General features: G+C 66.0%; 104 protein-coding genes, 2 pseudogenes and 1 riboswitch (2 of these 107 running past the window's edge). Of the genes and pseudogenes, 36 read left to right on the top strand and 70 right to left on the bottom strand.

The window, feature by feature from the left end; genetic code table 11:
- Positions 1–102 carry the 5' portion of a metal-dependent hydrolase gene (locus LGN17_RS03060; protein WP_226195095.1) on the bottom strand. Its footprint begins 816 nt before the window's first position, so only the first 102 of its 918 coding nucleotides appear in the window; the start codon lies at positions 100–102; its stop codon lies off the left edge, out of view.
- 581 nt (positions 103–683) lie between these two features.
- On the opposite strand from LGN17_RS03060, the gene LGN17_RS03065 reads away from it, so the two are divergent.
- The 3 genes from LGN17_RS03065 to LGN17_RS03075 all read left to right on the top strand — a co-directional run bounded on the left by LGN17_RS03065 (position 684) and on the right by LGN17_RS03075 (position 3,476).
- A complete protein-coding gene (locus tag LGN17_RS03065; protein ID WP_043177872.1) occupies positions 684–1,025 on the top strand; it encodes an FKBP-type peptidyl-prolyl cis-trans isomerase in 342 nt (113 codons plus the stop codon).
- Positions 1,026–1,060: 35 nt separating this feature from the next.
- Positions 1,061–1,834: an AraC family transcriptional regulator gene (locus tag LGN17_RS03070; protein ID WP_226195096.1), complete on the top strand. Its 774-nt coding sequence runs from the start codon at positions 1,061–1,063 to the stop codon at positions 1,832–1,834.
- A 193-nt stretch (positions 1,835–2,027) separates the two neighbouring features.
- Positions 2,028–3,476, top strand: a complete 1,449-nt coding sequence (locus LGN17_RS03075; RefSeq protein ID WP_226195097.1) for an MFS transporter — start codon at positions 2,028–2,030, stop codon at positions 3,474–3,476.
- A 13-nt stretch (positions 3,477–3,489) separates the two neighbouring features.
- Here the strand turns inward: LGN17_RS03075 and LGN17_RS03080 are convergent, their stop codons facing one another.
- Positions 3,490–3,942 carry a winged helix-turn-helix transcriptional regulator gene (locus LGN17_RS03080; RefSeq protein ID WP_226195098.1) on the bottom strand — a complete coding sequence of 151 codons (453 nt, stop codon included), beginning with the start codon at positions 3,940–3,942 and terminating at the stop codon, positions 3,490–3,492.
- A gap of 154 nt (positions 3,943–4,096) precedes the next feature.
- On the opposite strand from LGN17_RS03080, the gene LGN17_RS03085 reads away from it, so the two are divergent.
- Positions 4,097–5,332 (top strand): MFS transporter, encoded by a 1,236-nt coding sequence (locus tag LGN17_RS03085; RefSeq protein ID WP_226195099.1) that lies wholly within the window; start codon positions 4,097–4,099, stop codon positions 5,330–5,332.
- A 335-nt stretch (positions 5,333–5,667) separates the two neighbouring features.
- Here the strand turns inward: LGN17_RS03085 and LGN17_RS03090 are convergent, their stop codons facing one another.
- The 10 genes from LGN17_RS03090 to LGN17_RS03135 all read right to left on the bottom strand — a co-directional run bounded on the left by LGN17_RS03090 (position 5,668) and on the right by LGN17_RS03135 (position 18,484).
- Positions 5,668–6,834 carry a glycosyltransferase family 4 protein gene (locus tag LGN17_RS03090; protein ID WP_226195100.1) on the bottom strand — a complete coding sequence of 389 codons (1,167 nt, stop codon included), beginning with the start codon at positions 6,832–6,834 and terminating at the stop codon, positions 5,668–5,670.
- Positions 6,834–8,018 (bottom strand): glycosyltransferase family 4 protein, encoded by a 1,185-nt coding sequence (locus tag LGN17_RS03095; RefSeq protein WP_226195101.1) that lies wholly within the window; start codon positions 8,016–8,018, stop codon positions 6,834–6,836. Before LGN17_RS03095 ends, LGN17_RS03090 begins: the two co-directional genes overlap by 1 nt.
- On the bottom strand, positions 8,015–9,481 hold the full coding sequence (locus LGN17_RS03100) for an O-antigen ligase family protein (protein ID WP_226195102.1): 1,467 nt from the start codon (positions 9,479–9,481) through the stop codon (positions 8,015–8,017). Before LGN17_RS03100 ends, LGN17_RS03095 begins: the two co-directional genes overlap by 4 nt.
- A gap of 10 nt (positions 9,482–9,491) precedes the next feature.
- A complete protein-coding gene (locus tag LGN17_RS03105) occupies positions 9,492–10,622 on the bottom strand; it encodes a glycosyltransferase family 4 protein (protein WP_226195103.1) in 1,131 nt (376 codons plus the stop codon).
- Positions 10,623–10,671: 49 nt separating this feature from the next.
- A complete protein-coding gene (locus LGN17_RS03110) occupies positions 10,672–11,631 on the bottom strand; it encodes a glycosyltransferase family 2 protein (protein ID WP_226195104.1) in 960 nt (319 codons plus the stop codon).
- Between the two features lie 64 nt (positions 11,632–11,695).
- A complete protein-coding gene (locus LGN17_RS03115) occupies positions 11,696–13,921 on the bottom strand; it encodes a polysaccharide biosynthesis tyrosine autokinase (RefSeq protein WP_226195105.1) in 2,226 nt (741 codons plus the stop codon).
- A gap of 50 nt (positions 13,922–13,971) precedes the next feature.
- A complete protein-coding gene (locus LGN17_RS03120) occupies positions 13,972–15,150 on the bottom strand; it encodes a polysaccharide biosynthesis/export family protein (RefSeq protein WP_226195280.1) in 1,179 nt (392 codons plus the stop codon).
- Positions 15,144–15,587: a low molecular weight protein-tyrosine-phosphatase gene (locus LGN17_RS03125; RefSeq protein ID WP_175958463.1), complete on the bottom strand. Its 444-nt coding sequence runs from the start codon at positions 15,585–15,587 to the stop codon at positions 15,144–15,146. Before LGN17_RS03125 ends, LGN17_RS03120 begins: the two co-directional genes overlap by 7 nt.
- Positions 15,588–15,617: 30 nt before the next feature.
- Positions 15,618–17,030 (bottom strand): UDP-glucose dehydrogenase family protein, encoded by a 1,413-nt coding sequence (locus LGN17_RS03130; RefSeq protein WP_175958464.1) that lies wholly within the window; start codon positions 17,028–17,030, stop codon positions 15,618–15,620.
- An 80-nt stretch (positions 17,031–17,110) separates the two neighbouring features.
- Positions 17,111–18,484, bottom strand: a complete 1,374-nt coding sequence (locus LGN17_RS03135; RefSeq protein ID WP_226195106.1) for an undecaprenyl-phosphate glucose phosphotransferase — start codon at positions 18,482–18,484, stop codon at positions 17,111–17,113.
- Positions 18,485–18,912: 428 nt separating this feature from the next.
- Between LGN17_RS03135 and LGN17_RS03140 the strand changes: the two genes are divergently transcribed.
- Complete coding sequence (locus LGN17_RS03140) at positions 18,913–20,439, top strand: mannose-1-phosphate guanylyltransferase/mannose-6-phosphate isomerase (protein ID WP_226195107.1); 1,527 nt, start codon at positions 18,913–18,915, stop codon at positions 20,437–20,439.
- Between the two features lie 121 nt (positions 20,440–20,560).
- Here LGN17_RS03140 and LGN17_RS03145 read toward each other — a convergent pair whose 3' ends face one another.
- The 9 genes from LGN17_RS03145 to LGN17_RS03185 form a co-directional block, all read right to left on the bottom strand.
- Positions 20,561–21,502, bottom strand: a complete 942-nt coding sequence (locus LGN17_RS03145) for a transposase (RefSeq protein WP_226195281.1) — start codon at positions 21,500–21,502, stop codon at positions 20,561–20,563.
- 227 nt (positions 21,503–21,729) lie between these two features.
- Positions 21,730–22,167 (bottom strand): hypothetical protein, encoded by a 438-nt coding sequence (locus LGN17_RS03150; RefSeq protein ID WP_226195108.1) that lies wholly within the window; start codon positions 22,165–22,167, stop codon positions 21,730–21,732.
- Between the two features lie 67 nt (positions 22,168–22,234).
- On the bottom strand, positions 22,235–22,816 hold the full coding sequence (locus LGN17_RS03155) for a DUF3501 family protein (protein ID WP_226195109.1): 582 nt from the start codon (positions 22,814–22,816) through the stop codon (positions 22,235–22,237).
- A gap of 31 nt (positions 22,817–22,847) precedes the next feature.
- Entirely contained in the window at positions 22,848–24,185 is a 1,338-nt protein-coding gene (locus LGN17_RS03160) for a heterodisulfide reductase-related iron-sulfur binding cluster (protein ID WP_175958470.1), read from the bottom strand.
- Positions 24,186–24,305: 120 nt separating this feature from the next.
- Entirely contained in the window at positions 24,306–24,728 is a 423-nt protein-coding gene (locus LGN17_RS03165; protein WP_027791020.1) for a rubrerythrin family protein, read from the bottom strand.
- A gap of 298 nt (positions 24,729–25,026) precedes the next feature.
- Positions 25,027–26,292, bottom strand: a complete 1,266-nt coding sequence (locus LGN17_RS03170; RefSeq protein WP_226195110.1) for an RNA polymerase sigma factor — start codon at positions 26,290–26,292, stop codon at positions 25,027–25,029.
- The gene (locus LGN17_RS03175; protein WP_226195111.1) at positions 26,289–26,705 is read right to left on the bottom strand and encodes a VOC family protein; all 417 of its coding nucleotides are present in this window, start codon (positions 26,703–26,705) and stop codon (positions 26,289–26,291) included. The genes LGN17_RS03170 and LGN17_RS03175 overlap by 4 nt, the downstream gene beginning before the upstream one ends.
- Positions 26,706–26,747: 42 nt before the next feature.
- Positions 26,748–27,167 (bottom strand): YciI family protein, encoded by a 420-nt coding sequence (locus LGN17_RS03180; protein WP_226195112.1) that lies wholly within the window; start codon positions 27,165–27,167, stop codon positions 26,748–26,750.
- Positions 27,168–27,292: 125 nt separating this feature from the next.
- Positions 27,293–27,646, bottom strand: a complete 354-nt coding sequence (locus LGN17_RS03185) for a YciI family protein (RefSeq protein WP_011355878.1) — start codon at positions 27,644–27,646, stop codon at positions 27,293–27,295.
- A gap of 201 nt (positions 27,647–27,847) precedes the next feature.
- Between LGN17_RS03185 and LGN17_RS03190 the strand changes: the two genes are divergently transcribed.
- The 5 genes from LGN17_RS03190 (at position 27,848) to LGN17_RS03210 (ending at position 32,332) form a co-directional block, all read left to right on the top strand.
- On the top strand, positions 27,848–29,722 hold the full coding sequence (locus LGN17_RS03190) for an ExeM/NucH family extracellular endonuclease (RefSeq protein ID WP_226195113.1): 1,875 nt from the start codon (positions 27,848–27,850) through the stop codon (positions 29,720–29,722).
- A gap of 5 nt (positions 29,723–29,727) precedes the next feature.
- Positions 29,728–29,982: a hypothetical protein gene (locus LGN17_RS03195; protein WP_226195114.1), complete on the top strand. Its 255-nt coding sequence runs from the start codon at positions 29,728–29,730 to the stop codon at positions 29,980–29,982.
- Positions 29,983–30,007: 25 nt separating this feature from the next.
- On the top strand, positions 30,008–30,394 hold the full coding sequence (locus LGN17_RS03200) for a DUF883 family protein (protein ID WP_069251033.1): 387 nt from the start codon (positions 30,008–30,010) through the stop codon (positions 30,392–30,394).
- Between the two features lie 64 nt (positions 30,395–30,458).
- A complete protein-coding gene (locus tag LGN17_RS03205; RefSeq protein WP_226195115.1) occupies positions 30,459–31,043 on the top strand; it encodes a YSC84-related protein in 585 nt (194 codons plus the stop codon).
- A 236-nt stretch (positions 31,044–31,279) separates the two neighbouring features.
- Positions 31,280–32,332 carry an AI-2E family transporter gene (locus LGN17_RS03210; protein ID WP_175957532.1) on the top strand — a complete coding sequence of 351 codons (1,053 nt, stop codon included), beginning with the start codon at positions 31,280–31,282 and terminating at the stop codon, positions 32,330–32,332.
- A gap of 45 nt (positions 32,333–32,377) precedes the next feature.
- On the opposite strand, the gene LGN17_RS03215 is transcribed toward LGN17_RS03210, so the two are convergent.
- The 6 genes from LGN17_RS03215 to LGN17_RS03240 all read right to left on the bottom strand — a co-directional run bounded on the left by LGN17_RS03215 (position 32,378) and on the right by LGN17_RS03240 (position 38,394).
- Complete coding sequence (locus tag LGN17_RS03215) at positions 32,378–32,893, bottom strand: thioesterase (protein ID WP_226195116.1); 516 nt, start codon at positions 32,891–32,893, stop codon at positions 32,378–32,380.
- Positions 32,894–33,101: 208 nt separating this feature from the next.
- Positions 33,102–34,118 carry an NADP-dependent oxidoreductase gene (locus LGN17_RS03220; RefSeq protein WP_226195117.1) on the bottom strand — a complete coding sequence of 339 codons (1,017 nt, stop codon included), beginning with the start codon at positions 34,116–34,118 and terminating at the stop codon, positions 33,102–33,104.
- Between the two features lie 37 nt (positions 34,119–34,155).
- A complete protein-coding gene (locus LGN17_RS03225; RefSeq protein WP_226195118.1) occupies positions 34,156–34,944 on the bottom strand; it encodes an SDR family oxidoreductase in 789 nt (262 codons plus the stop codon).
- A 460-nt stretch (positions 34,945–35,404) separates the two neighbouring features.
- Positions 35,405–35,995, bottom strand: coding sequence for a phosphatase PAP2 family protein (locus LGN17_RS03230; RefSeq protein ID WP_226195119.1), 591 nt, complete (start codon positions 35,993–35,995; stop codon positions 35,405–35,407).
- Between the two features lie 81 nt (positions 35,996–36,076).
- Positions 36,077–37,393 (bottom strand): Nramp family divalent metal transporter, encoded by a 1,317-nt coding sequence (locus tag LGN17_RS03235; protein ID WP_226195120.1) that lies wholly within the window; start codon positions 37,391–37,393, stop codon positions 36,077–36,079.
- Complete coding sequence (locus LGN17_RS03240) at positions 37,342–38,394, bottom strand: helix-turn-helix domain-containing protein (protein WP_226195121.1); 1,053 nt, start codon at positions 38,392–38,394, stop codon at positions 37,342–37,344. Before LGN17_RS03240 ends, LGN17_RS03235 begins: the two co-directional genes overlap by 52 nt.
- 496 nt (positions 38,395–38,890) lie before the next feature.
- Between LGN17_RS03240 and LGN17_RS03245 the strand changes: the two genes are divergently transcribed.
- Positions 38,891–39,814: a LysR family transcriptional regulator gene (locus LGN17_RS03245; RefSeq protein ID WP_226195122.1), complete on the top strand. Its 924-nt coding sequence runs from the start codon at positions 38,891–38,893 to the stop codon at positions 39,812–39,814.
- A gap of 98 nt (positions 39,815–39,912) precedes the next feature.
- The gene (locus LGN17_RS03250; RefSeq protein ID WP_226195123.1) at positions 39,913–40,314 is read left to right on the top strand and encodes an OsmC family protein; all 402 of its coding nucleotides are present in this window, start codon (positions 39,913–39,915) and stop codon (positions 40,312–40,314) included.
- Between the two features lie 92 nt (positions 40,315–40,406).
- Here the strand turns inward: LGN17_RS03250 and LGN17_RS03255 are convergent, their stop codons facing one another.
- On the bottom strand, positions 40,407–41,288 hold the full coding sequence (locus LGN17_RS03255; RefSeq protein WP_226195124.1) for a Dyp-type peroxidase: 882 nt from the start codon (positions 41,286–41,288) through the stop codon (positions 40,407–40,409).
- 492 nt (positions 41,289–41,780) lie between these two features.
- Between LGN17_RS03255 and LGN17_RS03260 the strand changes: the two genes are divergently transcribed.
- Positions 41,781–43,643 carry an ABC transporter ATP-binding protein gene (locus LGN17_RS03260; protein ID WP_226195125.1) on the top strand — a complete coding sequence of 621 codons (1,863 nt, stop codon included), beginning with the start codon at positions 41,781–41,783 and terminating at the stop codon, positions 43,641–43,643.
- A 646-nt stretch (positions 43,644–44,289) separates the two neighbouring features.
- Here the strand turns inward: LGN17_RS03260 and LGN17_RS03265 are convergent.
- Together LGN17_RS03265 and tssI are read right to left on the bottom strand one after the other, a co-directional pair.
- A complete protein-coding gene (locus LGN17_RS03265) occupies positions 44,290–48,927 on the bottom strand; it encodes an RHS repeat-associated core domain-containing protein (protein ID WP_226195126.1) in 4,638 nt (1,545 codons plus the stop codon).
- Positions 48,928–48,981: 54 nt separating this feature from the next.
- Positions 48,982–52,161 (bottom strand): type VI secretion system Vgr family protein, encoded by a 3,180-nt coding sequence (tssI, locus tag LGN17_RS03270; protein ID WP_226195127.1) that lies wholly within the window; start codon positions 52,159–52,161, stop codon positions 48,982–48,984.
- A gap of 226 nt (positions 52,162–52,387) precedes the next feature.
- On the opposite strand from tssI, the gene LGN17_RS03275 reads away from it, so the two are divergent.
- On the top strand, positions 52,388–53,101 hold the full coding sequence (locus tag LGN17_RS03275) for a riboflavin synthase subunit alpha (protein WP_226195128.1): 714 nt from the start codon (positions 52,388–52,390) through the stop codon (positions 53,099–53,101).
- Between the two features lie 14 nt (positions 53,102–53,115).
- On the opposite strand, the gene LGN17_RS03280 is transcribed toward LGN17_RS03275, so the two are convergent.
- From LGN17_RS03280 to LGN17_RS03340, 13 genes are all read right to left on the bottom strand, one after another.
- Positions 53,116–53,694: a hypothetical protein gene (locus LGN17_RS03280; protein ID WP_226195129.1), complete on the bottom strand. Its 579-nt coding sequence runs from the start codon at positions 53,692–53,694 to the stop codon at positions 53,116–53,118.
- A complete protein-coding gene (locus LGN17_RS03285; RefSeq protein ID WP_226195130.1) occupies positions 53,691–54,326 on the bottom strand; it encodes a shikimate kinase in 636 nt (211 codons plus the stop codon). Before LGN17_RS03285 ends, LGN17_RS03280 begins: the two co-directional genes overlap by 4 nt.
- Before the next feature lie 70 nt (positions 54,327–54,396).
- Positions 54,397–55,638 (bottom strand): voltage-gated chloride channel family protein, encoded by a 1,242-nt coding sequence (locus tag LGN17_RS03290; protein ID WP_226195131.1) that lies wholly within the window; start codon positions 55,636–55,638, stop codon positions 54,397–54,399.
- A gap of 79 nt (positions 55,639–55,717) precedes the next feature.
- Positions 55,718–55,821: riboswitch (Fluoride riboswitch) on the bottom strand.
- Between the two features lie 85 nt (positions 55,822–55,906).
- On the bottom strand, positions 55,907–56,926 hold the full coding sequence (locus tag LGN17_RS03295) for a chemotaxis response regulator protein-glutamate methylesterase (RefSeq protein ID WP_226195132.1): 1,020 nt from the start codon (positions 56,924–56,926) through the stop codon (positions 55,907–55,909).
- Positions 56,923–59,232, bottom strand: a complete 2,310-nt coding sequence (locus LGN17_RS03300) for a hybrid sensor histidine kinase/response regulator (RefSeq protein WP_226195133.1) — start codon at positions 59,230–59,232, stop codon at positions 56,923–56,925. The genes LGN17_RS03295 and LGN17_RS03300 overlap by 4 nt, the downstream gene beginning before the upstream one ends.
- Positions 59,229–59,936: a chemotaxis protein CheW gene (locus tag LGN17_RS03305; protein WP_175965871.1), complete on the bottom strand. Its 708-nt coding sequence runs from the start codon at positions 59,934–59,936 to the stop codon at positions 59,229–59,231. Before LGN17_RS03305 ends, LGN17_RS03300 begins: the two co-directional genes overlap by 4 nt.
- A gap of 46 nt (positions 59,937–59,982) precedes the next feature.
- On the bottom strand, positions 59,983–61,389 hold the full coding sequence (locus tag LGN17_RS03310) for a CheR family methyltransferase (RefSeq protein ID WP_226195134.1): 1,407 nt from the start codon (positions 61,387–61,389) through the stop codon (positions 59,983–59,985).
- Positions 61,386–61,898, bottom strand: a complete 513-nt coding sequence (locus LGN17_RS03315) for a chemotaxis protein CheW (RefSeq protein ID WP_226195135.1) — start codon at positions 61,896–61,898, stop codon at positions 61,386–61,388. The genes LGN17_RS03310 and LGN17_RS03315 overlap by 4 nt, the downstream gene beginning before the upstream one ends.
- Entirely contained in the window at positions 61,895–63,571 is a 1,677-nt protein-coding gene (locus LGN17_RS03320) for a methyl-accepting chemotaxis protein (protein ID WP_226195136.1), read from the bottom strand. The genes LGN17_RS03315 and LGN17_RS03320 overlap by 4 nt, the downstream gene beginning before the upstream one ends.
- Positions 63,572–63,694: 123 nt before the next feature.
- Entirely contained in the window at positions 63,695–64,828 is a 1,134-nt protein-coding gene (locus LGN17_RS03325; RefSeq protein WP_319000800.1) for a hybrid sensor histidine kinase/response regulator, read from the bottom strand.
- A gap of 480 nt (positions 64,829–65,308) precedes the next feature.
- Entirely contained in the window at positions 65,309–66,892 is a 1,584-nt protein-coding gene (locus LGN17_RS03330) for a Na+/H+ antiporter (RefSeq protein ID WP_226195138.1), read from the bottom strand.
- Between the two features lie 241 nt (positions 66,893–67,133).
- Positions 67,134–68,567, bottom strand: a complete 1,434-nt coding sequence (locus tag LGN17_RS03335) for an aldehyde dehydrogenase family protein (RefSeq protein ID WP_226195139.1) — start codon at positions 68,565–68,567, stop codon at positions 67,134–67,136.
- A gap of 29 nt (positions 68,568–68,596) precedes the next feature.
- On the bottom strand, positions 68,597–70,237 hold the full coding sequence (locus LGN17_RS03340; RefSeq protein ID WP_226195140.1) for an acetolactate synthase large subunit: 1,641 nt from the start codon (positions 70,235–70,237) through the stop codon (positions 68,597–68,599).
- 350 nt (positions 70,238–70,587) lie between these two features.
- On the opposite strand from LGN17_RS03340, the gene LGN17_RS03345 reads away from it, so the two are divergent.
- Positions 70,588–70,905, top strand: a complete 318-nt coding sequence (locus LGN17_RS03345; protein ID WP_413226999.1) for a type II toxin-antitoxin system RelE/ParE family toxin — start codon at positions 70,588–70,590, stop codon at positions 70,903–70,905.
- Positions 70,906–70,908: 3 nt separating this feature from the next.
- A complete protein-coding gene (locus LGN17_RS03350; protein WP_175965862.1) occupies positions 70,909–71,208 on the top strand; it encodes an addiction module antidote protein in 300 nt (99 codons plus the stop codon).
- 48 nt (positions 71,209–71,256) lie between these two features.
- Here LGN17_RS03350 and LGN17_RS03355 read toward each other — a convergent pair whose 3' ends face one another.
- From LGN17_RS03355 to LGN17_RS03380, 6 genes are all read right to left on the bottom strand, one after another.
- Positions 71,257–72,543: a DUF445 domain-containing protein gene (locus LGN17_RS03355; RefSeq protein ID WP_226195142.1), complete on the bottom strand. Its 1,287-nt coding sequence runs from the start codon at positions 72,541–72,543 to the stop codon at positions 71,257–71,259.
- A gap of 170 nt (positions 72,544–72,713) precedes the next feature.
- Positions 72,714–73,934: an anthranilate 1,2-dioxygenase system ferredoxin--NAD(+) reductase gene (gene andAa / locus LGN17_RS03360; RefSeq protein WP_226195143.1), complete on the bottom strand. Its 1,221-nt coding sequence runs from the start codon at positions 73,932–73,934 to the stop codon at positions 72,714–72,716.
- On the bottom strand, positions 73,924–74,250 hold the full coding sequence (gene andAb, locus LGN17_RS03365; RefSeq protein ID WP_175965859.1) for an anthranilate 1,2-dioxygenase ferredoxin subunit AndAb: 327 nt from the start codon (positions 74,248–74,250) through the stop codon (positions 73,924–73,926). The genes andAa and andAb overlap by 11 nt, the downstream gene beginning before the upstream one ends.
- 17 nt (positions 74,251–74,267) lie before the next feature.
- Positions 74,268–74,744 carry an anthranilate 1,2-dioxygenase small subunit AndAd gene (andAd, locus tag LGN17_RS03370; protein ID WP_175957583.1) on the bottom strand — a complete coding sequence of 159 codons (477 nt, stop codon included), beginning with the start codon at positions 74,742–74,744 and terminating at the stop codon, positions 74,268–74,270.
- 14 nt (positions 74,745–74,758) lie between these two features.
- Entirely contained in the window at positions 74,759–76,030 is a 1,272-nt protein-coding gene (gene andAc, locus LGN17_RS03375) for an anthranilate 1,2-dioxygenase large subunit AndAc (RefSeq protein ID WP_175965858.1), read from the bottom strand.
- Between the two features lie 69 nt (positions 76,031–76,099).
- A complete protein-coding gene (locus tag LGN17_RS03380; protein WP_175957586.1) occupies positions 76,100–76,243 on the bottom strand; it encodes a hypothetical protein in 144 nt (47 codons plus the stop codon).
- Here LGN17_RS03380 and andR point away from each other — a divergent pair.
- The gene (gene andR, locus LGN17_RS03385) at positions 76,242–77,201 is read left to right on the top strand and encodes an anthranilate 1,2-dioxygenase regulatory protein AndR (RefSeq protein ID WP_226195144.1); all 960 of its coding nucleotides are present in this window, start codon (positions 76,242–76,244) and stop codon (positions 77,199–77,201) included. The two genes, LGN17_RS03380 and andR, sit on opposite strands and share 2 nt — an antisense overlap.
- A 222-nt stretch (positions 77,202–77,423) precedes the next feature.
- On the opposite strand, the gene LGN17_RS03390 is transcribed toward andR, so the two are convergent.
- The gene (locus tag LGN17_RS03390) at positions 77,424–78,314 is read right to left on the bottom strand and encodes a LysR family transcriptional regulator (protein WP_226195145.1); all 891 of its coding nucleotides are present in this window, start codon (positions 78,312–78,314) and stop codon (positions 77,424–77,426) included.
- Between the two features lie 91 nt (positions 78,315–78,405).
- Here LGN17_RS03390 and LGN17_RS03395 point away from each other — a divergent pair, with 91 nt between their 5' ends.
- Genes LGN17_RS03395 through catC form a run of 3 tightly spaced genes read left to right on the top strand, consistent with a single transcriptional unit; the run spans position 78,406 to position 80,807 of the window.
- Entirely contained in the window at positions 78,406–79,539 is a 1,134-nt protein-coding gene (locus tag LGN17_RS03395) for a muconate/chloromuconate family cycloisomerase (RefSeq protein WP_226195146.1), read from the top strand.
- Between the two features lie 31 nt (positions 79,540–79,570).
- Complete coding sequence (gene catA, locus LGN17_RS03400; protein ID WP_226195147.1) at positions 79,571–80,473, top strand: catechol 1,2-dioxygenase; 903 nt, start codon at positions 79,571–79,573, stop codon at positions 80,471–80,473.
- Between the two features lie 43 nt (positions 80,474–80,516).
- On the top strand, positions 80,517–80,807 hold the full coding sequence (catC, locus tag LGN17_RS03405; protein WP_226195148.1) for a muconolactone Delta-isomerase: 291 nt from the start codon (positions 80,517–80,519) through the stop codon (positions 80,805–80,807).
- Between the two features lie 101 nt (positions 80,808–80,908).
- Here the strand turns inward: catC and LGN17_RS03410 are convergent, their stop codons facing one another.
- Positions 80,909–82,096 (bottom strand): hypothetical protein, encoded by a 1,188-nt coding sequence (locus tag LGN17_RS03410; protein WP_226195149.1) that lies wholly within the window; start codon positions 82,094–82,096, stop codon positions 80,909–80,911.
- A gap of 188 nt (positions 82,097–82,284) precedes the next feature.
- Positions 82,285–82,404 (bottom strand): hypothetical protein, encoded by a 120-nt coding sequence (locus LGN17_RS03415; RefSeq protein WP_264165834.1) that lies wholly within the window; start codon positions 82,402–82,404, stop codon positions 82,285–82,287.
- Between the two features lie 72 nt (positions 82,405–82,476).
- Here LGN17_RS03415 and LGN17_RS03420 point away from each other — a divergent pair.
- A pseudogene (locus LGN17_RS03420) lies at positions 82,477–82,629 on the top strand (type VI secretion system baseplate subunit TssE); the annotation flags it as partial.
- 10 nt (positions 82,630–82,639) lie between these two features.
- On the opposite strand, the gene LGN17_RS03425 reads toward LGN17_RS03420, so the two are convergent.
- Positions 82,640–83,425: an NAD(P)H-dependent oxidoreductase gene (locus LGN17_RS03425; RefSeq protein ID WP_226195150.1), complete on the bottom strand. Its 786-nt coding sequence runs from the start codon at positions 83,423–83,425 to the stop codon at positions 82,640–82,642.
- 86 nt (positions 83,426–83,511) lie between these two features.
- Here LGN17_RS03425 and LGN17_RS03430 point away from each other — a divergent pair, with 86 nt between their 5' ends.
- Together LGN17_RS03430 and LGN17_RS03435 are read left to right on the top strand one after the other, a co-directional pair.
- A complete protein-coding gene (locus LGN17_RS03430; RefSeq protein ID WP_226195151.1) occupies positions 83,512–84,405 on the top strand; it encodes a LysR family transcriptional regulator in 894 nt (297 codons plus the stop codon).
- A gap of 214 nt (positions 84,406–84,619) precedes the next feature.
- Positions 84,620–85,024: a DUF2471 family protein gene (locus LGN17_RS03435; RefSeq protein WP_175957612.1), complete on the top strand. Its 405-nt coding sequence runs from the start codon at positions 84,620–84,622 to the stop codon at positions 85,022–85,024.
- Positions 85,025–85,226: 202 nt separating this feature from the next.
- Here the strand turns inward: LGN17_RS03435 and LGN17_RS03440 are convergent, their stop codons facing one another.
- Positions 85,227–87,260 carry an NADPH-dependent 2,4-dienoyl-CoA reductase gene (locus LGN17_RS03440; RefSeq protein ID WP_226195152.1) on the bottom strand — a complete coding sequence of 678 codons (2,034 nt, stop codon included), beginning with the start codon at positions 87,258–87,260 and terminating at the stop codon, positions 85,227–85,229.
- A 75-nt stretch (positions 87,261–87,335) separates the two neighbouring features.
- Here LGN17_RS03440 and LGN17_RS03445 point away from each other — a divergent pair, with 75 nt between their 5' ends.
- Genes LGN17_RS03445 through LGN17_RS03455 form a run of 3 tightly spaced genes read left to right on the top strand, consistent with a single transcriptional unit; the run spans position 87,336 to position 89,659 of the window.
- Entirely contained in the window at positions 87,336–88,418 is a 1,083-nt protein-coding gene (locus LGN17_RS03445) for an AraC family transcriptional regulator (protein WP_226195153.1), read from the top strand.
- Between the two features lie 54 nt (positions 88,419–88,472).
- Positions 88,473–89,060 (top strand): hypothetical protein, encoded by a 588-nt coding sequence (locus tag LGN17_RS03450; protein ID WP_226195154.1) that lies wholly within the window; start codon positions 88,473–88,475, stop codon positions 89,058–89,060.
- Positions 89,057–89,659, top strand: coding sequence for a hypothetical protein (locus LGN17_RS03455; RefSeq protein ID WP_226195155.1), 603 nt, complete (start codon positions 89,057–89,059; stop codon positions 89,657–89,659). Before LGN17_RS03450 ends, LGN17_RS03455 begins: the two co-directional genes overlap by 4 nt.
- 21 nt (positions 89,660–89,680) lie before the next feature.
- On the opposite strand, the gene LGN17_RS03460 is transcribed toward LGN17_RS03455, so the two are convergent.
- From LGN17_RS03460 to LGN17_RS03470, 3 genes are all read right to left on the bottom strand, one after another.
- A complete protein-coding gene (locus LGN17_RS03460) occupies positions 89,681–90,130 on the bottom strand; it encodes an aconitase X swivel domain-containing protein (protein ID WP_226195156.1) in 450 nt (149 codons plus the stop codon).
- Positions 90,123–91,370: an aconitase X gene (locus tag LGN17_RS03465; protein WP_226195157.1), complete on the bottom strand. Its 1,248-nt coding sequence runs from the start codon at positions 91,368–91,370 to the stop codon at positions 90,123–90,125. Before LGN17_RS03465 ends, LGN17_RS03460 begins: the two co-directional genes overlap by 8 nt.
- Before the next feature lie 184 nt (positions 91,371–91,554).
- Entirely contained in the window at positions 91,555–91,983 is a 429-nt protein-coding gene (locus LGN17_RS03470) for a MarR family winged helix-turn-helix transcriptional regulator (RefSeq protein ID WP_226195158.1), read from the bottom strand.
- Positions 91,984–92,074: 91 nt separating this feature from the next.
- On the opposite strand from LGN17_RS03470, the gene LGN17_RS03475 reads away from it, so the two are divergent.
- From LGN17_RS03475 to LGN17_RS03495, 5 genes are all read left to right on the top strand, one after another.
- Positions 92,075–92,995, top strand: coding sequence for a LysR family transcriptional regulator (locus tag LGN17_RS03475; protein WP_226195159.1), 921 nt, complete (start codon positions 92,075–92,077; stop codon positions 92,993–92,995).
- 108 nt (positions 92,996–93,103) lie between these two features.
- Positions 93,104–93,535 (top strand): MarR family winged helix-turn-helix transcriptional regulator, encoded by a 432-nt coding sequence (locus LGN17_RS03480; RefSeq protein WP_175957621.1) that lies wholly within the window; start codon positions 93,104–93,106, stop codon positions 93,533–93,535.
- A gap of 64 nt (positions 93,536–93,599) precedes the next feature.
- Positions 93,600–94,694 (top strand): HlyD family secretion protein, encoded by a 1,095-nt coding sequence (locus LGN17_RS03485; RefSeq protein WP_226195160.1) that lies wholly within the window; start codon positions 93,600–93,602, stop codon positions 94,692–94,694.
- A 13-nt stretch (positions 94,695–94,707) separates the two neighbouring features.
- Entirely contained in the window at positions 94,708–96,282 is a 1,575-nt protein-coding gene (locus tag LGN17_RS03490) for a DHA2 family efflux MFS transporter permease subunit (RefSeq protein WP_226195161.1), read from the top strand.
- A gap of 19 nt (positions 96,283–96,301) precedes the next feature.
- Entirely contained in the window at positions 96,302–97,741 is a 1,440-nt protein-coding gene (locus LGN17_RS03495; protein WP_226195162.1) for an efflux transporter outer membrane subunit, read from the top strand.
- A gap of 289 nt (positions 97,742–98,030) precedes the next feature.
- Here LGN17_RS03495 and LGN17_RS03500 read toward each other — a convergent pair whose 3' ends face one another.
- Genes LGN17_RS03500 through LGN17_RS03510 form a run of 3 tightly spaced genes read right to left on the bottom strand, consistent with a single transcriptional unit; the run spans position 98,031 to position 100,306 of the window.
- Complete coding sequence (locus LGN17_RS03500) at positions 98,031–98,909, bottom strand: NAD(P)-dependent oxidoreductase (RefSeq protein ID WP_413227000.1); 879 nt, start codon at positions 98,907–98,909, stop codon at positions 98,031–98,033.
- Between the two features lie 8 nt (positions 98,910–98,917).
- Entirely contained in the window at positions 98,918–99,931 is a 1,014-nt protein-coding gene (locus tag LGN17_RS03505; protein WP_226195164.1) for an alpha/beta hydrolase, read from the bottom strand.
- A gap of 60 nt (positions 99,932–99,991) precedes the next feature.
- Positions 99,992–100,306, bottom strand: a complete 315-nt coding sequence (locus LGN17_RS03510) for an EthD family reductase (protein ID WP_226195165.1) — start codon at positions 100,304–100,306, stop codon at positions 99,992–99,994.
- A 179-nt stretch (positions 100,307–100,485) separates the two neighbouring features.
- Between LGN17_RS03510 and LGN17_RS03515 the strand changes: the two genes are divergently transcribed.
- On the top strand, positions 100,486–101,337 hold the full coding sequence (locus LGN17_RS03515; RefSeq protein ID WP_226195166.1) for a LysR family transcriptional regulator: 852 nt from the start codon (positions 100,486–100,488) through the stop codon (positions 101,335–101,337).
- Positions 101,338–101,647: 310 nt separating this feature from the next.
- Here the strand turns inward: LGN17_RS03515 and LGN17_RS03520 are convergent, their stop codons facing one another.
- The 5 genes from LGN17_RS03520 to LGN17_RS03540 form a co-directional block, all read right to left on the bottom strand.
- Complete coding sequence (locus tag LGN17_RS03520; RefSeq protein ID WP_226195167.1) at positions 101,648–102,175, bottom strand: GNAT family N-acetyltransferase; 528 nt, start codon at positions 102,173–102,175, stop codon at positions 101,648–101,650.
- A gap of 219 nt (positions 102,176–102,394) precedes the next feature.
- On the bottom strand, positions 102,395–102,694 hold the full coding sequence (locus LGN17_RS03525) for a hypothetical protein (RefSeq protein ID WP_226195168.1): 300 nt from the start codon (positions 102,692–102,694) through the stop codon (positions 102,395–102,397).
- A gap of 148 nt (positions 102,695–102,842) precedes the next feature.
- Entirely contained in the window at positions 102,843–103,181 is a 339-nt protein-coding gene (locus LGN17_RS03530; protein ID WP_226195169.1) for a hypothetical protein, read from the bottom strand.
- A 132-nt stretch (positions 103,182–103,313) separates the two neighbouring features.
- Positions 103,314–103,538, bottom strand: coding sequence for a hypothetical protein (locus LGN17_RS03535; RefSeq protein WP_226195170.1), 225 nt, complete (start codon positions 103,536–103,538; stop codon positions 103,314–103,316).
- Entirely contained in the window at positions 103,538–103,798 is a 261-nt protein-coding gene (locus tag LGN17_RS03540) for a hypothetical protein (RefSeq protein ID WP_072439211.1), read from the bottom strand. The genes LGN17_RS03535 and LGN17_RS03540 overlap by 1 nt, the downstream gene beginning before the upstream one ends.
- 245 nt (positions 103,799–104,043) lie before the next feature.
- Here LGN17_RS03540 and LGN17_RS03545 point away from each other — a divergent pair, with 245 nt between their 5' ends.
- Positions 104,044–104,430, top strand: a complete 387-nt coding sequence (locus LGN17_RS03545; RefSeq protein WP_226195171.1) for a hypothetical protein — start codon at positions 104,044–104,046, stop codon at positions 104,428–104,430.
- Positions 104,431–105,100: 670 nt separating this feature from the next.
- On the opposite strand, the gene LGN17_RS03550 is transcribed toward LGN17_RS03545, so the two are convergent.
- Together LGN17_RS03550 and LGN17_RS03555 are read right to left on the bottom strand one after the other, a co-directional pair.
- On the bottom strand, positions 105,101–106,426 hold the full coding sequence (locus LGN17_RS03550) for an epoxide hydrolase family protein (protein ID WP_226195172.1): 1,326 nt from the start codon (positions 106,424–106,426) through the stop codon (positions 105,101–105,103).
- 126 nt (positions 106,427–106,552) lie between these two features.
- Positions 106,553–107,335 (bottom strand): sulfite exporter TauE/SafE family protein, encoded by a 783-nt coding sequence (locus LGN17_RS03555; RefSeq protein ID WP_226195173.1) that lies wholly within the window; start codon positions 107,333–107,335, stop codon positions 106,553–106,555.
- A gap of 303 nt (positions 107,336–107,638) precedes the next feature.
- Between LGN17_RS03555 and LGN17_RS03560 the strand changes: the two genes are divergently transcribed.
- A complete protein-coding gene (locus LGN17_RS03560; RefSeq protein ID WP_226195174.1) occupies positions 107,639–108,982 on the top strand; it encodes a PLP-dependent aminotransferase family protein in 1,344 nt (447 codons plus the stop codon).
- A 411-nt stretch (positions 108,983–109,393) separates the two neighbouring features.
- Entirely contained in the window at positions 109,394–109,804 is a 411-nt protein-coding gene (locus LGN17_RS03565) for a hypothetical protein (RefSeq protein WP_226195175.1), read from the top strand.
- 791 nt (positions 109,805–110,595) lie between these two features.
- On the opposite strand, the gene mdh is transcribed toward LGN17_RS03565, so the two are convergent.
- Entirely contained in the window at positions 110,596–111,768 is a 1,173-nt protein-coding gene (mdh, locus tag LGN17_RS03570) for an iron-dependent methanol dehydrogenase (RefSeq protein ID WP_175965817.1), read from the bottom strand.
- A 529-nt stretch (positions 111,769–112,297) separates the two neighbouring features.
- Between mdh and LGN17_RS03575 the strand changes: the two are divergent.
- Positions 112,298–112,564, top strand: a pseudogene (locus LGN17_RS03575) (IS5/IS1182 family transposase); the annotation flags it as partial.
- Positions 112,565–112,680: 116 nt separating this feature from the next.
- Here the strand turns inward: LGN17_RS03575 and LGN17_RS03580 are convergent.
- Together LGN17_RS03580 and yfcF are read right to left on the bottom strand one after the other, a co-directional pair.
- Positions 112,681–113,187: a hypothetical protein gene (locus LGN17_RS03580; protein ID WP_226195176.1), complete on the bottom strand. Its 507-nt coding sequence runs from the start codon at positions 113,185–113,187 to the stop codon at positions 112,681–112,683.
- A 148-nt stretch (positions 113,188–113,335) separates the two neighbouring features.
- On the bottom strand, positions 113,336–113,357 hold the final stretch of the coding sequence (gene yfcF / locus LGN17_RS03585) for a glutathione transferase (RefSeq protein WP_226195177.1). The gene runs 611 nt beyond the window's last position; only the last 22 of its 633 coding nucleotides appear in the window; the start codon falls outside the window, past its right edge; it ends in the stop codon at positions 113,336–113,338.

The raw sequence follows: 113,357 nt of genomic DNA on the forward strand, positions 1-113,357 counted from the left end.
GAGGCCATGCCAGTCCTTCGCGCGTTCGACCGGCAGGTCGAAGCGCAGGTCGCGGCGCACCGGCATGATCCCGGCCGCGGTGGCGGAAGCGGCTGACTTCATGTTCATCGTTCTCCTGGTTCCGGAGCGGCCCGGTGCGTCACTCGACGCAGCCGGCGCGGGCCCGGGCGGCGCGTCGCGCACCGCCAAAATCCTGACATTGACAGCTGTAAAGATAGGCCGCCCGCGGCGGTGCACGCAAGCCGCGCGGTAGATGCGCGCTTCCAAACAGGGCACGGTCGAAAAGGCGAAAAAAACGGCGCTCGAACGGCGTCCGGACCGGGCTGGATCCGAACGCGCGCGATGGCTCGCGAGGAATGTGCGCTGCCCCGCGCCGTGTCGCGTCGACGGCCTGAAAGCCTTGTGAGGCGGGCGTTTCGCGGAAATCGGCGGCACCGCGCGGCGCGTTACCGAGCCCACCGGTAGCACCGATTCATACACGCGTCGCACTCGCGCGGTGCAACCGCGATCGCCGGACTCACGAAGAATTCAAACGCGCGTTCCATTTGCGTGTCGGGCGATCGCGGCCGCGGTGACCGTGCGCCGCCCGCGACACGCGTGCGGCCGGCCGAAGGCCACGAGCGCCGGCCCGCTGCGCGCTCGCCTACAATAGCGCTTTTACCCATCCTTTTTCAGGAGAAGTCATGTCTGTCATCACGACCGAATCGGGCCTCAAATACGAAGACCTGACCGAAGGCACCGGCGACGTAGCGCAAGCCGGCCAGACCGTCAGCGTCCACTACACGGGCTGGCTGACCGACGGTCAGAAATTCGATTCGAGCAAGGATCGCAACGACCCGTTCGCGTTCGTGCTCGGCGGCGGCATGGTCATCAAGGGCTGGGACGAAGGCGTGCAGGGCATGAAGGTCGGCGGCGTGCGTCGCCTGACGATCCCGCCGCAACTCGGCTACGGCCCGCGCGGCGCAGGCGGCGTGATTCCGCCGAACGCCACGCTCGTGTTCGAAGTCGAACTGCTCGCCCTCTGACCCGGCGCTCGAGCCGCCGGCTGACGCCCTGCCTCATGGCCCACCTTCCGTCCCCCACCGTCGCACTGCAACGCTACGACACGCTCGAAGCGTCGGACGTGCACGACTTTCACCAGATCGTGCTCGGCATCGATGGCGCGATGGTGATGGCGGTGGACGGCGTCAGCCAGCGTCTCGACCGGCACGGCGCGTGGCTGGTTCCGGCCGGCGCGCGCCACGATTACGCGGGCCTGGGCGAGAACCGTCAGCTCGTGCTCAATCTTCCCGCCGCATCGCTTGCGGTACCGCAGCGGCTGTTCGACAGCGCGCGGGCCATGACGATCGATCCGGCGCTGACGTCGCTGGTCGCGCAGATCGCGGCAGCCGCCGCGCAACTCGACGCGAGCGCCGGTGACGCGCAGCACGCGGCCGCGCACCGTTTCCAGTGGCAGGCCGCCGCGCGGCTGTGCGGCGCGCTGCTCGACGAACGCGGCATCGCCGCGCCCGCGTCGGGCCTCGATTTCGCGCGCATCGACCGCTGGCTGCGCGCACGGCTCGCGGAACCGCTGCGCATCGCCGATCTTGCCGCGCACTGCGGCTACGGGATGCGCCGCTTTCATCAACTGTTCGTCGATGCGTTCGGCGAAACGCCGCATCGCTACCTGCAGCGGCTCAGGCTCGACGCGGCCGTGATCCTGCTCGCGGACGGCCGGCATCCGCTCGTCGATATCGCCGGGATGGTCGGCTTCGCGGATCAAAGCACATTCACGCATGCGTTCACGAAGCGCTTCGGCATGGCGCCGGGACGCTGGCGCGGCGAGCGGCATTGAACGCAGCTGCGGTTTCGCGGCGGGCACGCATCAACGCACGTAACGGCACGGTTCAAAGCGCGTTCGCGCCAGAGCGGCCGTGATCTTTGGCGCTTCGACCCCGCTCGCCGCCCCCCGCTATTTCGCATCGGGCGTTTCGACGCTTCACGTCCCGCTGAAACATCGCCTGCCGGTCGCATCCTACGATTGACGCATGGATACGACCGCCCCCACCCCCGCCTTCCCGTCCGCGCTCGCCCGCGTCGTCGCGACCGTCAGCACCGGTTTCGTCGTGACGCAGCTCGACGTGACGATCGTCAACATCGCGCTCGCGCATCTCGCCGGCGACCTGCACTTGCCGGTCGCCGGCCTGCAGTGGGTCGTCGATGCGTACACGCTCGCGTTTGCCGTCCTGATGCTGTCGGGCGGCGCGCTCGGCGACCGCTTCGGTGCGCGTCGCCTGTACCTCGCCGGCCTCGTGCTGTTCGCGCTGGCGTCGCTCGCGTGCGGCGCCGCGAGCGCACCTGCGACGCTGATCGCGGCGCGCGCGCTGCAGGGCGTCGGCGCCGCGGCGATGCTGCCCAATTCGCTTGCGCTGCTCAACGACGCATGTCGGCACGACCCGCACCTGCGCGCGCGTGCAGTCGGCTGGTGGACGGCGGCCGGCTCGATCTCGATCGCGGCCGGGCCGGTCGTCGGCGGCCTGCTGATCGCGGCATGGGGCTGGCGCGGCATCTTCCTCGTGAACCTGCCGCTGTGTGCGGCCGGGCTGGCGGCCGCCTTTGCATGGATACCCGCGCGCCGTGCGGTGGCGGCGCCGGCCGCGCCTTCCCGATCCGTTAGCGCACTCGACCTGCACGGCCAGCTCATCGCGATCGCGATGCTGACCGCGCTGACCGGCGCCGTGATCGAATGGCGGCCGCTCGGCTTCACGCATCCGGTCGTCGCCGGCGGCTTCGCGCTGGCCGCACTCGCCGCGTTCGCGTTCGTTGCGGCGGAAGCGCGCACGGCCACGCCGATGCTGCCGCTGTCGCTGTTCCGCCATCGCACCTTCAGCGCGGCCGTGCTGTTCGGGATCTGCGTGAATCTCACGTACTACGGCACCGTGTTCGTGCTCGCGCTGTATCTGCAGCGCGCACGCGGCGAATCGGCGTTGCAGGCGGGCCTTGCGTTCCTGCCGTTGACAGGCGGCTTCCTGCTGTCGAACCTCGCAAGCGGCCGCGTCGTGGCGCGTCACGGCCCGCGGGCGCCGATGCTGGCGGGCGCGCTCGTCGCCGCGCTCGGCTACGGGTCGCTGCATTTCATCGACGCGTCGACGCCGCTGGCCGTCCTGCTCGTGCCGTTCCTGCTGATTCCGACGGGCATGGGTTTCGCGGTGCCGGCCATGACGACCGCCGTGCTCGCGTCCGTCGCGCCCGAGCGGGCCGGCATCGCGTCGGCCGTGCTGAATACCGCGCGGCAGGCCGGCGGCGCGATGGGCGTGGCAGCGTTCGGCGCGCTTGCCGGCGGTGGCGGCGCGAGGCAGGTCGTGGACGGGTTGCGGATCGAAACGGCCGTGTCGGTCGCGCTGCTGGTCGCCGCCGCGCTGCTCGCGACGCTGGTGCGGCCCGATGCGCATCGCGGCGCATCTTCCGCGCGTCAGGCCGTGGCGGCAGCCGATTGAATCTCGGGCGCGGTCATGCGTCGCCGACCTTCTTCACAACCGTCTCGCCCGCCTTCAACGGCCGGCCGTCGTCATGCCGCAGCGCGAGCTTGCGGATCGCGCGCCCGGTACTGCGGTCGACCAGCACCGAATGCGGCTCGCCGCGCGCGAACAGGTTCGCCTCGCCCCACTGCCGCAGCATCACGATCACCGGAAACAGCCCCTCGCCCTTTTTGGTGAGCACGTACTCCTGATACGCGCTGCCGTCCGACGCCGGCACGACGTCGAACACGCCCGCGTCCACCAGCATCTTCAGCCGGTCGGACAGGATGTTGCTCGCGACACCGAGGCTCGCGCGGAAATCGCCGAAGCGCCGCACGCCGTCGAATGCATCGCGCACGATCAGCAACGCCCAGCGATCGCCGACGATATCGGTCGCCCGCGCCACCGGGCACGGCGAATCCGCAAGACTTTTCTGCCTGGCCATGTTCCTCTCCGCAATCTTGCCGGCCGCCTTCGCGGCAACACCGGCCATCCGTGCACGGACGTCTCGCCCGCCGCACAACAGGTTGCATTTTAAAACTACTTTTCCTACACTCCACACTGGTTTTAATTTGCAACTACTTTGCACGAGGAAACCCATGGCGTCTTCCTGTCATTCCGGCACCGTTGCAACGGACGTGCCGACACATGCTGCGCATCCGGCCGGCGGCGGCCGCCTATCCGCGGCGCGCGTCGCGGTGCTGGCCGTGTGCTGCGCGGCCAGTGTCGCGAACGTGTACTACGCGCAGCCGCTGCTCGACTCGATCGCGCGGGATTTCGGCGTGTCCCAGGCGGCCGTCGGCGGCGTCATCACCGCGACGCAACTCGGCTGTGCGCTCGCGCTGCTGTTCGTCGTGCCGCTCGGCGACCTGCTGAACCGCAAGCGCCTGATCGCCGTGCAGCTTCTGCTGCTGACGGCGGCGTGCATCGGCGTGGCCGCATCGTCGACGCGCGTCGCGCTGCTGGCGGGCATGGTCGCGGTCGGTCTGCTCGGCACCGCGATGACGCAGGGGCTGATCGCGTGCTCCGCCGCGCTCGCGGGCGCAGGCGAACGCGGGCGCGTGGTGGGTGCCGCACAGGGCGGCGTCGTGGTCGGGTTGCTGGCCGCGCGCTCGCTGGCGGGCGTCGTCACCGATATCGCGGGCTGGCGAGCCGTCTATCTGGTGTCGGGTGCGCTGGCGATCGCGATGCTCGTCGTGCTGTCGCGGCTGTTGCCGGACGAGACCGCACCGCGCGAGCGCATCGGCTACGCGGCGCTGCTGCGATCGATGGTGTCGTTGCTGCGTGACGAACGCGTACTGCGCGTGCGTGGCGTGATCGCGCTGCTGATGTTCGCGGCGTTCAGCATCTTCTGGAGCGCGCTGGTGCTGCCGCTGAGCGCGCCGCCGCACGCGATGTCGCATACGCAGATCGGCGCGTTCGGCCTCGTCGGCGCGCTGGGCGCGGCAGCCGCCGCCCGCGCGGGCCGGCTCGCGGATCGCGGGCGCGGCGAAGCGACGACCGGCGCGGCGCTCGCGCTGCTCGCATGCTCGTGGCTGCCGCTCGCGTTCGGCGATACGTCGATTGCATGGCTGATCGTCGGCATCGGGCTGCTCGATGTCGGCGGGCAGGCCGTCCACGTCGTCAACCAGAGCATGATTCTCGGCGCACGGCCCGACGCGCATGCGCGCCTCGTCGGCTGCTACATGCTGTTCTATTCGGCCGGCAGCGGGCTCGGCGCGATTGCGTCGACGATGATGTATGCGCGCGCCGGATGGGCAGGCGTCTGCGTGCTCGGCGCGGTCGTGAGCGTCGCGGCGCTCGGGGTCTGGGCCGCGACGCTCAGGCGCGCGTGATGCGGGCCGACGCCGCGTATCGAATGGAGAAAGCCGGGCCGCCCTCCATGGGCGGATGGCACGCGAACCGGCCACGCATGCGCGCCGGTTCGCGCTCTCGGTTCGGAGCTCGGTTCGGAGCTCGGTTCGGCTCTCGGTTCCGCTCCCGGTTCCGCTCTCGGTTCGGCTCTCGGTTCCGCTCCCGGTTCCGCTCTCGGTTCCGCTCTCGGTTCCGCTCCCGGTTCCGCTCCCGGTTCCGCTCCCGGTTCCGCTCCCGGTTCCGCTCCCGGTTCCGCTCCCGGTTCCGCTCCCGGTTCCGCTCCCGGTTCGGCGCGCAGGTTGCGCGCCGCGGGCGCTCAGCCTGCCGCCTGGATCGCCTCTTCGTACACGCCGGCAACGCGCCGCGCGATCACCGCATTGTCGAAATGATCGCGCGCATAGCGCTTGCACGCGGCCTCGTCCGGCAGCGTGATCGCGCCCGACAACGCGGCACCGAGCCCTTCCGCGATCGCGTCCGCACCCGTGGACGGCAGCACGAGATCGTCGGACAGCCCGGCAACCGCCTCCGGCAGCCCGCCCACTGGCGTGACCAGCACGGGCGTGCCGGATGCGAGCGATTCGACGGTGATCAGCCCGAAGCCTTCGAGCGCGACCGTCGGCACGACGCTGACCGTCGCCGCGCGGTACAGCGCCGCGAGATGGTTGTCGGGTACGAAGCCGAGCAGCTTCACGTTGTCCTGCAGCCCGGCCGCATCGATGCGCTGCTGCAGTTCCTCGCCGATCTTGCCCTTGCCGGCGATCAGCAGCAGCAGGTCCGGGTGCCGGTGCTTGAGGAGGCCGATCGCATCGATCAGATCCTCAAGCCCCATGCGCCGCACGAGCCGGCGCACGGCCAGCACGATCGGCCGGTCCTGCGGCAGTTGCAGCTTGTGCCGAGCCTCGGCCGGTGTGAGCGGCGTATCGAACTGCGCGGTATCGACGCAGCCGGGAATCACGCGCACGCGCGACGGCTCGATCCCGTAGCGGTTCGTCAGGATCTGGCCGAAGGCCTGCGACAGCACGATCAGCCGCGACGAACGCGTATAGACGGCCTGTTCGAGATAGCGCTTCGCGCGCTGCCCGAGCGACGCGGCGCCCTCGACCTGGCTTTCGTCGGCCCACGGCCCCTGGAAGTGCGACACCTGCGGAATTCCGCGCGTGACGTCGAGGCCCGGGAACGTGTACAGCGCGAAGTGCGACGAGATCACGTCCGGCCGCTCGCTGCGGATCTCCTCGCGCAGCGCGCGACGCGCGGCGAGCATCCGGCGCGCAAGCGATTCCGAGGCGGGGCCGAAGCCCTGGATCGCGCCATCCGTGTCGTCGGCGACCTTCGGCGAGCCGGCAACGAGCCCGCGCACCTCGACGCCCGCGCCCGGCAGCGCGCCGACGAGCGAGTAGTACATCCGGTCAAGGCCGCCCGCACGTTCGGGGAACCAGTGCATGCCGATTTGCAACGATTTGATCGGCCGGGAGGATTGGGACATCAAGATTGCTCCTGGGTGACTGCATGCTCGACCCGCTCGAAAGCGGACGGCTGCGTGGGTTGGCCGATGCGCCGGTAGAGCGCGACATACTGGGCGCCCATGTGCGCCCAGCCGAAACGGGTCATCAGTTCGCGGGCCGCGTCGCCCATCGCGCGACAGGTGTCGCGCGAGGCCGCGAGCGCGCCGATCGCCTGTGCGAGTGCGGCCGGATCGTCCGGATCCTCCAGCACGATCCCGCATTCGCGCGTGATGATTTCCGCGCCGCCCGCCGTACGCGCGGTGACGACCGGCAGCCCGGCCGCCATCGCCTCCAGCAACGACAGGCTCATCGCTTCGTAGCGCGACGGAAACACGTAGGCGTCGACCGAGCGCATCAGCGTCGGCATGTTTTTCACGAGACCGAGGAAATGCACGCGCGAATCGATGCCGAGCGCGCGCGCCTCTTCCGGATACGGGCTGCCGGGCAGATAGCCGGCCACCGCCAGATGCACGTTCGCCGGCAGCTTCGTCAGCGCCTTCAGCACGGTGCCGAGGTTCTTGCGCGGCGTGCGCAGGTCGCCGACGAACAGCAGCAGGAACGCATCGTCCGGCAGCTTGAACGCGGCACGGTCGGCCACGGCGCCCGCGAACGCGCTGGCGTCGACACCGTTGTAGATCACGCTGATCTTGCGGCTGTCGATGCCGAGCCCGGCGATCTCGTCGGCCACCTTCTGCGATACCGCCGTGATCGCGCGCGAACGCCGGTACGCCCAGCGCTCGAGCGTCGTGTTCACACGCGTGTAGACATACTGGTAAGCCGACCACAGCCCTTTCGTCGGCCCGAACGGATAGTACGGACTCTTGAACCAGCCGCCATGCACGAAGTGCGCGGTATTCACGTCGGCCTTGATCCACGAAATGAAGCCGTTCACGTGCAGCACGTCGTACTCGCTGCGGTGCGCGCGCAGCCAGGCCGCGCTCTTCAGCGCGAACACTTGCTGCTTGACGAGATTCGACGGCCAGAAGCCGCCGACCTTCACGGGCACCCAGCGCACGCGCGGGTCGGCCAGCAGCTCCGGCGCGACGTACGACGCGACCAGCGTGACCTCGTAGTGCTCGGCCAGCGCCGCGCGCGCGATTTCGTAATTGACGCGGCCCTGCCCGTCGTTATGTCGCACGACGTGCGTGACGATCGCGATTCTCAATGGTCGCCTCCCCGTAAACGCGCGGCGGCCAGCAGGCGTTGAGCCTTTTGCCAGTGCGCCGCGGAAAGAATCGAAAAAATGGCTGTGAACATCAACAGGCCGCCCGTGCCGATCAGCGAGTTCGTGAACACGAGCATCGCGAAGGTCGACAGGCACAGGCTCAGGCACGCGCCGACGAACTTGTCCTTGCGCAGCCTGAACGCCGCGCGCAGCGTGCGGCCGAACAGCATCACGACGCCCGAGAGGTACAGCAGCGTGCCGGGCCAGCCGAGCACGAACGGCACGTTCATCACGCCGCTGTCGAAGCTGCCGTACTTGCCGAGCTCGCCGCTGTCGCTCGACAGCTTCGTGGATGCACCCGTCGCGCCCATCCCTTCGCCGGCGACGTCGGTGAACGCCGTCTGCGCGAAGGTGGCGTAGAACTTGTTGCGGTCGTCGTAGCTGCGGTCGTCCTTCAGGTTCGTGATCGACTGCAGACGCTGGCCGAGACGATCGGCCACCGGCCCGACGGTCAGCAACGGCACGCACAGCCCGACCAGCACGACGCCGCTGATCAGGATCCGCATCCGCACGCGGTTGTTCGACTGCGCGAGCTGGATCGCCAGCGCGATCACCCAGCCGCCCCACGTCGAGCGCACGAGACACAGCGCGAACGACACGAAGCCGGCCGCCCCGGCGAACCAGCGGATCTTCTGCGGCGCCGCGAGCACGAACACCAGCGCGCCCATCATCGCGAACGCGAACGGCCCCGACGAGTTCATCGTGCTGAACACGCGCACGCCGTACGGCACCGGCTCGCCCTGCGAGCCCATGTCGGAACCGATCATCCACAGCACGTCCCACTGCGGCATCACGAAGTACTGCACGACGCCGTATACGCCCATCACGAGCATGCCCCACATGAACGTGGACAGCAGCACGTCACGGTACTCGGGGTAGTCGCGCGCGTTGACCATGATGTGGAAGCCGATCAGCACCGGGTACACCCAGTTCGCGAGGTCGTAGGTCGCGGCCATCACGCCGCTCGACACGATCCCGACGAGGTACGCATAGGTGAGCCCGAACAGCATCAGCAGGATCGGGATCCCGCGCCGCTGCGCGAGCACGCGGTAATGCCGGATCAGCCCGAAGCCGGCGATCATCGTCACCGCGAGCGGCGCAACCTGGATCAGGCTCGTCGGCGTGAACGCGCCCTTCGACCAGTCGGCGAGACGCCGCACTTCCGGGCTCAGGAACCACACCCACCACATGAAGCCGACGTAGCGCGCCGGACTCTTGAAATACAGCCAGATGCCGACCGCGATGGCCAGCACCGGAAACGCGAGCGTCAGCACCTTGCCCTGGTGAATGGCGATCAGCGCGGCCGTGAACGTCCACAGCCCGGCCTGCCCGACCCAGTGTTTCGGCTCGGGAAGCCAGTTGCGTTTGCGCGACGGCGCGCGTTCGGCGGCAATCGTACTCATCGATCCGCTCTCACCGCGACGACGGGCGCGAATCCGCGAGCGGCATCGCCAGGCCCGCGGCTGCCGGCGTCCGCCGCAGCATGTCGCGCGTGATCCGCACGTGCTGCTCGGCGAACGCCTGCGTGGTCAGGTCGCGCTCGCGCAGGCAGGCGGCGGCGGCCCGCGCGCAGCCGAGCGCCGCGGCCGGATCGGCCGCGAAGCGATCGGCGGCCTGGCGCATCGCCTGCGCGTCGAAGGCCGGCACATAGGCGGCCGTATCGTGCGGGAAGTAGTCGCCGAGCCCGCCGACGTCGGACACGATCATCGGCTTGCCGACGGCTGCCGCCTCGAGCATCACCGTGATGCCCGACGCATGGAAGTTCGGCCGCAGCGGCACGACGATCACGTCGGCCCACGCGTACAGCTCGTGCTGCTTCGCGAGCCCCGATGCCGAGCCGATCTTCACGTTCGGCGCATGCCACTCGCGCGGCACGCGACGCCGCGTCGCGAGCCGCACGTCGTAGCGTTCGTCGCCGCCGAACGCGGCGAGGAAGGTGCGCCAGTCGCGGTCGCGGTCGTTGCCGATCGCCGCGATTCGCAGCGGCCGGTTCGGTTGCCACTGCTGCGGCTCGGTGAGCGGGAAATCCTGCGTGTTCAGCCCGTAGTAGACGAACTCGGCCTCGCGCCCGAGGTAGCGGCGGCACAGGTCGGCGTTGTCGCGGGCGAGCGTGGTCAACGCGTCGGCACGTGCGAGCAGCTTGCGGTACAGCCAGCGGCGCGGGCCGCCGAAGCTGCCCCACTTGTCGAACAGCCAGACGCTCTGTGCGAGCAGCAGCGGGCGCTTGCCCTGCGCACCGGCGAGCTTCAGGATCAGCGCAGCGGCCAGATGCTCCTGTTCCGTGTGCGTCCAGATCACGTCGGTATTCAGCAGCGCGGCGCGGTTGCGCCACGCATGCACGACGTCGAAGCCGAGCGCCGCCTTCAGCGCGCGGCGCGCGAGGCTGGCGACGCGGCTCTCGCCGCCGTCCTGCGAATAGGTCAGCTGGAATTCGTCGGATTCGGCATGGTGATAGCCGTACAGACAGCCGATGTTCTCGCCTTTCCGGTAGGTACGCGGATCGGCGCCGTGAAACAGGTGGACGTGAACCTTGGTTGCAGTCATTCGAGCCCTTCTCCGGGTTCGGCCGCGCGGCGTGGTGCGCGCGGCTCGTTCAAGACGTCACCGGCGGCATCGCCGCACGATGGGGGGCAAGGTTCGCGCGGCGGGCATCGCGCGCGCCGCGGCGCACCGCGCGCCAGTGCGCCCGGATCCGCTCGCGCTTCGCCGTAGGCAGCGACAGCAGCACGTGCGCGAGGCCCGGGTAGACGCGCGTACCGACCAGCGTCCACCACCACCACGCGATCTCGCGCCGGACCGGCGGAAGGTGCTCGCGCAGGATCAGGTGCAGGTTGTACGCGCCGTTGCTGATCGCATTCAGCGACGCGGCATCGCGCCGGTCGTCGTCGAAGCGCTCGGCCGGAAAATGATCGACCGCGATCGCCGGGTCGTAGACGAGCTTCCAGCCGTTGCGCTGCACCTGCATGCTGAAACCCATGTCGTTGTGCACCTGCGCGCCGGCGCCTCGCAGCCGCGTGTCGAAGCGCAGCCGCTCGATCGCCGCGCGGCGGTAGCTCATGTTCGCGCCTTTCAGCATGTCGACTTCGCGCAGGCCGCCGACGCCGAGATGATGATTGCCGACGATCTTGCCGGACAGCGTGAGCTGGCCGACGAGCTCGCGCGATTCGTCGAGCACGCGGCCCTTCTCGTGCACCCAGTCGCGCCCGCCGACCGCACCCACGCGCGGATCGGCTTCGAACACCGATTCGACACGCGCGAGCCAGTCGGGGTGGGGGGCGGCGTCGTCGTCGGTGATCGCGACGATGTCGCCGTTCGCCGAGTCGAGCCCCTTGTTCAGCGCGGCGACCTGGCCCGGCACGTCGACCGGCACGATGCGTAGCGGCAGCGCGCCGCCGGCCGCCGGATCGGCGAGCCGTTCGTGCGTGGCATCATCCTCCGGGCGCGCGACGACGATCACCTCGTCGGGCAGCCGATGCTGCCGCTGCAGCGCCAGCAGGCAGCGCGCGAGGTCGGCGGGACGCCGATAGGTCGGAACGAGCACGGAAATTTTCATCGTTGGTTCTCCTGTCGGCCGGGCGGGCAACGCTCGCTGCCCGCCCGGTTACGTGCGGTGCGGATCAGGCGCTCAGGTATTCGTGCACGGCCGCATAGCCGCGGCCGTAGCCGCGCGCCTTCGGCGGCACGCCGTTGAAGATCCCGCCTTCCAGGTCGACGCCCGCGGTGCGCAGGCGCTTGATCGCGTCGGCGATCTCGCCTTCGGTGTGCATGCCCGAGCGCAGCACGAGGAACGTCGAGCCGGCCATGCGGCCGATGATGGTCGCGTCGGTCACCGCGAGCACCGGCGGCGAATCGATCAGGATCACGTCGTAGCGCTTGCCGAGCCCTTCGAGGTATTGCGGCAGGCGCGTCGACATCAGCAGCTCCGACGGGTTCGGCGGACGCGTGCCGGCCGAGATGAACGACAGGCCCTGCACCGGCGTCTCGCGCACGGCTTCCTCGAGCGCCGACTGGTCGCTCAGCAGCTCGGACAGGCCCGGCTGCGACGTGAGGCCGAAGTAGCGGTCGAGCAGGCCGCGACGCATGTCCGCGTCGATCAGCAGCACGCGCTTGCCCGAATGCGCGAGCAGCACCGCGAGGTTGACCGTCAGGAAGCTCTTGCCGATGCCGGGCGTCGGGCCCGTCAGCACGATCACGCGGTTCTTCGCGTCCATCATCGCGAACTGCATCGCGGTGCGCAGGCTGCGCAGGCTCTCGACGCTGAGATCCTTCGGACGCAGGTTCGCGAGGATCGGCCGCGCGCGGCTGCCGCCCTTCTCGGCCTGTGCATCGAGCTTCGCCTGCTCGGCGCTTTGCGGCACCAGCCCGTACAGCGGCAGGTTGAACGCGCGCTCGATGCGGTCGGGATCCTCGATGCCCTGGAACAGGTTGCGGCGCAGGAACACGACGCCCGTGCCGAGGATCAGCCCGAGAAACACCGCGGCCGACAGGATCAGCACCTTCTTCGGCTTGACCGGATCGCCCGGACGCAGCGCGGAATCGACGAGGTGGATGTTGCCGCCCGTGCCGGCCCGCTGCACCGACAGCTCCTGCACGCGGTTCAGCAGCAGCACGTAGATGTCCTCGGCAACCTTCGCGTCACGCTGCAGCTGGACGGCCTTCACTTCGGTGGCCGGCAGGCTGCGGAAGCGGTTGCTGAACTTGTCCTTCTCGCCCTGCAACTCCGCGAGCTGCTGCTTCGCGGCGATCACCATCGGGTGCGAATCGGTGAAGCGCTGCGCGAGCGACGCGAGCTGCAGGCGCTGCGCGGCGATCTGCTGCTCGTACTGCACGCTGCCCTCGAGGTAGACCTTCGCCTCGTCGCTCGCGTTGATCGAGCCCGACGTGCGCTGGTACTGCGTCAGCGCGGCTTCCGCGCGTTCGAGGTCGGCCTTCAGGCGCGGCTCCTCGCCCTTCAGGAAGTCGAGCATCTTGGTCGCCTCGGCCTGCTTCGCGACCACGTGCTGGTTCAGGTACGACTGCGCGAGCGCGTTCGCGATCGCGGCGGTCTGGTCCGGATCCTTGCCTTCGAGCGAGATCTGCACGACGCCCGTCTGCTTGCCCTGCTCGGTCACCTGGATGCCGGCCTGGAAGCCGCTGATCGCGTCGAGATCGTTGAAGCGCACCACCGTGAACTGCGTGCCGGGGCGCGCGACGAGCTTCGACACGAGCAGGGTCACGCCGCCGCCCTGCGCCGATTCGCCGACATGGCCCGACAGCAACCGCACGCCGTTCTGGTCGACGAGCGAATAGGTGCCGTTCGGGCCGGCCGTCAGCGTCAGCTTCTTGCCTTCGAGCGCGGGCACGACGTTGATCGAATCGACGTCGGCGATTTCGCCGCCCCACGCATACGATTTCAAGCCGAGCCACGGCCGGGCCGGCGTGCCCGGCGTCGCGATGCGCGCGGCGAGGCTGCCGATCACGGGCAGCGTCTTGGGCGCGACCGAGAAGTTCAGCTTGAACTGCTCGACCACCGGCGCGACCACGCCGCGGCTCTTGATGATCTCGATTTCCGCATCGGTCTGCGCCTGCTGCGGACCGGTGTTGATCGTCGCGCCGGTCTGCGTCTGCGTGAGCGCCTGCGACGTGTTGTCGTTGCTCTCGACCCGCACGTGCACGTCGGCCTGGTAGACCGGCTTCGCGATGTAGCAGTACAGGCCGGCGAGCGCGACGACCGTGACCGCGATGCCGAGCAGCAGCCAGATGTCGTCCATGATCACCTGGAGCAGCTGGCCAAGGACGACGTCCTCTTCCTCGGTTTTCGCGGACAGATCCGCGTAGGAGTGTTTCGCTTGCGTGTTCACCATTCGTTCCCGCTTGAGTGGTGCCGGGGCGGAGACGCCGCCCCGGCGGGCTATCAGCGCGTGATCTGCCGCATGTAGAAGATCGTCTGGATCGTCGGCAGCACCTGCTGCAACACACGGTTGAACTGCACCGAGCCGGCCGTGCTGACGTAGACGACGTCGAGCGGTTGAAGCGGGAAGCGGCTCGACAACATCAGCGCATCCGGCTGCGTCATGTCGAGACGGAACACTTCAGGCTTCGTCGGGTTGTCGCGCATGCCGCGCATCACGTAGATCTTGCGCGGGTTCGCGTCGGTATCGAGGATGCCGCCGCCCGCGGTCAGCGCGTCGGCGATCGTCAGCTTGCCCTTGAGCATCGGCACCGTGACCGGCGTCTTGACCTCGCCCATGATGAACACGCGGCTGTCGCTGCGGTCCGGCACGTTGACGATGTCGCCCGGCTGCAGCATCACGTTCTGCTTCACCTCGCCGCGATCGAGCACGCCGTTCGCGTCGAGCGTGTAGAGCTTGCCGTCGCGCGTCAGCCGCACGCGCTGCAGGTCGGCCTCGCTGGTCGAGCCGCCCGAGCGCGAGATCGCGTCGACGAGCGTCAGCGGCACGTCGCTCACCGCGAGCGGGCCCGGCTGCTTCACCTCGCCCGTCACCTGCACCTTCTGGCTGCGGAACGACAGCACGCGCACGTCGAGCTGCGGATTCTTCACGTAGCGCGACAGCGAGGTGGCCATCTGCTCGCGGATCTGCGCGACCGTCTTGCCGGCCACCTTGATGCGGCCGACGAACGGGAAGAAGATCGTGCCGTCGGCGGCGACCGTCTGGCCGTACGGGTCGGCCTGGCCCGGCAGCGCGGTCGTATACGGCTGCTGCAGCGCGCCCGCGACCGACTGCGTCGTGTTGCCGCCGCTCGAGAACGACTGCCCCTGCGGCGTCGTCAGCTCGGGGTGGTCCCACACGGTGACGCCGAGGATGTCCTGCGGGCCGACGCGGTACACGTACTCCGACGGATCGGTAAAACGTCCGGGCGGCAGCGGATGGTCGACCTGCGCTTTCTGCAGCTGGTCCATCACCACTTGGGCGTCGATGTAATGAACCGGATAGGTTTCGGCCGCTTGCTGCCGGCCTTCATCCTTCAGGTTCGACGAGTCGAGGTAGTTGCCGGGCGCGGTTGCACAGGCCGACAGGAAAGTCGCCAGCGCGACGGCAAGCGCCACCGGGCGCATCGGGCGTTTCAGCATAGTTTCTGTAGCCATCCTTGAACCAGGCGTTCGATCAGTGAGTAGCTTTCGCGGTAATCGGCCTCGGGGCCGCCGTGCGGATCGGCGATCTCGGCGCCTTCCCACTTGCCAAGCAGGTGGACCTTGCCGCGCGCGAACGGATCGACCGACTCGACGGCCGCAATCTGTCCGCGCTCGCTGACGAGAATCAGGTCGGCGTCGCGCACGATCCGGCGCGACAGACGCCGCGAGCGATGGGTCGTCGCATCGACGCCGTGCTCGGCGAGCAGTTGACGCATCACCGGATCGATGCCGTCGCCGTCGTTCGCATGCACGCCGGCCGAGTGGAACGTCGGGCGCGGGCCGCCGCGCGACGCGGCGTGCGACTTGAACAGCATTTCCGCCGCCGGGCTGCGGCAGACGTTCGCGTGGCAGACGATCAGGATGTTCCGGAACATGGCGTCTCGTAACGAGTGACGGGAAACGGGTTACGCGCTTGCGGGCGCGGTGCCCGGCACACGGGCGGCGACGGCCTGGCGCGAGCCCGGCCGGCCGATCGGGTGGTACTCGATGCCCAGCTCGCTCATCGTCTCCGGCTCGTACAGGTTGCGGCCGTCGAAGATCACCGGCGCTTTCCACAGGCGGCCGAGCGCAACGAAGTCGGGGCTCTTGAAGATCTTCCATTCGGTGACGATCACGAGCGCGTCGGCATCGCGTGCGGCCTGCGCCTCGTCGTCGACGAACGTCAGGCGCTCGAGCCAGCTCGGGTGATCGGCGAGATCGAGCGCGATCACGCGGCGCGCTTCCTGCTGCGCGACCGGGTCGTACGCGGCGATGCGCGCGCCGCGCGACAGCAGCTCGGCGATCAGCTCGCGGCTCGGCGCCTCGCGCATGTCGTCGGTGTTCGGCTTGAACGCGAGGCCCCAGATCGCGAACGTGCGGCCGGTCAGGTCCTCGCCGAAACGCGCGACGATCTTCTCGGCGAGCACGCGCTTTTGCGTGGCGTTGACCGACGACACCGCCTTCAGGATCTGCAGTGCCTGACCGTGCTCGTCGGCCGTGCGGATCAGCGCCTCGACGTCCTTCGGAAAACACGAGCCGCCGTAGCCGCAGCCGGCATACAGGAAGTGATAGCCGATGCGCGGATCGGAGCCGATCCCGCGGCGCACGGCCTCGATGTCCGCGCCGAAGCGGTCGGCGAGGTTCGCCAGCTCGTTCATGAACGAGATGCGGGTCGCGAGCATCGCGTTCGCCGCGTATTTCGTGAACTCGGCCGAGCGCACGTCCATATACAGCGTGCGTTCGTGGTTGCGGTTGAACGGCGCGTAGAGCTTCTTCATCAGCTCGCGGGCGCGCTCGCCCGGCACGTCGTCGTCGCAACCGATCACGATGCGGTCCGGCCGCGTGAAATCGTCGACCGCCGCGCCTTCCTTCAGGAATTCCGGGTTCGACACGACCGAGAACATCTGGTCGCCGCCGCGCTTCGCGAGTTCTTCCGCCACCGCCGCGCGCACGCGTTCGGCCGTGCCGACCGGCACCGTCGACTTGTCGACGATCACCTTGAAGCCCGTCATGGTGCGGCCGATGTTGCGGGCGGCCGCGAGCACGTATTGCAGGTCGGCCGAACCGTCCTCGTCGGGCGGCGTGCCGACCGCGATGAACTGCACGTCGCCGTGCGCGACCGCGGCCTCGATATCGGTCGAGAAACGCAGGCGGCCGGCCGCGCGATTGCGCGCGATCACTTCCTTGAGGCCCGGCTCGTGGATCGGCACGCCGCCGTTGTTCAGGATGTCGATCTTTGCCTGGTCGACGTCCAGACAGAACACGTCGTGCCCGATGTCGGCGAGACAGGCGCCGGTGACAAGACCTACGTAACCGCTGCCGATGATAGTCAGATTCATGATGTGTCGGACCTCTTGACCAATGATTCGAAATTCGTAAAACCGGAATGCCTGCGCGGCGCGACCTCGGTACCCGGTACTCAGTACGCGTTGCTGCCGGTGAAGCCTTTCCAGAGCGTCAGCACGACGATCTTGATGTCGAGCCAGAACGACCAGTTCTGCATGTAGTACAGATCGAGCTTCACGCGTCCCATCATCTTCTCGATCTGGTCGGTCTCGCCGCGAAAGCCGTTGATCTGCGCCCACCCGGTGATGCCCGGCTTGATCCGGTAGCGGAACATGTAGCCCTTGACCAGATCCTTGTAGATGTCGTCGTGCGCGAGCGCATGCGGACGCGGGCCGACGACCGACATCTCGCCCTTCAGCACGTTGATGAACTGCGGCAACTCGTCGAGGCTCGTGCGGCGCAGGAACCGGCCGACCGGCGTCACGCGCGAATCGTTCTTCTTCGCCTGCGTGACCTGGCCCGCCGCTTCCTGGTGCACCTTCATCGAGCGGAACTTGTAGATCTCGAACTCGTGCCCGTCGATGCCCTTGCGCTTCTGGCGGAAAAACACCGGCCCGCGCGACGTCAGCTTGATCAGGCCGGCGATCAGCAGCATCACCGGCGCGAGCGCCGTGAGCGCCGCCAGCGCGAACAGCCGGTCGAACACGAACTTCGGCAGGATCCGCACGTCGGTGATCGGCGATGCCGCGAGGTTGATCGCCGGCACGCCGAGCACCTCGACCACTTCCTGGTTGAAGAACGACAGCGTGCGCACGTCCGGGATGAAGCGGATATTCACGAAGTCGTGGCGGAACACCGTCACGATATGGTGAATCCGGCGTTCCTCCGTGATCGGCAGCGTGAGCCACAGCTCGCTGATCGCGCGGCTGCGCACCAGCCACACCAGCGATTCGAACTGCCGTTCGATGCGCACGTCGTCGAGCGCGACTTCGCCCGGCGCTTCGCTTTCGTCGTAGACGCACACCGGGTTGAAACCGGCTTCCGGCCGCGCCCGCATCTGCGCGATCAGCCGCCGCGCCGCCGGCGTGCCGCCGACGATCGCGACCGCCTTCAGGTTGTAGCCGCCGCGGCGCAGTTGCCGCAGCACGACATGCACGCAGGACTTCGAGCCGGCGAGCAGCGTCATCGTCGCGAGCGCCCAGTAACCCAGCCACAGCCGCGACAGGTCGCCCGACTGATGAAAGCTGAAGCTCAACAGGATGCCCGCGAGTTCGACCACGAGCCACGCGAACGCCACCCGCCCCACCAGCCCGACGAGACGCTTGCCGCGCCAGGACTGGTAAATGCCGAACGCGGGAAAACACACGACGACGAGCAGGCAATCGAACAGCATCATCGTGCGCTGCAGGTCGTTGAGCCAGATGCTGCCGCCGTGCAGCGCGGCGGCGATCAACGCCCCCGTCACGACCATCGCGATATCGATGACTCTCGCCAGCACGCTCAACATGTCTGCTTCCTCTTTGAACAGGCGTTTGCCGAACTGCTCCTTGCGCGACCGGTGCCGCACATTCGATTCAAACGTTGCATGTCGTTATTGAAGCGGTAAGAAATTTTCGCCTCAAGCGTACAAGTATTTCGAAAAATAATCGGAAATTATTTCCGGGAAGTTTTTGAATTAAATCGGCATGTTTTCCCGAAGCGCTCGCGGGCCGGGAATTTTTCGGAAGCTTTACGATTTCCGCTCACCCTTTGCTGGCGGTCAAGGCCAGCCGATAAAAGGATTTATTTTTTATTTTTTTAATTGCATCGGATGCCAGCGCGAGAAATCCTTCCGGATGAATTCATGGCGAATATCCGGCAATGGGTCCGGTTTTATTGTCGATTTACTTCGTGCTACAACGACAGGCACTGACTTCAACCGTGGAGAGTGTCCTCATGAATGCTCCGGCCGTGGCTGCCGAAACGCGCCACTCTTCTTCCGCCGCCCCCGCCGCCGGCACGCGCGTCGCCGTGCAACCGGTGATTCTCGCCGGCGGGTCCGGCACGCGCCTGTGGCCGATGTCGCGCGAACGTTTTCCGAAACAGCTGATCGGCCTGCTCGGCGAACATTCGCTGCTGCAGTCGACCGCGCTGCGCCTCGACGGCCTGGCGGCCGACCATCCGCTGAACGACGACGTGCTGATCGTATGCGGCGAGGATCACCGCTTCACCACCGCCGAACAGCTGCGCCTGACCGGCAAATCGGCGTCGATCATGCTCGAGCCGGTCGGCCGCGACACCGCGCCCGCGCTGACGCTCGCCGCGTTGCGGCTGGTCGCCGGCGGCAACGATGCAGTGATGACCGTAATGCCGGCCGACCACGCGGTCGCCGACCTGCCGCGCTTCCACGCGGCCGTCGCGGCCGGCGTGCACTGCGCGGCGCAAGGCAAGATCGCGACGCTGGGCATCGTGCCCAAGCACGCGGAAACCGGCTACGGCTATATCCGCGTCGGCGCGCCGCTCGGCGACGCCGCCACGGGCAGCCTCGACGTGCGCCGCCTCGACCGTTTCGTCGAGAAACCGCATCTCGAACTCGCTCAGCAGTACGTCGCATCAGGCGAATACTGGTGGAACAGCGGCATCTTCATCGTACGCGCATCGGTCTGGCTGAAGGCGATCCGCCAGCTCGAACCGGCGATCCATGCGGCCTGCGAACAGGCCTTCGCCCAGGGCAAGGCCGATGGCGATTTCTTCCGCATCGATCGCGACGCATTCGCCGCGTCGCCATCGAACTCGATCGACTACGCGGTGATGGAGCCGCTCGCCGGCCTGCCGCAACTGTGCGAAAGCGTCGTCGTGCCGCTCGACGCCGGCTGGTCGGACGTCGGCTCGTGGGACGCGATCTGGCAGATCTCGCCGAAGGACGAGGCCGAGAACGTCGGCCGCGGCCACGTGCTGTTCGAAGGCGCGGAATCGACGTTCGCGCATTCGGAAAGCCGCCTGGTCGCCTGCGTCGGCACGCAGAACCTCGTCGTCGTCGAAACGCCCGACGCCGTGCTCGTCGCGGACAAGTCGCGCGTGCAGGACGTGAAGAAAATCGTCGGGCACATCAAGGCGCAACGCGGCGCGGAAGCGACCGATCACCGCAAGGTGCATCGCCCGTGGGGCCACTACGACTCGGTCGACATGGGCGAACGCTTCCAGGTGAAACGCATCGTCGTGAAGCCGGGCGCACGCCTGTCGCTGCAGATGCACCACCACCGTGCCGAACACTGGATCGTCGTCTGCGGCACCGCACGCATCACGCGCGGCGACGAAACGTTCCTGCTGTCCGAAAACGAATCGACGTACATCCCGCTCGGCGTGTCGCACCGACTGGAGAACCCCGGCAAGATGCCGCTCGAGCTGATCGAAGTGCAGTCGGGTGCGTATCTCGGCGAGGACGACATCGTCCGCTTCGACGATACCTACGGCCGGCAGTAACGCACGTGCACGTGGGGCGCCGCTTCGACGGCGGCGCCCCAGCAAGGCAAGCATGGGAAGACGGGGCTTCCGCGCGGGCGTCGTGGCACACGACGGCCCGCGCGTTTCGGCGGTACGGCGATCAGCCGACGCGGTACACGTACTCGCGGCGCTCCGGCTGTACCGGATCGTTGCGGCTTTCGGACAGCGTGGTCGCGCGACGCTCGGCGATGAAGCGCTTGATGTCGGACTCCGCACGCGCGAGCGCGGACAGGCCGGCCAGCACCTCGCCTTGCGGCTCGCGCGCCGGTTCGTCGCTCGCGCCATGGCGATCGATCCACTGGCGCGCCCAGTCGAGCGCGAACTGCTCGGCTTCCTCGGCATCGGTGAAACGCGGGCCGATCAGGCCCGAGCGCTCGACGCGCCGGTCTTGCTGCGAAATCTCGGCCCACGCGCGATACATCAGGTTCTGCACCGGCTGCGCAATGCCGTAGATCGTATAGCCGCGATATTCGTCGACTTGCGGTTCGGCCGCGGCGAAGCTCGCCGACGACGCACGCGCAGGGCGCAGCTCTCTCGACGGCGCCCCGGGCACCGCGAACGACACGGCTGACGGATCGACCACTTCATCGACCGGCATCGCGCTCAGCGACGCGCCCTCGCCCTGCCAAACGTTTGCCTGAGCGACCGGCAATTGCCACGATTCGGGGTTCTGCCAGAACACGCCGCGCAAGCGATCGTTGTCGGGCGCAGGCTCGGCACGACGCGCGGACACGACCGGCGCCGGCGGCGGCGGGATATACGCGAACGTGCGCCCGCTGAACTGGGTCAGCACGTCGATCATCTGCAGCAGCGTGCCGGACGCCAGCCATTCCTCGTAACGGCGACGGCACGTCGGCCCGGACGGATAGCGACCGGGCAGCTTCGACCAGGCTTCACCGGTCGTCAGGATCCAGAGCACCGCGTTGGCAACGACGCGCGGTTCGGCTCGTGGACGCCCACGACGGTTCAGCCGGATGGGTTCATCGGCGATCAGCGTTGAAAGACGAAACCACTCTTCATCGTTAAGCTCATCGAAGAACATAGTAGATCTCTCCACGCAGCCAGGCCGGGGCTGCGATTGGCGGCGCCGTCGCGACACATCGCGTCGCGGGGCGGCCAGGTTGCACATTATGGTTATCCGACGTTGTGCATGCCGGCGCGGCACCGCACTTTCACGGTGCCGCCATTCCCGGCAATGACGCACAAATCACGGTCTCACTCCAATGTGGGAATTTTTGTGCACGAAGCATACCATCCCTAGGGTTTATCTCAATATGACAATGACTTAATGTTACGCACTGAAACAACCCGCCATGGGTGCGCAATGTATTTACGCTTGAATTTTTTTGCGGGATCTTTATGCCCGCAGCTGCAAAGGCCCGCCTGGCGGGGCTCCGAAGCGCATGAAGAGTACCTTTTCATGGGCATTTTCGGGCCACTCCGCTCCCTGTCGGAAACAATCCCGCGCATTGCTTCCCGACATCGGTAAATCAGGGAAAAAAGCGTAACAAGATATTCACGAATCGGTAAATCATTCGAATTCGGTTGATTTAAATTATCTCCGTGCACAATATTTTTATTGTTTCTCTGCGAGTGATGAAAGCACGGTGACGCACGATGCACATTTTTCGCCACGCGCAAACTCGTGACGTCTGTTACATCTTCACGGCGGCAGGCGAGCAATCGCGCCGCATCGGCGGCGGACATCCCGTTTCGGGTCGGAACGGAAAAAGGAGACCGGTGGGCAGGACGTGCCGGACGTGCAGCGGACGCGTCAGCGCAGATCGCCGGCGAGCGAGGCGGTCACGTCCGCATCCACGCGCTGCGCCGGCATCGTGTAGGCCGGGTGATCGCAGCCGATCGACAGCGCCGCCCCGCCCTTGAGCGCCGCGCGCATCGGCGCGCCGAGCTCGAAGCGCAGGAAGTGCACGGCCGACGTCTTCTCGGCGTTGTCGCGCTCGAGATCCTCGTCGGCGATCGCGTAGACGCTCGCATGCCCGTCGACCTGCAGGTACACGCGATCCTCGATGCCGATCAGCCGCGCGAGCGCCGCGCGCCGTTCGAGCTCGTGCTCGTACTCGATCTGCATCGTCGCCTTCAGGTTCGTGCCGTCGGGCACGAGCGGCAGATACGCTTCCAGCTCGCCTTCGATGCCGGCCTGGTCGAAGATCTTCTCGATGTGCAGCATCTCCTGGATCTGATAGCGGATCGTCGTCTCGTCCTCGAACAGCAAGCGCAGGTGATTGCCGAGCGCCACCGCGCGGCGGCGCTTGTACGCGACGAGCCGCGCGTGTTCGGCCTTGCGGATCTTCGCGTACGCTTCGAGCGTCAGCAGGGAATCGCGGGTCAACGTCATGGGAGAGCCTCGTGGGTCGGCCGGCGGCGGCTCAGATGCCGTACGCGCGGCGCAGCAGCGTGAGCGGATGGGCGAGCGGCGCGGATGGCAACCCCTTGTCGTCGATGCCCTGCACGATGTGATGGCCGGCCAGCGCGCAGTCCGACGACACGAAATCCGGCTGCGGTTCGGCCATCGCCTTGAACACGGGCCCGCCGATCCGCATCGCGTCCGCGTGAAATTCCTTCTTCACGCCGAACGTGCCCGCGTGGCCCGAGCAGCGCTCGACGACATTCACGCGCGTATCGGGCACGAGCGACAGCGCGTCGGCCGTCTTGCGGCCGATGTTCTGCACGCGCGCATGGCACGGCACGTGATACGAAACGGTGCCGAGGCCCGTCTTGAAATCGGTCTTCAGCAGTCCGTCGCGATGCCGAGCGATCACGTATTCGAACGGATCCCAGAATGCTTCGGCCACCGCGCGCACTGCTTCGTCGCCGGGGAACATCAGCGGCAGCTCGCTCTTGTACATCAGCACGCAGCTCGGGATCGCGCCGATCAGCGCATAGCCTTCGCGCGCGTAGCGTTCGAGCACGGGCAGGTTCACGTCCTTCTTCGCGGCCACGCCGGCGAGATTGCCCTGCTCGAGCAGCGGCATCCCGCAGCAGGCTTCGCGCGTGACGAGTTCGTACGGGATGTCATTGTGCGCGAGGATCGCGAGCAGGTCGTGGCCGATGCCGGGCTCGTTGAAATTCACGTAGCAGGTCGCGTAGATCGCGACCTTGCCGGGCGTGCGTTCGCCGTCGCGCACCGGCAAGCCGTCCGAGGGCCTCGCCGTGCGCCGGAACTTGCGCGGCGCGAATTCCGGCAGCCACGCATGGCGATCGACACCGAGTGTCGCCTCGAGCGCGTGGCGCGCGGGCGGCGTGCGGTTCACCGCGTTCACCGCCTGCGTGACGATCGGTATGCCGGCGAAGTGGCCAAGCGCGTCGGTGTTCGACAGCACCTTGTCGCGCAGCGTCGCTTCGCCACGCTGGTAGCGCGCGGCCTTGCCGCGCAGCATCAGGTGCGGGAAGTCGACGTTCCATGCATGCGGCGGCACGTACGGGCATTTCGTCATGTAGCAGAGGTCGCACAGGTAGCACTGGTCGACGACCTTGCCGAACGCTTCCTTCGGCACCTCCTCGATATCGCCCATCGGCGTGTCGTCGACCAGATCGAACAGCGTCGGAAACGCGCCGCACAACGACACACAGCGCCGGCATCCGGCGCAGATGTCGAACACGCGCGTCATTTCAGCATCGATCGCGGCCTGGTCGTAGAACGCATCGGACTGCCAGTCGAGCGGATGCCGGGTCGGGGCTTCGAGACTGCCTTCCTTGTGGGGCATGGGGCGCTCCAGCGTGGCGCGCATGCGCGCCAGCGCCGCCCGCACGATGCGGGCAGCGATGAACGAACAGCCGGCCGCTTGCCGGTCGCACGGCCTGCCGTGCGGCCCGCGGGCGGCCCGTCAGTCGACGAGACTGTCCAGCGCCTTCGTGTAGCGGTTCGCGTGGCTGCGCTCAGCCTTCGCGAGCGTCTCGAACCAGTTCGCGATTTCGTCGAAGCCCTCGTCGCGCGCCGTCTTCGCCATGCCGGGATACATGTCGGTGTACTCGTGCGTTTCGCCGGCGATCGCCGATTCGAGATTCTGCCGCGATGAACCGAACGGCAAGCCCGTTGCCGGATCGCCGACGGCTTCCAGGTATTCGAGATGGCCGTGCGCATGGCCGGTTTCGCCTTCGGCGGTCGAGCGGAACAGCGCAGCGACGTCGTTCTGGCCTTCGACGTCAGCCTTCGAAGCGAAATACAGATAGCGCCGGTTCGCCTGCGATTCGCCCGCGAATGCGGCCTTCAGGTTCTCTTCGGTTTTGCTGCCCTTGAGCTGAGCCATTTGCGCCTCCGTTCGAGTCGGCGCGGCCGCATGCGAAGCCGGGCCGATCAGGTATGTGGGGAACGATGCGTGTGCCGGGGCGCGCGCATCGTGCTCTTCAATCTAGGCGTTCGCGTTCGCATCCCCCAATAGGCTTTTTCAATCCGGGCGATAGTGCTTGGCGGGGCCCGCTGCCGGGCGCGCTCGGGGCTCGGGGCTCGGGGCTCGGGGCTCGGGGCTCAGGGCTCAGGGCTCAGGGCTCAGGGCTCAGGGCTCAGGGCTCAGGGCTCAGGGCTCAGGGTGCGGAGTGCTGCGTGGGTCACGCGTCCGTCGCGCGCCTGAGCAGCAATTCGCGTTCGCGCTCGTTGCGCGTCAGTTCCGCCGCGCGGCGGAATTCGGCCTTCGCCTCGTCGGCGCGGCCGAGCTTCGCCAGCAGGTCGCCGCGCACGCTCGGCAGCCAGTGATAGCGCGCGAGCGCGGGATCGTCGCGCAGCGCGTCGACGAGTTCGAGCGCCGCCGCGGGCCCGAACGCCATCCCCACGGCCACCGCGCGATTCAGCTCGACGACGGGCGACGGTGCGACTTCGGCAAGCGCGTCATACAGCGCGACGATCTGCGCCCAGTCCGTATCCGACGCCTGCCGCGCGCGCGCGTGGCAGGCCGCCAGCGCGGCCTGCAGCGCATACGGCCCGCGTACGCCGCCGAGCTTCGTCGCGCGGTCGAGCGCCGCGAGGCCGCGCCGGATCAGCAGCGGATCCCAGCGGCTGCGATCCTGGTCGAGCAGCAGCACGGGCCGGCCCTGCGCGTCGGTGCGCGCATGCATGCGCGACGCCTGCAGCTCCATCAGCGCGACGAGCCCGAGCACCTCGCTCTCGTCCGGCGCGAGCCCGGCCAGCACGCGGCCGAGCCGCAACGCCTCGTCGCACAGCGCCGGGCGCGTCCAGTCGTCGCCCGAGGTCGCCGCATGGCCTTCGTTGAACACGAGATAGATCACTTCGAGCACCGACGCGAGCCGCGCGGGCCGCGCATCGGCAGCCGGCACCTCGAACGGCACGTGGGCCGCCGCGAGCGTGCGCTTGGCGCGCACGATCCGCTGCGCGATCGTCGGCTCGGGCGTCAGGAACGCGCGCGCGATCTCGCCCGTCGTCAGCCCGCCGAGCAGCCGCAGCGTGAGCGCGACGCGCGCATCGGTCGACAGCACCGGGTGGCACGACGTGAAGATCAACCGCAGCAGGTCGTCGCCGATGTCGTCGCTCGCGTCGACGAACGCCTCCGCGATGTCGGGGACGACATGCGCTTCGAGCGCGTCCATCTCGTGGCCGAGTTGGTCGCGCTTCGCCGCGTGGAGCGACTCCTGACGGACACGATCGAGTGCGCGACGCTTCACGGCCGTCATCAGCCATGCGGCCGGGTTGTCGGGCACGCCGTCGACGGGCCAGTGCTCGAGCGCCGCGACGAGCGTGTCCTGCGCCAGTTCCTCGGCCACGCCGACGTCGCGCACCACGCGCGCGGCGCGCGCGATGATCTTGGGCGCCTCGATCCGCCAGACCGCTTCAATCGCACGGTGAGTCGCGTCACGCGTCACGGCGCCTGCCCCTCGGCGGACGCGTCCAGCGGCATGGCCATCAGCTCCCAGGCATGGCCGTCCGGATCGTCGAACCCGTGGCCGTACATGTTCGGGTACTCGCGCGGCGCTTGCGGCGCGGATCCGCCGGCCGCCAGCGCCTTTGCGACGATCGCGTCGACTTCGGCGCGGCTTTCGCACGACAGGCACGACAGGACCTGCACCTGCGTTGCCGGATCGATGATGGTTTTACCGGTGAACGTCTGGAAAAACGGACGCACGAGCAGCATCGCGAAGATCGTGTCGCTGATCTTGATGCAGGCGGCCTGGTCGTTGGTATAGGCCGGCACGACTTCGAAGCCGAGCGCCTGGTAGAACGCCTTCGAGCGCGGCAGGTCGGCCACGGGCAGGTTGATGAAGACCATCTTGTGCATGTCGGGTGCTCCCCGTGAAGTTGGATTCAGGTGGGCAATCAATCAGGCGCCGGCACGGCCGACGTGGAGCTCGCGGAAGCGCTCGACCGCGTCGCTCGGCGTGAGGTCGTCAAGCTCGAACAGCGGCCGCACCTCGATCTCGCAATCCATCTCGGCGCCGAACGGCGCGGGGAACCGGCGCGTCCATTCGAGCGCTTCGTCGCGCGAACGCACCTGGATCAGCGTATAGCCGGCAATCAGTTCCTTCGTTTCGGCGAACGGGCCGTCGACCACGGTGCCCTTGCCGCCCGAGTAGCGCACCCGCCAGCCGTTCGCGCTCGGGCGCAGCCCGTTCGCGTCGAGCAGCACGCCGGCCCTGGCCAGTTCCTCGTGATAGACGGTCATGGCCTCGACCAGCCGGTTGTCCGGCAACGCGTCGGACTCGCTGACGGCGTTCGCCCGGATCATGATCATGAATCGCATCGTTCACTCCTTGTCGTCGTTGAAAGGCGGCGCCCATTCGTCGGCGCCTTATCCGGACGACGTCCGGAAGACAACCGGATCGACATATTCCGCGACACATCAGGGTAAATACCGAGTCGCGGCCTTCACAGAAAGCACGGGCCGACCGCGCGCACCTCGACCGTGCACCATTGCGCGGCCGGACACTGGCGCGCGATCTCGATCGCTTCCTCGCGCGTATCGACGTCGACGATGAAGAAGCCGCCGACCATCTCCTTCGCCTCCGCGAACGGGCCGTCGAGCAGGCGCGTCTCGCCGTCGCGCACCTGCACGCGCGTACCGCGTTCGGAACGCTCCAGCGACTCGACGCCGCGCAGCACGCCGCGCGCCTTGAGCGTCTCGGCGAAATCGACCATCCGCGCGTACAGCGCCTGACCTTCGTCGAGTGTGCGTTCGGCGCGCTGGTCGGTCGGCTCGACAATCAACAGCATGTAAGACATGGGCTTCTCCTGTGGGAACGGGGCGCGGCAGCGGTCGCTGCGATCGGGATGCGCCGACCGATGCAAAAGCGTAGCAGCCGCCGTGCGGCTTGCATCGTCGGCCAATCGGCACTGGCCGGACGGCCAATTCGGCCGCTTCCTGACATTTTGCCGTCAAGATGTCTTCCCGAACCGTCGGATTTTCTTCCTGTGGACCGTCCCATGTCACGCCTGCTTGGCCCGCTTGCCGTTGCACCGTTCATCGCCCTGGCGACCCTCGCCGCCCTCGCCGCCCTCGCTGCCCGGCCGGCCGCGGCCGCGCCGCCGGTCAGCGCCGGCTGCGGCGGCGCAACCACGCCGATTGCCGAACTCCGCAGCGCCGGCGGCCCGTCGCCGCTGGCCGGTCAAACCACCTCGATCGAAGCGGTCGTCACGGCGGCGTTCGGCGGTGCCGACGGCCTCGGCGGCTTCTTCGTCCAGCAGGCCGACGCACAGCGGCGGCACCGACCGGGCATCCCGGAAGGCGTGTTCGTGTATGCGCCGAACGCACGCGCGAAGGCCGGCGATCTCGTGCATCTCACGGGCCGGGTCGACGAGCAATACGGTCGGACGCAATTCACGCTGTCGGGCGGCGTGACCGTCTGCGCACGCGGGCAGACAGTCACGCCTGCAACGCTCACGCTGCCGGTCGCCACGCCATCCGTGCTGAGCGCGCTTGAAGGCATGCGGGTGCGCCTGCCGCAAACCCTGACGGTCAGCGATACCCACGAACTCGGCCGCTACGGCAGCGTCGTCCTCAGCAACGGCCGGCTGCGCATCCCGACCCACGTCGCGCCGCCGGCCGAGGCCGCCGCGATCACGCATGCGAACGCACGCAACCGCATCGTGCTCGACGACGGCTCGAACCGCCGCGACCCCGCGACCGTGCGCTATCCGCCGCCCGCGCTGAGTGCCGCCAACACGCTGCGCGCGGGCTATACGGTTCGCGGCATCGAAGGCGTGATCGAACTGCGTTACGGCACGTGGCGGCTGCAACCGGTTGCCGGCGCGGCGCCGGTATTCGATGCCGCCGCGAACCCGCGTACCGATGCGCCGGTCCGGCATCCCGATGCCGACGTGCGCATCGTGTCGTTCAACGTATTCAACTATTTCAACGGCGACGGGAATGGTGGCGGATTCGATGCCCCGGCCAATCGCGGTGCGAAAACGCCCGCCGCGTTCGCGCGACAGGAGGCGAAGATCGTCGCGGCGTTGCACGCGCTGCGTGCCGACGTGATCGGGCTGATGGAAATCGCGAATAACGGCTACGGCAACGCGAGCGCCGTGCGGCGTCTCGCCGCGCAGCTCGGCGACGGCTGGCGCGTCGTCGATCCCGGCACCGCGCGGCTCGGCCGCGATGCGATCGCGGTCGCACTGCTGTACGACAGCCGCACGGTCGAGCCGGCCGGGCGCGCCGCGACCGTCGCACTCGGCGGCCGGCACCGCCCGCCGCTCACGCAGACATTCCGGCGCATCGGCGGCACGCGCGCCTTCACGGTCGCGGTCAATCACCTGAAATCGAAGAACTGCCCGAACGCGACCGGCGTCGATCGTGACCAGTCGGACGGCCAGGGCTGCTGGAATGCGGCGCGCACGCGAGCCGCCGCGCGCATCGCCGATTGGCTCGCCACGTCGCCGACCGGCACCACGGCCGAAGGCGTACTCCTGATCGGCGACCTGAACAGCTACGCGAAGGAAGATCCGCTGCGCGCGCTCGAATCGCGCGGCTATGCGAACCTGGTGCCCCGCTTCGTCGGCGATGCTGCGTACAGCTACGTATTTCGCGGCGAAGCCGGCAGCCTCGACCACGCGCTCGCCACGCCGGCGCTCGCCGCGCGCGTGAAGGCCGTGCACGTCTGGCATATCAACGCCGACGAACCGGTGGCCCTGCAACCCGTGCCCGATTACAAAACGTCCGCGCAACGGTCGACTTATTACGCACCCGACGCGTACCGGTCATCGGATCACGATCCCGTCGTGATCGACGTCGCGCTTGGCGACGGCGGCACGTTCGCCGCCCCGGGCACGAACCGTGCTCGTCAACCACGCGGCGACTAGTGCATTTGCATCAGCACAAGGCCTGCAACGGCACTATTTACCTGATGGCCCCGGCGACGCGATATTTACCGCACCTTCACCGCGTACCGCAACCCGGTACGCCGCTTCGTCCGGAAAGCGAATTTTTTTCAATCGCCGCGCTGCCCCGTGCGGCGGGGCAGCGCGGCAATCCTGCCGACGAATTGAAAATTTGTCTCGAAACAAAATCGGGCCAAGTGAATCACACCAGTTGCTGGGATTCATCTTATCTTCAAATTTAACTTGAATCGAAGGAGGATCAACACCATGGCGCTCACCGACTCGATCGAACACAAGCTGGACCGCGGCCTGTCCGACATTCGTCGCACGGGCCGGCGCGTGGGACGCACGACGCGCTCGGCCGCCCGCGACCTGCATGCCGACGTCACCGACGATCTGCGCGGGCTGGTCGACGAACTGGAAGATCTGCTGAAAAACGATGGCGATGGCGATATCGCCGCGCTGCGCAAGCGCGTGCAATCCAGGCTCGATGAAGCGCGCAGCGCGCTCGACCATGCGTCGGGCAGCGCGGCCGCCCGGCTGCGCGAATCGGCCGAACGCGTGTCGCAGGTCGTACAAGACAACCCGTGGCAAACCGCCGGCGTCGTCGCCGGCCTCGCGTTCGTTGCGGGCCTGCTCCTCGCCCGCCGTTGAACGGAGCCGGCCGCCCCGCTGCCCGCCCCGACCGTCCTCAATCAGACAACGAAGGAGAAACGCCATGCAGAAGACCCTTGCCATGAAAGCCGCCGCCGCCGTCCTGCTCGGCGGCCTCGCGCTCGCCGGCTGCACGACCACCCCGGACAAACCGGAAGGCGCCGCGGCCAGCGCGTCGAAGCGCCAGTCGATCGACGCCAGCGTCAACGCGACGCTGTCGCGTCTCTATTCGACGGTGCCGGGTTCGCGTGAACTCGTCGCGAAATCGCGCGGCGTGCTCGTGTTCCCGAACGTGCTGCAGGCCGGCTTCATCGTCGGCGGCCAGTCGGGCAACGGCGCGCTGCGCGTCGGCGGCAGCACGGTCGGCTACTACAACACGTCGTCGCTGTCGGTCGGCCTGCAGGCCGGCGCGCAGTCGAAGGCGATCGTGTTCCTGTTCATGACGCAGGATGCGCTCGACTCGTTCCGCAGGTCCGAAGGCTGGGCCGCAGGCGCCGACGCATCGGTCGCAGTCGTGAAGGTCGGCGCGAACGGCGCGGTCGATACGACCACGGCCACCGCCCCGGTCGAGGTGCTGATCCTGACCAACGCGGGCCTGATGGGCGACCTGTCGGTGAACGGCACCAAGGTCACGAAGCTCAATATCTGACGATGCGGCACGCGGCGTCGCGCCGCGTTTGCTTCCCGGCAGCGCCGCGGCCCCGGCCGCGGCGTTTTCGCATGTGCCTCCCGCAGCGGCTATGATGGCGGCACCTTTGCGGGCATACTCCGCTTCGGGCCGCCCCGCAGCGCATTTCGCCGCGAACCCGTGACGATCGCGAACCGATCGTGCGCGGGGCAACGAGATTCAATCAAACCACGCATCAATCTGCGCGAATGTCATCCATGGAAAGCGGACACGACCACCAAAAATTCTTCTATTTCCTGCTGGCCGCGGTCACCGTCGGACTCTGCTGGATCCTCGCGCCGTTTTCCGGAGCCGTGTTCTGGGGCACCATTCTCGCGATCCTGTTCCAGCCCGTGCAGCGCTGGCTCGCCGCACGCTTCGGCAAGCGGCGCAACCTGGCCGCGCTCGTGACGCTGTCGCTGATCGTGCTGATCGTGATCCTCCCGCTCGTGTTCGTCGCCGCGACGCTCGTGCAGGAAATCGCGTACGTGTACCAGGAAATCAAGACCGCGCAGCCGAACTATTCGCAATACTTCCAGGACATCATCCACGCGCTACCGTCGTCGATCCAGCACCTGCTGCAGAAATACGGGTTGGGCAACCTCCCGGGCATCCAGAAGAAGCTGACCGACGGCGCTGCACAGATCAGCCAGCTTGCGGCAACGCAGGCACTCAGCATCGGCCAGAACACGTTCCAGTTCGTCGTGAGCTTCGGCGTGATGCTGTACATGGTGTTCTTCCTGTTGCGCGACGGCGGCGAGATCGGCCGCCGCGTGCGCCGCGCGCTGCCGCTCGACGAAGAGCACAAGAACCTGCTGCTGGCGAAATTCACGACGGTCGTGCGCGCGACGGTGAAGGGCAACATCGCGGTCGCGCTCGTGCAGGGCGCGCTCGGCGGCCTGATCTTCTGGATCCTCGGGATCGAAGGCGTCGTGCTGTGGGGCGCGCTGATGGCGTTCCTGTCGCTGCTGCCCGCGATCGGCGCGAGCCTCGTCTGGGTGCCCGCGGCGCTCTACTTCCTGATGATCGGCGCGTTCTGGAAATGCGCGATCCTCGTCGCGTTCTGCGTGGGCGTGATCGGCCTCGTCGACAACCTGCTGCGCCCGATCCTCGTCGGCAAGGACACGAAGATGCCCGACTGGGTCGTGCTGATCTCGACGCTCGGCGGAATGGCGCTGTTCGGCATCACCGGCTTCGTGATCGGGCCGCTCGTCGCCGCGCTGTTCATGGCGAGCTGGGACATCTACGCACGGTCCGAACAGGGCGAATGACGCCTCGCGCGGCCGTGTGCCGCGCACCTCTGCAAGCACGCGCCGTCACGGATGACGAATGCGAATCACGACGGGCGCCACGGCGCCCGTTTCCTCGTCCGCCGCCAGCATCATCACGCCGCCATACGGACCCACGCGATACGTGCGGCCCGACACCAGCGGCACGCTTCGATCGTCGTGCGCATCGCGCCACGTTGCACGCACACGCGAAGCGATATCCGGTGCGAACGGCGCACCGTCCGGCCCGACCAGCGCCACATGGGCACCCGGCAAACGCCGGCCGTGCGCATCGAACCGCAGCGTGGCCGCCGCCTCGCCGTTCGCTACCTCGCGCCCTTCGACCACCACGCCCGACCGCGCGTCGAGCGTCACGTCGTAGAGATCGACGAGCGCGCCCGTGAAGCGCACGTCACCGCCCGACGCAGCGTGCCCGGCCGCCCCGGCATTCGACATCGCGAACGCCACGCCAAGCCCGATCGCCATCCTTCGCACGGCACCGGCGCACCGCACCGTTCGATTGCGCATCGCCACCGATGCCGCCCGCTTCGCGTCGTTTCGCATGTTTCTTCTCCCTTGGCGTGACCAGAAAAAAGGCGGCGTGACGCGTCGGTCACGCCGCCTGTCTGCTGGCAATCACTTTAGGGAGAGACGTCCGGACAATATATGGGACAAGTCCGAAACTAAGGCCCGGTTGTTCGAACGCACCGCGTTCGACACCGGCTCGCCGCGCGAGCGTACGAACGGCATCGCACGCTGCGCGGCGGGCCGGTCACGCGTCGGGATCGACGCGCAGCACGAGCTTGCCGCGATGGTCGCCGTCGAACAGGCGATTCAGCACGTCGGGCGCATTCTCGAGGCCGTCCGCCACCGTCTCCTCGGCCTTGAGCCGGCCGTCGCGCAGCCAGCCCGCGAGCGTCTGCACGGCCTCGCGGCTCTTGCGATAGTCGAGGATCAGGAAGCCGCGCATCGTCAGCCGCTTCGAGATCAACACGCCGACGTCGTCCGCCGCGCGCCCGCTGTTGTAATTCGAGATCACGCCGCACAGCGCGACGCGCCCGCCGATCACCATCCGCGACAGCACCGCGCGCATCACCTCGCCGCCTACATTTTCGAAGTTCACATGCACGCCATCCGGCGTCGCCGCTTTCAGCTGCTGACGGAAATCGTCGGCCTTGTAGTCGACGGCCGCGTCGAAGCCGAGCGTCTCGGTCAGATAGCGGCACTTGTCCGCGCCGCCCGCGATGCCGACCACGCGCGCGCCGTGGATCTTGCCGATCTGCCCGGCGATCGAGCCGACCGAGCCGGCCGCCGCCGATACCACGAGCGTCTCGCCCGGCTGCACCGGCGCGATGTCCGTCAGCCCGTAGTACGCGGTCAGCCCGCTCATCCCGCACGCGCCGAGCAGCGTCGGCAACGACAGGCCCGTCTCCGCAGGCAGCTTCACGAGCTGCGCGGCCTGGTCGGCCGGCACGACCGCGTAGTCCTGCCAGCCGACGAGCCCCTGCACGAGATCGCCTTCCGCGAACCCCGCATGGCGCGACGCCACCACGCGCCCGATGCCGAGCGCGCGCATCACCTCGCCGATCGCGACGGGCGGCAGGTACTGCGGCACGTCGCTCATCCACACGCGGTTGGTCGGGTCCATCGACAGATACAGCACGCGCACGAGTACCTCGCCCTCCGCGAGCGCCGGCACCGGCGTCGCGACGAGCGAAAAGTGTTCGCGGCCGACCCGCCCTTCCGGGCGCGTCTTCAGCAGCAGTTGGCGGTTCACGGGTGTGGACACGATGTTCTCCTCCGGTCGTTGTTGTTCGGGATACGTATCAGACCGCGCACATGCCGCCGTCGACGACAAGTTCGGCGGCCGTCACGAAGCGGCTCTCGTCGGACGCGAGATACACGGCCGCATGCGCGACGTCGTCCGGCTCGCCGAGCCGGCGCAGCGGAATGCCGCGCGCGAGCTTGCGCGTCGCGTCGCGTTCGCCGAGCGACTGGAACAGCGGCTCGACGATCCCCGTGCGAATGAACGCCGGGTGAATCGAGTTGCAGCGCACGTCGATCTCGCGGCGTGCGCAGTCGATCGCGACCGACTTCGTCAGCGATGCGACCGCCGCCTTCGACGCGTTGTACGCGGTGAAATCCGGCTCGACCTTGAACGCGGCCACCGACGAGATGTTGATGATCGATGCGGGATGGCTTTCGGCCAGATACGACAGCGCATGCTTGCAGCCGAGCACGATGCTCTCGACGTTGATCGCCATCACGCGCCGCCATTCGTCCAGCTCGATCTGCGCGGGTGAGCCGATCGAGCCGACACCGGCGTTGTTGACGAGCACCGACAGCCCGCCCATCGCATCGACCGCCTGCGCGAGCAGCGCCTGCCAGCGCGCTTCGTCGCGCACGTCCTGCGTCGCGGCGAACGCGACCGGCGTCGCGTGGCCCGCATTGAGTTCCTGCGCGAACGCGTCGAGCACCGCCGCGTCGGCGATGTCGGTCACGAACACGCGCGCGCCCTGCTCGACCATCCGGCGCGCGATCGCACGGCCGAGGCCGCCCGCGGCGCCCGTGATATATGCGCACTTGCCGGCAAGGCGCGAAGAAACGGCTGTCATGTGACCTGCTCCTGTCGTGAATCGTCGTCGCGGAACGCTGCCGCGACGGGTTTGCCGTGCCTGTTCCGGCCGACCCGGGCCGGTTGACCGTGCCTCGACATCACGAGGCGCCGCACGGTTTACGCGAGTATATCGGCGTGCCGGACGGGCCGGGCAGCCTGCCCCGGTTGAACGACAGCCAGCGTACGCGAATGCCGCCAATCGATGAAATGAATAATCGTTATGCCCGGTCATAGGTGCCGTTCATGACCCTCGTGTGCCGGCGCGCCCGCACGGGCCGGCGGCGCTCGCCCGTCATGTCGACCGGCCGGTTCGTTGATGCAGGGCATGACGGAGCGCCGCGTTCCGCGCAGACGCAGACGCGAAAGCAATCGGGAAGACGAACCGTGTGGAATCGCGCAACCGCCGGGCGAAGGCCGGCGGCAAGAAAGCGGTGCCGGCGCGCCGCGACCGGCTGCCGTCAGAAGCCGTCGCCCGACGGCGCGCGCACGAACGCGCAGAGTTGCGGCGAGTGGGTATCGATCATCTGCTGGAACGGCGCACGGTGCCCGTACGCGATGCCGGACACGAGCAGCAGGCAGACGGCCGCGACGCGCGGCGAGAATGCACGTTGCCGCGCGCCGTCGTAGCCGCGCAGGAACACCAGCGCGACCATCGCGCCGAGCATCCAGCCGACGATCACTTCCGGCACGGTGTGCGAATGATCGAACACGCGCGCGACGGCCGTAACCGCGCCCACGGCCAGCCCGGCCGCGATGCCGGGCGCCTTGCCCGGCCGGAACGCCTGCCACAGCATCGACAGCGCGACGGTCCACACGGACGTCGACAGCATCGTATGGCCGCTGATCACGCGGAAATCGAATTGCGGCAGCTCGATGCCGCACCCGGCATAGAGGATCTTGGTGGCACCGACGAGGCCCATGCCGGCGGCGAGCAGCACGCCCCAGCGGACGGCGAGGCGCCAGTCGGTCAGCGCGAACCACGCCGCGCACGTCAGCGCGATCGGCAAGGTCAGCGCGGCATCGCCGATGTTGCTGATTTCACTCCACATAACGGACTTCGGACAACGATCGAAAGGCCGCAGTTTACCGCATGCGCGCCGCGCGACTGTGTCAGCCTGTGACAGGCTGTATCAGCCCGCGACACCGGTAATCAGCAACAGGTTCGTGCCGGTGATGACGGCGAACAGCGCCCACGCGGCAAATTGCATCCCGCGCCCGATCGTGTGCTCGCCCATCGTGTTGCGATCGCTGACCGAGCGGATCAGCGGCCACATCGCGAACGGGAGCTGCAGGCTCAGCAGCACCTGGCTCCACACCAGCAACTGCCCGACCGAGCCGTCGCCGAGCCACAGCACGCCGATCAGCGCCGGCACGAGGGCGAGCCCGCGCGTGATCAGCCGGCGCTGGTAGCACGGGATCTTCGCATGCAGGAAGCCGTCCATGATCACCTGGCCGGCGATCGTGCCGGTCAGCGTCGAGCTCTGCCCCGACGCGAGCAGCGCAATGCCGAACAGCAGCGCGGCAGCGCCGCCCGCGATCGGCGTAATCAGTTTGTAGGCCTGCTCGATGTCGGTCACGTTGTGCTGACCCGTCGCATGGAATGCCGCGCCCGCGACAACCAGGATCGCCGCGTTGACGAGCATCGCGACGAACAGCGACACGCAGGTATCGATCCGCACCAGCGCGAGCGTGTCGCGGATCATCCCGCGCGCGCCGCCGACCACGCGCCGCGTCTGCACGACCGACGAATGCAGGTACAGGTTGTGCGGCATGATCGTCGCGCCGACGATGCCGAGCGCGAGCACGATCGCGTCCTTGCGGTCGTGGCCGGGATCGCCCGGCACCAGCCCGCCGGCCACCGCGTGCCAGTCGGGCGGCGTGATCGCGACCTGCGCGACGAAGCAGAACGCCATCGTCGCGATCAGCGCGAGCACGATCGCCTCGATCTGCCGAAACCCCTTGCCCTGCAGGCCGAGCACGATCACCGTGTCGAGCGCGGTCAGCACGATCCCCCATGCGAGCGGCACGCCGAGCAGCAGCTTGAACGCGAGCGCGCAGCCGAGGACTTCCGCGATGTCGCACGCGACGATCGACACTTCGGCGGTCACCCACTGCACGATGCGGCCGAACCGGCCGTAGCGGTCGTAGCTCGCCTGCGCGAGATCCCTGCCGGCGACGAGGCCGAGCCGCGCCGCGAGCATCTGCAGGAAGATCGCCGCGAGGCTCGAGAACGCGACCACCCACAGCAGCGAATAGCCGAACTGCGAGCCGGCCTGGATGTCGGTCGCCCAGTTGCCGGGATCCATGTACCCGATCGCGACCAGCAGGCCGGGGCCGAAGAAGCGCTTGAGCTTCTGCCAGCGCGGCGCGCCGGCATCGATCGTGATGCTGCCCTTTACTTCCGACGGGCAGAAAGGGGCGGTGGCGGTAGTGGGGAGGAAGGACATGGAAACCGGGGATCGAAATCGCGACAGGACGATTCTACGGGTATCCGCCCGGTTTTCTCCCGCGCGGCCTCGCACGCGGCGCAACGCCCCCCGGCGCCATCGCAGCGCCCCCCGTCCGCATCGGCCGGCGTCGCGCCACGGGTGAGGATCCTTTCGCGCTCGGCGACGCGAAATTCGGTCGGCGACATCAGCATGCGCTGGCGAAACAGCTTCGCGAGCCGCTCGCCGCTGCCGAACCCGGTACGACGCGCGACTTTATCGGCCGGCAGCGTCGTGTGGACCAGCATGTGGCAGGCGCGCTCGAGCCGCACGTGCTGGACGAACTCGGTCGGCGTCACGCCGATTTCCTTCTTGAAGCGCCGCAGGAAGTTGCGCTCGCTCATCGCGGCAGCCTGGGCGGCGTTCGCGATCGAGATGCGGTTCACGCTCTGCGCGCGCAGCCGCTGCGCCGACATCCGGATCGACGGGCTCGCGCTCAGCTCGCGAAAGGCCCACATCGACTGCGGATAGCGTTGCTCGACCGGCCGCAGCAGGTTGCTGGCGATCTCCTGTGCGGCGCCGTCGCCCAGGTCGGCGCGGAACATGTCGAGCACGGCGGCAAACACGTCCGTTTCGCCGGCCTGCGCCTCGACCGTCGTGGCGCCCCGTCGCCCGGCCCGGCCGGGCCGCCCTTCGATCGCCGCCGACGGACGCCGCATGGCCGCGAGCGTGGGCAGATCCATCCCGTCGACGATCCAGCGCGCATGACGGCGAATGTCGGTGAGGCGACGCTGCAATGCGTCGTCCCAGTTGACGGCCGCGCGGTCACCGTGAAGATGAAAGAACGCGAGTGCGCGGCGGCCGTGCTCGTCGCCGAGCGGATCGGCCGCGATGCTCACGCCGGAGGACGACTGCAACAGCCCCCCGCTTTCGGATACGTACTTCAGCTGGTAGTCGGCACTGTGTGCGTTCAGGCGATTCGCCAGGTTGAAAGCCTCGCCAAGACGCGCGGCCTGGGCCAACGAAAATCCCGTACTCAAATAGATAACGACCCATCTCTGATCTGCTGCATTCACTGGCCAAGCCCCCGACTTGTTCGACTTCTTCTAATACCGTCGAACTGTCAGGCTTATATTTGGTTTAAATGCGTGCGACAGGACGGCTATCCCGAAATATGAAGCGACGGCATCTTAGCCGAACGGGTCGCGCCTTTGGCACGAAATGGCCGACACGGACAGCATGATGGCGGATTACTACAGGCTGTCAGGGTTTGCTGGCGGGCCTGCGCTAAATTGCCCAGGCCAATATCGGCAATTATTACGATCGCGTGCGTCGCAATTCGCGCATTTCATTGCGACTTATTGCGTCAGGTATCCGGATAAATACACAACCCAATATCGGCGCAAACGATATCGACTCGTATTCAGTACCATCGATCGCCACGCAGGAAAGCCCGCGTATCCGTTGCCTGCGCATCCCTTAGAATCGGTTCACCATTCACTACGCCGCCCGCGCCCCGTGCCCGCCGATCACCGTCTCGACCTGAACCTGTTTCGCGTGCTCGACGCCGTCTACGTGCATGGCGGCATCGGCGCGGCCGCCCGCGCGCTGCACCTCACGCAGCCAGCCGTCACGCATGCGCTCAACCGGCTGCGCGCGCATTTCGACGATCCGCTGTTCGTGCGGCAGGGCAACCGCGTCGTGGCGACCGAGCGCACGCGTTCGATCATCACGGACGTGCAGTTGCACCTGAAGGGCCTGCAAGGCACCGCGCGCGCGCCGTCGGCATTCGATCCCGCGACGCTCGACCTGAGCATCGCGGTAGGCATTCGCGACGTGCTCGAATCGATCGCGCTGCCGCGGATCGTCGCCGCGTTCGCCGACGAAGCGCCGGGCCTGCGGCTCGTGAGCCGCCGCATCGCGGTGGCCGACATCGAGCGCGAACTCGCATCGGGCAATCTCGATCTCGCCGTCGATCGCCGCGTGCCGACCGGCCCGCGCATCGCCACCGAACACCTGCTCGACGATTCGCTCGTCGTCGCGCTGCGCGGCGATCACCCGCTCGCGCGCGACCCGCTGCGGCGCGGCGACTATTTCGCGGCGCAGCATGTCGCGGTGTCATCGCTCGGCGAGCCGCAATCGCTCGACGTGCTGCTCGGCAACGACGGCCGTTTCCGCGATATCCGGCTCACCTGCCAGCACTATTTCGCCGCATGCCAGATCGCCGCGACCGGCAACCTGCTGGTCACGCTGCCGCACACCTATGCGTTGCGGATGGCCGCGATGCTGCCGATCGTCGTGCGGCCGCTGCCGTTGCGGCTCAAGCCGTTCCCGCTCCTCGCGTACTGGCACGAGTCGCGCGACGCCGATCGGGCGCACCAGTGGGTGCGCGAACGTATCGCCGCGCTCGTGCGCAGCAGCGCCGGCGTGACCGACGCATAGCCGCGCGGCGCACGCCGTCGCGATCGGGGCGGTATGCTGGCGGCTGCGCGCCGCCACGCGGCGCCCGCCTCCCTCTTCCCGCCGACCGGAGACTTGCCATGTCCCTCATCCATGCCGCCGCCGTCCTCGACGCCGATGCGCCCGACTACGTCGTCCAGCTGCAGGCCGGCACGCACGCATTGACCGGCGACGAAGCGCCACGCGAAGGCGGCCAGGATCGCGGGCCGGCGCCGTACGCGTTCGTGCTGGCCGGCCTCGCGCAATGCACGGCCGCGACGCTGCGCATGTATATGCAGCGCAAGACGTGGCCGGCCACGCGTATCGCCGTGCGCACCGAGCTTCATGCCGATCGCGACGGCACGCAGTACGTGCGCCGCGTCGTGACGCTCGACGGTCCGCTCGATGAAGCGCAACGCCAGCGCCTCGCCGAAATCTGCGAGAAAACGCCGGTCACGCAGTTCATCAAACGTGGCACACGGATCGACACGACGTTGAACTGACACACGACGCACGCAGCGCACGACCGCCGCGCCAAAAGAAACGGGGGCCGCGCACGATGCGCGGCCCCCGTTGCGTCGATACCGTCAGGCGCTTACAGTCCGAGCGCGGACAGGTCGAGCTTGCCGCCCTTCATCGGCGGGCACCAGAAATATGCGCCGGTCAGCGGCCGCGTGAAGCGGAACAGGCCGTCGACGATCCCGTCATCCGCGCCGCTCATCCGGCGCATCTGCACGTCGAACGCGCGGAACGAGCAGCCGAACGCCACGAAGTAGAGGCCCGCGCGACGCGCGTCCGACCACGGCGACGAACGGCGCAGCATGAACGCCTCGGGCTCGAAGCTTTCCTGCGCGGTGCGCTTCACGTGCGCGAACTCGGGCGCATCGTCGAGTTCTTCGTTGTCCGAGCGGCGGCGCCCGATGATGTTGTCCATGTCGCCCGACGGAATGCGCTCCATCTGGTCGAAGTCGTGCAGCCATTGCTGGACCGCGACGAAGCTCGCACCGTCGAGCCCCGCGCCCTGCCCCGTCACGATCGCCGCGGCCACCGCGTCGTCGCCTTCCGGGTTCTCGGTGCCGTCCTCGTAGCCGGACAGGTCGCGATCGTTCGAATAGCGGAAACCGTCGACCGCATCCTGCAACGCAAACGCCGGCGCCAGCGCGCGTTCGATCGCCCGCGTGCGCAGCACGATCTCGCCGCGGTCGTCGCCGCGCAGCCAGACCCACACGTCGGCCGGCGTCGCCGGCAGCGTGCGATCCTTCACCGCGAACGCCGGGAATTCGGTCAGGCCCGGCACCGGGTGCCCGAGATGCGCCGCCAGCGCATGACCGAACCCGACCACCGTGTCGCGTCCGTCGACGATCTCGCGCAGCGCGGCCAGCGCCGCCGCCACATTGCCGTCGTTCGAAATCGTGAAAGTGAGGTATCGGGCCGCCGTATCGATCGGGGTCAGGATGCCTTGCTGAACGTCGCTCATCGTTTCCTCAGGAATGTATCGTGGTGAATCTGCGAGGGCCGCGGCGTCTTGCGCCGCAGACGCTGAAGTGTAATCGATGCGCGTGCCGGCCCTTGCGCTGCCGCACTGGGGAAGGCCCGCAAAAGAAGGGCCCGAAAGCCGAATACTAACCGTATCGACGCTGCAACGCCGCATTCATCAGACGTTGCGGCGCGCGCGGCACTGCTGATAGAATCCTCCTACGTCTTTTCGGCGTCCTTTCAACCGTTCACTTCAGGGGAGGTGCAGATGTTCCGAATGCCAGCAACCTTCCCGAACGCGGTTCCACCACGGCGCAGCTGATCCAGCCCGCCGTCCGCGCCGGCTCCCGAGTTCTCCGCTAACCCGTCAGCCGCGCCGTTTCCCGACAGCCCGTTTCGTTTCGCCGCACGGTTTCCGCGCGGCCCGGCTGTTGCGTTTTCGATGTTCTCCGAACCGGAAAGTCCCGTCGCGCGATGCGTCGGGCAACGAACAATGACCAGAAAAACCTCCCATCTGGGCGGCCAGGCATTCCAGGCCGTCTTCGGCTTCACCTTCCGTTACTGGCGCAAGCAGCCGGCCCGCACGGCCACGGTCGCGAGCCTTGCGCTGCTCGCCGCGCTCGCCGACGTGCTCACGCCGCTGTTCGCCGGTCGCCTCGTCGACGCGCTGTCGACCGGCCTGACCGACCGCGCCGCCGCCTGGCATGCGGCTCTCGTCGCGTTCGGCACGCTCGCCGCGCTCGGTCTCGGCGCGACGGTGCTGCGGCAAGGCGTCTACCTGAACATCATCACGCTCACCCTGAAGATGATGAGCGAGATCGCGGCCGCGTCGTTCCATCGCGTGCAGCGCTTCTCGACCGACTGGCACGCGAACAGCTTCGCGGGCTCGACCGTGCGCAAGATCACGCGCGGGATCTGGGCGCTCGACCTGCTGAACGACACCGTGCTGATCGCGCTGCTTCCGTCGGTCACGATGCTCGTCGGCGCCACCGTGCTGCTCGGCACGCACTGGCCCGTGATGGGGCTCGTCGTCGGTGCGGGTTCGCTGCTGTACATCACGGTGACGGTGGCGGTGTCGCTCGGCATCGTCGCGCCGGCCGCGCGGCTCGGCAACCTGTGGGATACGCGCATGGGCGGCGCGCTCGCCGACGCCGTGAGCTGCAACGCGGTCGTCAAGGCGTTCGGCGCGGAAACGCGCGAGGAAGCGCGGCTCGCGCGCGTGATCGGCAAGTGGCGGCAACGCACGCGCCGCACGTGGGTGCGCGGCACGTTCAACGGCGGGTTGCAGGGCGCGATGCTCGTTGCGATGCAGGCCGCGATGATCGGCGTCGCGCTGCGGCTGTGGGTGAACGATGAGGCGAGCGTCGGCGACATCGCGTTCGCGCTGACGATGTTCTTCATGCTGCAGGGCTACCTGCGCGACGTCGGCATGCACATCCGCAACCTGCAACGCTCGGTGAACGACATGGAAGAACTCGTCGCGCTCGAGCGCCAGCCGCTCGGCATCGACGATCGTCCCGGCGCGCCGGCGATCCGGATCGGGCAAGGCGAGATCCGCTTCGAGCACGTGACGTTCCGCTACGACAACCATCCGGTGCCGCTGTACGACGATTTCTCGATGCGGATCGCGCCGGGCGAGCGCGTCGGCCTCGTCGGCCATTCGGGGTCGGGCAAGACGTCGTTCATCAAGCTGATCCAGCGCCTGTACGACGTGTCGGGCGGCCGCATCACGATCGACGGCCAGGACATCGCGCGGGTGCGGCAGGATTCGCTGCGCAGCCAGATCGCGATCGTCCAGCAGGAGCCCGTGCTGTTCCACCGCACGCTCGCGGAGAACATCGCGTATGCACGCCCCGACGCGAGCCGGGCCGACATCGAGCGCGCCGCGCGGCTGGCCAGCGCGCACGACTTCATCGCCACGCTGCCGGACGGCTATGACACGCTCGTTGGCGAACGCGGGATCAAGCTGTCGGGCGGTGAACGCCAACGGGTCGCGATCGCACGCGCGTTCCTCGCCGATGCGCCGATCCTGATCCTCGACGAAGCCACGTCGAGCCTCGACAGCGAAAGCGAGCTGCTGATCCAGCAGGCGATGGAGCGGCTGATGGTCGGCCGCACGACGCTCGTGGTCGCGCACCGGCTGTCGACCGTGCGTGCGCTCGACCGGCTGCTGGTGCTCGATCGCGGCAAGGTGATCGAGGAAGGCAGCCACGACGCGCTGATCCGGATCGACGGCGGCATCTACCGCCGGCTGTTCGAGCGGCAGGCGCTGGAACTCGCGAAGGGGCTCGCCGATTCGCCGCGACGCACGGCGGACGACGCCGCCGGGCCGCTCGGCGAGCCGGCCGAGGTGTGACGCAAGCGTGTCGCAATGCGTGCCGGCGGTACGGTCGTCGCCGCCCGGGCCATGTCGACGGCAATCGGTTCCGGATCGAGGCCGTGCCACGCGCACGGCCTTTTTTTGTCCCGAATTGGGCTGCCCACTGCGGCTGGTCACTCAGACGGGCTGACCGACCTTCGGATCGTGCGGGTGGGCTGGCTGCCTTGGCTCATGATCAACATCCCGCGGAACATCCGCGAACCCATCGCAAGCTTCACAAGTTCTTGAAATTGCTCAAACCGCCGTGTCCGACGAACGTCGATTCAGCGCAGCCTGTTCTGATCCAGTCACGTTGTTACCCTCAACGTTGAGATAGGCCGACCTCTTGACCCAAGCATCATGAGTCTTGATGCGGCTTCGGCGCGTGCAGCGCCTGACTCAATAAGCCCTCGATTCTCCACAGACGCGGCGAAACATGTAGGCCCGATGGCCTGAAGCAACCCACCCGTATGCATGTCGCGCTATCCCATCCCAAAGAGCGAATCGATGACGTTCTTGATCCACGTCCTGACGTCGCTCCAGGTGATTTTCTTCTGCCTGACAATTTTTCTCAGAAACAATACTGACCATGCGACGGCGAAGCCAATGGCGACACATATGCTTAAAAATGAAAATGTACTCATTAGAATGAAAGAGTCCCAATTTCCTTCAGGATTTCAAGTGGCTTTTCTTTGAACTCCCCTGCTTTCTTCTTTGCAAACTCCCAGGGAGAGGGTTCACGCTCGTCATCAAATTCCGTTCCATATGGCAAAACGCCCAAGAGATTCTTCCATCGTGCATCTGACAGTTTTTCATTGCCCGCCTCTTGGCATTGCTGTCGTGCGCGCTGCCACGCCGCCCCCGCACTCTTGAAATTCCAGAGTGCCCATGCTCCGGCGCCGACTCCTGCCGGTGCTCCCAAACCAGTGGCATCCAGTCCGACGGATGCAGCCATTTTCACTGCGCCCGTACCGTACAGGCGGCCTGCATTCATCGCATTGACGCTACAAACCGCCGCTTTTGCCAAGTTCACCAACCCGAGTGGATCGACATACGCCGCGGGATTCCCATCAACGTAGGCATAGGCATTGAGGCCTCCGGCCAACTCGAGCGGATCCCTAGACAGATACCGCCCAATATCCGGTGCGTAATAGCGATAGCGGTTGTAGTGCAACCCGGTCTCTTCATCAACCTGCTGCCCCTGGAACCGCAACGAGCTCCTCGGTTCGATCCCCGCCGCCCTCGACGCCCGCGAGATCACGTCCGGCGCTTCGCCCCACGCCTTGTACGACGTCTCCCATACGATGTCACCCGCCTCATCCGTCAGCAGCTGCGGCGTACCGATCTGGTCGCAGTAGTAATGGAACATCTTCGCGTCCGCTCGACGCTCCGGCACCTTCTGCAGCGGATCGTCCTCCGGCACATACCGGTCGGTACTCTTCCACACCGGTGTCGCGATTCCCTGCACCGGCTCCGCTACATACTGTGCCAGCGGTATGAACGTCCCCGGCTCGTAGATATAGTGCGTACCACGCTCGCCATCGCTCTCGTAAGCGAGAGCATCGCCGTCCCACCCGAACACCGTCCGCTCGCCGTTCACCTCCTTCGCGATGCGACGACCGAACGCGTCATAGAAATACCGCGCCTGACTCTGCCGCGACGTCTCCACGACACGCGCCTCCAGCAAGCGATTGAACTCGTCCCATTCGTATTTCTGCTCACCGGCCGACGTACGCTTGCGGATCAAATTCCCCCGCGGGTCGTACTCGAAGTGCATCCCTGCATACGCTTTCAGCAGGTTGCCAAGCACCTTTGGCACTTCCGCCGGCAAAGTGCTCGAAGGTCTTACGGGACTGGACGGGGACACTGGCGCCGCTTGTGGGGGCAACAGATCAATGATGTTGCTCGCTGGATCGAATGCAAAGTATTCCTTTGCAACCGGGCTGATCGCCTCGATCAATCGCCCGATCGGATCGTATCGGTAATCAATCCCACCCTTACGACTATCCTCGATACTCGACAATTGCCCGACCGCATCGTAACGATATCGTCGCGCCGTCATCGGCACGGTAGACGTCACCCGCTGGAGCGTCTGCTGCAATACCCGTCCCGCCGGGTCGTACATCGTGCGCTGCTCGACTTTGCCCGGCAGCATCCGAACTGTCTCCCGGTGTAGATCGTCACGTTCGATCTGTGCGCGCGCCTCGCCGTCCAGCAGCATCCCGTGCACGTGCCCAGAACCGTACATCAGCCAATCGACCACATGCCCGTCTGGACGCACGGTCCGCCGCCGATGGCCCAACTCATCATATTCGTGATGCCAGATGTAACTGCGCGGCTCGCCGAACACACTATAGGCATGGTGTTCCCGGACGAGATTACCGACCGGATCAAAATAGAACTGGATACGACTAGACCGATTGACAGCCTCAATCAGCCGCCCGCTCGGGTCGTACGCAAAACGCTCCTCACTCTCGCCTGCTGCACGCTTGGTCAAGCGGCCGCTTGCATCGACCTCGACCGACTTCATGCATCCCGCCTCGTTCACCGCAATGAGTCTGCCGCTTCCCGGATCGTACTCGTAACGCGTCGACTTTCCGTCGAAACCGATCTCCTCGATCAACCGCCCCGCCAGATCGTAATGGAACTGATACGTCGCGAGGTTCGCATCCGTCAACGCGGTCAGCCGGCCAAGAGGGTCATAACGATACGCAAGCGATTGTCCCAGCGCATCCACGCGGCTCGCGATCCGGCCGAATGCATCATAGCCGTACCGTGTCGACCTGCCAAACTGATCGGTACGCCGCAACAACCGGCCCTCCGCGTCGTAATGCACGTGCTCGACGCCTGCCGGGGAACGAATCTCGGCGAGTTGTCCGTTCGAACCGTAGCCGTAGGCAACGACCGCACCAGCGGCATCCTTTGCCTCGATCAAGCGGCCGATGTCGTCATAGCGCCATTCCGTCTTCTTGCCAGAGCAGTCCGTATAGCTCGTCGGCTGCCCGGCATCGTTGTATTCGAGTGCCTTCGATCCGCCCTTCGCATCGATGACTTGCGTGGGCCACCCTTTGTCGTTGAAGCTGTACTTCGTCGCATGCCCAAGGGGATCGAGTTCCTCGACGACGTTGCCTGCATCATCGTACTTGCGATGCCACGAATGCCCGTTCGGATCGACAAGACGAACCGGCTGGCCCTTGCCGTCGTATTCCGTCTCGACGACGCTGCCGTCAGAGCGCTCGCGCCGCGTGAGGTTGCCGCGCGCATCATATTCCATCCGCTCGATGGTGCCGTCCTGGCGGATATGCAGAACCAGATTGTGATGCTCGTCGCGCCTGTACCACTCCTCGTTGCCGTCCGGATAGACGATTCGATACACGTAGCCGTGAGTGCTGTAGTAGTACCGCGTCATTTGCCCGAGCGCGTTGGTTACGTAGGTCAGGCGGATATTCGGATTCCATGCAAGACGGATATCGACGCTGCCGTCATCGGCATATTCGCGTATGCATTTCGCGTTTGCGTTGTCGTCAGCGTTCGCGCCATCCCATTCGAGAGTCATCCCGCGCCCGGTGCGATCCGTGTAGCGAGTGACAAGGTGCCGATAGTACTGGTAAGTCCGCGCGTTGCCATGGTGGTCGACCGAGCGCACCAAATCGCCGTCAACATCGAATTCGTAACGTGCAAGCGTCCGACGTGCGCCGCCTTCGAGTAGCTGTTCGATCTGCACGATCCGGCCATGTCGATCGTGCTCGAATGCGAGCACGTTGCCGCTTGCATCGATCAGCCGTGTGAGGCGATCGAGCGAATCGTAATCGAGCGTGATCGTGTTGCCCGATCGGTCCTTTTGCGCAGCGAGGCGAAACGCGTCACCGCGGCGCTCATACACATGTAGCGTATCGTGGCCATATGAAATAGTCACCCAAGTATCGTCGAGGCGCGATAGCGTCAGGTTCTCCGACAGATCGTCATACACGTCCCCAACGGCAAGCGCGCGATACCCGACGCTGCGCCCTTCCGAGTCGCGATAGAACCACTGGTCGCCCTCGATATCGATCCGGGTCGTGTACGGCACAATCCAGCGCGCGCCCAGTTCGCCATTGTCGTAGGCGGACAACCGCGACCGATACGTGCGCGCCCAAACGACCGGCAATGCGCCCGGCAGGTCAAAGTCGGCGTGAGAGAACCGTTCGTCGCCAAACGCGAAATCGATCGATGCCGGCGACTCCCCTTGCCCGCAGGCCTTGCAGTCACTCTTGCCTGGCCCCTCCACGGACGCCTGTACTGAGGTCGTCTCCAGCCCTTCCTGCTCTCGAGTCTTCTCCGCCTTGCTTCCTCCACCCGATTGCAGCGCCACACTCTGCGCATGCACCTTCCCGCTTTCCCGCGCCCGCGTAACGGCCTCGCTCAACTGCTCGATGAGCCACATCATTTTGCCTTCCTCGCTACCGGATAGCGACCGAATCGACGATGCGACCTTCGGCGCTTCCGTCAGCAGGAACACGACTGCGCTTCGATACGACTCCAGCCATGCATCCGGCGCGAGTTTCGGAGAAGTGCCAGTCACGTTGTTTCCGACGGGCTTGCCAAGCGCATTGCAGCCCTCCCACGCGAAGGCGATCCCGTCGCCGACCTGGCTCGTGCTGTACCACGGCCGCTCGTCGCCCATCTTCTTCGGGCGCTGTTCCGCGCGCTTCACGCTATCGCTGCTGCCGGAGAGCTGGCCGTGCAACGCCTTGTCCATACCCGTCGCGATCGCGACCATCAGATCTTCCGCCTGCGACGCGCACCCATCGAGCAGTTCGACTAGACCGGCCTTCAGCTTGTTGAGAAAATCCTCGATCTCGGTCGCGCAGGTCGCATTGATATGTGTGACGAGCACTGAAATGATCCCCGCACCGAGATTGCTGCGCGCAATCGGCATCTGATTGCGCACCAGCGCAAGCAACGGGCGTGCCGACATCCGGAACGGCGCGAGCGTTGGCGGCAACGGAATGGTGCCGATCAGGTCGATCGCAAGGCTCATGTGGTCGAGCGTCTGGCCTCCACGCCTCTGGACAAGCTCGGCGATATCCTCGAGCGCGTCGGTTGTCGCGATGATGTTGCCGAGGATCGGCACCGCGCCGGCAAATGTCTTCACGTCCTCAAACGTGATGTGGTTGCCGCTGACGTTGCGCAACCACGCATCGAAGCGGTTACCGACCGCAGCGACGTCCTTCGGAGAAACATCGCTGAGCCAGGTAACGGCCTGTTCCTTCTCGGCGCCCGGCGGAAATTGTTGTGCCATGTCGTTCTTCGTTCAATTCGTTCTTTTCAAGACGGCTGACAAGCCACCGCCCTCTCAGGATTTCAGCGGTCCGCCAAACCCGCTCGTCGGCAGCTTCATGCCGGTGGTACCTGTAACTGACGCTACCGTCGCGGCACCCTTGCCTGCGATCCCGGCGACACCTGGCAACGCACCCTGCAGTGCGCCGGACGCCGCGCTGGCAACCGGCGCTGCCAATGCCGAGAGCCCACCTTGCCGTGCCGCCTGCACCATCCCTGCCACCTGCCTCGCGGCGCTGCCCAGGCTCGACGCCGTCTGCAGTGCAGAGACTGCACCTGCCCCACCCAGCACGCCCGCCGCAGCCGGCAACGCAGAACTCGCCAACCCGCCCAGCGCTGCTCCTGCACCGCCGCCGCTCACGAGCCCCATGGCTGCCGTCGCAGCAGCAGGGGCCATCCCTTGCAACTGGCTGGCAAGCTGCCCCGTTGCCGCTGCCTGAGCCGCTTCCGGCGACGGTTCGACCGGCTCCGCCGGCCATTTCGCCTGCTTGAAATAGTTCGCCGGTTGATCCGATTCGCGCGGATCCTTCCCGAACTCGACACGTACCGCGCCCGGCGGCAGCCCGCTCACGACCGTGTAGCCGCTGTTGTCGAGCGCACCCTTCTTCAGCACCGAACCGTTCACGTCCTTCACCGTGAACAGCCCGCCCTTCACCGCCTCGCCGTTCACGTACTTGTGAAACAACTCCAACTGCCCCGGCTGATCCGGCCGCGGGCTCGGCAGCGGATACCCCATGCTTGCCGGCCCCGCGAACGTATGCGATGCACCTTTGATATCGATCTTCCCGGGTGCATGAACCTCGACGTTGCCATCCTTGATCCGGATATAGGCGCCACCGCTCGTCAGCAGAATCCCCTGGTCGGCCGCGATCTCGATCCGGTCCGTCGCCGACACCACCTTCACCGCCTTCTGCGCGGTCACCTCGATGTTGTCCGACTGCGCCTGGATCTCCACCTTGCCCTTGCCCGCGAACAGCTTCATCCCCGCGTTCTGCACGAACAGGCTCAGCTTCTGCCCGATGCTGCCGATCAGCGACTTGCCCGCCGCGACGTGCACGCTCTGCCCGCTCGCCACGTTCACATGATCGTTCGCGACCACATGCACGGACTGCTGCGTCGTCATCCCGATCCCCGACGGGCTGCCGAACAGCATCACCGGCTCCTTGAACGCGTTCGCGTTACCCGTGCCGCCGCCTGCCGTGCGCCCGCCGGACGCGCTGCCCGATGCGCTGTCCTGCGTCGCATCCGTGAACGCGCGCATCGTGTCCTGCGCGTCTTTCAGGCTTTCCGCCTGATGCTGCTCGCTCACGCCCGACATCGCCTCGACGAGGCTTTCGCCCGTCACGAGCTGCTGCTGCGCTTCCTTCACGTCGAGCGGCTGGCTGTTCGCCGCCTTCGGATGCGTCGTCACGTACAGGCCCTGGCTTGCCCGCACCGCGCCGTACGCATCCGAGCGCAGGTCGAAGCCGCTGCCGAGATACGACCCGCGCGAGTTGCCGCTCTGGTCGATGATGTAGCCCAGATGCAGCAGGCTGTTCGCGCTGCTGCTCATCAGCTGCACGCGGTTCTGGCCGGTCGCATCGTCCATCACGAGCTGGTTATAGCCGCTGCCCGAATATTCTTTCGACCGATAGCCCGACAGGATCCCGTCGGTATGCCACTGCGGCTGGTTCGCGCCGTTGTACACGCGCCCGACCGCGAGCGGCCGGTCGCAGTCGCCGCCGACGTAGTCGATCAGCACTTCCTCACCGATGCGTGGCACGTGCACGCCGCCGTAGCCACCGCCCGTATCCGACTGCACGACGCGCACCCAGCACGACGCGTTCTCGTTGCCCGGATTCAACCGGTCCCACACGAACTGCACGCGGATCCGGTTCAGTTCGTCCGTATAGACTTCCTCGCCCTGCGGCCCGACGACGATCGCCGTCTCGAGATGCATCTCCGGCTTGGGATGCTCGAACGGGCTGCGATACGGCACGCTCACGCGTTGCGCTTCGACTTCGACGAGATAGAAGCCGGCCGATCCGTCGTCGTGCTGCACGCGAAACGCGGGATCGGTACCGTAGTTGTCCTGTGCCTGCGTCAGCGCTTCGCGCAGGCTGTACGGAAAGTCTGCGCTGTCGCTTGCAACAGGCAGATTGTTCTCGATCCACCACGCCACCTCGATCGCGACGAATTCGCGCTGGTCGGCGGGATCACGATCGTGCTCGGGATGATCGGCCAGCGTGAAGCGCCGGCCGGCGTCGATCGCGCGCACCCCGCCTGCGGCATGGAAACGCTTCGCCCGCGACTCCCACTCCTCCATCTTGACCTTCGTCAGATGGTCGCCGCGTGTCTGATCGAGATACGTGTAAGCGCCCGTGTACTCGTAGACTTCGAGTTGATCCGGCAACTCGCCCTGGCCGCCCATCGTCGGCAGCGACGTGCCTTTCGGGTTCGACGGCTGCGAAGGATTCTTGTAGTCGAACGTGCGCGTCGTACGTGTCACGCTCTGCAGCGTGCGCGTACCCGACCATTGCGTAAACGCGTCGGGTTCACTGGCCGCGTCGCCGCGATAAAAACGTACGGTTTCCGGCGACAGCGACGCGAGCGCCTGCAGGTTGTCGGTGATCACGAGCGTGTGCGACTTGCCGTCGTCGGCCTGCTGCCATGCGCAGTAGAGCCCCTCGTTCTCCATCAGCCGATGCACGAAATGCCAGTCGGTGTCGTGCTGGCGCGTGTACGACCGGTTCGGCAGCGGCTTCGACAGCGCGAAGCGGAAATGCCCCTGCGCCTGCGGATGCTGGTTCAGCACGTCGCTGATGATCTGGTCGACAGTCGTATCGTTCCAGAGCCGCTGATCGCGACGAAACTTCAGGAAGTGGGTGAAATCGGCGAACGCGAGCTGATAGGTCGTGAGCCCGCCGTCGGCGCCCAGCCGGCGCGCGGTATGCACGTAGCCATTGATCGGCCGGTAGCCGAGATCGCCCTGCTGGATCCACAACGTGACGGGCTGCGCGATCAGCTTTTTTAGTTCCACATCGCTGTCGGTCGACAGTACGTCGAGCGTGAACTCGTATGCGCGCCCGATACGAGAGCGACCGACTGCCCGTTGAACGGTCAGGACGTTGGCCCCCAATGGCGTATCGAGCTTCAGCAACCGGTCCTGCTGAAGCAACCCGCCGCGCAATGCGGCGATTGTGTTCTGCATGTTCATGAACGGCCTTTTTTCTTTTTGACACGCCCTCGGATGGCGCGAGCATTTAATTTAGCTTTCGTGATTTTACAGATAAATTACAAAATGAATCGGGAAAATGACCTGATTTAAAAGGTTCATCGCGGATTACCGGGGAACGCGGCGGCGCCGAACCGCGCGCCGCCGCGTGTCCGCCGCCGGGATCACTTATCATGTCGGCCAGGCAATTCGCGATGAAAGGCAGACCATGTTTACAGGCATTGTTCAGGGTGTTGGCACCATCAACGCCATCAAGGATCACGGCGAGCTGAGGACGTTCAGCATCGAATTCCCCGAGCGGTTCACCGACGACATCGAGATCGGCGCCAGCGTCTCGGTCGACGGCGTCTGCCTGACGGTGACGACCATCCATTCGCCGGCGCTGATCGACTTCGACGTGATGCTGCCGAGCCTGCGGATCACCACGCTGGCCGATCTCGCGACGGGCGGTCGCGTCAACGTGGAGCGGGCCGCGAAGGACGGCGCGGAGATCGGCGGGCATCCGCTGTCGGGCCATGTCGACTTCACGGGGACGATCCGGCACATCGCGTCGTCCGAGCATAACCGGATGGTGCGCATCGGCGTGCCGGACGCATTCAAGCGGTATGTGTTCGCGAAGGGGTATATCGCGATCAACGGCTGCAGCCTGACGGTGTCCGACGTCAACCGCGACGAGGGCTGGTTCGATGTCTGGCTGATTCCCGAAACGCGACGCGCGACGACTTTCGATGCGAAGGGCGTCAACGACACGGTCAACATCGAGATCGAGCGCAGCACGCAGGTGGTCGTCGACACGATCCGGGAATCGGTCAAGGAAACGCTCGGCGAACTGAACGGCGTCGTCACCGCATTGCTGGCGGAAAAAGGCATCGATATCGAGGAACTGCTGGCGCGGCACGTCGCGCGGCTGCCGAAGCAGTAACGGATACCGGCGCGCTAGCTGATCCGCTGGATCACCGCGTACCGGCTGCCGTCAAAAAACACCTCGACCCACGGCTCCGATTCCTCGAAGGTCCAGAGGACAAGATCAAGGTCGATCGGCTCGTCGTCGTCGGGCCAGGGCATGTTCCACCCGCCCGCGACGGCGACCACCCCACCCGTGTAGAGCGGACATTGCGCCATCCACGCGCGCGCGTAGTCGTGCGCCGCGACGCCCTTGAAGTTGCTGTTGAATCCCCAGTCCCGTTGCCAGCCATGCGCGTCGAGATACGCTTCGATCGCGGCGGAACCGAAGCGGAACACAGCGTCGATCGGCGGAAGCGACGTTGCTTCGGATCGGTACAGCGGGTGGTCGGACTGGACCGGTTGCGCGGCGGTTTCCACGCGGCCCGAGATCCCGTCCTCGTCGAGATACACGTTCAGCCATGTGCCGCCGCGCTCGACGGAAAGGCACAACGCGCCCGCCTCGACGCCATGCCAGTAGCCGGTGACGGGTTCGCCGTCTTTCGCGAAGCGGTATTGATGGCATGGCCTGGCAAGGCGCCGCGCTTCGATCAGAAAGTCTTCCAGCGTCATTGGATGTTCTCCCGGCTTCCATCGCCTTGGGTACCGCGTGGATGCGTCGAACGATCGCCCGCTACCGGATACAGTCCGCGTTCACTCGACGGCATCGACGCCACGATAAAGCGTTCAATGTTGGCCGCCACGTGTTCGGGCGGTCCGTCGCTCGCAAACCGTTTGCAGTTCAGGCGCATGAACGCGGGGAACCGAGCGCGGATCTTGCGCATCTCGTCGGCTTCATTCGCATTCAGATACGGCCGGGACATTTGCCGCCCCACGACGAGTTTCGCGCAGCGTTCGAGATCGAACGACGGCAACAGGAGCGCGGTGAATCCGTCCTCCTCGATGCCGCGGCGAAGCGCCGGATAGGCCGGCGCGACATCGGCCGGATACAGCATGAAACCGGACGAAACCGCGCAGATCGTGGGTGCCGACAAGTCGTGCTTGAGGCGCTCGTACAGCCGGACGTTGTACGACGCGTACTCGGCATAGCCGCAGCGCCGGATGAAATCGGCGATGTTCCCATGCGCGGCCAGGAAGCATTGATCCACGTCGACGAACCGCCAGTTCAGGCGTGCCGCGACAATCGCCCCGACCGTGGTCTTGCCGGCACCGCCCGGCCCGATCAGATGTACCAGCAACAACACGCCCCCCCTTCGACATCGCATGCATCGCGTTCCCGGAGGCGCCGCGACGAATCCGGCTTCCGCGCCCGCCTCACTCCGCTTCCGCCTGCGCGCCCTTCCCCACCGCCACACGCTGCGCGCGATAAATGCCCGCGTGCCCCGAGAACAGATACGCGACGACACACGCGACGATCGCATACACGCCGATATCCGCGCCGAACAGTTCGATCGCCATGATCGTCGACGCGATCGGCGTATTGGCCGCGCCGGCGAACACCGCGACGAAGCCGAGCCCCGCCAGCACGGGCACCGGCAGCGCCAGCACCTGGCCGAGTGCGTTGCCGAGCGTCGCGCCGATGTAGAACAGCGGCGTCACTTCACCGCCCTTGAACCCCGACGCGAGGGTGACGACGGTGAACGCGAACTTGCCCGCGAAATCGTAGAGCGGCAGCGGGCCATGAAACGCGGCCTCGATCGTCGGGATGCCGAGGCCGAGATATTGCGGCACGTTCCACGCGGTGGCGGCCGCGGCGACCAGCAGGCCGCCGAGCACCGGCTGCAGCGGCGCATAGCGGACGACGCGCCTGAACCACGCGGTCAGCGCATGCGTCGCAAACGCGAACAGCCGCCCGACCACGCCGAACGCCATGCCCGCGACGACCGTCACGGCCAGCCCCGTCGCCGACAGAGCCGGCACGAACGGAATCGCATAGGCGGTGTGATGCACGCCCCACGCGCGACATACGGCGTCCGCGACGATCGCCGAGGCGACGCAGGTCAGCAGCGCGTCGTAGCGCACGCGCCCGATCGCGAGCACTTCGAGCCCGAACACGGCGCCCGCGAGCGGCGTGCCGAACACCGATGCGAAGCCGGCCGCGATGCCCCCCATCAGCAGCACGCGGCGATGGTCGCGATCGAGACGAAACACGTGCGTGACGCGATCGGCGAGCGCGCCGCCCATCTGCACGGCGGTGCCCTCGCGACCGGCCGAGCCGCCGAACAGGTGCGTGACGACGGTCGCGACGAGCACGAGCGGCGCCATCCGCTTCGGCACGAGCGCCTTCGGGTCGTGAATCTCGTCGATCAGCAGGTTGTTGCCGCGCGCGACGGACTGGCCGAAGCGATGGTAAATCCAGCCGGTCGCAAAACCGGCGGCCGGCAGCCCCCACAGCAGCCACGGGTGCGCCACGCGCGTGCCGGTCGCCCAGTCGAGCGCGATCAGGAACAGGGCGGAAGCCGTGCCGGCCAGCGTGCCGAGCAGGGCCGAGAGCGCGAGCCAGCGGCACACGTAGCGCGCGGTCGCGAGAAGATCGGCAGAAGTCGTGAAAAACATGATTTCCAGATTCGACGGAACATCAAAACCTGGGCGGCAGAATACCGCATGGACGGCCTGCGACCTCCTGACGACCCAGGAACACGCAGGCATCATCAGCCGGGCTAACCGGCGGTTGAGGGCCGCACCGTGCGCAACGCGCCGGGTACGACCGCAGGGAGGCATGCCATCTCCGCTGGCCGCCATTGTACGCGACGCCCCGCGCCGCCCGCAATGCGGCCGCCGGCGCCCCGGAACGACGCGGCATCGCGGCGCCCGTCGGGCGCCGTCAGTCGCGCAGCGGCCGCGTGATGCGCGAGATCAGCTGAGGCGCGATCCGCTCGAGCGGCAGGATCGCCGACGCCGCGTTGATCGCCGCGGCCGCCTTCGGCATCCCGTAGACGGCGCTGGTCGCCTCGTCCTGCGCGATCGTGTAGCAGCCCTTCGCGCGCATCGCCTTCAGGCCGAGCGCGCCGTCGCGCCCCATGCCCGTCAGCAGCACACCGAACGCTTCGCCCTGCCAGCCATCCGCGACGCTGTTGAAGAACACGTCGATCGACGGCCGGTACGGCGTCTCCACCGGATGCCGCGTATAGCCGAGCACGCCGCGCGGCGACAGGTACAGGTGATCGTTGGTCGCCGCGAGCAGCACCTCGCCGGCCTGCGGCACGCTGCCCTGCCGCGCGACGCGCACCGGCAGCCGCGTATACCCGTCGAGCCACTCGGCCATCCCGAGCGCGAACGCCTGGTCGACATGCTGGACGATCACGATTGCCGCCGGAAAGTCGGCCGGCAGCGCACGCAGCAACGCGGTCAGCGCGGTCGGCCCGCCCGCCGACGCGCCGATCGCGACGAGCGTCGGCTGGCCACGCTCGGGCGCCGGCCCCGGCGGCACGAGCGCCGCGCTCCGGCTTTCGAGCAGGCGGCCGATCTGGTCGATCTTCGCGAGCAGCGCCTGTGGCGACGCATCGGTCGACAGCCCGAGCGCGAGCGTCGGCGTGTCGACCGCATCGAGCGCGCCGGCGCCCATCGCTTCGTACACCGACGACGTGTTCGCGCTGACGCTCGCCGTCACGATCAGGATCGCGCACGGCGAGCGCGCCATGATCCGGCGTGTCGCGGCCACGCCGTCGACCTTCGGCATCACGAGGTCCATCAACACGAGATCGGGCGGATGCGCGACGCAGAAATCCACCGCCTCGTCGCCGTCGGTTGCGACCCACAGCACGCGATGGTCCGCGCGCAGCGCGAGCACGCGGCGCAGCGCCTCGACGGCGAGCGGCAAGTCGTTGACGATGCCGATGTTCATCCGCGCGCGTCCCCGATCAGGTCGTGGACGGCGTCGAGCAACGCCTCGTCGTGGAAGCTGCTCTTCGCGAGGTAGTAGTCGGCGCCCGCATCCAGCCCGCGACGGCGATCCTCGTCGCGATCCTTGTACGACACGATCATCACCGGCAAGCGCTTGAGCATCGGATCGCTCTTGATCAACGTGACGAGCTCGATGCCGTCCATGCGCGGCATGTCGACGTCCGTGACGACCAGATCGAACCCTTCGCCGCGCACCGCGTTCCAGCCTTCCATCCCGTCGACCGCCACCGTCACGTCGTAGCCGCGCTTTTCCAGCAGCTTGCGTTCGAGTTCGCGCACCGTCAGCGAATCGTCGACGACGAGCACGCGGCGGCGCCGGTCGGCGAGCGCGAGCTGCGGATCACGCGTGAGCCGCGCGAGCTGCCCGCCGCGCACGAGCTTGTCGACCGAGCGGATCAGGTCCTCGACGTCGACGATCAGCACCGGGTCGCCGTTCTCGAGCAGCGCGCCGGCCGCGATGTTCTGGATCTTGTGCAGGCGGCTATCGAGCGGCTGCACGACGAGCATCCGCTCGCCGAGGAAGCGGTCGACCGCGACGCCGTACAACTCGGGCTCCCCGCCGACCACCACGACGGCCGTGCTCGTGCGCGCGACGTCGGGCTCGCCCGCGTCGAGCAACTGGTGCGCAGCGACGAGGCCCGCGCGCCGGCCGTCGAACGGGAAATGCGGCTGCCCTTCGAGCACGTCGATATCGTCGTGCGCGAGTTCGAGCGTGCGGCGCACGTGCGCGAGCGGGAACGCATACGGTTCGCCGCCCACTTCGACGAGCAGGCTGCGGATCACCGACAGCGTGAGCGGCAACTGCAGCACGAAGCGCATGCCCGCGCCCGGCTCGTTGAAGATCCGCACCGCGCCGCGCACGCCGCGCACCATCTCCTGCACCGCGTCGAGGCCGACGCCGCGGCCCGACACGTCGGTCACCGCATCGCGCATCGAGAAGCCCGGCAGCAGCAGGAATTCGAGCAACTCCGGATCGGACAGCCGCGCGGCCGTCTCGTCGTCGGTCAAGCGCTGGCGCACGACGGCCGCGCGCAGCGCGTCCATGTCGACGCCCGGGCCGTCGTCGATCACGCTGACGAGCAGCGAGCCGGCGCTGTGACGCGCCTCCAGCGTCACGCTCGCCTCGGCCGGCTTGCCGCGCGCACGCCGTGCATCCGGCGAATCGACGCCGTGATCGATCGCGTTGCGCAGCAGGTGGCCGAGCGGCGCGTCGAGCAGATCGAGGATGTCGCGGTCGACCTGCGTGCCCTCGCCGACGATCGAGAAACGCACCTGCTTGCCGAGCGAGCGCGCAAGATCGCGGACGATGCGCGGGTACGCGCGCGTCGCGTCGCCGAACGGCCGCATCCGGCACTGCAGCGCTTCGTCGTAAAGCTGCTCGGCGATATGCGTGCTGCGCCGCTCGAAGCGGTCGAATTCGTCCATGCGCTCGGCGAGCGAACGCTGCAGGTCGTTGAGCATGTGCCGCACTTCGTTCATCGACGCGAGCATGCCCGCGTCGAGATCGTCGGCGAATTGTTCGTATATCAAATCGAGCGACCGGGCCGCGTCGCGCTGGGCACGCTTCACGCGCAGCATCGATTCGGCGAACGGCTTGAGCCAGCGCGATTCGACCAGCGACTCGCCCGACAGGCTCAGCAGCCGGTTCAGCGTATCCGCACGCACGCGGCGCATCGCGCCGGCGCCGGCCACGCGGCCGGCCTGGGCCGGATCGGGCACCGGGGCCGACACGGCAAGCGGCGGCACCGCGGCGCTGGCCCCGACGGGCTCGTTCGCGGCGCCGTCGTGCTCGCGATACGGCACGACCGACGGCGGCACCGGCGGCGGGACGGCGGACGGCGCCTGCATCGTCTGCGCGCCATCGGCGCCGGTCAGTGCCGCCGCGAACACGTCGATCTCCGTCTGCGTCACGGGTTGCCCCTGCGGATCGCCGACGCGCACCAGCAGATCGACGCCCGCTAGCAGCACGTCGACGTGCGTGGCCGTCAGTGCGATCGTGCCGGCCTGCGCGGCGACGAAGCACTCCTCCATCCGCCCCGCGATCTCGACGCCGAGCGGCACGCCGACGATGCGCGCGGCGCCCTTCAGCGAATGCGCGGCGCGCATGCATGCCTCGAGCGCGACGGAATCGGGTTCGCCCGATTCGAGCGCGAGCAGCCGCTCCGACAGCGCCTGGGTCTGCGTGCGCGTCTCCTCGCGATACAGCTCGAGCAGCGACAGGTGGCTCAGATCGTCATCGCCGCTCATCGCATGCTCCGTGTGACGGCATCGAACAGGCGGTCGTCGTCGAGCAGGCCCACCGACTTGCCGCGCCACGACAGCACGCCGCGCGACAGGCCGGCGCTCGCGCGCCCGACCGTCGCCGGGACGGGCACCCAGTCGGAAGCGCCGAAGCGCAGCACACCCTCGACTTCGTCGACCGGAAACACGACCGGCTCGCCCTGGTGTGCAGCCACCAGCAACCGCGTGAAGCGGCCATCGTCACCGCCGCTGCCGCCCTTGCCGGCGCCGAGGCCGAGCAGCGCGCCGATCGAGATCGCGATGCGCAGCGTGCCGCGGATGTTGACCACGCCGCGCACGGCCGAATTGCGGCGATGCGGCAGCGAATGGATCGGCCGCGTGCCGGCGATCTCGCGCAGCACGCCGATCGGCAGCGCGAGCCATTCGTCGGCCACGCGGAATGCCAGCGCTGCGTGATGCGTATCGGCATCGGCGTCGTGCACGTGCGGCGCGCCGGGTGCGCTCATCCGGCGCGTGGTGTCGGCCATCTCGGCCCCGTCGAGCGGACGCTCGAGCAGCTTCGCCGCGTGATATGCGTACACCGGGCAGTTCAGGCAGCGCAGGCAGTCGTTCAGCCGCTCGCAGGTGCGGTCGCCGCGCGTGCCGATCCGGTTCCAGCAATCGTCGACGCCGATCGTCGTCTCGTCAATGGCAGCGGCGGCGCGGTTCATGAATTCCTCTGGTCATCGCGGTGTCGGTCCCCAACCCGTAGTCTTGTCAGCCAGCCGAGCGCCGTGCGCGCTCGAGCAGCCATTGCGCGCCCGCGCGATCGCCGCCGACGTCGAGCAGCGTCGCAAGATGGGTCAGCGCTTCGTGGTGCGTGGGCCGCAGGTACAACGCCTTCCGGTAGAAGTCGCCGGCTTCCGCGGCGCGTCCGCGCGCATCCGCGATCAGCCCGTTCAGGTAGAACGCATCGGCATGCGGCCCGACGCGCGCCGAGAACTGCGCGAGCACGCGCTCGGCCTCGTCAAACGCGCCGGCATTCGCCAGCGCCTGCGCATCTTCCAGCGTCGGTGCGGCGCTTTCGGCAGCCGGGGCGAGCGACGCGGCCGGTTCGGCCGCCATCACCGGCAGGTCGCCCCGTGCGTCGAACGCGGCCGCGCGCACGGCCGGCGGCGCCGCGACCGGCTGACGCGTGTCGCCGAGCCAGGCCGGCGGTGCGACCGCCAGCACCGAGCGGGTCGCCGCGAGCGGTGCCACCGTGAAGCGCTCCGCGCGCCGATACGGCGCTGCCGCTGAGAACGGCGCCGCCGGCCGGGCCGCGAATACGTCGGGCGCCGCGCCCGCGGTCTCGCGATGAAACGCGAAGGCCAGCGGCACGCGCGCCGAGCGCATCCCGTGCCGCATCGCGACACCCGTCTCGGCCGGCCCGACGAACAGCACGCCGTCGTCGGCCAGGCGCTCGTCGAGCGAGCGGATCACGCGATCCTGCGCGTCGCGATCGAAGTAGATCAGCACGTTGCGGCAGAACACGAAATCGTAGCGAATGCCCGTGTCCACGGCCGGTTCGACGAGGTTCGCCTGACTGAACTGCACGCACGCGCGCACGCGCTCGTCGAGCAGCCAGCCGTCGCGGGTCGGCGTGAAGTGCCGCGCGCGAAACTCCGTCGCGGTGCCGCGGAACGCGTTGCGCCCGTAGCGGCCGAGCCGAGCCTGCTCGATCGCGCGCGCGCTGAGGTCGATCGCGTCGATCGTGAAGCTGGCCGGGTCGAGCCCCGCGTCGAGCAGCGCCATCGCCGCAGAATACGGCTCCTCGCCCGTCGAGCACGGTGCGCTCAGCACGCGGATCACCCGGCCGGGCAGCGCGGCGAGCCGCTCGGCCGCGAGCCGCGCGAGCGTCGCGAAGGCCTCGCGGTCGCGGAAAAACCAGGTCTCGGGCACGACGAACAGCTCGATCAGCGCACGCCGTTCGTCGGCCGACGCGTTGAGCTGCTGCCAGTAGGCGTCGAGCGCGTCCTGCGTCACGGGCGGCCGCGCCGCCGACGGCAGGCGCTCGCCGTCCGCCTGCAGCGCGTGCACGCGTTCCGTCAGCGCGCGGGTCAGGAAATCGTTGCCGAGCGAATCGGGGTCGATGCCGGTCTCGCGCAACAGCCAGCCGCGAAATCGCGATTCGGACTCTTTCATGCGGACTCTCCCCCATGGCCCGGCAGGCCGTCGAACAGATACAGGTGCGCGATGTCGTCGATCAGGTCGGATACCGATACCTGCTGCACGACGCCATCGGGCGTATTCGCGACAGGCCCGAGCCAGCGCGTGCGCGCGGTCGAGATGCCGCTCGGCCGAAACGCCGCGCGGTCGATCCGCATCGTCTGCGTCGCACGCTCGACGATCAGCCCGATCGTACGCTCGCCGTTCGCTTCGTCCGTGCGATAGCGGACCATCACGAGCCGCGTCGAGCGCAACGCATGCGCGCGGCGCCCGAGCGCCAGCATCGGCACGTCGATCACCGGCACCGGCTGGCCGCCGCGCATCAGCAGCCCGGCGATCCATTCGGGTGCGCCGGGCACGGCCTTCGTGACCGCAAGCGGCAGCACCTCGTCGATGCCGGCCGCGTCGAGCGCATAGCGTTCGCCGTCGAGCGCGAATATCAGGAACAGCGCGTGGGCGCCGTGCTGCGTATCGGCGCGCGTCACGCGTCGACCTTGAAGCGCGACACGCTGGTGCGCAACTGGTTCGCGACGAGCGTCAGGTCGTCGATCGCCTGCGACGACTGGCGCAGCGACTCGGCCGTCTGCTGCGCGGCTTCCGACAGCTGTGACAGCGCCTGCGTGATTTGCTCGGCGCCGTTCGCCTGCGTCTGCATGCCTTCGTTGACCATCTGGAAACGCGGCGCGAGCGTCTGCACCTCGGCGATGATCTGCGACAGCTGCCCGCCGACCTGCTGCACGTCGAGCATTCCGCGGCGCACTTCCTCGGAGAACTTGTCCATCCCCATCACGCCCGCCGACACCGCCGACTGGATCTCCTTCACCGTCTGCTCGATGTCGTAGGTCGCCACCGCCGTCTGGTCGGCGAGCCGGCGGATCTCGGTCGCGACGACCGCGAAGCCGCGGCCGTACTCGCCGGCCTTCTCGGCCTCGATCGCCGCATTCAGCGACAGCAGGTTGGTCTGGTCGGCCACCTTGGTGATCGTCGCGACCACCTGGTTGATGTTCAGCGCCTTCTCGTTGAGGATCGCGAGCTTCGCGTTCACCGAACCGGCCGCGTCCATCACGCTGCGCATCGTCTCGCCCATCCGCGTGAGCCCGCTCTGGCTCACGCCCGCGAGCGTCGCCGACTGCTCGGCCACGCCGGCCACTTCGTTCATCGTGCGCAACAGGTCGCGCGACGTCGCGAAGATCTCGCGCGAGGTCGCGCCGATCTCGGTCGTCGTCGCCGCGGTTTCGTTCGCGGTCGCCTGCTGTTCGCGCGACGTCGCCGCGATTTCCGCGACCGACGTCGTCACCTGCAGCGACGACTGCTGCGCGCGTGCGACGAGCTCGGTCAGCTCGTCGGCCATCCGGTTGAAGCCCGTCTCGAGCGTGCCGAATTCGTCGCGACGGCGCAGGTCGAGGCGATGCGTCAGGTTGCCGGTGCGCATCACGTCGTGCACCTCGACGAGCCGCGCCATCGGTACGGTGACCGATCGATACAGCACGTAGCCGAGCCCGGCCGCGGACAGCAGCACGAACGCCACCGCAACCGCGAGCACGACTTCGGTGTCCTGCACGGAGTCGCGGATCAGCTTCGCGGATTGCTCGGCGAACTTGCGGTTTTCCTGCACCAGCACGTTCGCGTTGCGCACGACCTCGGTCCACGCCGGCAGCGTTTTCGTGTACGCGGCGACAGCCTCCTCGCGCGACACGCGGTTCTTCTGCACGGCTTCGTTCAGCAGCGGCACGTAGCGCTCGTACGCGCCGCGGAACGCCGCGAAGCGCTGCCGGTCGTCGTCGCGGAACGTCGCGTTCTGGTAATCGGCCGACAGCGATTCGACGTCCTTCAGCGCGTCGGTGATCTTCGCGAGATCGCGCTGCGCGGTTGCGGGCTCGGTGTCGACGAAGGTCGCCTGCTGCAGCAGCATGAACGATTCGTTGACCGCACCGCGCAGCGACGAAGCGAGGTAGACGCCGGGCAGCGAGTCGCGCTCGATGCTGACGGCTTCGCTGTTGATCGCGCGCAGTCGCTCGTAGGAGACGCCGGCCGTCACCAGCATCAGCACGAACAGCACGCCGAAGCTGAGCAGGATGCGATTGCCGAGCGTCAGCCGGGCAGCGCCGATCGTCGGATGCAGGCTTTCATTGGTCGCGCGGGGCGTCACGGTGGCCATGTTCGTTATGGGCTTTCTAAAATCAGCGTTGAAAAAAACCACGCCCGCCTGCGCGCCGGACGGCGCGCCACGAGCGCATCGGGGTCTGCGGGCAGCGCGGCGCCGGCAGGCCGCGCCGCGAAATCACCGCTCCGCTTGCGCCGGCAGCCGAAGCGCGACCATGAAGCCGCGCGCCGTATTGCGCATCAGGATCTGGCCGCGATGCCGCGCCGCCGTCGCGCGGACGAACGCGAGCCCGAGGCCGAAGCCGCCGCGCGCCGCGCCATGCGCGGATTCGAGTTGCACGAACGACTCGGTCGCGGCCGTGCGCTGCTCCGGCGCGATCCCGGCGCCGGTATCCTCGACACCGATCAGCCATGCACCGTCCTCGCTGCTCAGCGTGCAGTGCACGTCCGTGCCGGCCGGGCCGTACTTCAGCCCGTTGTCGATCAGGTTCGCGACCGCGCGCGTCAGCATCATGCGGTCGCCCATCGTCACGCATTCGGTATCGGGCACGTGCGCGGCGACCCGGCTGCCAAGCCCGGCCGCCTTCTCCCACAGCTGGTCGACGGCATCGAGCACGATCTCGTTGAGACTCACCACCTCATGCGCGCGGCGCTCGGACTGCGCGCGGGTCAGGTGGATGAAACCGTCGGCAAGCGCGAGCGCACGCCGCGCATGGCCGGCAATGCGCTCCATGATCGCGGGCATCTCGCCGTGCTCGTTCCGGTAGACGTCGAGCAGCGCGAGGATCGACGTCTGCGGCGAACGCATGTCGTGCGACAGGAAATCGAGCGCCTCGTCGCGCTGCCGGGACATCAGGTAAGAATTCGAGTGATAGCGGATGCGGGCGGCCAGTTCCATCGCATCGGGGAGCTTCACCAGGTAGTCGTTCGCGCCGGCGATGAATGCCTCGCGCTTGACGATCGGCTCCTCCTTCGCGGACAGCACGATGATCGGCACGCGAGCGGTGGCGGCGTCCGCGCGCCACGCGCGGACCAGATCGAGGCCGTCGATCTCCGGCATCACGAGATCCTGCAGGATGACAGTCGGCTTCACGTCGCGCGCGACCGCCATCGCCCGGTGCGCGTCGGTGCACACGTGCAGGTCGATGTCATGTTCGCTGCGCAGCGCGCGGCGGATCACCTCGCCGACGAACGGTTGATCGTCGACGAGAAGGACCGATAACCCCGATTCAAGACAATCCGAGGCATTATCACCGCTCGATTCTTTCATGAATACAGTTTCAAACGCCGATTCTCCAATCGATTCTTTCATAGGAGTTGCTTATCAGACTTGGACGCTATCTTATTTTGGCGGTTGAAAAAACCGCCTGATTTTGCCGACTTGGCCTGTCGGCACTGCCTTGCAGGGCTCCGGACGCCGATTTCTCCCCGTTAGCGGCCGCATTACCTCCGCATCCTTTCTCTCAATAAACATAACCGGCTGATTCTAAATGAAATTAGAACACAGCATCTATCTCCTTCCGGTTTAGTTTTGCCAAATATGCAGAAAGAGACGGAAAGAGTTAAATCAGATCATTTCCGGATTCGAAAGACGATAACGTTTGCGAGACCGGTGCGATAAGGTTTGCATGCGCCGCAAGGCTGCTTGCCCGTCACATTTGAGGGCCGGATGAAAATCCCCCCAATCGACGGGCGCGCGAAAAAAAAGCGCGCCGGGCAGCGATCGGCCCGGACGCGCTTCGAGCCGGCCGGCGCCGGCCGCTCGATGGCGGGATGACGCAGGCGTGCGGCCCTACCCGCGCGCGTGCTGCGCGGACACTTCCTGCAGGTCGAGGTCGCGTTCGAGTGCGTGCAGCATCTCGTCGTGGATGTGGCCCGAACGGTGCAGGCGCAACAGTTCCGCACGCCCGGCCTTGATCGCGGCCAGCACGACGTCGTAGTGTGCGGCACGCACGTCCGCCGGATACGCGGGCTCGTTCTTCGCCCGCTCGGTCAATTCCGCGCGGTATGTGTACTGCTCGAGCAGGCGCGGATGGATCACGACCCCGTTCTCGTCGCGCACGAGCGGCTGGATCGCCGCGAGCTGCGCCGCCTCGACGTACGCCCACGTCTGCGGCTCGGTCAGGTGGTGGGCCGCGCGTTCTTCGCGCTGCGGCAGGCGCAACAGCCGGATCAGCGGCCCGATCGTCGTGCCCTGCAGCAGCACGGTGACGAGGATCACCGCGAACGACGCGACCAGGATCACGTCGCGGCCGGGCATCGCCTCGGGCAGCGACAACGCGATCGCCAGCGTGACGACGCCGCGCATCCCGGCCCAGCTCATGATCGTCGCGGCCTTCCAGTCGGGCGCTTCACCGCGCCGCGCGATCCCGCGCACCGGCCACTTCAGCGCCTCGACCGCGTAGATCCACACGAAGCGGGACACGATCACCGCCGCCAGCACCGCGAGCATCGGCGGCACCATCGTGCCGAGCACCTGTTCGAAGCCGCCGAGCCGGTGCATCGCGCCGCGCAGCGACAGCCCGATCAGCACGAACACCATCGCTTCGAGCAGGAACACGATGACCTGCCAGAACGCGGTGCCGCGCGTGCGCACGGCCGCCGAGAACACCTCGTGCTGATGCCAGCCGATGATCATGCCGGCCGTGACGGTGGCGATCACGCCGGACACGTCGACCATTTCCCCCGCGATGTACGCGATCCAGCCGGCGATCACCGCAACGGTGATCACGAGATAGTCGTCGTCGAGCAGCTTCAGGAACCACACGACGAGCTTGCCGACCGCAAAGCCGATCGCCACGCCACCGAGCCCCAGCTCCGCGAAGCGCACGACCGCGTGCTCGAGGCTGAACGCGCCGGTCAGCGCGGCCGCGACCGCGAAGCGGAACAGCACGAGGCCGGCCGCGTCGTTCAACAGGCTCTCGCCCTCGAGCAGCACCATCAACCGGCGCGGCAGCGCGACGCGCTCGAGCACTGCCTTCGCTGCGACGGCGTCGGGCGGCGACACGATCGCGCCGAGCGCGAAGCACGCGGCCCACGGTAGCGACGGCGCCACCCAGTGCACGGCGAAACCGACCGCGAACGTCGTGAACACGACCGCGCCGATCGCGAGCAGCAGGATGCCGCCGACGTTGCGCTTGAACTCCTCCCACACCGAGAAGTACGCGCCGTCCATCAGCAGTGGCGGCAGGAACACCAGCAGCACCAGTTCGGGGTCGAGATCGATCGGCGGCAGGCCGGGGATGAACGCGATGCCGATGCCGCCGATCAGCAGCGCGGCCGCGGGCGGCAGCCGCAGCCGCTTGGCGATGCATTCAAGCGCGACGATCGCGAGGAATGACAACAAAACCAGCTTGAATGCCGAGACGGGAGACATGAATCGACCTCGTGAAGAATGAATTCGCGCTTTCCGGCGTCGTACCCCGGTCCGCAGTTTCGCGCGATTACATCACGAGGCGAGGCCCGCAGTCGAGCGCGTTCGGGCAGCCCGCCGCGGGCCGCGGGCACCGTGCGAGCCGGCGCCGGCCCGACGTGCACGACGCCATGAAAAACGGCACGCGGGCCGGCCCGATCGCCCGCCTGCGTGCCGTCGCGGCGCCGCGCTGCCTGCCCGCGCGTTACCGGCGCCGCACCACCATCAGCCGCGGCTCGGTCATGTCCTCGATCGCGTAGCGGATCCCTTCGCGGCCGAGGCCCGAATCCTTCACGCCGCCGTACGGCATGTTGTCGACGCGGAACGACGGCACGTCGTTGATCACGACGCCGCCGACCTCCAGTTCGTCCCACGCACGCTGCGCATGTGTGAGCGAATCGGTAAACACGCCGGCCTGCAGCCCGAAGTCGCTGTCGTTCACGCGCGCGAGCGCATCGTCGAAGCGGTCGAATTTCTCGAGGATCGCGACGGGGCCGAAGGCCTCCTTCCGGTACAGGTCCTGCTCGTGCCCGACGTTTTCCAGCAGCGTCGCCTCGAACATCGCGCCATCGACCTTGCCGCCCGCGACGATCTTCGCGCCCGCCGCGACGGCCGCATCCATCCAGCCCGACAGCCGGCGCGATTCGGATTCGGAGATCATCGGGCCGACAAACGTCGACGGATCCTTCGGATCGCCCATCTTCAGCGAACGGGTCTTCGCGATCAGCTTTTCGCGCAACGCGTCGTACAGGTCGGCATGCACGAGGATCCGCTGCACGCCGATGCAGCTCTGGCCCGACTGGTAGTACGCGCCGAACGCGAGACGCTCGACCACGTAGTCGAGCCGGTCGCGCTGGTCCGCATCGACGATCGCGGCCGCGTTGCCGCCGAGCTCCAGCACGACTTTCTTCTTGCCGGCCTTCTCCTTCAGCGCCCAGCCGACAGCCGGCGAACCCGTAAACGACAGCAGCTTGAAACGCTCGTCGGTCGTGAAGAGATCGGCGCCGTCGCGATGCGCGGGCAGCACCGAGAACGCGCCCTTCGGCAAGTCGGTTTCCGCGAGCACCTCGCCGATGATCAGCGCGCCGATCGGCGTGCGGCTCGCGGGCTTCAGCACGAACGGGCAGCCGGCCGCAAGCGCGGGCGCGACCTTGTGCGCGGCGAGGTTCAGCGGGAAGTTGAACGGCGAGATGAACGAGCACGGGCCGACCGGCACGCGCTTCGTGTAGCCCGTATAGCCCTGCGCACGCGCGGAGATCTCGAGGTTGATGATTTCGCCGTCGATGCGCACCGATTCCTCGGACGCCACGCGGAACGTGTCGATCAGCCGCGTGACTTCGCCCTTCGAATCGTTGATCGGCTTGCCGGCCTCGATGCACAGCGCCTCGGCCAGCTCGTCGAAGCGCTCGCGAAAGCGCGCAACGCAATGGTCGAGCACCGCCTGCCGCTTGTAGGCCGGCAGCTCGCGCATCGGCTTCGCGGCGGCAACCGCCGCGCCGATCGCCGCATCGATCGCCTTCGCGTCGGCCAGCGCGACGCGCGTCGCGACCTCGCCGCTGAACTTGTCCGTCACTTCCAGATCGGTGTTCGCGTAGACGGCTTCGTTGGCGAGGTAGTACGGATAGGTTTCCTTCAACATGGAACGGCTCCTTCCTGTGAACGGGACATTCAGAGTTGCGCCGACAGGCGCTTGATCTCGCGGTTCAGCACGCGTTCGTTATCCGAGTAGTCGATCGGCACGTCGATCACGTGCACGCCCGGCGACGAGAAACACTCGCGCAGCAGCGGCTCGAGATCGTCGGCCGATTCGACGCGATGCCCGTGCGCGCCATAGCTTTGCGCATACGCGACGAAATCGGGGTTCTGCAGCGTCATCGCGAAATCGGGGAAGTTCATGTTCTCCTGCTTCCAGCGGATCATGCCGAACGCGTCGTCGCGCAGGATCATCACGACGAGGTCGAGCTTCAGCCGCACGGCCGTTTCGAGCTCCTGCGAATTCATCATGAAGCCGCCGTCACCGCACACGGCGATCACCTTGCGCTGCGGATGCACGATCTTCGTCGCGATCGCCGACGGCAGCCCCGCGCCCATCGACGCGAGCGCGTTGTCGAGCAGCAGCGAATTCGGCTCGTGCGCGCGCCAGTAACGCGCGAACCAGATCTTGTACATCCCGTTGTCGAGACAGACGATGCCGTCGACCGGCATTGCGTTGTACAGATCGTTGACGATTCGCACCGGGTACATCGGGAAGCGCGCATCGTGCTGGCCCTTCTCCAGATGGGCGTCGAAATGCGTCTTGATCATCGCGAAGCGCTCGAAATCCCAGTGCGGCTGCGGCGCGAGCGCCTCTTTCATCTGCCACACCGCATTCGCGATGTCGCCGACCACCTCGATCTGCGGGAAGTAGACGGGGTCGACCTGCGCACCGAGGAAGTTTACGTGGATCACGGTCTTGTCGTCGGTACGCATGAAGAACGGCGGCTTCTCGATCACGTCGTGGCCGACGTTGATGATGCAGTCTGCATGCTCGATCGCGCGGTGCACGAAATCGCCGTCGGACAGCGTCGCGTTGCCGAGCCACAGCGGGTGCGTCTCGTCGATCACGCCCTTGCCCATCTGCGTCGTGAAGAACGGGATTCCCGTCTTGTCGACGAATTCGAGCAGCATCTTGCAGGTGGTCTTGCGGTTGCCGCCCGCGCCGATCATCAGCAGCGGATGGCGCGCGGCCTGGATCGCGTCGACCGCATGCGCGACCGCCTTCTCCTCGGCCACCGGCCGCCGGCTGAAGCTGCGCGGGATCGGCTTGCCGTCGCCCTCCTCGTGGGCGATGTCCTCCGGCAGTTCGAGGTGCGCGGCGCCCGGGCGCTCTTCCTCCGCACGGCGAAACGCCTCGCGCACGGCCGACGGGATGTTGCCGATCGACACGATCTGCCGCGTGAACTTCGTGAGCGGCTGCATCATGTCGACGACGTCGACGATCTGGAAGTGGCCCTGCTTGCTGGACTTGATCGGCTTCTGCCCGGTGATCATCAGCATCGGCATGCCGCCGAGCTGCGCATACGCGGCGGCCGTCACGAAGTTCGTCGCGCCGGGCCCGAGCGTCGCGAGGCACACGCCGGTGCGGCCCGTCAGGCGGCCGTAGGTGGCGGCCATGAAGCCGGCCGCCTGCTCGTGCCGGGTCAGCACGAGCTTGATCTTCGATCGCCGCAGCGATTCGAGCAGATCGAGGTTTTCCTCGCCGGGAATGCCGAACACGTACTCGACGCCTTCGGCTTCCAGCGCCTTCACGAACAGATCCGATGCTTTCATGGGGGACTCTCGGTTGATGCCGCCTGCCCGGCCTACGGACGCGCGGCGTTCAGAACGCGCGCCGGCCTACGGCACGCGGACGCTTTACCTACTGGACACAAACCACGGCACTTCCCGCCACGCAATGCGCGATGCGCGGCGGCGCCCCCGGATACCGGAGGACAAACGGACCCGCCCGTGCGCGGCGAGCGCGCACGGGCGGCAAAGACGTGATTGATTGTAGACGGATTCGGAAAACTTCGACTTCGGCCGAACGGCCATTTGGCGCGCAAACGAAGCGGGCAGCCCTAATGTAGCGACTACGGAATAGCCCGATACACCTGTGAACCATGGTTGACATACTGCAATCTATGCCCTACAGTGCGCCTACGTTCAGCATCCGGACCACCGACGTCTTCGACGCATGGTTTGCCGGCCTGCCGGATCGCGTCGCGAAGCGCCGCATCCAGGCACGCATCGACCGCCTGTCGATGGGCAATCCGGGCGACTGGAAATCCGTCGGCTCGCCGGTCGTCGAAATGCGTATCGACCACGGTCCCGGCTACCGCGTCTACTACGTCCGGCGCGGAACGATCTGGGTCATCCTGCTCTGCGGCGGCGATAAATCGACGCAACAGGCCGACATCCGCGCCGCGCACGCGATGCTTGCGCATCTCGACATGGAGTAATCGATGGACAAGATCCACACCCGGCCGTGGGATTCGGCCGACCATCTGAAAACCGAAGACGACATGGCCGACTACTTCGAAGCCTGCCTGCAGGAAGCCGGCGACGATCCGGCCTTCATCGCGCACGCGCTCGGCGTGATCGCACGCGCCCGCGGCATGTCGCAGGTCGCGCGCGATGCGGGCCTGTCGCGCGAAGGGCTGTACAAGGCGCTGTCGCACGACGGCAACCCGAGCTTCGGCACAATCCTGAAGGTCATCAAGGCGCTCGGCCTGCAACTGCACGGCTCGAAAGCGCACGCGTGACGCGTGGGCGCGCGCCATCGCGCCGTCTGCGCGATGGCCGCGGCCGCATCAATGCAGCCAACCGGCCGCCCAGCGCGGCACCAGCGACACCAGGTACAACCCGAGCCCGATCAGTCCGCCGACCAGCGTGCCGTTGATGCGGATGTACTGCAGATCCTTGCCGATGTTCAGCTCGATCTGCCGCGACATCTCGCGCGCATCCCAGTTGCGCACCGTGTCGCGGATGTGACGCATCAGGAAATCCGCGAAATCCGGCGCCATCTCGTGCACGGCCTTCTCGACGTGCTCGTTCAACGACGCGCGCAATGCCGGGCTTTCCGCCAGCCGCGCACCGAGCCAACCGCCGAGCATCGCGGCCTGCCGGTGCAGCGCCGAATCGGGGCGCGCGAGATCGGCCTTCAGCCATGCGCGCAACTGGTCCCACAGATCGCGCGCATATTCGTTGAACGCGGCACCGTCGCGGATATAGCGCTTGATCTCGTCGCCCTTCTCGATGAACGCGGGATCGTGCTTCAACCGCTCGGTCAAGCGCACGACCGTCCGGTCGAAGCGCTGCCGCAGCTCGTGCTCGGGATCCGCCGCCACGCCTTCCAGCACGCGGCTCACCGCGCTCGCGAGCATCCGCGCGCCGTTCTCGCCGAACCACTGCGTCGGCATGATCTTCTCGACCTTCGGGTACTGTGTCTTCAGCCATTCGACGATGAAGCCCGCGATCACCTCGCGGTTCTCCTCCTTGTCGAGCACGTCGACCACCTGTTCGATCGCATCGTCGAGCAGCGCCTGGTGGCGGCCGTCCTTCGTCAGCGTGTCGAGGATCGCGCCGGCCGATTGCGACAGGTCGACCCGGTCGATCACCGCGCGAAACGCGTCATGGACGAACGACTGGATCCGTGCGTCGTCGGTCATGTCGAGCGCGAAACTCATCAGCTTCGTCACATAGCCGCCGAGCGCGTCGGTGTTCGCCGGCTCGCCGAGCCACGCACCGAGTTTCTGCGCGGGGTCGTGCTGGCGAATCTGCGCGGCGAGCGCATCGGGGCCGAGAAACTTCTCGCGCACGAACACCGCGAGGTTGTCGGCGATCTTGTCCTTGTTCTTCGGGATGATCTCGGTATGGCGCGACACGAACGGGATCGGCACGCGGCGGAACAGCGCGACGACCGCGAACCAGTCGGCCAGCGCGCCCACCATCGCGGCTTCGGCCACGGCCTTGAAGCCGTCGACCCACGGGCCGCGCGGCAGCAGGATCGTCGCGACGAACACCGCGACCGCGGCCAGCAGCAGCCACAGCGCGCGGCGCTTGCTGTGTTTCAGTTCGAGGGCTTTGTCTGGCGTCATGGGCAACCGGTCGGGCGAACGATGCCGCTAATATGCACCGGTTGCGGTGCTGCCGACAAACATTGCGACGCCCGTCGGGCGGGCGGCACTCCACCGGATCGAACCGGCGGATCGCGCACGGCGCCGGCCGGCATCGTCACCGCATGCCGGGCCGGACGACCGCGCGGCTGCTACAGGAACGTCTTCAGGTTCACCGCCGGATCGGCGAGCTTCACAGGATCGGGCACCGCCCCCGCCGCGATCAGCCGGCGCGACGCGCCGATGTCGCGCCCCAGGTTCGCCGCGGCCACCGCGACGATCTTGCCATCGTCGCCCAGCCCGAACACCGTGAACGGCCCGCTCGCAGGATCACCGCGCACGACGGTCGTGCGTTCGCTGCCGAACAGCCCGAGCATCTGCAGGTTGCAGTCGTACTGATCGGACCATAACCACGGCAGCTCGGCATAGGTTTCGTCGGCGCCGAGCAGGTTCGCGGCAGCGACGGCCGGCTGGTTCTCGGCGACCTGCCACGATTCGATCCGCACGTGACGCCCGAGCAGCGGATTGAAGTGCATCGTCACCTCGCCCGCCGCGAAGATCGCGGGATCGGTCGTCCGACAGCCCGCGTCGACGCGTATCCCGTTGTCGACGTCGAGCCCGGCCGCCTGCGCAAGTTCGACGTTGGGCACGACACCGATGCCGACCACGACGATATCGGCCTGCACGTCGCCGCGATCGGTCTCGACGATCGCACCGCCGGCCGGCGCACGACGAATCGCACGCGGCAGCGTCGCCATCTGAAACACCACGCCGCGCGCGTCGTGCAACTGATGCGCATACGCACCGACGACTTCCGGCAACGCACGCTGCAGCAACCGGGGCGCCGGATCGATCACCGTTACGTCGCAGCCGAGCTGGCGCGCCGCCGCCGCGACCTCGAGGCCGATGAAACCGCCGCCGAGCACCGCGACATGGCGGCCCGGCGCGAGTTGTGCGCGCAACGCACGCGCATCGGCAACCGTGCGAACGTAATGCGGCTCGACGCCTTCGTCGATCGCACCGCCGAACCTGCGCACCCGCGAGCCCGTCGCGAGCACGAGCCGCGCGTACGGCAGCGTCGTGCCGTCGTCGAGCCGCACGCGCCGCGCGTCACGCTCGATCGCATCGACGCGCGTGCCGAGCCGCAGCTCGACGCGCTGCGCGTCGTACCACGCCGCGTCGCGCACGAACGCGCGCTGCTCGCCGCCGTCGCTCATCAGCGCATCCTTCGACAGCGCGGGCCGGTCGTACGGCAGCTCGCGCTCCGCGCCGATCATCACGATGCGCGCGGCGGCGTCGCGCTCGCGCAGCGCTTCGGCCGTGCGCCGGGCCGCGTGGCCCGCGCCGACGATCACGAACGGATCAGCCGACATTGACTTCCACCTGCCCGTCGACGATCCGGATCGGATAGGTCTTCACCGGCTCCGTGATCGGCGCGCATTTCGGCGCACCGGTACGGATGTCGATCAGCCCCTGGTGCAGCGGGCATTCGACGCAACCGTCCTCCACATAGCCTTCGGACAGCCGCGCGTGGCCGTGCGTGCAGAGGTCGTGCATCGCGAACAGCTCGTCGCCGATCCGGAACACGGCGATCGGCTTCTGGCCGGCGACACGCGCCGCCGGCTCGTCTTCGGTGAATTCGTCGTAAGCGCCGAGCGGATGCCACTCGGCGAGCGTTGCTTCGGTCATGTCGGTTCCTTGCTTCGTCAGATCGGGGTGGCGAGCAGCGTCTGCACGCGCGACGTGTCGTAGATCACGCGCTTGGTCTTGTAGCGCAGACCGTCCGGCGTGCGCACGACCGTGTCGTAGTACTTGCCGGCCTGGTACACGTTCGACTCGCCGTTGCTGCGCGTCTGCACGACGACGTAGTTGCTCTCGGTGTCGATCTCGCCGTCGCGTTCGGCGACGATCGTCAGGCCCGACGTCATGTGCCGGTACGTGTGCTCTTCGTAGATGTTCGCGTGCCGCAGCGACACCACGCGGTCGCGCAGCATCCGCTGGTTCGTGCAGTGGACGATCCCGACCGGCAGCCCAAGATCGGCGTTTTCCTTCGGCACGATTTCGTACGTGCAGTCCTCGGTAAACATCGTCGGCCATGCTTCGAGCCGGTCGTTGTCGAGGTGCCCGATATAGCGGTTCTGGAGCATGTAAATCTCGAACCACGTCTTCATGTCTTCCGTCATTTCTCGCTCCCGCTTCAATAGCCCATCAGCTTCTGGTAGCCGACCCAGAACTTGCGGATCAGGCTTTCGGTGATCACCGTGTCCTGCTGGTCCGGATTGCCGCGCGACATCTCGATTACCGACGTCGCGTCGGCGTCGCGCACCGTCCCGCGCTGCACGAGCTCGGTCGCTTCGGTGTCTTCCATCGAGATATAGCCGGCCGGCCCGACGAGGTTCGCCTGCTTGATGCGCAGCGCGCGCAGCTCGGGCGTGTCGTCCGCATAGCCGAAGAAGTGAAAGATCAGCTCGAAGTTGTCGGGGCCCTTCGGCAGGATCTGTCGTGCAACCAGCGTGTTGTGGATCTGCTGGATCACGAGCTGCGGGAAGATCGGCTGGATATGGTTCGTGCAGTCCTCGTCGTATTCCGACACGAGATCCAGGATCGATTCGTCTTCGAGGTGAAAACCCTCGTCGAACGAACGGATGTTCTGCTGCTTGTACGCGGCCGACGTGTCGTCGTTCGTCTTCGTCACCGTGATGATGCTGTGCAGCCCGTGGTTCGCGTCCGGAATCGAGCGCGCCTTCATCCCGACGCGGAAGATATTGAAGGTCGTATGGAACAGGTGCAGCATGCTCGCGTGATACGGGTCCTTCACGTTCTCCATGTACAGCTTCCAGTTCGACTTCGAATACTGACGCGTGCAGCCGAGATACTCGATCGGCTTGTGGAAGATCCGGTCGATCCACGGGCGCATCTGCTCGCCGAGGTAGTCGGGCAGCGGCATCACGTCGTCGCTGAAGGTGGCGAACACCAGCCCGCGATAGCTGTCGACGCGCAACTTGCGCAGCCCGTGCTGCTTCGGATCGAAATCCGCCGGCATCCCGGTCATCCCCTTCTGGCCGCGTCGGAACGGCACGCCGAGCAGGTTGCCCGTGTTGTCGAAGCTCCACTGGTGATACACGCACGTGTGCGAGCTCGCGTTGCCGCGCGACTTGCGGCACACCTGCGCGCCGCGGTGTGCGCAACGGTTCACCCACGCGGCGAGCGTGCCGTCCTCGGCGCGCGTGACGACCACCGGCGTGTCGCCGACGAACGTGCTCTTGAAATCGCCGGCGTTCGGGATTTCCGCTTCCAGCGCGACGAAATTCCACGTCGGCCCGCGGAAGATGCGTTCCTGCTCGCGTTCGTAGACGGCCTGCGAGCTGAACACCTTGTACGGCACGCGCGAGCCGTCGTCGTGCGGAAAGCTCACGTCGGACGCGTCGCCGCGCGCGGCGAACACGACGGGCGATTCTGTCTGCTCCATGTCGGACTCCTTGTTGATCCGTTGCATTAATAAGATGGGGTCCATTTTTGAAAGGCTAATATTCGCCGTCTATCCGGAAAGTGCGATTGCGGCGGTGCAATATCCACTTTCGGCGGATTTCTGAGCTAGCATGGCGGCACGCACGATGCGGCATTTGATCGAGACCCATTCGTCGGATCGAAGCGCGCCGTCCACAATCAGGCTGATGCCCATGTCCCCAACATCGTTCGAGCCGCTCGCGCTGCGCGCGCACCGGCTGTTCGAATCCCGCGATCTCGACGAGACGCGCGAGCGGATCTCGCGCGTGATGCAGCCGCACGCGCTGCTGCCGAACGGCCGCGTGCACGGGGCGTCGCACATGGATTTCGTCAAGCTCGGCGGGCTCGGGATCGGCACGATCGCGTTCGGCGACGCGATGCGCGTGCAGGTCGACGCGGTCGACGGCTATTACCTGCTGATGTTCTGCCTGTCCGGCCAGGCCGAGGTGCGCGCGATGGGGCGGCAGCTCGGCGTCGACGGCCAGACCGGCGTGCTGTGCGCGCCCGGCGAGCGCTTCGACGCGGTGCTGTCCGCCGATTGCGAGCAATTCGTGCTGCGCATCGATGCGGCGACCGTCGGCTCGCTGACCGGCGACCCGCGCGCGACGCTCGACCCCGTGCTGCATATCAGCGACGCCGCGCTCGCCGCATGGCGCCAGCAACTGATGCTCGTCGCGCGTTCGCCCGAACTGCTCGAACGCGCAAACGCGAACCCGCGTGTCGCGTCGCAACTTGAGCACCTGCTGATCGACCTGCTGATCGAAGGCCACCCGCCGTCCGTGCTGCACGCGTCGCACCGCGACCCGGCGCCCGGCTTCGTGCGGCGTGCGCAGGAGTTCGTGAACGCGCACTACGCGCAGCCGCTGCAGCTCGCCGATATCGTCCGCGCCGCCAACGTGCCGGAGCGGACGCTGCGCGACGCGTTCCTGCAGTTCCGCGGGACGAGCCCGATGCAATACCTGCGCGCGACGCGGCTCGACCATGCGCGCGAGCTGTTGCGCGGCGCGGCGTCAGACCGGCGCATTGCCGATATCGCGCTCGATTGCGGGTTTACGCACCTCGGGCGGTTCGCGATCGCTTATCGGGAGAAATTCGGGGAATCGCCGTCGGAGACGCTTGGCGGGAAGCAGTAGGCAGGCGCTGGCCCGACTCGGTGAATCGCAGGCCAGCTGGATAAAGGGCCGGGGGCACGACCGACTGTTTGCCGGCTTCCGGCTTGCAGACCTGCCCGGCCGACACAAGAGGGCGCGCCGTTCCGCCAGTGCCGAACAACATCGCCTCGTGCCGCCCTTTTGTGCATTTGACCGGCCCCCTAACGCGACCGTTAGTTGCAGCAATGGCCAATCGGCGTGCCCTTACGCCGTCGGTACGATCATCTCCCGCGCAATCGCGCAGAACGCGGCCGTCGCGGCGCTTTCGCCGTGCAGCCGGCGGCTCATGATGATCGGCGACGTCGCGGCCGGCTCCGGCAGGCGCCGGTAGACGACGCCCCTCACGCGCACGCCCTCCACGCTCTCCGGCACCAGCGACACGCCGACTTTCGCGGCGACGAGCCCGAGCGCCGTCTGCAATTCGCGCACCTCATGGACGGCCGCCGGCACCAGCCCGCCATCGCGCAATGCGGATAGCTGCTGGTCCGCGAAGCTCGGCCGCGGCGTGCTCGGATAGACGATCAGCGTCTCGTTCGCGATATCCGCGAGCGCGAGCGGCCGGGCCGGATCGGCAAGCGGATGCCCGACCGGCAGCGCCGCGATCAGCTTTTCCTCGATCAACGCCTCGCGCACCAGTTGGTCATCGTCGAACCGCAGCCGGCCGAAGCCCACGTCGATCCGCCCGCCCTTCAGCGCGCCGAGCTGCTCCAGCGTGAACATTTCGATCAGCGACAGCTCGACATCCGGCTGCGCCTCGCGAAACGCGCGGATCACGTCCGGCAGCGCGCCGTACAACGTCGACGGCACGAAGCCGATCACGATCCGCTCCGACAATTGCGCGAGCCGCCGCGTCAGCGGGCCGAGCTCGTCGGCCTGGTCGACGAGGCGCTTCGCCTGCGCATAGAACACGCGCCCCGCATCCGTCAGTTTCAGCGGCCGTGCGCCGCGCTCGAACAGCGGCAATCCGATCTCGTCCTCGATCGCCTGGAGCTGGCGGCTCAGCGGCGGCTGCGTCATGTGCAGCCGCTCGGCCGCCCGCGTGATGTTCATTTCCTCGGCGACGGCGATGAAGTAGCGGAGCTGACGCAATTCCATTTCATGCCTCAAAGGTATGGAAGTAGTCGGAAAGAGTGTTGGACGACGCGGGGCGGGAATTCCTACCATGTGCACCAACAGGAGGAATCGCATGATAGCAACTGCCGCCACCATCGAACGCATCGAGACGCTGCTCGTCGACGTGCCGACGATCAGGCCCCACAAATTGTCGGTCGCCACGATGAATTGCCAGACCCTCGTGCTGGTGCGTGTTCGATGCACGGACGGTATCGAAGGCGTCGGCGAGGCGACGACCATCGGCGGCCTCGCGTACGGCGAGGAGAGCCCCGAAAGCATCAAGGTCAACATCGACACCTACTTCGCGCCGCTGCTGCAAGGCATGGACGCGACCCGCCCGGGCGCTGCGCTGGCGCGCGCCCGCAAGCTGTTCCAGGGCAACCGCTTCGCGAAGTGCGCGATCGAGACCGCGTTGTTCGACGCGCAGGCGCGCCGCCTCGGCGTGCCGCTGTCCGAGCTGTTCGGCGGCCGCCGGACCGATGCGGTCGATGTCGCATGGACGCTCGCGAGCGGCGACACGCAGCGCGACATCGCGGAAGCCGAAGCGATGCTCGACGCGCGTCGCCACCGTGCGTTCAAGCTGAAGATCGGCTCGAACGCGGTGGCCGACGACGTCGCGCACGTGATCGCGATCAAGCGCGCGCTCGGCGCGCGCGGCGACGTGCGCGTCGACGTGAACCAGGCATGGAGCGAAACCGACGCGATCTGGGCCGGCACACGGCTTGCGGAAGCCGGCGTGAGCCTCGTCGAGCAGCCGATCGCCGCGACCAACCGCGCGGGGCTGAAACGCCTCACGCAACTGGCGCAGGTGCCGATCATGGCCGACGAGGCGCTGCACGGCCCCGTCGATGCATTCGCGCTCGCGCAGGATCGCGCGGCCGACGTGTTCGCGGTGAAGATCGCGCAATCGGGCGGCCTGCAGGGTGCGGCGAGCGTCGCGTCGATCGCGGCGGCGGCCGGCATCGAACTGTACGGCGGCACGATGCTCGAGGGCGCGGCCGGCACGATGGCGTCCGCGCAACTGTTCAGCACGTTCGACTCGCTGAAATGGGGCACCGAGCTGTTCGGCCCGTTGCTGCTCACCGAGGAAATCCTCGTCGAGCCGCTGCGCTACGAGGATTTCAAGCTGCACCTGCCGGCGACGCCCGGCCTCGGCATCACCTTCGACTGGGCCCGCATCGAGCGGATGCGACGCGACGCCCGCTGACCCCACACGACAACCGAAACCGGAGACACAGATGAACAAGCAAGCCATCGATGCACTGCTGAAGACCTTCGACGACGCCGCCGAAAAGCCGGGCAACCCGCGCGTACGCGCGATCGTCAACCGGATCGTGAAGGACATCTGCTACACGATCGAGGACTTCGACGTGCAGCCGAGCGAATTCTGGACGGCGCTGAACTACCTGAACGAAGCCGGCCGCGAATTCGGGCTGATCGCCGCGGGCCTCGGCCTCGAGCGCTTCCTCGACGTGCGCATGGACGAAGCCGAGGAAAAGGCCGGCATCCAGGGCGGCACGCCGCGCACGATCGAAGGACCACTGTATGTCGCCGGTGCGCCGGAATCGGTCGGCCATGCGCGTCTCGACGACGGCACCGATCCGGGCCAGACGCTGATCATGCGCGGCCAGGTGCTCGGCCAGGATGGCGCGCCGATCGCGAACGCACTGGTCGAGGTGTGGCACGCGAACCATCTCGGCAACTACTCGTACTTCGATCAATCGCAGCCCGCGTTCAACCTGCGCCGCTCGATCCGCACCGATGCCGAAGGCCGCTACAGCTTCCGCAGCGTGCTGCCGGTCGGCTACAGCGTGCCGCCGGGCAGCAAGACCGAGCAGCTGCTCGACCAGCTCGGCCGTCACGGCCATCGTCCGGCGCACATTCACTTCTTCGTTTCGGCGGACGGTTATCGTAAGCTGACGACGCAGATCAACATCGATGGCGATCCGCATCTGTGGGACGACTTCGCCTTCGCGACGCGCGACGGGTTGATCCCGCCGGTGAAGCAGGCCGAAGGCGCGGAAGGCAAGCCGTATGGCGTCGACGGGCCGTTCGCGCTGATCGACTTCGATTTCTCGCTGCTCAAGGAAAAGCAGGACGTGCCGGCGAGCGAAGTCGAGCGGGCCCGCGCGCAGGCCTGAGCGGCCTTCCCGTTCGACGAATCGACAACACAAGGAGTGCAGCATGCTGTTTCATGTGGAAATGACGGTCCGTCTGCCGACGGACATGGATCCGGTCAAGGCGGCCACGCTGAAGGCGGAAGAAAAGGCGATGTGCCAGCGGCTGATGAACGAAGGGACCTGGCGGCATCTGTGGCGGATCGCGGGGCGCTATGCGAACGTCAGTATTTTCGATGTCGAGAGCGTGCAGCAGCTGCATGACGTGCTCAGCCAGTTGCCGCTGTTTCCGTATATGGAGATGGAAGTGCGGGCGCTGTGCCGGCATCCGTCTTCGGTGCGGGAAGACGATCGGTAAGCAGGCGGTCGAGCACTGAAAACACGGGCGGCCTGCGATTGCCTCGCAAACCGCCCGTTTCGTTTCGTCATCCGTGGCGGTAGATCAGGTTGCCGCGCGCCTTACTTCTGCGCATCCATCTTGTCGGCGACTTCGTCGCCGTACACCTTCGCGACACGTCGCGCGACGATTGCCTGCATCAGCGTCTTGTCGAAATCGCCGGCGGTTTTCCAGCCGCTACCATCCCTGACGAACGTGAAATCGCCCTTCAACTGCAGCATCGACGGCGCGCCGATCGCACCGAGCAGCCGGTCGCGATAATCGATCAGCAACGGACACGACACATGGTCGCCGTCGATCTGCTTGCAGTCGGCGGCAGGCATGACGCCGAGCACGCTGCTCGTCAGCGTCGTCGGCTCGTCATCGCCCGGCAACGGCTTGCCGTAGCTCGGCGAACGCTCCGACACATTCTTGTCGAGTTGCGCGACACCCGCCATGAAAGCCGTACTGATGACGTCGCGGCCGAGTGGTGCGCCGAGCTTCGGATTGAGGCCCTGCGCACTGTAGCGAACCGTCACGTATTCGGGAGGGAACATCTGCACGACAAAGGCGCTCTTATCCTTGTCGTCGTGCCGGACCACATAGCCGAGCGTTGCATGCTCGTCGGCGATGCTCACGTCCGCCAGGCAGCCGCGCGCGCGATTGGCCTCGTCGTAGCCGACTTCACGGGGATTGCTGACGCGTGGAAACGACTTGCTTCCCTGGTCGAGCATCTGCATCGGGTTCTTGCGCATCATGTCCATACGCGCATCGAACATCAGCGAATTCAGCGCCTTGGTGGTGCTCGACGCGCTGCATGCGGGCGCCGACGCAGGCCACAACAGGTAGGCGCCCACCGCCAGCGCAGCAGCGAGGCCCCCGAAGCCGATCAGCATCTGCTTCTTCTTTTGCTCGCGCTGGATCGATGCGACCGTTTCATTCAGACACTGTTCGAACCGGGGCGGATCGATCTCCTCCAGCATCTTCATCAGGACGACTTTCGCGTCGACGCTCGCGAAGGCGCCGTCCAGCAGTTCATGCGTTGCTTTCGCCTCGGCGTCCGCCGTCGTGTAGCCCTCGGCGATCAGCCAATCGAGCATTACTCGCGCGGAATCGGTGTCGGGAAGCTCGGCCGGTGCGTCCGTCAGACGCCGGGTGACGCGCGCCGCCTGCTCCTCCGTCAGATAGCCGCCGGCTTCGAGTGCGATCAGCAGGTTGGCGCGGTGGTCACCTTCGGTCGATTCCGTTTGGCCCGTTTGTTCGAAAGACATGGTTGTTGTTCTCCGTCGAGACCGATTCGCTGCGCGGCCAGTGCCAGCCTATTGTGCAGAGTAATCGCGTCGATCTCCGGAAACTACTGTATTTGGCCAAACGTGTCGATATGCTCGTGATCTGCTTGCGCGCGTCCATGCCGTCAGCTTCCTCATTCGTTGTACCCGTCACGACTATTCCCAGCGGGCTATTGACTAGTGCGCTCCCCGGCAATCCGGTCTGCCTGCAGATCCTGAGCGAGCCCCGTTCGATCATTCGTCAACAGATCGTCATACCGTACCGCATCGAACAACTTGCGATCCTTCAACGGGTATACGCAATCGGCAACCGATGTAGCCCGTCCCGCGTCGTCCGGGTTCTATGCGGCGCGTGCAGTCAGATCGACGTCGGGATCGTCGACAATCGCGATCCCGGCATCCTGGTCAGCTTCGAGATGACATGCCACCTGAAGAACGCCGGGCTCGTGCGGTTCGGCACCTACTTCGAGCCGCCGGGCCGCCTGCGCGTCGAACGACGCATCGACCCATCATGATCTCGCGCCGTCACTGCTCGTGCGCAAGATGCGCGGCAAACCCCACTTTCTCCGGCACGATCTCCGGCTTGAGCGTCAACGCCGGAATCTCGTAATCGCCCGCGTTCTGCCGCCGAAACGGAATCGGCTGCGTCGTCCACAGTTCATCCAGACGCTTGCCCAGCGCCGCGCGCGTTTCGGCGAAGCGCGCATCGTTCATCTTGCCCGTCCGGTAGATCACGAACGGCGGCAGCACATCGAAGCCCGGGTAATACAGCACGCCGTGCTGGATCGGGAACAGCACGTCGTCGATCGGCCCGTTGATGCCGCGAGGGCTGTAATGCGATTCCCACCCGCCCGTCGTGACGATCACCATCGCGCGCTTGCCGGCAAACGCGCCTTCACCATAGCGATCGCCCCAGTGCGTATCGGAATGCTCGCCGACACCGTACGCAAAACCGTACGCATACACGCGCTCGAACCAGCCCTTCATGATCGCCGGCATCGAGAACCACCACAGCGGAAACTGCAGGATCACCGCGTCGGCCCACTTCAGCTTCTCCTGCTCGCGTGCGATGTCTTCGCTTTGCGTGCCCGCCGCGAACGCGCGCTTCGAGTCGAGCGACGGATCGAACCGCGCATCGGGCGCACGATCGGTCACGTCGTTCGCATCGAACGCCGCCTTCCAGTTCATCGCATACAGGTCGGTCACCTGTACCGTGTGGCCGGCCACTACGAGATGCTCGACGGCAAAGTCGCGCAACGCGCCGTTCAGCGAGCGCGGCTCGGGATGGGCATACACGATCAGCACATTCATGTTCGTCACTCCGTGGATTGAATGACCGCAGGATGCTCCGACCGAAGGTATATTTGAAATGAATTTCTGATATTCCAGGTATAGACATGAATAATCTCAGGCGGCTCGATCTCAACCTGCTCGTCACGCTGGACGTGCTGCTCGCCGAGCACAACGTCACGCGCGCAGCCGAGAAACTGAACATGTCGCAGCCGTCGGTGAGCGTGCAGCTGCAGAAGCTGCGCGACCTGTTCGGCGATCCGCTGCTGCTGCCGGGGCCGCGCGGAATGCGGCCGACCGCACGCGCGGAAGCGCTGCGCGAGCCGTTGCGCGACGCGCTCGAAGCCGTCGAGCGTGCGGTCGTTCCGGCCACGCCGTTCGATCCCGCAACCGCGACGAACACGTGGCGTGTGGCCGCGACCGACTACGGCGAATCGACGATCGTGCTGCCCGCGCTGAGCACGCTGCGCTCGGCCGCGCCCGGTACGCGACTCGCAGTCGTCGAACTCGTGCCGCCGCACATCGAGCAGGATGCCGAACGAAATGGCATCGATCTGGCCTTCCATACGACCGAGGGTTCGCCGCCCGGCATGCGGCGCTTGCCGCTGTTCGTCGAGCGTTACGTGCTCATCGGCCGCGCCGGGCATCCGAAGCTGAAGCGGCGCCCCACGCTCGCGCAGTTCGGCACGCTCGAGCACGTGATCGTGTCGCCCGACGGCGGCGGCTTCTTCGGCGTGACGGATGAAGCGCTCGCGAAGGTGGGCGCCACGCGGCGCGTCGTGCTGTCCGTGCCGCATTTCCTGTTCGTGATGTCGGCGGTCGCCAGCTCCGATCTCGTCGCGATGCTGCCCGAGCGGCTGGTGCGCGACGTGCCCGCATTGCGGGTGGTGGAAGCGCCGGTCGAGGTGCCCGGTTATGAAATGTCGATGCTGTGGCATGAACGCGTGCATCGCGATCCGGCGCATCGGTGGCTGCGGGAGACCATCGCGGAATCGGTATAAGCGGAACGCGGCCAGCGGAATCGGCGCGACAATGCGCGACCGGCGCTCGCGTACCGGCTTCCAACGGCTTCCGGCATCCGCTCGCGTCCGCGACGACAAGATTCTTCATCCGGGACTTGAAACCGCCTCGAACACTGTATATATTTACAGTGCTTTTGCACCATTTGACCCGAATTCCGTCATCCATCGACGGACGGATTTTTGTGAGGCGACCATGTTCCAGGCATCCGCATTCGATCCCGAGCAACCCGGCTTCAACCCCGTCCAATTCGAGCGCGCCGCGCAACGCGCGGTCGTCGATCTGCAGCGTGTCGCGGGCGGCCCCGCGCAGCGGGCGCTCGGCCTGCGGCGCCGCACCCATCCTGCGGCCGTCCGCACGATGAGCTGGCAGGCGCTGCTGAACGTCGAAGAGCTGGCATTCTCGAATGCCGGTTTCCTGAGCCGCAACGATCCGGCCGTCGTCGACGCGTTCATCCGGCTGCGCGACAGCCGCCTGGTCGCCGCGGACGTCGACGAGCCGGTCGACTGGCGCCGCGACGATGACGACCTGCCGGCCATCTACCTGATCGTCAAGGCGATGCTGGAAGCGGAAGAGGAAGAGCGCGCCGAAGCGGCCTGAGCCGTGTGATGGCCGTGCGCGGTCACGGTCTGTCGAGGTAGCGCCGCCACGTTGCGTGGCGACGCGGCCGGCGCTGCTGCCCGTTTCAGTCCTGCGCCGGCGAACGGTACATCGGACGGTGAGCCATGAGCCGCGTCGCCGGCGGATCGCCGCCACTCGACGTACGTCCGGCGTACATCCGGGCGGCGGTTGCAGCCCGCCGTTACAACCGTGCCGCGAGCCGTGAGCCCTGGTCGATCGCGCGCTTCGCGTCGAGTTCGGCGGCCAGTTCCGCGCCGCCGATCAGGTGCACCGAGCGCCCGGCCGCCTGCAGCGGCGCGAGCAGCGCGCGCTGCGGCTCCTGCCCCGTGCAGAGCACGATCGTGTCGGCTTCGATCAGTTCGTGATCGGTGCGTTTCTCGCCGTACGACACGTGCAGCCCGCGCGCATCGATCAGCTCGTAGTTCACGCCGCCGATCATCTTCACCTGCTTCATCTTCAGCGTCGCACGGTGAATCCAGCCGGTCGTCTTGCCGAGCCCCTTGCCGAGCGGCGCGGCCTTGCGCTGCAGCAGCGTCACTTCACGCGCGGGCGCCGTAACCTGCGCACGCGTCACGCCGCCACGCGTCGTGGCCGGGTCCGTCACGCCCCACTCGGCCTTCCACTCTTCCAGATCGAGCGCCGGCGATTCACCCTCCTGCACCAGATACTCGGCGACATCGAAGCCGATCCCGCCCGCGCCAACCACCGCGACCCGCCGGCCGACCGGCTGCCGGCCCGCGAGCACGTCGATGTAGCTGAGCACGTTCGGCTCGTCCTGCCCCGGAATCTTCGGGTCGCGCGGCGCCACGCCGGTCGCGAGCACGATCTCGTCGTAGCCGCCCGCGATCAGGTCGCTCGCGTCGACGCGGCGGTTCAGGTGCAGGTTCACGCCGGTCAGCTCGACCTGGCGGCCGAAGTAGCTCAGCGCTTCGTGGAACTCTTCCTTGCCCGGAATCCGCTTCGCCATGTTGAACTGGCCGCCGATCTCGGCCGCGCCGTCGAACAGGTCGACCTGATGGCCGCGCTGCGCGAGCACGGTCGAGCATGCGAGCCCGGCCGGCCCCGCGCCGACCACCGCGATGCGCTTCGGCTGCACGGCGGGCGTGTATTTCAGCTCCGTCTCGTGGCACGCGCGCGGATTCAGCAGGCACGACGCGATCTTGTTCTTGAACGCGTGATCGAGGCACGCCTGGTTGCATCCGATGCAGGTGTTGATCTCGTCCGCACGGCCCTGCGCGGCCTTGACCACGAACTCCGCATCCGCGAGCAGCGGGCGGGCCATCGACACCATGTCCGCGCAGCCGTCCGCGAGGATCTGCTCGGCCACTTCGGGACGGTTGATCCGGTTGGTGGTCACGAGCGGAATGCCGACCTCGCCCTTCATCTTCTTCGTCACCCAGGCGAACGCGCCGCGCGGCACCGAGGTCGCGATCGTCGGCACGCGGGCTTCGTGCCAGCCGATCCCCGTGTTGATGATGGTCGCGCCCGCGCGCTCGACGGCCTTCGCAAGTTGCACGGTTTCACTCCAGTCGCTGCCGTCGGGAATCAGGTCGAGCATCGACAGCCGGTAGATCAGGATGAAATCGCGGCCGACCGCTTCGCGCGTGCGCTCGATGATCTCGATCGGCAGGCGGATGCGGTTCTCGTACGCACCGCCCCACTGGTCGGTGCGTTTGTTGGTATGCATCGAGATGAACTGGTTGATCAGGTAGCCTTCGGAGCCCATGATCTCGACGCCGTCATACCCGGCTTCACGCGCGAGCGTCGCGCAGCGCACGAACGCGCGGATCTGCCGCTCGACGCCGCGCGCGCTCAGTTCGTGCGGCGCGAACGGCGAGATCGGCGACTTGATCCGCGACGGCGCGACCGCGAACGGGTGATAGCCGTAGCGGCCCGTATGCAGGATCTGCAGCGCGATCTTGCCGTCCTCCGCGTGCACGGCATCCGTGATCTCGCGATGCCGCCGCGCGGCGGCCGACGTCATCAGCGTGCCGCCGAACGGCTTGGTCCAGCCGGCCACGTTCGGCGCGAAGCCGCCCGTCACGATCAGGCCCACGCCGCCGCGGGCGCGTTCGGCGAAATACTCGGCGAGCCGCGGCAGCGTCTTGCGGCTGTCCTCGAGGCCCGTGTGCATCGAGCCCATCAGGACGCGGTTCTTCAGCGTCGTGAAGCCGAGATCGAGCGGGGCGAGCAGGTGGGGAAAGGTCGTGGTCATGATGATCGTGCCGATAAGCGATGCATGACATCGTAGGCGCGCGCCGCCTTGAACGTGAGGGGGCAAACAGCCATAATGCTTGTCATTTCCGGCCAAATCGACATGACCTCCCCTCTCGCCAAGGACCGCCTCGGGCTGCGCCGGCCGACGATTCCGGTCGCCTATACGCGCCTGCTGCTGCAGGCGCTGGCCGCGCGCGGCGTCGACCTGGCCGCCGTGCGCGCCGGCACGGGCCTGCGCGATGCGGTACTGGCCGAACCGGACGCGCGCGTCGCGCCGTCGCAATGGGGGCGGCTCGTGCTCAATGCGATCGAGATCGGCGGCGATCCGGGCATCGGGCTCGCGTTCGGGCTACTGCTGAAGCCGACCGTGCACGGCTTTCTCGGCTACGCGACGCTGACCGCGCGGGACATCCGGGAAGCGCTGTCCGTCACGCAGCGCTACTTCCGGATGCGCAACCGTCAATATCGCCTGACCTACGAAGAAGACGAACACGGCGCGACGCTCGAACTGCACGGCGTGCAGGCCAGCCCCGTGCTGCAGCATCACGTGATGTTCGAATTCGTGCTGACCGGGCTCGCGCAGAACATCTCGCAATGGGCCGGGCGCGCGTCGCCGCCGATCAGGCTGCAATTCGCGTGGCCTGAGCCGCCCTATTTCGCGCGCTATCGCGATCAGCTGCCACCAGTCGAATTCGGCTGTGCCGCCAACGCGCTGTGGATCGCGCGCGACGTGCTCGACTGGCCGCTGCCGCTCGCCGACGAAGTCGCGCACCGGCAGGCGCTCGTGCAGGTGGAACGCGAATATGCGCAGGTGCGTCAGGAGGAAGGCGATCTGGTCGAGCGCGTGCGCGCGGAGCTGGCATGTGGCGCCGGCGATTACCCTGGGCCGGAGACGCTCGCCGACGCGCTGCTCGTGTCGACGCGCACGCTGCGGCGCCGGCTGGAGGAAGCCGGTTCGAGCTATCGTCAATTGCTCGACGAAGCGCGGTTTCGCGACGCGAAGCAGTTGCTCGCCGCGTCGGATCTCGACCTGAAAACGATCGCCGAGCGGCTGCAATTCACCGACCCGGCGAATTTCACGCGCGCGTTCCGGCGCTGGGCCGGGCAGACGCCGAGCGCGTATCGCGAAGCGGCCGCGGGTACCGCGCACGGATGATGCGGGATGGCGGACGACACGACGTGCCTGCGCGGGAGTTCATCGGTATGATCGATGCCACGCCAAAGCGGCGCCGACCGGCGCCCTCTCCCGACCATGCGCCATCACACCACCGTGATCGAATCGACGATCGATCGCATCGATACGAACCTCATCCGGGTCACGGCCGACATCAGGAAGGTGCCGCTTTATCGCCTGACGATGCAGGGCGCGTGCTACTTCATCTCCGCCTACGACATCGACGCAGAGGCGTTCAAGCAGATCGATCAATTGAAGCCCGGGATGGCTGTGCGCGCGCGCATCTTCGACGATCGCGGCCGCCGCCGGATCGCGTGGATCCGAAGCAACGATCTGGCAATCGCCCCTTACGATGCGTTCAAACAGAAGAACAGCAACCTGTCGCTGCTCACGTGGGCGTCATGCATCTTCTTACTGAGCCTGCTGATTGGCGCCGCCGCCTTCAAACTGGGCTCGGCGCTCGTCGTCGCACTCACCCTGTTCGTGACCATCGTCAGCCTGCTAGGCACGCTGCTCGCGATCGCCGGTCTCTCCGAGCTGGCCTTCCAGCCCCAGCGGCGCGAGGCCCACGAAAGGTGGCAACTCGAACCGGTCGGTTTCACGGCGGAACGGAGCAGCCCATGACCGATCGCACCATGCAGATCGCATCCGGTTGCGTGACATCGGTCAGCCAGCAGACGATCAGTACGGACGTCTGGAGCAACAACCTCGGCTGGACCAGGCAAAGCATCGAGGAGATCGCGCTGCAGCTCGACACATTCGATGTACCGCTCACGGTCAGGACCAGCGGCACGCGCAACCTGTTCATCGTCGCGGGCGACCGGTTGACGGTCGCGTACGCCCCCAACCAGGATCGCCGCGCCATCTACGGAATCCGCAACACGACCGACGGCTCCGTGTATCTCGTTCGCACCGCCAAGGTCGCGAGCGCCCGCACCGACGTTTTCGTGACGATCGGGCTGCTGGTCGCGCTGGCCTTCATCGGCGGCATCATGTGTGCGGTATCGCGCAGCACGAGCGGGATGCTCGACGCGTTTGCGTGGTTCGCCTCGGGCGCGATCGGCCTGTTCGTGCTGAGCACACTCCTGCGTATCGTGTTCGGCGTGATCGTGTGGCCGGAGATTCGGCGGCTCGCGCAGCCCGGCGGCAAGCGCGAAATGCATGCCGCCCGGCATGCACTGTCGCTCGCGAAGGACGACACGCCGCACATTCGCTTCATTTGAGCCGCCGCGGCGCACGACGTGTCACGGGTCGATGCCGATCCGCGCGCCGCCGTCACCCTCGCCCGCGTCGATCCGCACCTCCGCCGTCGCGGCAGCGATCGCGTCGTACACGTCATCGGTCACGCACACCACCGGCACCGCGATCGCATACAGCTCGGCAGCGACGATCGCGCCGATCGAGATGATCAGGTCGCGCTCCTTCAGCACGATCCCGACCGGCCCCGTGCCGTTGCGCACGGCTTCCGCGAGCACGCTGCTGCTCGAACTCGAGCCCTTCGCGTGCGGCATCACCATCACCTTGCCGGCGAGGCTCGCGCCGGCCTGCGGATGCCCGCGATCGACGATCCTTCCCGCGCCGGAGTCATAGCCGCCCCAGAAGCTGAGCGGCTTGTCGAGCACGAACGGGCGCGCGCGTGCGCTGCCCGGTACGAGCGTGTCGCCCGTCAATACCTTGCGCGTGACCTCAGTCATCGAATCGCACCTTTCCTTCGTACGCCGAACGCACGCATTCGCGCATGCTGCCGTACGCGACCGTCACGCCGATGTTCGCGGGCGCATACGACGCCCATTTCCCCGAATTGGTCATCACGAGCCCCGACAGTTGCTTCATCACCGGCGTGATGTACGTGCAGGTGTCGACGACGATCTGGATGCCGCGTGCAGCGAATTTCTCCGCGAGGCCGGCTTCGTCCAGCTCCCACAGGATGAACCGGCTCGTGTTCACGTAGAAATCGCAGGCCGGCTTGCCGTCGAACGCATCCAGCAACGCATCGAGCGTGCGGAATTCGGCCAGCGAGAAATGCGGCGTACCGAGCGCCACCGCGACGAGCGCATCGCCGGCCGCGCCGTGGTTCAGCGTGCGGCGAATCTCGTCGAGATCGGCCATCGCGACGTCAACCGTGCGTTGCGCCGCTTGCCCGTGCAACGCGGCGTCGAGCGTCGGTGCCTCGGGTGTCACGCCGACCGCATGAAACAGCGCGACGGCCCCGCTCGACGCGGCGGCCGCACCGAGCGCCTTGAGTTCGTCTTCGGTGGTATCCGCCGGCAGCCCGACGATCGCCGGCACGACCGCGCCCGCGATCCTGCCGATCAGCAGCCCGAGCGCGGCGAAATGGATGTCGCGCGACGGCAGGCGGCTGAAGTCCGGCGCGTTGAACACGATCCGCGCAGCGCGGTTCGCTTCGACATGCAGCCCCGCATACGGCGCACGCCCGGTGATCGCGGCGGCCAGGTCGAGAAAATCGCCGTACCGGCTCGTCCGCGCGCCGAGCACCGAGTTCGCGAACACGATCGCATTCGATTCGGCCCACGCGATCTGCTCGCCTTTCGCGGGACGGTTCTTCAACTGGTACGGCGCACACGTGAAGCTCGATTCGCAGCCGAGCTGCAGATGCGCGTCCATCAGGCGTTGCGCGTCGCGCTGGATCGTGCGATCGCCGTGATACAGCTCGGGATGGATCAGGTCGAGCGACCCGACGTTCAGCGTGGTCGGCACCGCAACCTTCGCGCCGGTGTCGACGAAATACTCGACGAAGTCGAGGCTCGTCCGGCCGTGGTAAAGACAGCCGTCGATATGGGCGGACGTGATGTCGATCAGGTGCGGCGCGGACATCACTTGCGCCGTGCGTGCGACGATCCGCATCGCGCGCGCGACGCCATCGCCGAAATCCCCGCGCAGCATGGCGCTGTCGCGGTCACTCAACTGCAGCATCGATTGCTCCTCTGACGCGTGCCGGCGGCGCCGGTCGGTGAAACTCGTCAGGGGACTCTACAACTGGAAATAAAAACTGTCCAGATTGCAATCGATCCGGACAGTTTAAAAACCAATTTTCACTCTCGAACGCCAATAAAGCGGACAATGGCTCGAATTTCGCTCCAGTTTGCCGCCGATCGCTCTAGCGTTCCGCGGTCACGCTGAACAGCTCGTCGCGCAGCGCCTTCGCGCGGTCGCGGCCGAACTGCATCTCGAATTCGTCCTGCGCGGCCTGCCATGCGACCCGCGCCCGCGCGAACGTATGCTCGCCCTGCTTCGTGAGGCTCAGCGCATGCGCGCGCGCATCGTGCGCAGACGCGGCCGTCGCGACGAAACCGTCGCGCTGCAGCGGCTTCAGCGCGCGCAGCAGCGTCGTGCGATCCATCACGAGCGCATCGGAGAGTTCGCTCATCAGCAGGCCGGGCTGGCGCGCCAGGTTCGCCATGATCGAGAACTGGGCGGGCGTGACCCCGACCGGGGCCAGATGGCGCTCGTACAGTTGCGTGACGAAGCGCGCCGCCTGACGCAACGCGAGACAGTTGCACGCCTGGGCAATCGAAGTGTCGTTCATGCTCCGCAATTTATATGTGCATATGCATAAAGTCAATGTACACTCCGCCGTAACAAGGCCGGCAGCCGGCCCTCGCGTCAAGGAGACGGACATGGACTACATCGACAAGCTGCGGATTTTCCGGTCGGTGGTGGAGATGCGCAGCTTCACGCGCGCCGCCGACATGCACGGCCTCGCACGGCCTGTCGTGTCGCGCGCGGTCGCGGATCTGGAAGCGCGTTTCGGCAGCCGGCTGCTGCACCGGACCACCCGCCAGGTGTCGCTGACCGAAACGGCCGAGCGCATCTACGAGCGCTGCGCGGCCGTGCTCGACGAACTCGACTCGCTCGAAGCGGAAGCGCAGGCCTCGACGCGCGAGCCCGAAGGCCTGCTGCGCCTCGTCGCGCACACGACGGCCGCGCTGAACCAGCTGGTGCCGCTGATCGCCGGCTTCAAGGCCGCTCACCCGAGGGTGCGCCTCGACGTGACGCTGACCGAGCGCCCGGTCGATCTGGTCGGCGAAGGCTACGACATCGGCATCGTCGTGCCGTACATGCTGACGAACGAATCGACCGTCGTGCGGCTCATCGAACGGATTCCGCTCGTGATCGTCGCGACGCCCGCGTATCTGCAAGCCCGTTCGCACCCGGTCACGCCGGCCGACCTCGCCGACCATCCGTTCGTGCCGATGTCGCCGTCGCTGCGCCGGCCCGCGCTGTCGTTCCGCGTCGACGGCAACACGCTGACCGTGCCGTTCCGCTTCGACATCTCGTCGAACAGCCCCGTCTTCAACCGCGAAATGGTGATGCATGACTTCGGCATCGGCGTCGTGCCGAAGACGCTCGTCGGCGCCCAACTCGCGTCGGGCGCGCTCGTGCAGTTGCTGGCCGACGCCGATCTCGTCGACGGGTTCGTCGAGATCAAGCTCGCGTACGCGAACCGCGCGCTGCTGCCCGCGAAGGTCAAGGCGTTCATCGACTACACGGCCGCCTACTGCGACCGCGAAGGCTGGATTGTTCCGGCCGCGGCCTGATCCGGCGCGCGAACGCACCGGTCGGCCGCCGATTGGTACAGCCGCGACACCAATCTGATCCTGCCCCGGCCATCGATTCGCGCCGCCCCCTCGCCCTAATATGTGTACATGCACAAGACCACGCTCACCGATGACGATTGCTTCGCCGTCCGGCAAGCCGCCCGCCGGATCTCGCAGTTCTACGAACGTTATCTGTCGCAGGCGGGCGTGACGCCGTCGCAGTACAGCATTCTCGCGTTGCTGCGAGACCGGCCGGGCCTGACGATGGCGACACTGTCGGCCGTGCTGGTGATCGAACGCACCGCGCTGCTGCGCGCGCTCAAGCCGCTCGTCGGCGCGGCGCTGGTGGCGGGCCGGATCGAGCCGCCGTGCCGCCGCCAGACGTTCGCGCTGACCGAGCACGGCGAAACGAAGATCGCCGACGCGCAGGTGCACTGGCTCGCCGCGCAGGAAGCGTTCGAGCAGCGGTTCGGGTCGGCGCAGGCGGCCCGCCTCAGAGACGAATTGTTCCGGATCACGCACAACCTGCCGGAGCGCTAGCCCCTTCCCCGATCGACGACACGACGTCGATCGCTTTGATTAGTGCATATACATAGGTGAATCGATGGATACGACCCAAGGCGCTGCCTCATCCCGTGAAGCAGCCACTCTCGACCGGCCCGCGAAGCAACAGCGCCGCGTGCCGTGGATGCGCATCGCGGTGGGCGCCGTCGTCATCGTCGTCGCCGCCGCCGCGCTCGACTGGCTGTTCGTGCTGCGCTTCCAGGAGAGCACCGACGATGCGTATGTCGGCGGCGACGTGACGGTGCTCGCGCCGAAGGTCAACGGCTTCGTCGACAGGATCCTCGTGACCGACAACCAGCGCGTGAAGGCCGGCGACGTGCTCGTGCAGCTCGATGCGCGCGACTACGACGCGAAACTCGCACAGGCCAGCGCCGAAGTCGACAGCGCGCGCGCCGCCGTGACCGAACTCGAGGCGAAGCAGCAACTGCAATACGCGGTGATCGGCCAGCAGGCGGCCGACAAGAGCGCGTCGTCGGCCGAGCTGACGCGTGCCGCATCGGATCGCGTGCGCTACCGCGAGCTCGTGAAATCCGACGCCGTGTCGAACCAGATCGTCGAACGCGCGGATGCCGATTACGCGAAGGCCGGCGCCGCCGTCGAGCGCAGCGACGCCGCGCTGCTCGCATCGAAGCGGCAGCTCGACGTGCTCGGCGCGCAACTCGCCGACGCGCGGGCCCGCGTGAACACCGCGCTTGCCGCGCAGCGCGTCGCCGCGCTCAACGTCGAATACACGACGATCCGCGCGCCGGTCGACGGCTACGTCGGCAATCGCACGGGCCGCGTCGGGATGCTCGCGAACGTCGGCGTGCCGCTGCTGACGATCGTGCCGGCTTCCGGACTGTGGATCGACGCGAACTTCAAGGAAGACCAGCTTCGCAAGATGCACGCGGGCGATCGCGTCGACGTGTCGCTCGATGCATCGAGCACGCGCCTGCACGGCCGCGTCGACAGCCTCGCCCCCGCCACCGGCGCCACCTTCAGCGTGCTGCCGCCCGAGAACGCGACCGGCAACTTCACGAAGATCGTCCAGCGCGTGCCGGTGCGCGTGCATCTCGATCCGCAGCCGGGCCTCGACCACGTGCTGCGCCCCGGCCTGTCCGCGGTCGTGACCGTGCATACCGATCACGCGAACTGAGCGGGAGACGACGATGACCACCGCGTTTTCCGGCGACCCGGCGTCGCAACCGACCAAGCAGCGCGTGTTCGCCTTCGCGCTGATGTGCGTCGGCTTCTTCATGGCGACGCTCGACATCCAGATCGTCGCGTCGTCGCTGCGCGACATCGGCGGCGGCTTGTCCGCGAGCCAGGACGAACTGTCGTGGGTACAGACGGCCTACCTGATCGCCGAGATCATCGTGATCCCGATGTCGGGCTGGCTGTCGAAAGTGATGTCGACGCGCTGGCTGTTCACCGCATCGGCCGTCGGCTTCACGATCACCAGCATGCTGTGCGGGCTCGCGTGGGACATCAATTCGATGATCCTGTTTCGCGGGCTGCAGGGTGCGCTCGGCGCCGCGATGATCCCGACCGTGTTCACCACCGCGTTCGTGCTGTTCCCCGGCAAGCAGCGGCTGATCGCATCGACGACCATCGGCGCGCTCGCATCGCTTGCCCCGGCGATCGGCCCCGTGATCGGCGGCTGGATCACCGATCAATGGTCGTGGCACTGGCTGTTCTACCTGAACCTCGTGCCGGGCATCGCGGTGGCCTTGCTCGTGCCGCGCTACGTGCATATCGACGAACCCGACCTCAGCCTCATCAAGCGCGGCGACTATCTCGGCATCGCGCTGATGTCGGGTTTCCTCGGCTGCCTCGAATACGTGCTGGAGGAAGGCCCGCGCAAGAACTGGTTCGGCGACGACGCGATCGTGATCTGCGCATGGATCTCCGGCATCTGCGGCTTCCTGTTCATCGTGCACGCGCTGACCGCGAAGGATCCGATCGTCGACCTGCGCGCGCTCGCGGTGCGCAACTTCGGGATCGGCAGCCTGCTGTCGTTCGTGACCGGCATCGGGATCTTCGTGACCGTGTTCCTGACGCCGCTGTTCCTTGCGCAGGTGCGCGCGTTCAGCTCGCTGCAGATCGGCCTGGCGCTGCTGTCGGTCGGCGCGTTCCAGCTGATTGCGCTCTGTGCGTATGCGTTCGCCGCGCGCTTCTTCAGCCTGCGCGCGCTGCTCGTGTTCGGGCTGATCTGCTTTGGGCTCGGCTGCTACCTGTACACGCCGATCACGCACGACTGGGGCTGGCGCGAACTGCTGCTGCCGCAGGCGCTGCGCGGCATCGGCCAGCAGTTCAGCGTGCCGCCGATCGTGACGATGGCGCTCGGCTCGCTGCCGCAGTCGCGCCTGAAATCGGCGAGCGGACTGTTCAACCTGATGCGCAATCTCGGCGGGGCGATCGGCATCGCGGTGAGCGCGACGATGCTCAACGACCGGCTGAACTTTCACTATCTGCGCCTGAACGAGCACGTGAGCGCCGGCCAGCCGCAGATCGCATCGCTGCTCGATCGCCAGGCCGCGTACTGGGCGTCCGTGGCCGGCAACACGCTGGACACCGCGCAAGCCGGCCTGGCGAACCTGCACCACCTGATCTATCGCGAAGCGCTGACGCTCACGTATGCGGATGCGTACTACGCACTGTCGCTGTGCTTCGTCGTCGCGCTGATCGCGGTCGTCTTCTCCAAACCCATTTCCCTGAACGCGCCGCCGCCGGACGCGCACTGAGGTTGAGGTCATCACCATCATGAAAAAACTTCTCGTCGCCCTCGCCGTCAGCGCACTCGCCGCAGGATGCGCGGTGCAGCCCGCGCAGCATCCGGCGCTTCAGGATTCGGTTCGAACGCTCGCGCCCGATGGTTGGGATACCGATGTGCCGCGTGCGGACATCGACGCCGCCGCGTGGTGGGCGCAATTCCACGATCCCGTGCTCGACCGGCTGATCGCCACCGTGCTCGACGGCAACCTCGATCTGCAGGCGGCCGCCGAACGCGTGAAGCAGGCGCAGGCACTGACCGTGCAAAAGCGCGCGGTGCTGCTGCCCGAACTTGACGCGACCGCGCATGCGGCCGACGCACGCCAGAACACGCCGCCGCCGCTCGGCTATGTGCGACAGGCCGGCGCGGGGCTCGCGCTGAGCTGGTCGCCCGACGTGTTCGGCGGCGAACGGCTCGACCTGCTTGCCGCACAAGCCGAGCTGGTCGGGCAGAAGCATGCGGAGGATGCGATGCGGCTCGCGCTCGCGGCCGATGCGGCTTCCGCATATGTCGATCTGCGCTGGGCGCAGCAGGAATTGAAGATCCTGCAGGACAACGCGAAGATCCGGCAGCATGCGCTCGAACTCACGCGCAAGCGGCAGGCGTTCGGGCTGTCGACGGAGCTCGACGTCACGCGCGCGCAGAACCAGCTCGACGCGCTCGAAGCGCGGATTCCGCCGACGCAGGCGCAGATTGCACATCAGCTCAATCTGATCGCCGTGTATTCGGGGCGCACGCCGGAATCGGTCGATCGGCTCGTGCTCGCGCAGGCTGGGGAGATTCCGGCGCCGCCGGTGGGCGCACCGGGGACGTTGCCTTCGCAGGCGTTACTGCGGCGGCCGGATGTGCTGACGGCGTATGCGCAGGTCGAGCGACGGGCGGCGCAAGTCGGCGTGGCGAAGGCCGAACGGTATCCGAAGTTTTCGTTGAACCTGACGGACGGGATTCTGGCCGCTTCCTATCTCGGGTTGCCCACGTTGACCGATAACCTGTTCAGTGCCGCGTTGAGTGCAACGAGTCCGATCTTCAATGCGGGGCGGATTACCGCCGATATCGCGCAGAGCGAAAGCCGGATGCGCGAGTCGGAACTCGGGTTACGGCAGACGATGCTGCAGGCGTTGCGGGAAGTCGAGGATGCGCGGGCGAATCTCGTCAGTTCCGATGAGGCGTCGCGCAGGCTTGATAGTGCGCTTGCTGCTTCGGATAAAGCGCTTGGGTTGGCGAATCAGCTCTATAAAGGTGGCGCGACGGATTTTCTGGATGTGCTGTCCGCGCAGGAGGTTTATCTGCGGGATTCGGATTCGCTCAATCAGGTCAAGCGCGAACATGCGCTGGCGGCAGTGGCGCTTTATCGGTCGCTCGGGGGTGGGTGGAGCAGGAATGATGCGGCGGGTGAGACGGCGGTGGAGGCGGTGGCGAAGAACAACTGAGCCGTGTAAGGCTGGACACTGCCCTTTCAGTCAGCGCCGGATTAGCTATGAGCTTGCCTGGATGTCACCTCATCAAGGGCAGTAATCGACCCGAAGCGGCCGATCGAGCGTCCGGACGGTTAAGGACTGGTGCGAGGTTAATGCAGCCGTTCGGACCCGCGCCGGCCGTTACGGGGCGAGGCACCAGGTTGACCACAAGATGCACCGCCATTCGAATACGCCCGCGCGCCCCCTACCTTGAGCAAATGATGGGATGCGATTCACTTGCTGCAGACCGCAACAGCGCGAATCAGGCGCAGTGCGCATACGGGTCTACCGTCAAGGCCGCGATTGCCGACCAGTCGAGATCGCCCATGCCCGCATTGACCGTTTCGGCCATCTGGCCATGGACGGCAGCGAGCATCGGGAGTGTGCGGCCAGCCTGTTCGGCAGCTTCGGAGGCCAGACGAAGATCTTTTAAGCCAAGCGCGGCCTTGAAACCAGGTTGATACGCGTTCCGGATGATATTGCCGGAATAGGTCTGGTAAGGACGGCTGCCGAACAGCGTGCCCAGGATCAACTCGAAAAATCGCTCTCGTGAAAGCCCGTTCGTCTCGGTGAGAACGACGGCTTCCGCCATCGCTTGAATGGCCATCGTGATCATCATGTTGCAGGCGATTTTCGCAGCATAGGCCGTGGACGGCTCTTCGCCCATGTCCCAGACGCGTTTGCCGATGATGTCCAGTGCCGGCATGACTTTCTCCAGCGCGGCAGGCGCGCCGGCGGCGAGCACGTTGAGTTCGCCCCTGGCGGCGACATCCGGCCGCCCCAGCACCGGCGCAGCGACAAATGCGACGCGCGCCGCTCGATGCAACTCCACCAGTTCCCGTGCGAACGCCACCGAGATCGTCGATGCCACGACATGCACCAGTCCTGGCCGTGCATGAAGCAGAAGACTTGTGTCCAGCAGGACGTTGCGGATTGCCGCGTCGTCGGACAGCATCGTCAAGGTCATATCGGCCTGCAACGCTTGCACCGGCGTTTCAACCATGCGCACGCCTTCGACATGCCCGCCCGAACGATTCCACACCGTGACGGCATGACCGGCAGCGACCAGATTGCGGGCCATTTCCCGGCCCATTGCACCCAGGCCAATTATTCCGATTTCCATTTGACTCTCCTCGCGAATGGCCGCGTTCACAATGTCGCTTGCACCGGGTTCGATGCTTCCGTGTGTTCGATGAGCCAGTTCAGCACCGGCATCAGTGCATCGTCGGAGTTCTTCTCGTAGATCAACCCGTGGCCGTTGCCGAACACACCATGGTCGGGAAGATGCAGCACTTCAGCCCGACTGCCGGATGCCTTGAGTTGCTCGATAGTGGGTCGACTGGCGGCCGCGAAGGCAGAGGCCTCCGCCGTGACGGCCACGATCGGCAAACCGGCGAGCCGAGGCAGCCGATGTGTACCCGGCGCGGCCGCGCGCAGCGCTTCAGGCGAAGCAACGGGCGGCTCCCAGTTCAGGGGCGCCGCTGCGAGGCCCCATGTCAGCGAGCCGATATTCGGAATCTCCGCGAACGGAGGGCCCATCGGCTCGACGGCGACGATCGCTTTCACCAGGCCGGGCCGACGATCGGCCACCAGCCAGCCGACCGGCCCCGACGCCGAGTGCGTCAGCAGGATCGCCGGGCCGATCCTGTCCAACAGCTTTGCGATCCGGTCCGCTTCCATGTCTTCGGAAAACGCGAGGTCTGCGGGAAGCGGGCCATAACCCGCGATGAACTCGTCCATCGCGGCTTCGTCGTCACGGGCAAAAGGCCATTGCGTGTGCCGACCTTCGTATTCGCTCGGGAAGTAGATATGGCGGCCGTGTTCATACGAAAACGCCGGCCCCATCGGTCCCATGGTCTCGACGTGGAAAGGAGACCTTCCCTGTCCGGGACGGTCGGCAACGAGAACCGCATAGCCCGCTTCCACCAGGCGCTGTGCCCAGCCTGGCCGGCCATCCGGTGTGTCGAACCACTCGGTTCCCTGATAGCCGCCGCCATGCAGAAGCACGACCGGCCACGGGCGAGTCACCTGCTCCGGCGCTTCCCATTCGACAAAGAGCGGGCCGCATTGGCAGGTCTCACCGTTTAGATTGATCCGATCGCCCGGAATCCACATATGACCGCGACGTACGGTGCGCGGGGCAACTTGTGTCCAGAAAGCCAAGGTCATTCTCCTGTTTGTAGCTTGACGGGTGCGTGGCGCGCGAGTCGTGCATCGACCCGATCAGAACCGGGCGACGTGCAAGCGTTTGGGGAACATGTCGGTGAAGGTCGCGACGTCGGCCATGACCTGCACGGCTTCCGGGGATCCAAACGCGGCTTCGATGGCCGCCTCGTCGCGAAAAATGCATTCGCAGATCACCACGGTGCCAACGTGCGTCAGCGCCGGAAAGAAAGCCGCGACACGCTCAAGACCGTAGCGCCGCCATGCCTGCATCACGAGCGGCAGGTGATATTCGACGTAGTAGCTCCGGTCAAAGCGTTCGTCGGGTGTGCCCTCGTAGGTGACATACACGGTCGTTGATGTGATGCGCGACATGACAATCTCCGTTCTGCCTGGTTGTTCGATCTGCCCCACGCGTCATGACGGATTTCAATCCGCAGGGAGGCCGCGAGGACGTGACGACATACGCGACGGATCCCAGTCTCGCAAATTCAATTTCGTACGGCAATTCAATATAATGAACATCTTCCGTTCATTTCTGTGGGTGCGTGAGTATGGAGTGGAGCGATGTCAGGATCTTCCTCGCGATCGCGCGCGCAGGGACGCTCGGTGCCGCGGCACGTGCGCTGCATCTCAGTCATCCGACTATCGGGCGACGGCTTCGCGCGCTTGAAGAATCGATGGGACAGGTACTGTTTCAGCGAACCGCGGACGGTTTTGTCCTGACTGAGGAAGGCACCGCTATCCTGCCGCTGGCCGAGCAAATGGAAGACAGCGCGTTGACCATGGAGCGCAGGCTGACCGGTGAGCAGGCGAAGCTGGAAGGAACGCTCAAGGTGTCGTCGGCCGACTGGTTTGGCGCCTATGTCCTGCCGCCCGTGATTGCCGAGTATTCGCGCGAATATCCGCTCGTTGAAATCGAGATCCTGACAGGCACACGCCTGTTCAACCTGGCGCAGCGTGAAGCGGACGTCGCTTTCCGCATCGTTCCGTTCGACGGGCCCGATATCGTGCAACGACGTCTGACCCAGATGCGATACGGCGTCTACGTGGCGACCACGAGTGCCGATCCCGTGGAAGGCGATGGCATGGGGCACCGCCTGATCGCGATGGATACGTCAACGGGCAGCTTTCCGGATATCGACTGGCTCAGAAATCGTTTCCCCAACGCGGGCATCGTATTGCAGTCGAACAACCGAAATGTCCAGGCGCAGATGTGCGGCAGAGGGTTGGGCATTGCCGTATTGCCGCGGCCTGTCGGCGATCAGCTCGCTACCATTCGCAGGCTCGATTTGAGCGATGAGCCGCCGCATCGGGACATCTGGATGGGCTACCATCGCGACCTCAGGCGGCTGAATCGATTACGCGCCTTCGTGGATCTCGCGATTAAACACGTTGGATGCTAGTCGATGGACGCGAATCGGACTGTAGCGTCTCGCGAGCCAGTTGACGCCACACTTCCAGATCATTGTTGGGAGCGTGTCTGAAACGCCGCATGAGGGCGCTGATCATATCGGTTGTGGCGAATCGTTCACCTGAGACAGGACATCTTTCGTCGCCGCCGAAAAGGTTACGGGGGAATCGAGCGTGACTGTGCCTGATTGACGTGGCCGCGCGGGCCACGAACCGCTCGTCGTCAAACTGCTGCGGTGGCGGATGTCAGCCGAAGGGGACGATCACGCTTCCCCGAAGCCGGCCACACCACATCTTGCGCTCCTAGCCGACCGCCGATTGGTTAGGTATTCGGTAGATGACGGACATGTATTTGGGTGTTTCGCACCGCTCCACGACGACACCACCAAGCGATTCGGCAATGCGGCGACTCGGATAATTTTGTTCAGCGACCGGGTAAGTAAAGCTCTCGATGCCAAGTGCCAAGCTTGCCCACGTCGCCACAAGACCCACGGCGTCACGACCAAAGCCTTGCTTGTGGAAGTCTTCCCGAATCCAAATGCCTAATTCCGCGCTTGCGTTCCGAACACGATGGAGTCCGGCCAATCCAAGGAAGCTCCTGTCATCCCGTTGACGGATTGCAAATACAAAGTCCGTCCCCTCGGCTATGGTCAGCAACCAACCCCGCCAGATGCAATCGAAGTCGCCTCTGTTAGCGGGGGGTTCCCATGACATGAAACGAGTAAGTGAAGGTGTGATGCAGCGAAACGTGGCGTCAGCGTCGTCAGCCGAGAATGGCCGAATCGAAAGCCGCTCCGAGTCAATTTGGATTTCTTCCGAGCGTAGCGGCATTTTTTCCCCTATTTGCCTTCTGCTGCCGTCGGATTGTGGACGATCTACGTCTCTCTGTCGAATGACTCTTGCTGGCCGAACCCAACCGGTTGTCATCCCGGCGGTTCGCGACGGGCTCAACCGACCCGTTGCGGGCATCCAGCTCTCTCCAAAGCAGTCGTTGAGTCACTGCAAACAGTGTGCGAGTGATATCAATATTGATGATCCGTGCAATGCTACTTAGGCAGACGACCGTAGACACGGCCTCCATTCCGGGCTCGTCTGCGGATGAAGTGCCGCATTCTGCTCGACGGGGCAAACGACGCCGAGCTCGTGCAGATCCTCAAGAATGTCAGCGATGTATTGCTTCGCGCTGCGGCCACCGACGATCAACCAGTCGTCGTAGTAGAAATCTTCTGATTTGGCGAGCCAATCAGCGATCGCATCAAGCGTCGTCCGGTGATTCACAGCGTTCAGAATGTGAAGCGCCTTCATTATGCCGATTGCCACACTTCCTGAACGCGATTTACCTTCAATCATTGCTCACCTTCATTCAAAGAGTGCATGCGCCGTCGGGAGCATCAGACACAGCGACAGTCTCGTAGTGGCTCGGCCAGCGGTAGGCACTAGTCGGTTGGAGAGGTCCATATCCCGCTGCAGTCGACAAACTCCGCTCATCGTCACGAGATCAAGGTGAGCGGTATAGGGCTAGCGATGTGCGGTAGTTCCAGCCTCGTGCTTCTGCTAGTCGTTGATCGTACATCCTCTGTCGATCAACCAATCCCATACTCAACGCGGCCATGGCCATATATTCTAGTACGCGCCAGTTCGCGCTGTCCCCCTTGCTGAAAGCAGCCTCGATGGCGTCCAGTGCGAATTCGAGTTCGTTGTGCGTCAGGAAATCTTCAAACTCGTAGATCTCATCCGCGCACACACCTTCGGCAGTTTCCGAGATATGGGCTCGGGCCTCACGAAGATACTCCGAGGTCCTGATCCAGCTTGGGTGAAGCTCGGAATCAGCAGGCATATGATTTTCCCGTAGTTCTGACGTGCCCAATTGTCCACAATCTGGGCTCAGCGGTCGAATGCCCGTTCGTGGTGGCCTAGCGACCGACGGCGGCCGCCCTGTATCTGTGGCCTCCGCTTCCCGACGTAGCGTCTACGCCGGTGACTTCCACTCCCCCGCCCAGAGGTCGAAATAGTTAAAGGCAGAGATGCGGCCGAGCACAACTTGCTCCCCGATGTCATCGACGACCTTGAATGGGACGGATATCCCGAAATATCCTTCCGGCAGGGGAAAGATCTCGGCGAATGGAGCCACACTGCCCAATTTCTCGACCACTTCCGCGTGGCTCGCGGCCACAACCACTACTTGAATGCCCATCAGCGCTTGAACTCCACCGTGGCCACATCACAGAGTTGCGTTCGGACTTGATCAATTGTTGGCTCGCTCACCGATTGCCCACGGACATCATAGACAAGTCTACATTTCCAAGACTCTGAAGGCAGGTGCGGCCGACCATTCAGAATTCGCGCACGGTTGTACTCGACGCTGAGCCGCGCGGCTTCAGTTGATTCCAAGCTGTGGTTGGCTACCAAAACGAACTCGCCCAGCTCTGGGCTTACCATTTCCGGTGTGAACATTTAAGTCCTCTCCGCCATAAAAACGCGATTCTACTGGGGCCATCCGTGCATGACGCGCGGGCGAGAAGCCGGGACTGCGATACGTGGCGTACCGGCTTGCTGAGGATGCGGCGGATTGCCAAGGGCGATTGTCGGCAATCTAGCCACACAAGTTGAGCGACCGCAACCGATAGCGGCCACTCGTTGTTGGGTTTCCGCGTTGGTATGATTCGCATCTGATTGAGACGGATCGAGATAGATCAACTATGAAACTCGAAATCGAGGGCAGACCGATAAACACCGTGCCGACTCCGATACAGGTTACACGTGCGCTTAAGTCGCTGCGAAGCTACGGCAAGTCATCCTATGCGTCATTGACTGATGATGCAGGCAATTACGTGCAAGTAGCCGGCGGTGGCGCCAGCTGTATGATCGAGCGCTTTGAATTCGGCGCGCAACGATGGAGAGCCTTCCATAACAAACCTTCGTCTGTACGCCCTGACGGCACGATCCTGGTCTTCCGAGCGGGCAACCTTCCAATGCGCTCAGATGAATGGTTCACGGCCGATCAGGTCGTGGAAGCATTTCTGGCTTTCCTTGGCGGAACATCGTATCCGCCATTTGTTCACTGGCGGTCAGCGCCGGACCTCTGAGCTTGAGGCCCTCAGTGAGCCGTCTCGAAGCAAGTAGGCCGACTGGCGCTCGTACGCAGCGGGTGAATAGGGTTGCCGATCAAGATCGGCCTGCACGCTATATTCTCCGTAGCCTACAAATTCATAGTAGACAGCCATAGTCTCTGCATGTGAACGCGTCCAGAATGTCCAGACCCATTCACTTCCAGGTTCATTAAGCGCACGTGCTGCGTCGCCATCTGGTCCATATGGAATGCATGCTGGAAGCGATTGTCCGTGCCCGTTGGGGCATAGCCAAATCTCATGCAGATATCCGAGAGAGTGTTTCATTTCGGGGCGGCCTAGATTAGTGATTCGGTCGTCATGTGCGAACGCGTGGCAATCGAACTCTTGAACGAAACATTGTCAACCATCTCCGTACTTGTAGCGAGTGTCTCTTCCTGGCCGGCTACTGCCTGATGCGGTCGACCCGTTGCCGACCATCGATCTGTCGCCACCTCGACGGCCGCTCTCAAGAGAGCACCGGCCGTCGGTCACCGATGCCCCCAGGCCGGTCGGCAATCCCTTACCGCGCCCGGCATGCAGGTCGTCGACCGAGCATGCAGCCAGCCGGTCATATCGCCACCAACACGGCGAGCTACATGCGTTGACGCTTGGGCGTCAGCGCGTCGTGCTGCGTCATTCACTGCGATCAGCGCAGCGTACGGAAACTCACACGAAGCTCTTCCGATAGCGCCTGAGGCTGCTCCCACGCTGCAAAGTGCCCACCTTTCGACAAACGATTGAAGTGAACCAGCCTGGGATAGGCGGCTTCCGCCCAACTCTTCGGAGCAGCGCAGATTTCGTCAGGAAAAACGCTGACGGCCACCGGAATCACGACATGTTTCGGGGCAAAGAAGCTCAGCTTGCTCTCCCAGTACAGTCGCGCCGATGAGGCAGCCGTGTTCGTCAGCCAGTACAACGTGACGTTGTCGAGAACGTCGTCTCGCGTCAGTCCCTCAGACTCGCCATTGAAGACGCGTGCAATGAGTGCGAGGCCCGAGGCGTCGTGGTCCAGCATCCACGCTGCGAGGCCGACGGGCGAATCTTCGATCGCATATAACGTCTGCGGTCGGTTTGCCATTTCCTGCGCATAACCGAGCCCGTGCTTGTAGAAGAAATCGAGTTGGTCGAACGCGTGTTTTTCATCCGATGAGAGTCCGGACGGTGCTGGTTCGCCGAATTTCAGTGCCGTCGCGATGTTGTCCGGCACGGTTGCCGGCATGTTGGTGTGAATGCCGAGCAGCCCCGGCGGCTTCAACAGGGCCATTTGCTCCGTGACCGCATTTCCCCAATCACCGCCTTGCGCGACGTATCGCTCATACCCGAGACGTCGCATCAGCGCGACCCACGCGCGAGCGATGCGCTGTGGATCCCAGCCAGTCGTCGTTGGTTTGCCCGAGAAACCATACCCGGGCAACGAGGGAATCACGACGTCGAAAGCATCCGACGGCGACCCGCCATGCGCTGTCGGATTGGTGAGTGGATCGATAATTTTCAGCTGTTCGACGATCGAACCCGGCCAGCCGTGCGTGACAATGATCGGTAACGCGTTTTGATGTTTCGACCGCACATGAATGAAGTGAATGTCGAGCCCGTCGATTTCGGTCACAAATTGTGGCAACGCGTTGAGCCTCGCCTCGACCTTGCGCCAGTCGTATCGCGTCGCCCAGTAGTCGGCGAGCTTTTGCATCGTCGCAAGCTGCACACCCTGCGAAGTATCGTGCACCGTCTCGCGCTCGGGCCACCGTGTTGCCTTGATGCGTCGCCGTAATTCGACGAGCTGCGACTCCGGCGCATGCACGTGCAACGGCCGGATCGCGGTTTCGTCGCCGCCGGCCGACGTGGCGATGTCGCCGACAGGCCTGTCCGCGCCGGCGAAGGTGGCCGCATTGAACGAACCCGCCACGGCAGCTGCCACTGCGACGCCCATGAAATGACGGCGCGATGTGGCCGTCGGAGAAACATCCATTGACATACAAACTCCAGTTCGCAGTACAGAAAGTCGGTGAATCAACCAATACGACGAGTGCGTCTATCGATTGCCTTTTATATCTGTACTACTTATTTATGTGAATGAACAATACAGATCCGTTTGCTACGCTTACGCGAGATACCCCGTTACGCCATCCCAAAGCAGTTTCACCGCGGCCACCATCAGCAGTCCGTAGCAGGCTCGATAAACCTGGCGTTGATCCAGTTTCGCGTGAAGTCGCCAACCGGTCACGACACCAGCGGGAATTGCACAGAGGCAGGCCGCCATCACGATCCAGACATTGCCCGTCGGCCTGGCCAGAAGCAGCCATGGCAATGCCTTGGTCGCGTTCCCCACCGTAAAGAACAGGCTCGTCGTCCCCGCATACACTTCCTTGCTGAGGCCAAGAGACAGCAGATACATTGCGAGCGGCGGCCCACCCGAGTGCGCGACCATCGTGGTTACGCCCGAGGCGAAACCCGCTGTGATTGCCTTTGGCCTGGAACGCGGACGGACCGCCAACGCTGCGCCTCCGACCAACCATAGTCCGACGAAGATCAGCGTAATCACCGCCATCACGATCGCGATCGCGCGGTGATCGAGGACTCGGAAGGTCAGATAGCCGACGCCGATGCCGGTCACGAGTCCCGGCAGAAGCAACACCAGGTCCGGCTTCGACCATGTCGAAGGCTTCCAGTAGCGCAACGCGAACAGATCCATTGCGATGAACAGCGGTGCGAGCATTCCGCCCGCGGTAACCGGATCCATCACCAACGACAGAAGCGGAATACCGACGATCGAAAAGCCGCCGCCGAAGGCCCCTTTCATGAACGAGATCACGAACACACCCGCAAAGGCGATCAGTATCGTGATGAAGGTCAGTTGCAAATCCATTCCGGTCGACGAAATCATCCTGATGACCTCGCGCGGTCGACGTCACACCCGCCCAGCAGGCATGACGATCCCGTCGTCCTTCCCGCATACGCGGGGCGGGCGGCAATCGAAGAAGTGCACGGCATATTGCGTCTCCATGAATGCTCCGAGGTCAATGCGATGCCTGCGCGGATTCCGTCGAAACGAGGCGCGTGCACATTGGCCGTAGAAGCGCTGCAATCCCGGTACAATCGGGCGGTGAAGACAGAATGCACCGCCCCATCACTCGGTGCAATAAATACATTTACCTCAGCGCAATATATATTGAACTCGGTACATTGAATGTCAAAGTCGGAATACCTGAAGTTGGCCGACATGATCGCCGCGGACATTGCTGACGGAACGCTCAGGCCGGGCGACCAGCTTCCTCCGCAGCGGAATTTCGCGGATCAGCGAAAGATCGCCGTGTCGACGGCCAGCAGGGTCTATGCAGAGTTGTTGCGACGAGGGCTCGTCGTCGGCGAGGTAGGGAGAGGAACGTTCGTTTCGGGCAACGCAAGACGCGGAGCAGCGGCGCCAAGCGAACCGCGGGACGTCCGGATCGATCTGGAGTTCAATTACCCGATACTTCCCGACCAAACGACACTTATCGCGAGGAGCCTGAGCGGGCTCGAAAGCGCTACCGAGCTCGCGAGCGCCCTGAGCCAGGCAACAAGCAGTGGAACGCCCGCTCTGAGGAACGTCTCCGCCGCATGCCTGGCGCGCGACGGTTGGGCGCCTTCTCCCGAGCAATTGGTCTTCACGGGGAACGGACGACAAAGCATTGCCGCCGCGGTCGGCGCCATTGTTCCGACGGGCGGGCGCTGCGGTGTCGAATCCTTGACCTACCCGTTTATCAAAGGTATCGCGGTTCGGCTCGGTATCACACTGGTTCCACTCGCGATGGACAAAGGCGGCGTGCGCCCCGACGCTGTACTCAAAGCGCACCGGGAGGCGAATCTTTCGGCGATCTACATTCAGCCCGCAATCCAGAACCCGTTGGGCATGACGATGAATGCTGCGCGGCGGGAGGATCTTTTGCGTGTCGTAGAAAAGCTCGGCATTCCCGTCATCGAGGACAATGTGTACGGTTTCCTCGACGACGAGCCGCCGCTTGCGGCGCTCTCACCGGACAATTGCATTGTGATCGACAGCCTTTCGAAGAAGGTAGCGCCGGGGTTGACGCTGGGATTCGTCGTGGCGCCGCGTAAGTTGCGTGAGACCATGATGGCGTCGGTGCGCTCGGGCGGATGGACGGCATCGGGATTTGCCTTTGCGGCCGCGCAACGCTTGATGAGCGACGGTACGGTTGCCGAACTCGCACGACTGAAACGCCTCGACGCCGTGGCCCGTCAGAAGCTGGCTGCCGACCGCCTGTCGGAATTCAACATTCAGACGAACGGAAAATGCTTTCATCTGTGGTTGACGCTTCCAGCCCATTGGCGCTCGCAGGCGTTAGTCGCAGCCGCAGCCCGACGAGACATCGCGTTGACGCCGTCGACCACCTTCGCAGCCTCGCCGGGCCATGCGCCGAACGCCGTCAGGCTTGCGCTTGCTGCGCCATCCATGGACGAGCTCGACGCGGGTCTGCTGACACTGAGCGGAATCCTGAATTCAAGAGAAGAGGATTTCGCGACGACCGAATAAAGTCTGCGGCGAGACTTTGAATTGGCCCCACGAACGGTTGTACCACCACCTCGCATTGCTCCGAGATCAATACGTTGACTGATCCGAAAACATAATCGGTGCGTTCTCTCACCCATGCTTCGTGAACGGGAGCGGCGCTGTCGCGAAAGCAACGTAGATCCCCACATCTCCGGACAAAGATCGGTTACGCCTTTACTGGCGGAGAAGATAGATCGCTCTGTCTGCGTATGGGTTGTGACCGGCCGAAAATAGACGAAAAGCCGACGTTGGGTGCGCCGGATCGGGCTATGTGCGAATGACGCTCATTGGCCGCCCCCGATCCGTGGCTGCACCGACAAAGCGCGACTGGCTCAACCCGACCCTGAAGACACATTCGGCCGCACCCAAAGCGACCGTCCATGGCCGAACTCAATGGCTGAACTCGGAAGGTCACCGACGCTTGCGTGGCTGCAGACCTTGCTCGCGGGATCAACTTCGATAACCGACGCGAAGAAGCCATGCGATCTCTGCACGCGTTTAACCAGCGCTGCCCTACATTGGCATGGTTGGGATTGGTTACTTGGCTCGGACTTGCACCTCGATCTTCCTGCCCTGCAATTGGTACTCCAATATGCTTCCTTGCGGGGCGCCGAGGTCAATGAGCTTCTGCTTCAGGAATGGGATTCCTCTGTCGAGGTCTATCAGACTAACGTCAACGCCCACCCATTCAATATTGTGCTCTTTCGAAAGCGAAGTACCACCGCCCGTGACTTCACCGAGCTTTGCCGTTTTCAAGGCTTCATCGAGTGGGTCTTCGTACTTGTGCCCTCTCTATCGGCATGATCGCTTCGTTGATTTTGACGAAGACGAACGTCGGCGCCTTTTGGGCCAGGGTCACGCACGGTAGGAGTAGAGCCAGAAGGAACGGGAGAATGCGTTTGCGCAACATGACATTGGGTCGAACGTGCGACTTTGGCGGGCTATCCAGTCGGGAATTTTCGCCAATCTACGCCTCAATGTCGAGTGACCGCTCATGGCTGCTATGCAGCCTCAAGTGTGTTGCATCGACGGGTTGATGAAATCGTTCAGCCGGTGTATCGAAGTTTAGAGTCTTTCGCGGACGCTCATTGAGCCGTCTGGCTACTGCCCTTCGCCTGCCTGTCCTCATTTTGACGATACATTCAGTTGCGCTCGTGTGGATTCAATTCCAGCAGTTGTCGTGCTAGCCGACCGGTGATCATCAGGCCACATTTGCCGCAAACTCCGTTGTCGGTTTCCTTGCCGCAGGAAGGGCAAAACCACCGTCCCAGCCTGAACTGCGCCGACTTGCAAGTTGAATAAGGCCCTTTCAGCGCAAGCGTCTCGAATTGCTCCCGAACAGCGGCGCTAAAAAGCGCCTCCGACGAGGAACACCGGAGCTCTCCACTGGTCGTTTCAACGAGTTCGGCGGAACAGTATGGACAGTGCGTAAGCTTTAACGTGCGATCTCGGTGATTGTCGATGATTCCGGGCTTCGTGTCGAACGGCCGCATCGGCCGAACTGAGTCACACAATCCAACACTGTCTGCGTGGCCTAGTATCTCCTGCATGGATGCCGCCCCCTCGCGACGCCACCGGCGAGGGGGCAAGCACGCTTACATGGCCGCTTCGAAGATCGCGATGACCTGGGCCAGCGTCGCCTTGCGCGGATTCGTCAGCATGCAGGCGTCCTTCTGTGCGTTGTGACCCATCACTTCGTGATCCTCAGCCTTTACGCCGAGACCTGCGAGACCCGACGGAATCCCCACCGATGCAGACAGGCGCCGGATGGCGGTGACCGAGGCGCCGGCAGCGTCGGCCATGCTCAGGCCTGCCGTGTTCGCCCCCAGAAGCGCGGCAATCCGGGCGAAGCGCTCGGGCGCGGCGATGAGGTTGAACTCGCACACGTGCGGCAGCAGGATCGCGTTGCACACGCCGTGCGGCAGATTGTAGAAGCCGCCGAGCTGATGGGCCATCGCATGCACATAGCCGAGCGAGGCGTTGTTGAACGCCATGCCCGCGAGGTACTGCGCGTAGCACATCGCCGCGCGTGCCTCCATGGATTCGCCGTTCGCGACGGCCTTCGGCAGCCATTCCCCGATCAACGCAATCGCCTTTTCCGCACAGGCGTCCGTAATCGGCGTCGCCGCGGTGGACACGTACGCTTCCACGGCGTGGGTCAACGCGTCCATGCCGGTGGCGGCGGTGAGCGCCGGCGGCATGGCCACCATCAGGCGCGGATCGTCGATCGCGATGAGCGGCGTGCAGCGCCAGTCGACGATGGCCATCTTCACGTGATTGCTGGAGTTGGTGATGATGCAGAAACGCGTCATCTCCGCCGCCGTACCCGCCGTTGTGTTGATCGAGATCAAAGGCGTCATCGGCACGCTCGACTTGTCGATGCCCTCGTAGTCACGGATATGCCCGCCGCCCGCCGTGACCAGCCCGATGCCTTTGGCACAGTCATGCGAAGAACCGCCGCCCAGCGAAACGATGAAGTCGCAGCCCTCTTGCTGGTAGAGCTTGACGCCATCGTGGACGTTGATGTCGGTGGGGTTCGGCTCGGCACCCGAGAAGATGACCGCCTCGAGCCCGGCCTCGCGGATGTAGCCGGCGATGATGCCGGACACCCCCATCTTGTGCAGGCCGGCGTCGGTGACGATGAGCGCCTTTTTCGCGCCCAGCGATTTGGCTCGCGCGCCCGTCTCGCGCGCACAGCCCGGCCCGATGAGGGTCACACAGGGGATGAAGAAGCTGTCGGTACGGTCGGCGATGCTCAGGTAGCTCATTTTGTCTCCAGTGATGTGGGTTGCTTATGTGGGTTTGCCATGCACACCCGCATAAGCTCATGCACGAACCGTACCAATGCATCGAAGCGAGGATTTTCTGGGCATGCCTGCCGGTTGCGCCTGCCGCGCTGTTTCACCTCGAAGCAATGCAACACGGAAGGTGTTCAAAAATCGGACAGGTGCGCAACGCGGCGAGGTGTTCTCTGGCGTGCGTTTTGCACGCATCGTCGACTGTCGAATCGACGCGTGCGGGACCGGCACAGCAGCCACGCTCTGCGTGCCAAACGCAAAATCCGGCACCGTAGTAGATCGCTATAATCGCGCGCATTCGAATCACGAATCATCTGGCCGCCGATACCAACGTCATCCACTTTCTCGACAAACGCCGTGATGGCCTCGCGTCACCTGGCTGAAGTTCATTTTCCGTGGTGCGGATATTTGACGGCGATCAAATCGGAGCAACGCTTACCTCTCTTGCTGCGTCCGGATCGGATGAGCAGATCATCGTCTCTATGCGCAGCATCGGCCGCTGCACCTGCTGATGGACAAGGCGTACGAAGGCAACGAAACCCGACAACTCGCGCTCGATCCCGGTTTCACCGCGGTCGTTCCCTCGTTGAGTACGCGCGTCGAGCATTGGGAGTACGACCGGGAAATGTACAACCGTCGCAATGAGGTCGAGCGACTGTTCCGTCGCTTGAAGAGCTTCCGCCGCATCTTCTCGCGCTTTGACAAAAGCTATTTGATGTTCATTGCCTTTTTCGACTTTGCCCTGATCGTCGAAGCCCTTCGCTAGTGTGAACACGCCCGAGTCCAGACTTATACAACTGACCACCGGGGTGTGCAGGGTTGACGGGGCACTGAATGGCACCACTGCCCTGCACGATGCGACACCGTGCAAGACAAGGCCTCTCACTTCCCGACGTCGCGTACAACAAAGTACAAGTCTTTGGTTTTCGCGTTCAGCAAGTATCCGCCGTGGACATTCTGATACGCGCCGCTTCGCCCGAGTCCGTCGAAATTGAAGCTCACGCAGAGATAGCGCTGACGGCCGACCGTTGCCATGCTCCACTCGGCCAGCGCGGGATTGAATGCCGTCGGCTTGATTCCACCGTTATTTCCAACGGGTATCGCCGCAGACAATCGGTAGAGCTTGCCTGCGTAGATCAGCGCCTGCGTCGACTTTCCTTCGGCGTAGCCGACGTCAGCACCCTCATGTTTGACGAGGTAACTGGCGTTGAACCCGTCTGCGTAGTCGCCCTCTTGCGACACTTCATGCGTGTCGATGCCCTGGATCGCAATCGCCGGCGAGACGGACTGCGCCATCAGGCAGCTTTTCACCAGCCCATTGCCAGGAGGGGCTGCCCATCCGATACCGGACACGGCCATGATCGCGACCAACAAACCGATCTTCTTCATCGATATTCGTTCTCACGCCGATTCGGCGGGGTGACATGAAGTCGCGCCGACATACCGCTTCTCGATGCGTGCGTGACCGACTGAGCGCCAACTCATCGGCGTGCAGCGCGGGCGCCCGCGCCGCCGCCCCGCCCCTCGCACCCGCGAATCACAGCGGCGGCCGCTTCAGC

Source organism: Burkholderia sp. AU30280, assembly GCF_020420125.1.
Taxonomy (GTDB): domain Bacteria; phylum Pseudomonadota; class Gammaproteobacteria; order Burkholderiales; family Burkholderiaceae; genus Burkholderia.

Bases quoted from the DNA above. Each gene is read 5' to 3' on its own strand.
- LGN17_RS03255 (WP_226195124.1), bottom strand. From the start codon at position 41,288: ATGAGCGACGTTCAGCAAGGCATCCTGACCCCGATCGATACGGCGGCC.
- LGN17_RS03070 (WP_226195096.1), top strand. From the start codon at position 1,061: ATGGCCCACCTTCCGTCCCCCACCGTCGCACTGCAACGCTACGACACG.
- LGN17_RS03160 (WP_175958470.1), bottom strand. From the start codon at position 24,185: ATGCCCCACAAGGAAGGCAGTCTCGAAGCCCCGACCCGGCATCCGCTC.
- tssI (WP_226195127.1), bottom strand. From the start codon at position 52,161: ATGAACATGCAGAACACAATCGCCGCATTGCGCGGCGGGTTGCTTCAG.
- LGN17_RS03135 (WP_226195106.1), bottom strand. From the start codon at position 18,484: ATGTTGAGCGTGCTGGCGAGAGTCATCGATATCGCGATGGTCGTGACG.
- LGN17_RS03225 (WP_226195118.1), bottom strand. From the start codon at position 34,944: ATGACAGCCGTTTCTTCGCGCCTTGCCGGCAAGTGCGCATATATCACG.
- LGN17_RS03065 (WP_043177872.1), top strand. From the start codon at position 684: ATGTCTGTCATCACGACCGAATCGGGCCTCAAATACGAAGACCTGACC.
- LGN17_RS03340 (WP_226195140.1), bottom strand. From the start codon at position 70,237: ATGAAAGCATCGGATCTGTTCGTGAAGGCGCTGGAAGCCGAAGGCGTC.
- LGN17_RS03110 (WP_226195104.1), bottom strand. From the start codon at position 11,631: ATGAAAATTTCCGTGCTCGTTCCGACCTATCGGCGTCCCGCCGACCTC.
- LGN17_RS03310 (WP_226195134.1), bottom strand. From the start codon at position 61,389: ATGAAAGAGTCCGAATCGCGATTTCGCGGCTGGCTGTTGCGCGAGACC.
- LGN17_RS03330 (WP_226195138.1), bottom strand. From the start codon at position 66,892: ATGTCTCCCGTCTCGGCATTCAAGCTGGTTTTGTTGTCATTCCTCGCG.
- andAa (WP_226195143.1), bottom strand. From the start codon at position 73,934: ATGTCGGCTGATCCGTTCGTGATCGTCGGCGCGGGCCACGCGGCCCGG.
- LGN17_RS03130 (WP_175958464.1), bottom strand. From the start codon at position 17,030: ATGAATCTGACTATCATCGGCAGCGGTTACGTAGGTCTTGTCACCGGC.
- LGN17_RS03425 (WP_226195150.1), bottom strand. From the start codon at position 83,425: ATGAATGTGCTGATCGTGTATGCCCATCCCGAGCCGCGCTCGCTGAAC.
- LGN17_RS03485 (WP_226195160.1), top strand. From the start codon at position 93,600: ATGGATACGACCCAAGGCGCTGCCTCATCCCGTGAAGCAGCCACTCTC.
- LGN17_RS03305 (WP_175965871.1), bottom strand. From the start codon at position 59,936: ATGAACCGCGCCGCCGCTGCCATTGACGAGACGACGATCGGCGTCGAC.
- LGN17_RS03545 (WP_226195171.1), top strand. From the start codon at position 104,044: ATGAAACTCGAAATCGAGGGCAGACCGATAAACACCGTGCCGACTCCG.
- LGN17_RS03085 (WP_226195099.1), top strand. From the start codon at position 4,097: ATGGCGTCTTCCTGTCATTCCGGCACCGTTGCAACGGACGTGCCGACA.
- LGN17_RS03440 (WP_226195152.1), bottom strand. From the start codon at position 87,260: ATGACCACGACCTTTCCCCACCTGCTCGCCCCGCTCGATCTCGGCTTC.
- LGN17_RS03555 (WP_226195173.1), bottom strand. From the start codon at position 107,335: ATGATTTCGTCGACCGGAATGGATTTGCAACTGACCTTCATCACGATA.
- LGN17_RS03490 (WP_226195161.1), top strand. From the start codon at position 94,708: ATGACCACCGCGTTTTCCGGCGACCCGGCGTCGCAACCGACCAAGCAG.
- LGN17_RS03350 (WP_175965862.1), top strand. From the start codon at position 70,909: ATGGACAAGATCCACACCCGGCCGTGGGATTCGGCCGACCATCTGAAA.
- andR (WP_226195144.1), top strand. From the start codon at position 76,242: ATGTCCCCAACATCGTTCGAGCCGCTCGCGCTGCGCGCGCACCGGCTG.
- LGN17_RS03200 (WP_069251033.1), top strand. From the start codon at position 30,008: ATGGCGCTCACCGACTCGATCGAACACAAGCTGGACCGCGGCCTGTCC.
- LGN17_RS03550 (WP_226195172.1), bottom strand. From the start codon at position 106,426: ATGTCAATGGATGTTTCTCCGACGGCCACATCGCGCCGTCATTTCATG.
- LGN17_RS03155 (WP_226195109.1), bottom strand. From the start codon at position 22,816: ATGACGTTGACCCGCGATTCCCTGCTGACGCTCGAAGCGTACGCGAAG.
- LGN17_RS03480 (WP_175957621.1), top strand. From the start codon at position 93,104: ATGCACAAGACCACGCTCACCGATGACGATTGCTTCGCCGTCCGGCAA.
- LGN17_RS03180 (WP_226195112.1), bottom strand. From the start codon at position 27,167: ATGCGATTCATGATCATGATCCGGGCGAACGCCGTCAGCGAGTCCGAC.
- LGN17_RS03540 (WP_072439211.1), bottom strand. From the start codon at position 103,798: ATGTTCACACCGGAAATGGTAAGCCCAGAGCTGGGCGAGTTCGTTTTG.
- LGN17_RS03565 (WP_226195175.1), top strand. From the start codon at position 109,394: ATGGCTGAACTCGGAAGGTCACCGACGCTTGCGTGGCTGCAGACCTTG.
- andAc (WP_175965858.1), bottom strand. From the start codon at position 76,030: ATGGAGCAGACAGAATCGCCCGTCGTGTTCGCCGCGCGCGGCGACGCG.
- LGN17_RS03075 (WP_226195097.1), top strand. From the start codon at position 2,028: ATGGATACGACCGCCCCCACCCCCGCCTTCCCGTCCGCGCTCGCCCGC.
- LGN17_RS03185 (WP_011355878.1), bottom strand. From the start codon at position 27,646: ATGTCTTACATGCTGTTGATTGTCGAGCCGACCGACCAGCGCGCCGAA.
- mdh (WP_175965817.1), bottom strand. From the start codon at position 111,768: ATGAGCTACCTGAGCATCGCCGACCGTACCGACAGCTTCTTCATCCCC.
- LGN17_RS03235 (WP_226195120.1), bottom strand. From the start codon at position 37,393: ATGTCCTTCCTCCCCACTACCGCCACCGCCCCTTTCTGCCCGTCGGAA.
- LGN17_RS03115 (WP_226195105.1), bottom strand. From the start codon at position 13,921: ATGGTGAACACGCAAGCGAAACACTCCTACGCGGATCTGTCCGCGAAA.
- LGN17_RS03120 (WP_226195280.1), bottom strand. From the start codon at position 15,150: ATGCTGAAACGCCCGATGCGCCCGGTGGCGCTTGCCGTCGCGCTGGCG.
- LGN17_RS03580 (WP_226195176.1), bottom strand. From the start codon at position 113,187: ATGAAGAAGATCGGTTTGTTGGTCGCGATCATGGCCGTGTCCGGTATC.
- LGN17_RS03465 (WP_226195157.1), bottom strand. From the start codon at position 91,370: ATGCTGCAGTTGAGTGACCGCGACAGCGCCATGCTGCGCGGGGATTTC.
- LGN17_RS03230 (WP_226195119.1), bottom strand. From the start codon at position 35,995: ATGTGGAGTGAAATCAGCAACATCGGCGATGCCGCGCTGACCTTGCCG.
- LGN17_RS03510 (WP_226195165.1), bottom strand. From the start codon at position 100,306: ATGTCGCGCATCACATCAACGACCGTGTATGTCACCTACGAGGGCACA.
- LGN17_RS03210 (WP_175957532.1), top strand. From the start codon at position 31,280: ATGGAAAGCGGACACGACCACCAAAAATTCTTCTATTTCCTGCTGGCC.
- LGN17_RS03320 (WP_226195136.1), bottom strand. From the start codon at position 63,571: ATGGCCACCGTGACGCCCCGCGCGACCAATGAAAGCCTGCATCCGACG.
- LGN17_RS03205 (WP_226195115.1), top strand. From the start codon at position 30,459: ATGCAGAAGACCCTTGCCATGAAAGCCGCCGCCGCCGTCCTGCTCGGC.
- andAb (WP_175965859.1), bottom strand. From the start codon at position 74,250: ATGACCGAAGCAACGCTCGCCGAGTGGCATCCGCTCGGCGCTTACGAC.
- LGN17_RS03090 (WP_226195100.1), bottom strand. From the start codon at position 6,834: ATGTCCCAATCCTCCCGGCCGATCAAATCGTTGCAAATCGGCATGCAC.
- LGN17_RS03345 (WP_413226999.1), top strand. From the start codon at position 70,588: ATGCCCTACAGTGCGCCTACGTTCAGCATCCGGACCACCGACGTCTTC.
- LGN17_RS03535 (WP_226195170.1), bottom strand. From the start codon at position 103,538: ATGGGCATTCAAGTAGTGGTTGTGGCCGCGAGCCACGCGGAAGTGGTC.
- LGN17_RS03190 (WP_226195113.1), top strand. From the start codon at position 27,848: ATGTCACGCCTGCTTGGCCCGCTTGCCGTTGCACCGTTCATCGCCCTG.
- LGN17_RS03450 (WP_226195154.1), top strand. From the start codon at position 88,473: ATGCCACGCCAAAGCGGCGCCGACCGGCGCCCTCTCCCGACCATGCGC.
- LGN17_RS03290 (WP_226195131.1), bottom strand. From the start codon at position 55,638: ATGTTTTTCACGACTTCTGCCGATCTTCTCGCGACCGCGCGCTACGTG.
- LGN17_RS03515 (WP_226195166.1), top strand. From the start codon at position 100,486: ATGGAGTGGAGCGATGTCAGGATCTTCCTCGCGATCGCGCGCGCAGGG.
- LGN17_RS03410 (WP_226195149.1), bottom strand. From the start codon at position 82,096: ATGTCTTTCGAACAAACGGGCCAAACGGAATCGACCGAAGGTGACCAC.
- catC (WP_226195148.1), top strand. From the start codon at position 80,517: ATGCTGTTTCATGTGGAAATGACGGTCCGTCTGCCGACGGACATGGAT.
- LGN17_RS03530 (WP_226195169.1), bottom strand. From the start codon at position 103,181: ATGCCTGCTGATTCCGAGCTTCACCCAAGCTGGATCAGGACCTCGGAG.
- LGN17_RS03380 (WP_175957586.1), bottom strand. From the start codon at position 76,243: ATGGGCATCAGCCTGATTGTGGACGGCGCGCTTCGATCCGACGAATGG.
- LGN17_RS03445 (WP_226195153.1), top strand. From the start codon at position 87,336: ATGCTTGTCATTTCCGGCCAAATCGACATGACCTCCCCTCTCGCCAAG.
- LGN17_RS03560 (WP_226195174.1), top strand. From the start codon at position 107,639: ATGTCAAAGTCGGAATACCTGAAGTTGGCCGACATGATCGCCGCGGAC.
- LGN17_RS03325 (WP_319000800.1), bottom strand. From the start codon at position 64,828: ATGAAAGAATCGATTGGAGAATCGGCGTTTGAAACTGTATTCATGAAA.
- LGN17_RS03175 (WP_226195111.1), bottom strand. From the start codon at position 26,705: ATGCACAAGATGGTCTTCATCAACCTGCCCGTGGCCGACCTGCCGCGC.
- LGN17_RS03395 (WP_226195146.1), top strand. From the start codon at position 78,406: ATGATAGCAACTGCCGCCACCATCGAACGCATCGAGACGCTGCTCGTC.
- LGN17_RS03150 (WP_226195108.1), bottom strand. From the start codon at position 22,167: ATGTCCGCCGCCGATGCGGCGCGATTGCTCGCCTGCCGCCGTGAAGAT.
- LGN17_RS03125 (WP_175958463.1), bottom strand. From the start codon at position 15,587: ATGTTCCGGAACATCCTGATCGTCTGCCACGCGAACGTCTGCCGCAGC.
- LGN17_RS03300 (WP_226195133.1), bottom strand. From the start codon at position 59,232: ATGAGCGGCGATGACGATCTGAGCCACCTGTCGCTGCTCGAGCTGTAT.
- LGN17_RS03265 (WP_226195126.1), bottom strand. From the start codon at position 48,927: ATGGCACAACAATTTCCGCCGGGCGCCGAGAAGGAACAGGCCGTTACC.
- LGN17_RS03460 (WP_226195156.1), bottom strand. From the start codon at position 90,130: ATGACTGAGGTCACGCGCAAGGTATTGACGGGCGACACGCTCGTACCG.
- LGN17_RS03520 (WP_226195167.1), bottom strand. From the start codon at position 102,175: ATGCCGCTACGCTCGGAAGAAATCCAAATTGACTCGGAGCGGCTTTCG.
- LGN17_RS03275 (WP_226195128.1), top strand. From the start codon at position 52,388: ATGTTTACAGGCATTGTTCAGGGTGTTGGCACCATCAACGCCATCAAG.
- LGN17_RS03080 (WP_226195098.1), bottom strand. From the start codon at position 3,942: ATGGCCAGGCAGAAAAGTCTTGCGGATTCGCCGTGCCCGGTGGCGCGG.
- LGN17_RS03280 (WP_226195129.1), bottom strand. From the start codon at position 53,694: ATGACGCTGGAAGACTTTCTGATCGAAGCGCGGCGCCTTGCCAGGCCA.
- LGN17_RS03140 (WP_226195107.1), top strand. From the start codon at position 18,913: ATGAATGCTCCGGCCGTGGCTGCCGAAACGCGCCACTCTTCTTCCGCC.
- LGN17_RS03475 (WP_226195159.1), top strand. From the start codon at position 92,075: ATGGACTACATCGACAAGCTGCGGATTTTCCGGTCGGTGGTGGAGATG.
- LGN17_RS03390 (WP_226195145.1), bottom strand. From the start codon at position 78,314: ATGGAATTGCGTCAGCTCCGCTACTTCATCGCCGTCGCCGAGGAAATG.
- LGN17_RS03295 (WP_226195132.1), bottom strand. From the start codon at position 56,926: ATGAACATCGGCATCGTCAACGACTTGCCGCTCGCCGTCGAGGCGCTG.
- LGN17_RS03495 (WP_226195162.1), top strand. From the start codon at position 96,302: ATGAAAAAACTTCTCGTCGCCCTCGCCGTCAGCGCACTCGCCGCAGGA.
- andAd (WP_175957583.1), bottom strand. From the start codon at position 74,744: ATGACGGAAGACATGAAGACGTGGTTCGAGATTTACATGCTCCAGAAC.
- LGN17_RS03335 (WP_226195139.1), bottom strand. From the start codon at position 68,567: ATGTTGAAGGAAACCTATCCGTACTACCTCGCCAACGAAGCCGTCTAC.
- LGN17_RS03430 (WP_226195151.1), top strand. From the start codon at position 83,512: ATGAATAATCTCAGGCGGCTCGATCTCAACCTGCTCGTCACGCTGGAC.
- LGN17_RS03470 (WP_226195158.1), bottom strand. From the start codon at position 91,983: ATGAACGACACTTCGATTGCCCAGGCGTGCAACTGTCTCGCGTTGCGT.
- LGN17_RS03215 (WP_226195116.1), bottom strand. From the start codon at position 32,893: ATGCGAAACGACGCGAAGCGGGCGGCATCGGTGGCGATGCGCAATCGA.
- LGN17_RS03145 (WP_226195281.1), bottom strand. From the start codon at position 21,502: ATGTTCTTCGATGAGCTTAACGATGAAGAGTGGTTTCGTCTTTCAACG.
- LGN17_RS03525 (WP_226195168.1), bottom strand. From the start codon at position 102,694: ATGATTGAAGGTAAATCGCGTTCAGGAAGTGTGGCAATCGGCATAATG.
- LGN17_RS03355 (WP_226195142.1), bottom strand. From the start codon at position 72,543: ATGACGCCAGACAAAGCCCTCGAACTGAAACACAGCAAGCGCCGCGCG.
- LGN17_RS03165 (WP_027791020.1), bottom strand. From the start codon at position 24,728: ATGGCTCAGCTCAAGGGCAGCAAAACCGAAGAGAACCTGAAGGCCGCA.
- catA (WP_226195147.1), top strand. From the start codon at position 79,571: ATGAACAAGCAAGCCATCGATGCACTGCTGAAGACCTTCGACGACGCC.
- LGN17_RS03455 (WP_226195155.1), top strand. From the start codon at position 89,057: ATGACCGATCGCACCATGCAGATCGCATCCGGTTGCGTGACATCGGTC.
- LGN17_RS03260 (WP_226195125.1), top strand. From the start codon at position 41,781: ATGACCAGAAAAACCTCCCATCTGGGCGGCCAGGCATTCCAGGCCGTC.
- LGN17_RS03100 (WP_226195102.1), bottom strand. From the start codon at position 9,481: ATGAGTACGATTGCCGCCGAACGCGCGCCGTCGCGCAAACGCAACTGG.
- LGN17_RS03435 (WP_175957612.1), top strand. From the start codon at position 84,620: ATGTTCCAGGCATCCGCATTCGATCCCGAGCAACCCGGCTTCAACCCC.
- LGN17_RS03250 (WP_226195123.1), top strand. From the start codon at position 39,913: ATGTCCCTCATCCATGCCGCCGCCGTCCTCGACGCCGATGCGCCCGAC.
- LGN17_RS03105 (WP_226195103.1), bottom strand. From the start codon at position 10,622: ATGACTGCAACCAAGGTTCACGTCCACCTGTTTCACGGCGCCGATCCG.